General features: G+C 68.1%; 102 protein-coding genes and 1 tRNA gene (1 of these 103 only partly in view). 45 read left to right on the forward strand and 58 right to left on the reverse strand.

Annotation, left to right across the window (positions count from 1 at the left end; genetic code table 11):
• The 3 genes from E5P3_RS26945 to E5P3_RS26955 form a co-directional block, all read left to right on the forward strand.
• Positions 1–771, forward strand: partial view of a PhzF family phenazine biosynthesis protein gene (locus E5P3_RS26945; protein WP_174263104.1) — the 3' portion only. The gene continues 141 nt to the left of window position 1, outside the view; 771 of the gene's 912 nt are visible here — the last part of the coding sequence; its start codon lies beyond the left edge, outside the window; the stop codon is at positions 769–771.
• 7 nt (positions 772–778) lie between these two features.
• Positions 779–1,465 carry a VOC family protein gene (locus E5P3_RS26950; RefSeq protein ID WP_162588757.1) on the forward strand — a complete coding sequence of 229 codons (687 nt, stop codon included), beginning with the start codon at positions 779–781 and terminating at the stop codon, positions 1,463–1,465.
• Positions 1,466–1,538: 73 nt separating this feature from the next.
• On the forward strand, positions 1,539–2,531 hold the full coding sequence (locus E5P3_RS26955; protein ID WP_162588758.1) for a threonine dehydratase: 993 nt from the start codon (positions 1,539–1,541) through the stop codon (positions 2,529–2,531).
• Positions 2,532–2,549: 18 nt separating this feature from the next.
• On the opposite strand, the gene E5P3_RS26960 is transcribed toward E5P3_RS26955, so the two are convergent.
• From E5P3_RS26960 to E5P3_RS26970, 3 genes are all read right to left on the reverse strand, one after another.
• Entirely contained in the window at positions 2,550–3,692 is a 1,143-nt protein-coding gene (locus E5P3_RS26960) for a JmjC domain-containing protein (protein WP_232073329.1), read from the reverse strand.
• 97 nt (positions 3,693–3,789) lie between these two features.
• Positions 3,790–4,434 carry a dioxygenase family protein gene (locus E5P3_RS26965; RefSeq protein ID WP_174263105.1) on the reverse strand — a complete coding sequence of 215 codons (645 nt, stop codon included), beginning with the start codon at positions 4,432–4,434 and terminating at the stop codon, positions 3,790–3,792.
• A 52-nt stretch (positions 4,435–4,486) separates the two neighbouring features.
• A complete protein-coding gene (locus tag E5P3_RS26970; protein ID WP_162588759.1) occupies positions 4,487–8,503 on the reverse strand; it encodes an autotransporter outer membrane beta-barrel domain-containing protein in 4,017 nt (1,338 codons plus the stop codon).
• Between the two features lie 222 nt (positions 8,504–8,725).
• On the opposite strand from E5P3_RS26970, the gene E5P3_RS26975 reads away from it, so the two are divergent.
• Positions 8,726–9,400, forward strand: coding sequence for a histidine phosphatase family protein (locus tag E5P3_RS26975; protein ID WP_162588760.1), 675 nt, complete (start codon positions 8,726–8,728; stop codon positions 9,398–9,400).
• Here the strand turns inward: E5P3_RS26975 and cutA are convergent.
• Genes cutA through E5P3_RS26990 form a run of 3 tightly spaced genes read right to left on the reverse strand, consistent with a single transcriptional unit; the run spans position 9,391 to position 10,341 of the window.
• Positions 9,391–9,723, reverse strand: a complete 333-nt coding sequence (gene cutA / locus E5P3_RS26980) for a divalent-cation tolerance protein CutA (protein ID WP_162588761.1) — start codon at positions 9,721–9,723, stop codon at positions 9,391–9,393. The two genes, E5P3_RS26975 and cutA, sit on opposite strands and share 10 nt — an antisense overlap.
• Positions 9,724–9,739: 16 nt before the next feature.
• The gene (locus E5P3_RS26985; RefSeq protein WP_162588762.1) at positions 9,740–10,072 is read right to left on the reverse strand and encodes a hypothetical protein; all 333 of its coding nucleotides are present in this window, start codon (positions 10,070–10,072) and stop codon (positions 9,740–9,742) included.
• A gap of 23 nt (positions 10,073–10,095) precedes the next feature.
• A complete protein-coding gene (locus E5P3_RS26990; RefSeq protein WP_162588763.1) occupies positions 10,096–10,341 on the reverse strand; it encodes a GlsB/YeaQ/YmgE family stress response membrane protein in 246 nt (81 codons plus the stop codon).
• A 128-nt stretch (positions 10,342–10,469) separates the two neighbouring features.
• Here E5P3_RS26990 and E5P3_RS26995 point away from each other — a divergent pair, with 128 nt between their 5' ends.
• Positions 10,470–11,099 carry a YbhB/YbcL family Raf kinase inhibitor-like protein gene (locus tag E5P3_RS26995; protein ID WP_162588764.1) on the forward strand — a complete coding sequence of 210 codons (630 nt, stop codon included), beginning with the start codon at positions 10,470–10,472 and terminating at the stop codon, positions 11,097–11,099.
• Between the two features lie 11 nt (positions 11,100–11,110).
• Here E5P3_RS26995 and E5P3_RS27000 read toward each other — a convergent pair whose 3' ends face one another.
• The 3 genes from E5P3_RS27000 to E5P3_RS27010 form a co-directional block, all read right to left on the reverse strand.
• Entirely contained in the window at positions 11,111–11,929 is an 819-nt protein-coding gene (locus E5P3_RS27000) for a creatininase family protein (RefSeq protein ID WP_162588765.1), read from the reverse strand.
• The gene (locus E5P3_RS27005) at positions 11,926–12,063 is read right to left on the reverse strand and encodes a hypothetical protein (RefSeq protein WP_162588766.1); all 138 of its coding nucleotides are present in this window, start codon (positions 12,061–12,063) and stop codon (positions 11,926–11,928) included. Before E5P3_RS27005 ends, E5P3_RS27000 begins: the two co-directional genes overlap by 4 nt.
• Before the next feature lie 65 nt (positions 12,064–12,128).
• Positions 12,129–13,475 carry a PQQ-dependent sugar dehydrogenase gene (locus E5P3_RS27010; protein ID WP_162588767.1) on the reverse strand — a complete coding sequence of 449 codons (1,347 nt, stop codon included), beginning with the start codon at positions 13,473–13,475 and terminating at the stop codon, positions 12,129–12,131.
• 141 nt (positions 13,476–13,616) lie between these two features.
• Between E5P3_RS27010 and E5P3_RS27015 the strand changes: the two genes are divergently transcribed.
• From E5P3_RS27015 to priA, 5 genes are all read left to right on the forward strand, one after another.
• Positions 13,617–14,360 (forward strand): alanyl-tRNA editing protein, encoded by a 744-nt coding sequence (locus E5P3_RS27015; RefSeq protein WP_162588768.1) that lies wholly within the window; start codon positions 13,617–13,619, stop codon positions 14,358–14,360.
• A gap of 49 nt (positions 14,361–14,409) precedes the next feature.
• The gene (locus E5P3_RS27020; RefSeq protein WP_174263106.1) at positions 14,410–16,605 is read left to right on the forward strand and encodes a protein-disulfide reductase DsbD family protein; all 2,196 of its coding nucleotides are present in this window, start codon (positions 14,410–14,412) and stop codon (positions 16,603–16,605) included.
• A 95-nt stretch (positions 16,606–16,700) separates the two neighbouring features.
• On the forward strand, positions 16,701–17,393 hold the full coding sequence (locus E5P3_RS27025) for a thioredoxin family protein (protein WP_162588769.1): 693 nt from the start codon (positions 16,701–16,703) through the stop codon (positions 17,391–17,393).
• Positions 17,394–17,434: 41 nt separating this feature from the next.
• Positions 17,435–18,541, forward strand: coding sequence for a uroporphyrinogen decarboxylase (gene hemE / locus E5P3_RS27030; protein ID WP_162588770.1), 1,107 nt, complete (start codon positions 17,435–17,437; stop codon positions 18,539–18,541).
• A 368-nt stretch (positions 18,542–18,909) separates the two neighbouring features.
• On the forward strand, positions 18,910–21,006 hold the full coding sequence (gene priA / locus E5P3_RS27035) for a replication restart helicase PriA (RefSeq protein ID WP_162588771.1): 2,097 nt from the start codon (positions 18,910–18,912) through the stop codon (positions 21,004–21,006).
• A gap of 62 nt (positions 21,007–21,068) precedes the next feature.
• Here priA and E5P3_RS27040 read toward each other — a convergent pair whose 3' ends face one another.
• The gene (locus E5P3_RS27040) at positions 21,069–21,278 is read right to left on the reverse strand and encodes a hypothetical protein (RefSeq protein WP_162588772.1); all 210 of its coding nucleotides are present in this window, start codon (positions 21,276–21,278) and stop codon (positions 21,069–21,071) included.
• A 202-nt stretch (positions 21,279–21,480) separates the two neighbouring features.
• Here E5P3_RS27040 and E5P3_RS27045 point away from each other — a divergent pair, with 202 nt between their 5' ends.
• Positions 21,481–22,122: a hypothetical protein gene (locus tag E5P3_RS27045; protein WP_232073331.1), complete on the forward strand. Its 642-nt coding sequence runs from the start codon at positions 21,481–21,483 to the stop codon at positions 22,120–22,122.
• A 19-nt stretch (positions 22,123–22,141) separates the two neighbouring features.
• On the opposite strand, the gene E5P3_RS27050 is transcribed toward E5P3_RS27045, so the two are convergent.
• Positions 22,142–23,152 (reverse strand): AEC family transporter, encoded by a 1,011-nt coding sequence (locus E5P3_RS27050; RefSeq protein ID WP_162588773.1) that lies wholly within the window; start codon positions 23,150–23,152, stop codon positions 22,142–22,144.
• A gap of 102 nt (positions 23,153–23,254) precedes the next feature.
• Between E5P3_RS27050 and E5P3_RS27055 the strand changes: the two genes are divergently transcribed.
• Genes E5P3_RS27055 through E5P3_RS27065 form a run of 3 tightly spaced genes read left to right on the forward strand, consistent with a single transcriptional unit; the run spans position 23,255 to position 27,026 of the window.
• A complete protein-coding gene (locus E5P3_RS27055) occupies positions 23,255–25,438 on the forward strand; it encodes an ATP-dependent helicase (protein WP_162588774.1) in 2,184 nt (727 codons plus the stop codon).
• Positions 25,435–25,866, forward strand: coding sequence for a hypothetical protein (locus E5P3_RS27060; RefSeq protein WP_232073332.1), 432 nt, complete (start codon positions 25,435–25,437; stop codon positions 25,864–25,866). Before E5P3_RS27055 ends, E5P3_RS27060 begins: the two co-directional genes overlap by 4 nt.
• On the forward strand, positions 25,863–27,026 hold the full coding sequence (locus E5P3_RS27065; RefSeq protein WP_162588775.1) for a phospholipase A: 1,164 nt from the start codon (positions 25,863–25,865) through the stop codon (positions 27,024–27,026). Before E5P3_RS27060 ends, E5P3_RS27065 begins: the two co-directional genes overlap by 4 nt.
• A 35-nt stretch (positions 27,027–27,061) precedes the next feature.
• Here the strand turns inward: E5P3_RS27065 and E5P3_RS27070 are convergent, their stop codons facing one another.
• The 3 genes from E5P3_RS27070 to E5P3_RS27080 are packed head-to-tail and all read right to left on the reverse strand — an operon-like array spanning position 27,062 to position 30,094.
• Entirely contained in the window at positions 27,062–27,394 is a 333-nt protein-coding gene (locus E5P3_RS27070) for an NIPSNAP family protein (protein WP_162588776.1), read from the reverse strand.
• Positions 27,378–29,138, reverse strand: coding sequence for an FAD-dependent oxidoreductase (locus tag E5P3_RS27075; RefSeq protein WP_162588777.1), 1,761 nt, complete (start codon positions 29,136–29,138; stop codon positions 27,378–27,380). The genes E5P3_RS27070 and E5P3_RS27075 overlap by 17 nt, the downstream gene beginning before the upstream one ends.
• Positions 29,135–30,094, reverse strand: a complete 960-nt coding sequence (locus E5P3_RS27080; protein ID WP_197893989.1) for a flavin reductase — start codon at positions 30,092–30,094, stop codon at positions 29,135–29,137. The genes E5P3_RS27075 and E5P3_RS27080 overlap by 4 nt, the downstream gene beginning before the upstream one ends.
• A 77-nt stretch (positions 30,095–30,171) precedes the next feature.
• On the opposite strand from E5P3_RS27080, the gene E5P3_RS27085 reads away from it, so the two are divergent.
• The 4 genes from E5P3_RS27085 to E5P3_RS27100 are packed head-to-tail and all read left to right on the forward strand — an operon-like array spanning position 30,172 to position 32,904.
• Positions 30,172–31,365, forward strand: coding sequence for a thiolase family protein (locus E5P3_RS27085; protein ID WP_162588779.1), 1,194 nt, complete (start codon positions 30,172–30,174; stop codon positions 31,363–31,365).
• Positions 31,362–31,784 carry a Zn-ribbon domain-containing OB-fold protein gene (locus tag E5P3_RS27090; RefSeq protein ID WP_162588780.1) on the forward strand — a complete coding sequence of 141 codons (423 nt, stop codon included), beginning with the start codon at positions 31,362–31,364 and terminating at the stop codon, positions 31,782–31,784. The genes E5P3_RS27085 and E5P3_RS27090 overlap by 4 nt, the downstream gene beginning before the upstream one ends.
• A gap of 16 nt (positions 31,785–31,800) precedes the next feature.
• The gene (locus E5P3_RS27095; protein ID WP_162588781.1) at positions 31,801–32,127 is read left to right on the forward strand and encodes an NIPSNAP family protein; all 327 of its coding nucleotides are present in this window, start codon (positions 31,801–31,803) and stop codon (positions 32,125–32,127) included.
• An 18-nt stretch (positions 32,128–32,145) separates the two neighbouring features.
• Positions 32,146–32,904 carry a FadR/GntR family transcriptional regulator gene (locus E5P3_RS27100; RefSeq protein ID WP_232073333.1) on the forward strand — a complete coding sequence of 253 codons (759 nt, stop codon included), beginning with the start codon at positions 32,146–32,148 and terminating at the stop codon, positions 32,902–32,904.
• A gap of 60 nt (positions 32,905–32,964) precedes the next feature.
• Here the strand turns inward: E5P3_RS27100 and E5P3_RS27105 are convergent, their stop codons facing one another.
• Together E5P3_RS27105 and E5P3_RS27110 are read right to left on the reverse strand one after the other, a co-directional pair.
• Positions 32,965–34,197, reverse strand: coding sequence for an amidohydrolase family protein (locus E5P3_RS27105; protein ID WP_162588782.1), 1,233 nt, complete (start codon positions 34,195–34,197; stop codon positions 32,965–32,967).
• A gap of 109 nt (positions 34,198–34,306) precedes the next feature.
• Positions 34,307–35,065 (reverse strand): FadR/GntR family transcriptional regulator, encoded by a 759-nt coding sequence (locus E5P3_RS27110; protein WP_162588783.1) that lies wholly within the window; start codon positions 35,063–35,065, stop codon positions 34,307–34,309.
• 191 nt (positions 35,066–35,256) lie between these two features.
• On the opposite strand from E5P3_RS27110, the gene E5P3_RS27115 reads away from it, so the two are divergent.
• Positions 35,257–36,354 carry a CaiB/BaiF CoA transferase family protein gene (locus tag E5P3_RS27115; RefSeq protein WP_162588784.1) on the forward strand — a complete coding sequence of 366 codons (1,098 nt, stop codon included), beginning with the start codon at positions 35,257–35,259 and terminating at the stop codon, positions 36,352–36,354.
• Entirely contained in the window at positions 36,345–37,544 is a 1,200-nt protein-coding gene (locus E5P3_RS27120; RefSeq protein ID WP_162589897.1) for an MFS transporter, read from the forward strand. Before E5P3_RS27115 ends, E5P3_RS27120 begins: the two co-directional genes overlap by 10 nt.
• Positions 37,545–37,602: 58 nt before the next feature.
• On the opposite strand, the gene E5P3_RS27125 is transcribed toward E5P3_RS27120, so the two are convergent.
• Positions 37,603–38,415 (reverse strand): SDR family NAD(P)-dependent oxidoreductase, encoded by an 813-nt coding sequence (locus E5P3_RS27125; RefSeq protein ID WP_162588785.1) that lies wholly within the window; start codon positions 38,413–38,415, stop codon positions 37,603–37,605.
• Between the two features lie 79 nt (positions 38,416–38,494).
• On the opposite strand from E5P3_RS27125, the gene E5P3_RS27130 reads away from it, so the two are divergent.
• Positions 38,495–39,274 carry a FadR/GntR family transcriptional regulator gene (locus E5P3_RS27130; RefSeq protein ID WP_232073335.1) on the forward strand — a complete coding sequence of 260 codons (780 nt, stop codon included), beginning with the start codon at positions 38,495–38,497 and terminating at the stop codon, positions 39,272–39,274.
• Here E5P3_RS27130 and E5P3_RS27135 read toward each other — a convergent pair.
• Positions 39,271–40,953, reverse strand: a complete 1,683-nt coding sequence (locus tag E5P3_RS27135) for an AMP-binding protein (RefSeq protein ID WP_162588787.1) — start codon at positions 40,951–40,953, stop codon at positions 39,271–39,273. The genes E5P3_RS27130 and E5P3_RS27135 overlap by 4 nt on opposite strands.
• The gene (locus E5P3_RS27140; RefSeq protein WP_162588788.1) at positions 40,950–41,927 is read right to left on the reverse strand and encodes a Bug family tripartite tricarboxylate transporter substrate binding protein; all 978 of its coding nucleotides are present in this window, start codon (positions 41,925–41,927) and stop codon (positions 40,950–40,952) included. Before E5P3_RS27140 ends, E5P3_RS27135 begins: the two co-directional genes overlap by 4 nt.
• Before the next feature lie 53 nt (positions 41,928–41,980).
• Here E5P3_RS27140 and E5P3_RS27145 point away from each other — a divergent pair, with 53 nt between their 5' ends.
• The gene (locus E5P3_RS27145) at positions 41,981–44,545 is read left to right on the forward strand and encodes a CaiB/BaiF CoA-transferase family protein (protein ID WP_162588789.1); all 2,565 of its coding nucleotides are present in this window, start codon (positions 41,981–41,983) and stop codon (positions 44,543–44,545) included.
• Positions 44,546–44,582: 37 nt separating this feature from the next.
• Here E5P3_RS27145 and E5P3_RS27150 read toward each other — a convergent pair whose 3' ends face one another.
• From E5P3_RS27150 to E5P3_RS27165, 4 genes are read right to left on the reverse strand one after another with little or no spacing between them, the layout of a single operon-like run.
• Positions 44,583–45,173, reverse strand: a complete 591-nt coding sequence (locus E5P3_RS27150) for a nuclear transport factor 2 family protein (protein ID WP_162588790.1) — start codon at positions 45,171–45,173, stop codon at positions 44,583–44,585.
• A 32-nt stretch (positions 45,174–45,205) separates the two neighbouring features.
• Positions 45,206–45,604, reverse strand: a complete 399-nt coding sequence (locus E5P3_RS27155) for a Zn-ribbon domain-containing OB-fold protein (RefSeq protein WP_162588791.1) — start codon at positions 45,602–45,604, stop codon at positions 45,206–45,208.
• Positions 45,601–46,782: a thiolase family protein gene (locus E5P3_RS27160; protein WP_162588792.1), complete on the reverse strand. Its 1,182-nt coding sequence runs from the start codon at positions 46,780–46,782 to the stop codon at positions 45,601–45,603. The genes E5P3_RS27155 and E5P3_RS27160 overlap by 4 nt, the downstream gene beginning before the upstream one ends.
• A complete protein-coding gene (locus tag E5P3_RS27165) occupies positions 46,779–47,486 on the reverse strand; it encodes a nitroreductase (protein WP_197893990.1) in 708 nt (235 codons plus the stop codon). Before E5P3_RS27165 ends, E5P3_RS27160 begins: the two co-directional genes overlap by 4 nt.
• A 117-nt stretch (positions 47,487–47,603) precedes the next feature.
• Here E5P3_RS27165 and E5P3_RS27170 point away from each other — a divergent pair, with 117 nt between their 5' ends.
• A complete protein-coding gene (locus tag E5P3_RS27170; protein ID WP_162588793.1) occupies positions 47,604–48,584 on the forward strand; it encodes a Bug family tripartite tricarboxylate transporter substrate binding protein in 981 nt (326 codons plus the stop codon).
• Between the two features lie 189 nt (positions 48,585–48,773).
• On the opposite strand, the gene E5P3_RS27175 is transcribed toward E5P3_RS27170, so the two are convergent.
• The 3 genes from E5P3_RS27175 to E5P3_RS27185 form a co-directional block, all read right to left on the reverse strand.
• The gene (locus E5P3_RS27175) at positions 48,774–49,337 is read right to left on the reverse strand and encodes a DUF2889 domain-containing protein (RefSeq protein WP_162588794.1); all 564 of its coding nucleotides are present in this window, start codon (positions 49,335–49,337) and stop codon (positions 48,774–48,776) included.
• A complete protein-coding gene (locus E5P3_RS27180) occupies positions 49,334–50,629 on the reverse strand; it encodes a CaiB/BaiF CoA transferase family protein (protein WP_162588795.1) in 1,296 nt (431 codons plus the stop codon). The genes E5P3_RS27175 and E5P3_RS27180 overlap by 4 nt, the downstream gene beginning before the upstream one ends.
• Positions 50,630–50,736: 107 nt before the next feature.
• Positions 50,737–51,036: a hypothetical protein gene (locus E5P3_RS27185; RefSeq protein WP_162588796.1), complete on the reverse strand. Its 300-nt coding sequence runs from the start codon at positions 51,034–51,036 to the stop codon at positions 50,737–50,739.
• Between the two features lie 95 nt (positions 51,037–51,131).
• On the opposite strand from E5P3_RS27185, the gene E5P3_RS27190 reads away from it, so the two are divergent.
• Both E5P3_RS27190 and E5P3_RS27195 read left to right on the forward strand, forming a co-directional pair.
• Entirely contained in the window at positions 51,132–52,097 is a 966-nt protein-coding gene (locus E5P3_RS27190; protein WP_162588797.1) for a Bug family tripartite tricarboxylate transporter substrate binding protein, read from the forward strand.
• Between the two features lie 5 nt (positions 52,098–52,102).
• Positions 52,103–53,086: an NADPH:quinone oxidoreductase family protein gene (locus E5P3_RS27195; RefSeq protein ID WP_162588798.1), complete on the forward strand. Its 984-nt coding sequence runs from the start codon at positions 52,103–52,105 to the stop codon at positions 53,084–53,086.
• Positions 53,087–53,270: 184 nt separating this feature from the next.
• On the opposite strand, the gene E5P3_RS27200 is transcribed toward E5P3_RS27195, so the two are convergent.
• Positions 53,271–54,020 (reverse strand): FadR/GntR family transcriptional regulator, encoded by a 750-nt coding sequence (locus E5P3_RS27200; RefSeq protein ID WP_162588799.1) that lies wholly within the window; start codon positions 54,018–54,020, stop codon positions 53,271–53,273.
• Positions 54,021–54,089: 69 nt separating this feature from the next.
• Between E5P3_RS27200 and E5P3_RS27205 the strand changes: the two genes are divergently transcribed.
• From E5P3_RS27205 to E5P3_RS27250, 10 genes are all read left to right on the forward strand, one after another.
• Entirely contained in the window at positions 54,090–55,250 is a 1,161-nt protein-coding gene (locus E5P3_RS27205) for an acyl-CoA dehydrogenase family protein (RefSeq protein ID WP_162588800.1), read from the forward strand.
• 14 nt (positions 55,251–55,264) lie between these two features.
• Positions 55,265–56,401 (forward strand): acyl-CoA dehydrogenase family protein, encoded by a 1,137-nt coding sequence (locus E5P3_RS27210; RefSeq protein WP_162588801.1) that lies wholly within the window; start codon positions 55,265–55,267, stop codon positions 56,399–56,401.
• 13 nt (positions 56,402–56,414) lie between these two features.
• Positions 56,415–57,944 carry an acyl-CoA synthetase gene (locus E5P3_RS27215; protein ID WP_162588802.1) on the forward strand — a complete coding sequence of 510 codons (1,530 nt, stop codon included), beginning with the start codon at positions 56,415–56,417 and terminating at the stop codon, positions 57,942–57,944.
• A 10-nt stretch (positions 57,945–57,954) separates the two neighbouring features.
• Entirely contained in the window at positions 57,955–58,833 is an 879-nt protein-coding gene (locus E5P3_RS27220; RefSeq protein WP_162588803.1) for a crotonase/enoyl-CoA hydratase family protein, read from the forward strand.
• 29 nt (positions 58,834–58,862) lie between these two features.
• On the forward strand, positions 58,863–59,849 hold the full coding sequence (locus E5P3_RS27225) for a tripartite tricarboxylate transporter substrate binding protein (RefSeq protein WP_162588804.1): 987 nt from the start codon (positions 58,863–58,865) through the stop codon (positions 59,847–59,849).
• A gap of 6 nt (positions 59,850–59,855) precedes the next feature.
• On the forward strand, positions 59,856–60,830 hold the full coding sequence (locus tag E5P3_RS27230; RefSeq protein ID WP_162588805.1) for an NAD(P)H-dependent flavin oxidoreductase: 975 nt from the start codon (positions 59,856–59,858) through the stop codon (positions 60,828–60,830).
• Between the two features lie 223 nt (positions 60,831–61,053).
• On the forward strand, positions 61,054–62,064 hold the full coding sequence (locus E5P3_RS27235) for a phosphotransferase family protein (RefSeq protein WP_232073336.1): 1,011 nt from the start codon (positions 61,054–61,056) through the stop codon (positions 62,062–62,064).
• Positions 62,065–62,076: 12 nt separating this feature from the next.
• Positions 62,077–62,442, forward strand: coding sequence for a DUF6285 domain-containing protein (locus E5P3_RS27240; protein WP_162588806.1), 366 nt, complete (start codon positions 62,077–62,079; stop codon positions 62,440–62,442).
• A gap of 12 nt (positions 62,443–62,454) precedes the next feature.
• The gene (locus tag E5P3_RS27245) at positions 62,455–63,489 is read left to right on the forward strand and encodes an aldo/keto reductase (protein WP_162588807.1); all 1,035 of its coding nucleotides are present in this window, start codon (positions 62,455–62,457) and stop codon (positions 63,487–63,489) included.
• 41 nt (positions 63,490–63,530) lie between these two features.
• Complete coding sequence (locus E5P3_RS27250) at positions 63,531–64,514, forward strand: Bug family tripartite tricarboxylate transporter substrate binding protein (protein ID WP_162588808.1); 984 nt, start codon at positions 63,531–63,533, stop codon at positions 64,512–64,514.
• Here the strand turns inward: E5P3_RS27250 and E5P3_RS27255 are convergent.
• The 12 genes from E5P3_RS27255 to E5P3_RS27310 form a co-directional block, all read right to left on the reverse strand.
• Positions 64,501–65,430, reverse strand: a complete 930-nt coding sequence (locus tag E5P3_RS27255) for an SMP-30/gluconolactonase/LRE family protein (protein WP_174263107.1) — start codon at positions 65,428–65,430, stop codon at positions 64,501–64,503. The genes E5P3_RS27250 and E5P3_RS27255 overlap by 14 nt on opposite strands.
• Positions 65,431–65,443: 13 nt before the next feature.
• Positions 65,444–66,223 (reverse strand): enoyl-CoA hydratase-related protein, encoded by a 780-nt coding sequence (locus tag E5P3_RS27260; protein ID WP_174263108.1) that lies wholly within the window; start codon positions 66,221–66,223, stop codon positions 65,444–65,446.
• Complete coding sequence (locus E5P3_RS27265; RefSeq protein ID WP_162588809.1) at positions 66,220–67,422, reverse strand: CaiB/BaiF CoA transferase family protein; 1,203 nt, start codon at positions 67,420–67,422, stop codon at positions 66,220–66,222. Before E5P3_RS27265 ends, E5P3_RS27260 begins: the two co-directional genes overlap by 4 nt.
• A 37-nt stretch (positions 67,423–67,459) precedes the next feature.
• Entirely contained in the window at positions 67,460–68,506 is a 1,047-nt protein-coding gene (locus E5P3_RS27270; protein ID WP_162588810.1) for a DUF7064 domain-containing protein, read from the reverse strand.
• A gap of 11 nt (positions 68,507–68,517) precedes the next feature.
• Positions 68,518–69,720 (reverse strand): acyl-CoA dehydrogenase family protein, encoded by a 1,203-nt coding sequence (locus tag E5P3_RS27275; protein WP_162588811.1) that lies wholly within the window; start codon positions 69,718–69,720, stop codon positions 68,518–68,520.
• Positions 69,710–70,639 carry an SMP-30/gluconolactonase/LRE family protein gene (locus E5P3_RS27280; protein ID WP_232073338.1) on the reverse strand — a complete coding sequence of 310 codons (930 nt, stop codon included), beginning with the start codon at positions 70,637–70,639 and terminating at the stop codon, positions 69,710–69,712. The genes E5P3_RS27275 and E5P3_RS27280 overlap by 11 nt, the downstream gene beginning before the upstream one ends.
• A gap of 34 nt (positions 70,640–70,673) precedes the next feature.
• The gene (locus E5P3_RS27285) at positions 70,674–71,387 is read right to left on the reverse strand and encodes an ABC transporter ATP-binding protein (protein ID WP_174263109.1); all 714 of its coding nucleotides are present in this window, start codon (positions 71,385–71,387) and stop codon (positions 70,674–70,676) included.
• Entirely contained in the window at positions 71,384–73,183 is a 1,800-nt protein-coding gene (locus E5P3_RS27290) for a branched-chain amino acid ABC transporter ATP-binding protein/permease (RefSeq protein ID WP_162588813.1), read from the reverse strand. The genes E5P3_RS27285 and E5P3_RS27290 overlap by 4 nt, the downstream gene beginning before the upstream one ends.
• Positions 73,184–73,299: 116 nt before the next feature.
• Complete coding sequence (locus E5P3_RS27295) at positions 73,300–74,166, reverse strand: branched-chain amino acid ABC transporter permease (RefSeq protein ID WP_162588814.1); 867 nt, start codon at positions 74,164–74,166, stop codon at positions 73,300–73,302.
• A gap of 18 nt (positions 74,167–74,184) precedes the next feature.
• Complete coding sequence (locus E5P3_RS27300) at positions 74,185–75,300, reverse strand: ABC transporter substrate-binding protein (protein ID WP_162588815.1); 1,116 nt, start codon at positions 75,298–75,300, stop codon at positions 74,185–74,187.
• A gap of 42 nt (positions 75,301–75,342) precedes the next feature.
• Positions 75,343–76,362 (reverse strand): NADPH:quinone oxidoreductase family protein, encoded by a 1,020-nt coding sequence (locus E5P3_RS27305; RefSeq protein ID WP_162588816.1) that lies wholly within the window; start codon positions 76,360–76,362, stop codon positions 75,343–75,345.
• Entirely contained in the window at positions 76,359–77,414 is a 1,056-nt protein-coding gene (locus E5P3_RS27310; RefSeq protein ID WP_232073340.1) for a phosphotransferase, read from the reverse strand. The genes E5P3_RS27305 and E5P3_RS27310 overlap by 4 nt, the downstream gene beginning before the upstream one ends.
• A gap of 79 nt (positions 77,415–77,493) precedes the next feature.
• On the opposite strand from E5P3_RS27310, the gene E5P3_RS27315 reads away from it, so the two are divergent.
• Positions 77,494–78,462, forward strand: a complete 969-nt coding sequence (locus tag E5P3_RS27315) for a Bug family tripartite tricarboxylate transporter substrate binding protein (protein ID WP_162588818.1) — start codon at positions 77,494–77,496, stop codon at positions 78,460–78,462.
• On the opposite strand, the gene E5P3_RS27320 is transcribed toward E5P3_RS27315, so the two are convergent.
• The 3 genes from E5P3_RS27320 to E5P3_RS27330 are packed head-to-tail and all read right to left on the reverse strand — an operon-like array spanning position 78,459 to position 80,906.
• A complete protein-coding gene (locus E5P3_RS27320; protein WP_162588819.1) occupies positions 78,459–79,328 on the reverse strand; it encodes a MaoC/PaaZ C-terminal domain-containing protein in 870 nt (289 codons plus the stop codon). The genes E5P3_RS27315 and E5P3_RS27320 overlap by 4 nt on opposite strands.
• Positions 79,325–80,131: an enoyl-CoA hydratase/isomerase family protein gene (locus tag E5P3_RS27325; RefSeq protein WP_162588820.1), complete on the reverse strand. Its 807-nt coding sequence runs from the start codon at positions 80,129–80,131 to the stop codon at positions 79,325–79,327. Before E5P3_RS27325 ends, E5P3_RS27320 begins: the two co-directional genes overlap by 4 nt.
• 1 nt (position 80,132) lies before the next feature.
• Positions 80,133–80,906, reverse strand: a complete 774-nt coding sequence (locus E5P3_RS27330; RefSeq protein WP_162588821.1) for an SDR family NAD(P)-dependent oxidoreductase — start codon at positions 80,904–80,906, stop codon at positions 80,133–80,135.
• A gap of 87 nt (positions 80,907–80,993) precedes the next feature.
• Between E5P3_RS27330 and E5P3_RS27335 the strand changes: the two genes are divergently transcribed.
• From E5P3_RS27335 to E5P3_RS27355, 5 genes are all read left to right on the forward strand, one after another.
• Positions 80,994–82,163, forward strand: a complete 1,170-nt coding sequence (locus tag E5P3_RS27335; RefSeq protein ID WP_162588822.1) for a thiolase domain-containing protein — start codon at positions 80,994–80,996, stop codon at positions 82,161–82,163.
• A gap of 3 nt (positions 82,164–82,166) precedes the next feature.
• Positions 82,167–82,565, forward strand: a complete 399-nt coding sequence (locus E5P3_RS27340; protein WP_162588823.1) for a Zn-ribbon domain-containing OB-fold protein — start codon at positions 82,167–82,169, stop codon at positions 82,563–82,565.
• A 5-nt stretch (positions 82,566–82,570) separates the two neighbouring features.
• Positions 82,571–83,368 carry an enoyl-CoA hydratase/isomerase family protein gene (locus E5P3_RS27345; RefSeq protein ID WP_162588824.1) on the forward strand — a complete coding sequence of 266 codons (798 nt, stop codon included), beginning with the start codon at positions 82,571–82,573 and terminating at the stop codon, positions 83,366–83,368.
• A 123-nt stretch (positions 83,369–83,491) separates the two neighbouring features.
• Positions 83,492–84,808, forward strand: a complete 1,317-nt coding sequence (locus tag E5P3_RS27350; RefSeq protein WP_162588825.1) for a Rieske 2Fe-2S domain-containing protein — start codon at positions 83,492–83,494, stop codon at positions 84,806–84,808.
• 6 nt (positions 84,809–84,814) lie between these two features.
• Entirely contained in the window at positions 84,815–85,765 is a 951-nt protein-coding gene (locus E5P3_RS27355) for a PDR/VanB family oxidoreductase (protein ID WP_162588826.1), read from the forward strand.
• A 103-nt stretch (positions 85,766–85,868) separates the two neighbouring features.
• On the opposite strand, the gene E5P3_RS27360 is transcribed toward E5P3_RS27355, so the two are convergent.
• Positions 85,869–86,309 (reverse strand): hypothetical protein, encoded by a 441-nt coding sequence (locus E5P3_RS27360; protein ID WP_162588827.1) that lies wholly within the window; start codon positions 86,307–86,309, stop codon positions 85,869–85,871.
• Between the two features lie 302 nt (positions 86,310–86,611).
• Between E5P3_RS27360 and E5P3_RS27365 the strand changes: the two genes are divergently transcribed.
• Positions 86,612–86,869 carry a hypothetical protein gene (locus E5P3_RS27365; protein WP_162588828.1) on the forward strand — a complete coding sequence of 86 codons (258 nt, stop codon included), beginning with the start codon at positions 86,612–86,614 and terminating at the stop codon, positions 86,867–86,869.
• 31 nt (positions 86,870–86,900) lie between these two features.
• On the opposite strand, the gene E5P3_RS27370 is transcribed toward E5P3_RS27365, so the two are convergent.
• Positions 86,901–87,269: a hypothetical protein gene (locus tag E5P3_RS27370; RefSeq protein WP_162588829.1), complete on the reverse strand. Its 369-nt coding sequence runs from the start codon at positions 87,267–87,269 to the stop codon at positions 86,901–86,903.
• Positions 87,270–88,084: 815 nt separating this feature from the next.
• Here E5P3_RS27370 and E5P3_RS27375 point away from each other — a divergent pair.
• Positions 88,085–89,401: a hypothetical protein gene (locus E5P3_RS27375; protein ID WP_162588830.1), complete on the forward strand. Its 1,317-nt coding sequence runs from the start codon at positions 88,085–88,087 to the stop codon at positions 89,399–89,401.
• An 18-nt stretch (positions 89,402–89,419) separates the two neighbouring features.
• Here the strand turns inward: E5P3_RS27375 and E5P3_RS27380 are convergent, their stop codons facing one another.
• From E5P3_RS27380 to E5P3_RS27395, 4 genes are read right to left on the reverse strand one after another with little or no spacing between them, the layout of a single operon-like run.
• A complete protein-coding gene (locus tag E5P3_RS27380; protein WP_162588831.1) occupies positions 89,420–90,571 on the reverse strand; it encodes a DNA methyltransferase in 1,152 nt (383 codons plus the stop codon).
• Positions 90,543–91,823, reverse strand: coding sequence for an HD domain-containing protein (locus E5P3_RS27385; RefSeq protein ID WP_162588832.1), 1,281 nt, complete (start codon positions 91,821–91,823; stop codon positions 90,543–90,545). Before E5P3_RS27385 ends, E5P3_RS27380 begins: the two co-directional genes overlap by 29 nt.
• Positions 91,820–93,115 (reverse strand): hypothetical protein, encoded by a 1,296-nt coding sequence (locus E5P3_RS27390; RefSeq protein ID WP_162588833.1) that lies wholly within the window; start codon positions 93,113–93,115, stop codon positions 91,820–91,822. Before E5P3_RS27390 ends, E5P3_RS27385 begins: the two co-directional genes overlap by 4 nt.
• Entirely contained in the window at positions 93,112–93,621 is a 510-nt protein-coding gene (locus E5P3_RS27395; protein ID WP_162588834.1) for a hypothetical protein, read from the reverse strand. Before E5P3_RS27395 ends, E5P3_RS27390 begins: the two co-directional genes overlap by 4 nt.
• A 709-nt stretch (positions 93,622–94,330) precedes the next feature.
• Here E5P3_RS27395 and E5P3_RS27400 point away from each other — a divergent pair.
• On the forward strand, positions 94,331–94,921 hold the full coding sequence (locus tag E5P3_RS27400) for a recombinase family protein (RefSeq protein ID WP_162588835.1): 591 nt from the start codon (positions 94,331–94,333) through the stop codon (positions 94,919–94,921).
• Positions 94,922–95,948: 1,027 nt separating this feature from the next.
• Positions 95,949–96,473 (forward strand): hypothetical protein, encoded by a 525-nt coding sequence (locus tag E5P3_RS27405; protein WP_162588836.1) that lies wholly within the window; start codon positions 95,949–95,951, stop codon positions 96,471–96,473.
• Positions 96,474–96,619: 146 nt separating this feature from the next.
• On the opposite strand, the gene E5P3_RS27410 is transcribed toward E5P3_RS27405, so the two are convergent.
• The 10 genes from E5P3_RS27410 to rpoB all read right to left on the reverse strand — a co-directional run bounded on the left by E5P3_RS27410 (position 96,620) and on the right by rpoB (position 113,600).
• Entirely contained in the window at positions 96,620–97,339 is a 720-nt protein-coding gene (locus tag E5P3_RS27410; RefSeq protein ID WP_162588837.1) for a hypothetical protein, read from the reverse strand.
• 123 nt (positions 97,340–97,462) lie between these two features.
• On the reverse strand, positions 97,463–99,196 hold the full coding sequence (locus E5P3_RS27415; RefSeq protein WP_197893991.1) for a site-specific integrase: 1,734 nt from the start codon (positions 99,194–99,196) through the stop codon (positions 97,463–97,465).
• Between the two features lie 151 nt (positions 99,197–99,347).
• Positions 99,348–99,423: transfer RNA gene (locus E5P3_RS27420), tRNA-Phe, on the reverse strand.
• A 16-nt stretch (positions 99,424–99,439) separates the two neighbouring features.
• Complete coding sequence (locus E5P3_RS27425) at positions 99,440–100,138, reverse strand: response regulator (RefSeq protein ID WP_162588838.1); 699 nt, start codon at positions 100,136–100,138, stop codon at positions 99,440–99,442.
• Positions 100,139–100,203: 65 nt separating this feature from the next.
• Positions 100,204–102,531 carry a sensor histidine kinase gene (locus E5P3_RS27430; protein WP_162588839.1) on the reverse strand — a complete coding sequence of 776 codons (2,328 nt, stop codon included), beginning with the start codon at positions 102,529–102,531 and terminating at the stop codon, positions 100,204–100,206.
• Positions 102,528–103,130: a DUF4390 domain-containing protein gene (locus E5P3_RS27435; RefSeq protein WP_162588840.1), complete on the reverse strand. Its 603-nt coding sequence runs from the start codon at positions 103,128–103,130 to the stop codon at positions 102,528–102,530. Before E5P3_RS27435 ends, E5P3_RS27430 begins: the two co-directional genes overlap by 4 nt.
• Before the next feature lie 10 nt (positions 103,131–103,140).
• Entirely contained in the window at positions 103,141–104,514 is a 1,374-nt protein-coding gene (rsmB, locus tag E5P3_RS27440; protein WP_162588841.1) for a 16S rRNA (cytosine(967)-C(5))-methyltransferase RsmB, read from the reverse strand.
• A 29-nt stretch (positions 104,515–104,543) separates the two neighbouring features.
• Positions 104,544–105,128 (reverse strand): LemA family protein, encoded by a 585-nt coding sequence (locus E5P3_RS27445; protein WP_232073496.1) that lies wholly within the window; start codon positions 105,126–105,128, stop codon positions 104,544–104,546.
• Between the two features lie 92 nt (positions 105,129–105,220).
• Positions 105,221–109,456: a DNA-directed RNA polymerase subunit beta' gene (gene rpoC / locus E5P3_RS27450; RefSeq protein WP_162588843.1), complete on the reverse strand. Its 4,236-nt coding sequence runs from the start codon at positions 109,454–109,456 to the stop codon at positions 105,221–105,223.
• A 19-nt stretch (positions 109,457–109,475) separates the two neighbouring features.
• On the reverse strand, positions 109,476–113,600 hold the full coding sequence (rpoB, locus tag E5P3_RS27455; RefSeq protein ID WP_162588844.1) for a DNA-directed RNA polymerase subunit beta: 4,125 nt from the start codon (positions 113,598–113,600) through the stop codon (positions 109,476–109,478).
• Between the last annotated feature and the right edge of the window lie 18 nt (positions 113,601–113,618).

The raw sequence follows: 113,618 nt of genomic DNA on the forward strand, positions 1-113,618 counted from the left end.
ACCACCTTCCTGCTGCCCCCCACCGAGCCCTCGGCCGACTACCGCGTGCGCATCTTCACCCCTGGCGGCGAATTGCCCTTCGCCGGCCATCCGACGCTGGGCAGCTGCCACGCCTGGCTGGAGGCCGGCGGCCGGCCCAGGACCAGTGGGCGCATCGTGCAGCAATGCGCCAACGGCCTCGTGCCGATCCGGCACGAGGGCGAGCGCCTGGTCTTCGCGGCGCCACCCTCCCAGCGCAGCGCGCCCAGCCCCTCGCTGCTGGCCAAGGTCGCAGGCGCGCTCGGCCTGCGGGCGCAGCAGATCGTGGCCGCGCAGCTGCTGGACAACGGCCCGGTATGGCTGGGCCTGCTGCTCGCCGATGCCGACACCGTGCTCGCGCTCAAGCCCGACCATCGCGCGCTCAAGGAACTCGGGCAGAAGGTGGGCGTGGCCGGCATTCCCCCACGGGACGTGGAACCGGCCACCCTGCTGATCGCTCGCTCCAACCGCGAGGCACGCGCCTTCGCGCAATCCGGATCGGAGGACATCGGCCTCGAGGTGCGCGCCTTCGCCGCGCCGATCGGCATCGAGGAAGACCCGGTGACCGGCAGCCTCAACGCCAGCCTCGCGCAATGGCTCATCGCCGATGGCTACCTGCCCGAGCGCTACCTGGCGGCACAAGGCCAGTGCCTGGGCCGCTCGGGGCGCGTCCACGTGATGCGGGATGGAGAAGGCCAGGTCTGGGTCGGCGGCGACTCGGTCACGTGCATCGACGGCAAGCTCACGCTCTAGGAACCGCATGCCGGCGCGCATCGACCATCTCGTGATCGCGGCCCGCAGCCTCGACGAAGGCGTGGGCTGGTGCGAAGCCACCTTCGGCGTGGCGCCCGGCCCGGGCGGCACGCATCCGCTGATGGGTACGCACAACCGGCTGCTGAAGATCGCCACGCCCGACGTCCCGCGCGCCTACCTCGAGATCATCGCGATCGACCCCGCGCAGAAGCCGGCGCGGCCCGCAGCGTTGCATCGCTGGTTCGATCTGGACGATCCGGCGCTGCAGGCCGCGCTCGCGCGCCATGGGCCGCGGCTGGTGCACTTCGTCGCCGAGGTGCCTGACGCCGACGCCACCCTCCAGGCGCTCGCGCGCCACCGCATCAACCGCGGCCGCCTGCTCGAAGCCTCGCGCGACACGCCGGCCGGGCGCCTCGACTGGCGCATCACGGTGCGCGACGACGGCCAGCGGCTCTTCTACGGCGCCCTGCCCACGCTGATCGCCTGGGGTGCGGCGCATCCCAGCGACAGCATGGCCGACTGTGGCGTCCGGCTGCGCTCGCTGGCACTGTCGCATCCGCGTGCCGGCGACCTGGAACGGGCGCTGCAAGCCATCGGCCTCGCCGGCGTTCCGGTGAGCACCGGCGCCCCCCATCTGCGCGCGGTGTTCGACTCGCCGCGCGGCACCGTCACGCTTGATTCCAAGGGGACCTGATGCCGCCGCAGCCTTCCGAACTCGCCCTCCTCGCGCTCGCCGTTCGCATTGCCCTGCCGGAGCCCCGCTGACCATGCGCTTCACACGCGAGGAGATCGAGGCCGCTCGCCGCACCGTCTACGCCACGATGCCACCGACGCCGCAGTACGCCTGGCCGCTGCTGGCGCGCCGCCTGGGCTGCACGGTCTGGGCCAAGCACGAGAACCACACGCCGGCCGGCGCCTTCAAGCTGCGCGGCGGGCTCACCTATTTCGAGACGCTGGCCCGCGAACAGCCCGCCGTGCGCCATGTGATCAGCGCCACGCGCGGCAACCATGGCCAGTCGGTGGGCTTCGCAGCGCGGCGCCACGGCCTCGCCGCGACCATCGTGGTGCCACACGGCAACTCAGTCGAGAAGAACGCCGCGATGCGCGCGCTCGGCGTCACGCTCATCGAGCATGGCGACGAGTTCCAGGCCGCCAACGAGCATGCAGGGCAACTGGCCGAAGCCCAGGGCCTGCACCGCGTGCCCTCCTTCCACCCTGACTTGGTACGCGGGGTGGCCAGCGCCTACGTCGAGTTCTTCGAGGCGCTCGCCGCGACGCCGGACGGGCCGCCCGAGGTGCTGTTTGTGCCGATCGGGCTGGGCTCGGGCTTCGCGGCCGCGGCGGCGGCGCGCGCGCACTGCGCAGTGTCGACACGGCTGGTCGGCGTGGTGTCGGCGCACGCAACCGCCTACCTCGACTCCTTCCGCGCGGGCCGCGCGCTCGAATCGCCGGTCACCACGCGGCTGGCCGACGGCATGGCCTGCCGCACGCCGGTGCCCGAGGCGCTGGAGGTGCTGCGGCGCGAGGCCGACGACGTGGTTGCGGTGACCGATGCGGAAGTGGCCGAAGCGATGCGCGTGCTCTTCACCGACACGCACAACGTGGCAGAGGGCGCCGGCGCCGCCGCGCTGGCGGCGCTGCTGCAGCAATCCTCGCGCTGGCGCGGCAAGCGCGTCGGCATCGCGGTGACGGGCGGCAACGTCGATGCGCCCGTGTTCGCCGAGGTGCTGTCATCCGCGCAGGTCGGGCAGCAAGCCTGAGCGACCCCGTTCGACCCGCTAGAAAGAACCTGGTGGCGCCGTGGCGGCGAGCTTGACGCGGCGCAAGGGAGCGATCGCGCGCGAGAGCGAGGCACGGGCCATGCCGACCATTCCGCCGATGGGAGCCTTGAGCGCGTCCGCGGTCGGCGATTCGCCGGGGAATGCCGGCGATATCCCCGCCTTGCGCAAGAGCCTGTTGACCTGATGGACGCGCGCCATCCTGCGCGTCACCGACGTGTAGAAGGTCACGCCGATCGAGATCGACACACCGTCTCCCGGCTGTGTCCAGCTGCGGTCGGAACTCGTCATGTGCGGCGAGGTGCTGGGGAAATAGACGGCATCTCCCGGTTGGGTCTCGAACTGGTGGCTGCGCGCGCGGAACTCTTCCTTGAAGCGGACCTTCCTCAACGAATGTCGGACGATGAACTCCTCGACTGCGTCGGCCGCGACCACGACCCGATCCGTGTGGTCCCAGACGTTCATGGTCTTGCGACCGTGCAATTGCAGCCAGATGTTGTTCTCGCGATCGATGTGGAATGGCGTCACCGAAGGCGGCGCCGAGATGAACGCGAAGCCATTGATATTGAAGATGCCCGGCTGCTCGCGCTCGATATGGGGGCGCATCGTCTCGACGATGCTGGCGAGCAGGGCCGCGTAGCGCGGAATGACCTCGATGTTGTACAGGGCGACCCACGAGCCCGCTTCCTCGATGCGCCCGAACACCTCCTCGATGCTCCGCCCATCGGGATGCTGGCTGTCGTGTGTGAAGCTGGAAGCCTGCGAGATGCCAGGCCTGATGAACCGGCACTGCTTGAAAGGCACGAGTTCCTTCGCCAAGTTGGCGAGCTCGGCGAGTTGGAAAAGCGGATGCTTGTGAAGGTTGTGATGCAAGGCCGTGATCTTGTGCGTCGAAAAGCTCCCGGGGTCGTCCGCCCAAACCCGATACCCTTGCCCGGCACTAGCCATCTGGTCTTGCGTGTTCACGACCCCTGCACGCCCTTCATCAGGGGGGCGGAACTCCGGTCGCTGTGGCGATGGATGCAACATCGCGTGCGGCGCACTCCGAGTACGGAAGGCGCTGGTCGTGAACTTGTTCATCTGGTACCTCGTTCTCTGCGACGCGACCTCCGCCATGAACAAGCTGAGGCGCGTGGTGATCAAGGACTCATCAAACTTAAGTAAATGGTATTACTTACTCCTTCATATGTCACAGGTTTCTTCGCCCCGTCGATGACGCCCGCGCGGAGGCGCTTTCGCCTCAGGAGGCGATCACGATCGGAAAGCGCGCCTGCCAGCCGTCCGAGGTCCGCTCGAAGGGCACGGTCACGGCCTCGCGCGCAGGCGCCGGCAGGTTGCGCCACAGGAAGTCGCGTGCATTGCCCGGATCGCCGGCCACGTAGAGCTGTGTGGTCAGCAGTTCACGTCCGCCCAGTTTGACCTTCACGTGGATGTGGGGCGTACGGCCGCTGTACGCCACCGGCCGGATCGTGCGGAAGCGCCAGCGGCCCTCGGCATCGACGGCCACGCGGCCGAAGCCCTGGAACGCGGCGTCGGCACGATTGCCGTCGCCCGGATGGTGGTAGTGGCCGCCCTGGTCGCACTGCCAGATCTCGACCTGGGCGCCGCGCAGCGGGCGGCCGTCGAGGTCGGTCACGCTGCCCTCGAGCGAGGCCGACTGGCCGCTGCGGTAGCTGAGCGCGCCATTGCGCAGCAGGTCGTTGTCGGCATCGGCCGGCAGCTTGACCGGGTAGAACGGGCCCTCGGTCTGCGAAGGCGTGGCGATGCGCCCCGGCTGCGGCTGCGCGCGGGCGCCGAGCCACAGCACTGGCACCGCGACGAAGGCAGCGGCCACCGCGCGGCGGGGAAGAAGTCCAGGGGAGTGGGGCGAGGTCGGCGCAGCCATGGCCCGTGGGAGCCGCCGGCCGCGCGCGAGTTCCCGCCGCGATCTTTTCCTGCTACCAGCGCACGCGCACGCCCACCGCCCCCTGGATCGAGGACTTCACCCGGGTATCGCCACCGGTGCTGAAGACCTTGCCGAGCTCGCCGTAGAGGCTCACGGTGTTGCTCAGCGTCAGCGTCGCGCCCGTGGCGAGCTCGACGGAGGTGTAGCGGCTCGAGCTCGCGATGGGCGTGGAGAAGCCGCCGTTGATGAAGCGCGCCGTGTCGCCCGCGTCGTTGGCGTGGATGACACCGACGCGGCCATAGGGCTGCAGCCGGCCTGCCGAGGTGGCGAAGTCGCCCTTCACGCGCACGCCCAGGCCTGCCGTCCAGCCGCTGGCGTCGTCCTGTTGCACGAGTGCGCCGGAAATCGCCAGGTCGTCGAGCTTGGCCCGGCGATAGCTGAGCTGCGCCTGCGGCTCGAGGGTCCAGTTGCCGCCGAGCGCGAAGGCCTGGCCGACCTCGACCGAGGCGGTGAGGCTGTTCCCCTTGCCTGACGCAGCGAAGCCGCCGAGCGGACGGATCGTGTAGCGCTGCGAGCCGTACTGCAGCACCGTGTCGACATAGAAGCCGGTGGCGTTGGCATAGCTGGCGTAGGCGCCCAGATAGCGCGCGCGCAGATCCGTGCTGCCGACGGCGCGGTAGAGGCCGCTGGCGAAGCCGCTCAGGTCGGCATTGCCGTCGAGCGTGCCGGCATAGACGCCGGCGCGCCAGTCACCCAGCTGCGAGACGTAGAGATCGGTCCCTGCCTGCACGCCGCTGACATGGCCCTGCGTCGAGGGAGTGACCAGGCCCGACTGGCGGATGTCCAGGTCGCTGTAGACCGCGCGGGCCCAGGCGCGGCGCTCGGTCGAGAGCGCGCCGGCGACCGGCGTCAGGCTGGCCATCGCGCGGCCGCTGGCGTCGTCGTCCCCCATGCGGCTGCGCAGGCTGCCGATCATCGCCCGGTCGGCGCCGCGCAGTTGCGCAGGCAGGGCGGACAGCATCGAGGCCTCGGCGCGGTAGGCCGTCACGGCGACGGGTACCGGCGCGGGGGCGGGTGCGGGTGCAGGCGCGGGTGCCGGTCCTGGTGCGGGTGCCGGTGCCGGTGCCGGGGGTGCCGGGGGTGCGGGTGGCGCCGGCGGAGCCGGAGGAGCCGGAGGAGCGGGCGGCGCAGGTGGAGCCGGCGGCGCGGGAGGCGGTGGGGGCGGAGGCGGTGGGGGCGGAGGCGGCGGGATCACCTGGGAACGCAGGTACCAGTTCTCGCCGGCGCCGACCGTATCGGCAGCATACAGCCGGTACTCGAAAGCGCCCGCGTCCACGTGGCCCGCGCCTCCGAGCGCGAAGGCGCTCTTGGTGGTCTGCGCCGTGGTGGTGGCCCCGTTCAGTGCCGTGATCACTTCGATGCCGTTGCCCGCGGTCTGGCCGCCCAGGCCGCCGAGGTTGGTGATCTGCAGGGTGGTGCTGCCGCTGGCGACCGCCGTGGGGCCGTCGAGCACCAGGCGGTCGGAAGGTCCGGCGGCACCGAGCACGGTGCCCAGGCGCAGCGTGCCGTTGTTGCCGACATAGGGGCCGTTGACCGTGAGCGTGGTGCCCGCCGTGGCGCCGGCCAGCGAGACGGTGCCGCTGTTGTTGAGCGAGGCCATGCTCTGGCTGAAGCCCGCCAAATCGAGGGTGGCGCCCGCGGCCACGCTGTGCGCCGAGGCGGCGCTCAAGGTGTTGGCCGTGCCGGCGCGCAGCGTGCCGCCGGCCACGGTGGTGCTGCCGGTGTAGGTGTTGGCGCCCGACAGGGTCAGCGTGCCGGCGCCCGCCTTGACCAGCGAGCCGGGATTGACCGGCGCGACCACGCCATTCGAGATGGCGCCGGTGAACGCGCCCGCGCCGACCGTGAGCTCCGAGCCGTTCAGGCCCACGGTGCCATTGCCGTTCAGTTGCGCGACCGTCTGGACGGCGTTGACGAGCTCCAGGCCCGACACCTGCGCAGGCACGGTGCTGCCGGTGGAGTTGACGGTCAGGTTCGCGGTCGAGGCGAAGTGGCCGCTGCCCTCCGCCACCACCGCGCCGCCGGGATTGACCACCAGGTCACCAGGAACATTGCCCGTGGCGGTCAATGCCAGCTGGACGTTGCCCTGGACGGTGGTGGTGCCGGTGTAGTTGTTGGGCGTCGTGAAGCTGAACCCGCCCCATGGCGCCGTCGCATCCAGGGTGATGCCGTGGCTGCCGCCGATCCCTCCATCGAAGCTGACGATGCCGGCGGTGCTGGTTTGCGTCAGCGTGGCATCGGCCGCCAGCGTGACCGGCCCCGCCAGGGCGAGAGTTCCGCTGGTCGCGAGGTTGACGTTGCCCCCGATCGCGACCGCGTTGCTCATCGACAGCGGGCTGCTCGTGATGAAGGTGCCGGCGTTCAGGGTGATCGGCCCGGTGCCGAGCACCCCGGCGCTGCCGATGCTCAGCCCCCCCGCATTCAGGATCGTGCCGCCGCTGTAGTTGTTGGCCCCTGTGACGGTGGTGGTGCCGGCGCCGGCCTGCGTCAGCGTACCGGTGCCGGTGATCGCATTGGCCAGGGTGTAGTTGTCCGAACGGTTGACGATCAGCGACGCGTTGTTGGTGATCGCGCCCACCACGCTGCCGCTCGCTGTTCCGTTGCCCAACTGGAGCGCACCGCCGCTGATGGTGGTTCCGCCGGTGTAGGTGTTGTCGCCGGTCAGGGTCAGCGTGCCGGCGCCGACCTTCACCACCGTACCGGTGCCGAGCAGGACCGAATTGACGTAGTTCGCGCCGTTCTTGTCCTGAACTCCCGGGCCGGTGCCCGCAATCACGCCGCTGATGATGTCGTTCTGGCCGAGCGCGCCCACTTCCAGCGTGGCGTCGCCGAGCACGACATTGCCCGATCCCGACAGCGAGCCGATCGCCGCGTTGGTTCCGGGCGTCATCCCGTTGATGTAGACCTGACCCGTGCGGCCGTTGATGGTGTCGTTTTCGTTGACCACCGTGGCCCCAGCCAGCGTTGCCGTGTTCGAGACCTGGACCACGCCGCCGTTGTTGTTGATGGTCGCGCTGCCGCCGGTGCTGGTTTCCTGGAAGATCACCCGCCCACCGGTGTTGTTGATGGTGGCCGACTCCGCGCTGGCCCCCCCGGCTCCGAAGAGCACGTAGGTGCCCGGGGCGCCGAGGTTGACGGTGGAAGTCCCGGCGCCAGCGCCGAACTGGAACTGCAGGCCGCTGTTGCTGCCGTTGACGTCCGTGTTCGCCGCGGTGACGTTGACGGTCAGCGCTCCGGCGTTCGCGCCGGCGCCGTTGAAGCGAAGCTCGGCATTCTCGAGGATGGTGACCGGGCCGCTGCTGAAAGCACCCGCCGTGGTGGTCCAGACGTTCAGCCGCCCGGCGGTGCCGTTCCCCTGCAGCACGGTGCCGCCGGTGTAGTTGTTGGCGGGGTTGTCGATGGTCAGGCGCCGGTCCTCGTTGCCCAGCGCGTTCGTGCCGGTATTGCGCAGCGTAAGCACCCCGGAACCCGTGATCTGGCCTGTCAGCAGGCCGCCCTTGGTGCCGGCCACGTCGACCGTGCCACCCGCCACGCCAAGCGTGACGGCGCGACCGCTGGCGAAGTTGTCGGAACCCAGGCGCAGCGTGCCGCCATCGAGCACGATGCCGCTACCGGCCGCCCCCAGGTTGCCGTCCGCACTCACCTGCAATGCGCCGGCATTGATTCTGGTGGTGCCCTGGTAGATGTTGGCAGCGTCCAGCACGATGGTGCCGGGACCCGTCTTGATGATGCCGTTGGTGCCGCTGATGACACCGCTTTGCGTTGCCGTGCCCGTGCCCAGGCTGTTGAGGCTCACGTCGGACGGCGTAGTGTCGATGGGACCCGGTAGGTTGTCGCCATCGTTGTAGTCGACCGTCTGGGCGGCAGCGGTTGCTGCCATCACGCTCAGGCCCGCCGCCACGAGCGCGGTAGCCAGGCCGCCGGAGCGCTTGCCGCGCGCCGCCGTGAGCTCCGACACCGCGACCCATGCGCCGAGCGCGTGGTTCCAGACGCTCCGATATGTCTTGTTCATGTTCTGTGCTGTCCCTCTCTCCGGTGGATGAAGCGGCATTGCGGCGTAGGAGAACCGTCGCACTGTCTACGAAAGTTTGCATTCTTACACAATGAGAACTTAGTAATTCATTCGCTTACAAAGATCGTTGCTTATTTCACGCAGAAAGGGTCGGCGATGCCTGGAAGCGACAGGTCACGGCTGTGACCGTCAGGCCGGACCCTGCGCGGCAGAATCCCGCCCATGGGACAGCTCTATCTCGTTCGTCATGGCCAAGCCAGCTTTGGTGCGGAGAACTACGACCAGCTCAGCGACCTTGGCCGCCGGCAGTCGCGGCGGCTGGGCGAGTACTGGCGCGAGCGCGGCATGCAGTTCGACGCCGTCATCACCGGCACGCTGGACCGCCATCGCCAGACCTGGGAGGGGATTGCCGAGGGGCTCGGCCTTTCGCGCGATGACGTGCTGCCCTGGCCCGGGCTCAACGAGTACGACGCCGAGGCCGTCATCGCGACCATCCATCCCGGGAAGCTGCAGCGCCCGGACACGCCGGAGCTGTACCGCCACCACTTCCGGCTGCTGCGCGAGGGACTGGGTGCGTGGATGCAGGGGCGCACCACGCCCGCAGGCATGCCGAGCTACATCGACTTCCTGGCCGGCGTGACCACCGCGCTCGACCATGTGCGCGACAAGCACCATCGCGCGCGCGTGCTGGTGGTCTCCAGCGGCGGGCCGATCAGCACCGCGGTGGGCCACGTGCTGGGCACCAGCCCCGAGACTACGATCGAGCTGAACCTGCGCATCCGCAACACGGCCGTCACCGAGTTCGCCTTCACGCCCAAGCGCCACATGCTGGTGACCTACAACACGCTGCCGCACCTCGACGGCCCGGCCTACGAAGACTGGGTGACCTACGCCTGATCGAGGCCGGTGCTGCCGGCGGCCAGCCAGCGCAGGTAATCGGGCGAGCCGGCCGTCATCGGCACCTGAACGATCTCCGGCGTCTCGTAGCTATGGCGCTCTCGGATGAAGGCTTCGAGCGCCGGATAGCGAGCGGCCAGCGTCTTGATCAGCAGCACCCATTCGGGCTCGCGGTGCAGTGTCTCCTCCCAGATGTAGAAGCTGCGCACGCGCTGCACCTGCACGCAGGCGGCGAGCCGGGCCTCGACGATGGCGGCGGCCAGCGCCTCGGCCTCGTCCTCGGTGCTGGCGGCGGTCATCACGATGCAGGCTGGGTTGTCCATGAGCGTCTCCGAAGGTTCAGGCCTGCCACACGCCGTAGCCGGCTTCGCGCAGCGCAATGCCCAGCTCGACTTCCATCTCGCGCGCTGCCTCGTAGGGCATCGGGTTGTAGACCGCGTAGAGCGCCGGCAGCAGCCTGAGGCCATAGTCACGCACGAAGGCGTTGGCCTGGATGCCGGCCTTGTGCTTGTCGAAGCGTACGTCGGGATCCAGCCCCGTCATGCCCACGTAGACGAAGGGCTGGCCGAGACGGTAGTCGGGATTGGCGCGCCGGAAGCGGGCGATGTTCCAGACCCGGTCGTCGAGCTCGACGACGTAGACATGGTGATGCCCCCTGGATCGACGGCCCATTGCCGCCCCGCTGCCCGGTTTACTTACTTGCGCTTGAGAAGGGCCCAGATGAAGAGCAGCACGATCGCGCCGACCACCGAGGCGATGAAGCCGGCCCCCTCCCCCGCCCGGTACCAGCCCATGGCCTGGCCCAGATAGGTCGCGATCAGCGAGCCGGCGATGCCGATCAAGGTGGTGACGATGAAGCCGGCCGAGTCGTTGCCCGGTTTGATGGCGCGCGCTACCAGGCCCGCGACGAAGCCGATCAGAATGGTCCAGACGATGCTCATACGCTTCCTTGTTGTGGAGGAGAGGAGGCTCCTGCCGCCGGCGGTGGGGCCCGATTCATGATAGCGGAGCACCGTGCCGCTCTCGTGTCCTACACGCCCCCACCGGGTCGCGCGCTATACCAGCGGGCATGCTCGAGAAGCTTCCTGACGCCATCGGCCTGGCCCTGCACGGCGTGCGTGCCGGCCTCGACGAGATCGCCTTCAACACCATCGGCCTGCGCCAGGGCATGGCTTCGATCCAACTGGCCAGCCTGGCCTTCGCCGACCATGCGCCGCTGCCGCCGCGTTACACGGCCGATGGCGAAGGCCTGTCGCCGCCGCTGCAATGGACCGGGGTGCCGGCCGGCTCGGCATCGCTGGTGCTGATGGCGGAGGATGCCGACTCGCCCACGCCCCATCCGCTGGTCCATGCCATTGCGGTCGGCCTGCCCGCGGAAGACGGCAGCCTGCAGGAGGCCGCGTTCCCCAGCGCCGACAACGCCGGCACCGGCCTCCATGTCGGGCGCAATTCGTATCTGCAGGCCGCCTGGCTGCCGCCCGACCCGCCACCCGGACACGGGGTGCACCGCTACGCCTTCCAGCTCTTCGCGCTGGACAGCACGCCCGACTTCTCGGCCACGCCCGGCCGGGAGGAGGTGCTGGAGCAGCTGCGCGCCCACGCCATCGCCAGCGGCTTGCTCATAGGCACCTGCGAACGGCCAGACGGCACGATCAGGATCGAGGACACCGCGCCCGGCGGACCGGCGGTTGCCGGCTGAGGCCATTCACGTCAGGGCAGCGGCCCGGTGTGCACGGTCGCGAGCGGCAGGCGCGAGACCTCGGCCAGCAGCGCGGCGAGCTGGCGCGCCGCCGCCTCGACCACAGCCCGGCCCTTTTCCGCGCCGGCGGCAGCCGCATTGCCCGCCGCGCCCTCGGGGTTGTAGTCCTCCATGGCCCAGCCGAGCCTGGCGCTCTTGCCGTCGCCGAGCAACGGGTAGTCCGCTGCCCGCTGGCGCGAGCTCGAGTCGAAATCGCGCGCGGCCTGCATGTCCACCTGCGCCGGCGCCAGCGCCAGCATCATCGAGGTCTCGATCTCGCCCGCGTGCACGCCGAAGCGATGCTCCTGCGCGCTGAACTTCGCGCCCGCCTCGCCCAGCGGCAGGTTGAACCAGCTCACGCTGTAGACGATCAGCCCGTGCGCCGCACGCAGCTCGCGCGCCGCGATTTCCATCGCGCCGGTGTGCCCGCCATGGGCATTGAAGAAGACCAGCTTGCGCACGCCCGAGCGCGCCACGCCGGCGCCGATCTCGCGCCAGAGCCGGATCAGGGTCTCGGCCGACAAGGTCAGCGTACCCGGGAAGCTGGCGTGCTCGGGGCTCAGCCCGATCGCCTGGGTGGGCAGGAAGAGCACCGGCAGCGCGGCCGGCAGCAGCGGCAGTGCTTCGGCGACGATGCCGTCGACCAGCGTCGAATCCACACCCAGCGGCAGGTGCGGGCCATGCTGCTCTGTCGCGCCCAGCGGCAGCACGGCGACCGTCGCGGCCGGATCGAGCGCGGCGAAGTCGCGGGTGGTGAGCTGGGACCAGAAGCGGCTGCGAGGAAGGGTCATCCGGCGATCTTAGGGCCGGTGGCCGGCGGCAGGGCCGCGAACTTGGCGGCCAGGAACTCGACCAGCGCCCGCACCCGCGCCGGCACGACGCGAGCTTCGGCACGATCAACGCCGCCAACCTGCGCAAGGCCCATGCGCTGATCGAAAGCGGCAGGGCGCAGGGCAAGGTCGTGCTGGCAGGCTTCTGACGTCGGTCCCGCTACCGGGCGCGCGCCACGCGCCAGACCGTGTTGCCCACGTCGTCGGCCACCAGCAGCGCGCCGCTCTTGTCCAGTGCGACGCCGACGGGGCGTCCCTGGGCCTTCTCGTCCGCGTTGAGGAAGCCGGTCAGGAAGTCCACCGGCGGCCCGCTCGGCCGGCCCCCGGCGAAGGGCACGAACACCACCTTGTACCCCGAGAGCGGCTTGCGGTTCCACGAGCCGTGCTCGCCGATGAACACGCCGCTGGCGAATTCGGGCGGCATGCCGCGACCATCCGAGAACGCCAGCCCCAGCGGCGCCACGTGCGAGCCGAGCGCATAGTCTGGCACCACCGCCTTGGCCACCATGTCCGGGCGAGGAGGCTCGACGCGGGCGTCCACATGGCTGCCGTAGTAGCTCCAGGGCCAGCCGTAGAACGCGCCGTCCTTCACCGAAGTCAGGTAGTCCGGCACCAGGTCGCTGCCGATCTCGTCGCGCTCGTTGACCACGGTCCAGAGGGCTTGCGAGCTGGGCTCCCACCCCAGGCCGTTGGGATTGCGCAGGCCGCTGGCGAACAGGCGCTTGGCGCCGGTCTTGACGTCGACCTCCCAGATGGCCGCTCGGCCTTCCTCGGCCTCCAGGCCGTTCTCGCCGACGTTGCTGTTGGAGCCCACCGTGACGTAGAGCTTGCTCCCGTCTCGATTGGCGATCACGTTCTTGGTCCAGTGGTGGTTGATGCCGGCCGGCAGATCAGTCACCTTCGTCGGCGTCGCGGTGATCGCCGTCTGGCCCTCGGCATAGGGCACCTTGACCAGCGCATCGGCATTGGCGATGAAGAGCTCGTTGCCGACCAATGCGACGCCGAAGGGAGAGTGGAGGTTCTGCATGAACACCTGGCGCACCTCGGCGGTGCCGTCGCCGTTCGCGTCGCGCAGCAGGGTGATGCGATCGGGGCTCGGCACGGCGGCGCCAGCGCGCTTCTGCACCAGGCCCATGACGCGCGACTTGATCCAGCCGACCGCACCGCCGCCGCCCGTCTTCGCGCCCTCGGGCTTGGGCGGCTTGTTGCTCTCGACCGCCAGCACGTCGCCGTTGGGCAGCGTGTAGACCCAGCGCGGATGGTCAAGGCCCCGGGCCAGTGCCGTCACGACGAAGCCGTCGGGCGCCTTCGGCCCGGTCGTGTCGGTCCAGCCGACGGCGGGGGCGATGTGGACGGTCGGTATCAGCGTCTTGTTGGGCGCGGGCAGTTGCGGCGTGGGGCCGATGCCGGCCTGGGGCGGCAGCTTGGCGGTCTCGCCGCAGGCCGCCAGCAGAAGGGCCGCTGCGAGCATGGCAACGGCTGCGGGAAAGTGACTCGAACGCTTCATGGGCAGAAATCCTTCATCCGCGGCCGCAAGGCCTGCGGCGCTTTGCTGCATGATCCCGCCCGCAACCGCCGGGAACTGTCGGCTGTGGGCGCTTTCGGGCGTGGGCGCACCCCGGCGCGGTGCCGCCGCTACCATCGGGCAATGACCGACGACCTGTTCCGATCCGATGCCTACCTGCGCGAGTGCGATTCCCGCACCTTGCGCGTCGACGAGGCCGGCATCGTGCTCGACCGCACGGTGTTCTACCCGCTGGGCGGCGGACAGGCCGGCGACAGCGGCCACCTGGTGCTGAGCGACGGGCGCGCCCTGGCGATCGCCGACACCCGAAAGGCCAAGGATGCCGAGGGCCGGCCGACGAACGAGATCGTCCACGTTCCGGCGCCGGACCAGGCCGAGGTGCTGGCCGCGTTCAGCGCCGGCGCGGCGGTGACCGCCCGCATCGACTGGGAGCGCCGCCACAAGCTGATGCGCTTCCATACCGCGACCCACCTGCTGTGCCACCTCGTGCCCCATCCGGTCGACGGCTGCTCCATCACGCCCGAGTACGCGCGCCTGGATTTCCACCTGACCGATCCACTGGACAAGGAGGCGCTCAGCATCGGCCTGGCGCGGCTGGTGGCCGCCGGGCACCCCCTGGCCATCGGTGCGATCACCGATGCGGAGCTCGACGCCAATCCCGCCCTGGTCAAGAGCATGAGCGTGCAGCCGCCTCGCGGCACCGGCACCGTGCGCACGATCCGGATCGGCGAAGCCGAGCCGATCGATTTCCAGCCCTGCGGGGGAACCCATGTGGCCAACACCCGCGAGATCGGCGCCGTGGTCGTCACCAAGATCGAGAAGAAGAGCGCCAATACGCGCCGGGTGGTGCTGGGGTGGGCCGTCTGACGCGGCGAAGACGGAACTTCACTCCGCACGCACGCTCCGACTGACCGGCATGGCCCTCTCCTCTCTCTTCTCCTTTCTCCGCCGCGCGGCCTTCCTGGCCGCCGCCACCGCCGCCGCCAGCCTGCCGGCAGCGGCCCAGCTGAATTCCCGCATCGGGCCCGTCGTCACCACCCCCCATGTGCGTGCGGAGCTGGTCGCCCACGCGCCGCAGGGCGTCTCCGCCGGCGCGCCGGTCTGGGTCGGGCTGCAGATCGCGCACCAGCCCGAGTGGCACACCTACTGGAAGAACGCCGGCGATTCCGGCCTCCCGACCGAGCTGGCCTGGTCGCTCCCGGCCGGCGTGTCGGCGGGCGAAATCGCCTGGCCGGTGCCGAAGAAGATCCCCATCGGCACCCTGGCCAACTATGGCTACGAGGGCACCGTGCTGCTGCCGGTGCCGCTCACCGTGGCGCCCGACTTCAAGCCGCCGGCCGGCCTCGCCGGCGCCGACGTGGTGGACATCAAGCTCAAGGCCACCTGGCTGGTGTGCCGCAAGGAATGCATTCCCGAGGACGGCGAGTTCCTGCTCAGGCTGCCCGTCCAGGGCTCAACGGCGGTGAATCAGAACGCCTTCGACGCGGCGCTGGCCGCCCGCCCGGCGCCCCTTGCCAAGCCCGGATCGATCGCCGTCGAGGGCCAGAAGCTGCAGGTCCGGCTCCAAGGCCTGCCTGCCGCCGCGCGCGGCAAGACCCTGGAGTTGTTCCCCGAGACCGGCGAGGTGATCCACACCGCGGCCGTCCTCGGCAAGGACTGGACGCAGGCCTGGGACGGCGACACCTGGACCGCCAGCGTCCCCCTCGCCGAGCAGCGCAGTGCCAGCCCCGACACGATGCCGGTGGTGGTCGCACTGGCCGAGGCCGACCGCCAGGCCGGCCAGCCGGTCGCCTGGCGCGCCGAGGCGCCGGTCAGCGGCACCTGGCCGGCCGCCGCCCCGCGCGCCGAGGTGTCGCCGGGCCTGAAGGCTGCGCTGGCAGCCAATGCGGCGCCTCCGTTGCCGCGACCCACCGGCAGCTTCATCGCAGCGCTGCTGGGCGCCTTCCTCGGCGGCCTGCTGCTCAACCTGATGCCCTGCGTCTTCCCGGTGCTGGCCATCAAGGTGCTGGGCTTCACGCGCCGCGCCGACGACCATGCGGGTCACCGGACTGCCGCCGTGGCCTATACCGCCGGGGTGATGCTGTCCTTCCTCGCGCTCGGCGCCGCGATGCTCGCGCTGCGGGCGGCGGGCGCGGAACTGGGTTGGGGCTTCCAGCTGCAGTCGCCGGCAGTGGTGGCGGCGCTGGCGGGCCTCTTCACGCTGATCGGACTCAACCTGGCCGGGCTCTTCGAGTTCCGGATGCTCGCGCCGTCCTCGGTGTGCAGCGCACAGGTCCGGCATCCGGTGGCCAACGATTTCCTGTCCGGGGTGCTGGCGGTGGTGATCGCCTCGCCCTGCACCGCACCCTTCATGGGCGCCTCGATGGGCTTCACCATCGGGCTGCCGGCCACGCAGGCCCTGCTGATCTTCGCGGCACTCGGCTTCGGGTTGGCCCTGCCCTACCTGGCCGCCGGCTTCGTGCCGGGCGTGGCGCGCCTGCTGCCGAAGCCGGGCCCGTGGATGAACATCCTGCGCCGGCTGCTGGCTTTTCCGATCTTCGCCACGGTCGCCTGGCTGGTCTGGGTGCTGGGCCAGCAAAGCGGCATCGACGGCGCGGGTGCGCTCCTGGGCCTGCTGGTGTGCCTGGCGGCGGTCGTCTGGGCGCTTACCCTGCGAGGGCGCACCCGTCTCGTGGTGGCCAGCCTGCTGATCGCCGTCACCGCGGTGCTGGCCGGCACGATCGGCGGAAACGTCGTGCGCAATGCGGCGCCTGCGGTGGCCGCCTCTGCCGGCGAGCGCTGGCAGCCCTGGTCACCCGCCCGCGTGAGCGAGCTCGCGGCCGAAGGCCGCCCGGTGTTCGTCGACTTCACCGCCGCCTGGTGCGTCACCTGCCAGTACAACAAGCGCAGCACGCTGGCCGATGCCGCGCTGCTGGCCGAGTTCGATGCCAGGAAGGTGGCCATGCTGCGGGCCGACTGGACCCGCCGCGACCCCGAGATCACCGCCGCGCTGGCGGCGCTGGGCCGAAGCGGCGTCCCGGCCTATGTGCTCATGGCGCCGGGCCGCACGCCGGTCGTGCTCACCGAGATCCTTAGCAAAGAAGAGGTCCGCGGCGCGCTCGCACGACTTTGACCCTGCCCCTCTACGGGTTGTCACAGGTAGGTGAGGAAAGCGTCCTAAGCTGTCGTGATCGTTGATATTTTGCAAAACTGGAGTTCAAGCTGACCATGTCCTCATCGTCAACCGCCGACTCGCGTTCCGCCCGCGCGGCGCGCCAGGCGCGCGCCGCCTTGAGCCGTGCTTCCCGCCGCGCCGTGATGGCCGCCGCCGTGGCCCTCGGCGCCACCTTCCTGATGGGCTCGAATGCGGTGGCCGCGCCGGCCGTGGGCCAGAAGGCGCCCGATTTCGTCGCCGTCGACACCGCCGGCAAGCAGCACCGCCTGTCCGATTTCGCCGGCAAGTTCGTGGTGCTCGAATGGACCAACCCGGGCTGCCCCTTCGTGCGCAAGCACTACGGCAGCGGCAACATGCCCGCCACCCAGAAGGCAGCAACCGAGAAAGGCGTGGTCTGGCTGGCCGTCAACTCGACCGAGCGCGCCGCCAGCGACTACCTCAAACCCGCCGCCCTCGAGGCCTGGATGAAGGAGCAGTCCGGCGCCCCCACCGCCGTGCTGATGGACGAGGATGGGGTGATCGGGCGCGCCTACGCCGCGCGCACCACGCCGCACCTCTACATCATCGATCCCAAAGGCGTGCTGGTGTATGCCGGCGGCATCGACAGCATCGCCTCGTCCCGCGTCGAGGACATCAAGACCGCCACCAATTACGTGAACCAGGCCCTCGGCGAGGCCTTCGGCGGCAAGCCGATCAGCGCGGCGGCGACCAAGCCCTACGGCTGCTCGATCAAGTACAAGGCCTGAGAAGGTGTGAACGCGGCGAAGGCCCCTGCGACAATCGCGGGATGCCTTTCGCCCCCCTGAAGAACGACACTTTCCTGCGCGCCTGCTGGCGGCAGGCCACCGATCACACGCCCGTCTGGCTCATGCGCCAGGCCGGGCGCTACCTGCCGGAATACGTGGCGACGAGGGCGCGCGCCGGCAGCTTCATGGGGCTGGCCACGAATGTGGACTACGCCACCGAAGTCACCCTGCAGCCGCTCGCGCGCTATCCGCTCGATGCCGCCATCCTGTTCTCGGACATCCTCACGGTGCCGGACGCAATGGGCCTGGGCCTGTCCTTCGAGGCCGGCGAGGGCCCGCGCTTTGCGCGGCCGGTGCGCGACGAAGCCGCCATTGGCGCGCTCGAGGTGCCGGACATGGAGAAGCTGCGCTATGTCTTCGACGCCGTCGCCTCGATCCGCCGCGCCCTCGATGGCAGCGTCCCGCTGATCGGCTTCTCCGGCAGCCCCTGGACCCTGGCCTGCTACATGGTCGAGGGCGCCGGCTCGAGCGACTACCGCCTCGTCAAGACCCTGCTCTACAGCCGCCCGGACCTCCTGCACCGCCTGCTCTGCGTCAATGCCGATGCGGTGGCGGCGTACCTCAACGCGCAGATCGACGCCGGCGCCCAGGCCGTCATGGTCTTCGACAGCTGGGGCGGCGTGCTGGCGGACGGCGCGTTCCAGGACTTCAGCCTGGCCTACACGGCCCGCGTGCTGTCGCAACTGCGGCGCCAGGGCGCGGACGGCCAGCCCGTGCCGCGCATCGTCTTCACCAAGGGTGGCGGGCTCTGGCTGGAGGAGATGCGCGCGCTGGACTGCGAGGTGCTGGGGCTGGACTGGACCGTCAGCCTGGCACGCGCGCGCGCGCTGGTCGGCGAGGGCTCCGGCGCCAAGGCGCTGCAGGGCAACATCGATCCGAACGTGCTGTTCGCCCCCCCTGCGCGCATCGAGGCCGAGGTCGCGAAGGTGCTGCAGGCCTTCGGACAGCCGCACACCGACCACGCCTGCCACGGCCCGACCCACATCTTCAACCTGGGCCACGGGATCAGCCAGTTCACCCCGCCCGACCATGTGGCGGCGCTGGTGGCTGCGGTCCACGCGCAGTCCCGCGCCCTGCGTGGCGCCTGAGGCCGTTATGCCTTGTAAGTACCTGAGATCGCGCATCGAGCGTTTGTCAAGTCCGGAAATGGTGAGGACGGACTGACTTATGCACAAATCACTTGTTGCGGTGCGCAAAAACATCCGAGCCCTCGCACGCCCCGCTCCTAAAGCGATAGCGTCGCTAAGTCGTTGATTCATATGGAATTTGGATTTTGCTTTTTTTGCGGGCATTCCAGCGGAAGCCTTGATTTCCAAGGGCCGGCGGCGCGTCGGGCTCCGATATCAACAAAGTTATCCACAAGAACTCTGGATCAGTTCCAAAGCGCTGGCGAATCAACGACTTAGGCTGCTTTGCTCCAAGTTCCTTTAACCTCCGCTCCGATGGGAAGAGCGCCTTGACCTGGCGTCTCGAGATCGCGGTCCAGACTCCCGCGCACGCCGCATTAGGGGATCTACTTAGCTACGTGAGCCCCGCACCCGTGGCGCCCGGCTCGCTCGTCCGGGTGCCGCTGGGCCGCCGCGAGGTACTCGGGGTGGTGTGGTCGGCGCAACCCGCCGCGATGCACGACGATGCGGCGGCCGCGGTGGAACTCAAGCCGATCGGTGCCGTGCTGGACGCGCTGCCGCCGCTGGGCGCGGCGTGGCGCGACCTGGTGGCCTTTGCCGCCCGCTACTACCAGCGCTCGCTGGGCGAGATCGCGCTGGCGGCGCTGCCACCCCAGCTGCGCGACCTGAGCGCAGTGCAGCTGGCTCGCCGCCTCAAGCGACAGGCGGCGCCCGCGGCACCCGCGGCATCCCCCTGCGGCCCAACGCTGACGCCCGAGCAGGCGCTGGCACTGGCGCGCTTCGACGCCGAAAGCGGCCCTTTCCTGCTCTTCGGCAGCACCGGCAGCGGCAAGACCGAGGTCTACCTGCAGGCCGTCGCGGCGCTGTTAGAACGCAAGCCGCAGGCCCAGGCGCTGGTGATGGTGCCGGAGATCAACCTCACCCCGCAGCTGGAGGCGCGCTTCAAGGACCGCTTCGGCAGCGGCGCCGTGGTGTCGCTGCACAGCGGCATGACCCATCCCCAGCGCCTGGCCAGCTGGCTGGCGGCGCACGCCGGGGTGGCGCGCATCGTGCTCGGCACCCGGATGGCGGTGTTCGCCTCGATCCCGGCGCTGGAGCTGATCGTGGTCGACGAGGAGCACGACCCCAGCTACAAGCAGCAGGAAGGCGCCCGCTACTCGGCACGGGACCTGGCCGTCTGGCGCGGCCGGCGCGAAGGCGCGAAGGTGATGCTGGGCTCGGCCACGCCGTCGCTGGAGAGCTGGCACCAGAGCCGCCCCGCGGAGGGCGAGGATGCCGGCGGGCGCTATGTGCGCCTGGCGATGCCCTCGCGCATCGGCACCGCGGCGCTGCCAGCGGTGCGGCTGGTCGACATGGGCCTGCAACCGCCCCGTACCGTGCTCTCCGCCGCGCTGCTGGACGCCATCGGCCAGCGGGTGGCGCGCGGCGAGCAGAGCATGGTGTTCCTGAACCGGCGCGGCTATGCGCCCGTCCTGGCCTGCGGCGACTGCGACTGGAAGAGCGAATGCCCGCACTGCAGCGCCTACCGCGTGTTCCACAAGATCGACCGCACGCTGCGCTGCCACCACTGCGGCTTTACCGAACGGGTGCCGCGCGCCTGCCCCGCCTGCGGCAACCCGGACATCGCGCCGGTGGGCCGCGGCACCGAGCGGCTCGAGGAGCACCTGGGCGAGCTGTTCGCCGACGTGAAGCGGCCCGACGGCAGCCCGGTGCGCATCGCCCGCATCGATGCCGACAGCACGCGCCGGCAGGGCGCGCTCGAGTCGCAACTGGCGGCGGTGCACGCGGGCGAGGTCGACGTGCTTGTCGGCACGCAGATGATCGCCAAGGGTCACGACTTCCGGCGCATCACGCTGGTGGCGGCGGCGAATCCCGACGGCGCGCTCTTTTCCAGCGACTTCCGCGCGCCCGAGCGCCTGTTCGGCCTGCTCATGCAGTCGGCCGGGCGCGCCGGGCGCGATGCGGCCTACCTGTCGGCGCAGGGCTCCACCGCCGAGATGTGGATCCAGACCCATCACCCGCGGCACGCCCTGTTCGCCGCCTTGCGCCGGCACGACTACCCCGCCTTTGCCCAGCGCGAGTTGGAAGAGCGCGCGGCGGCCGGCATGCCGCCCCTGGCCTTCCAGGCCCTCCTGCGTGCCGATGCCCGCACGCAGGAGGCGGCCCAGGGTTTTCTCCATGCCGCTAACGCGGCCGCCGAGGGGCTGGAGGGTGCGCAGCAGGTGACCCGCTATTCCCCCGTACCGCATGCGATCCAGCGCGTGGCCAACGTGGAAAGGGCACAGCTGCTGGTCGAGAGTGCTTCGCGTGCGGCCTTGCAGCGCCTGCTGGCGGCCTGGCAGCCGGTACTGCATGAGCTGCGCAAGCAACCCGTGGGGAAGGGCGTGATCCGCTGGCTGGTCGACGTCGACCCGCAAAGCATCTGAGCTCGCTGCCTGCTTCGCCTGCGCGAGCCCGAAGCGCAGGGGCGGGCTCGGTCACGCCTTCTTCAGTGCATGCCGATCGGCTGCTTGCCCATCTCGATGTATTGCAGCGCCGTGCGGCGCTTGCGGTGCCCGTGGCCGGGCCAGGCGAAAAGCAGGATGCTGGCGGCGCCCGTCGCCAGCGCCGGGACGGCACTCAAGGCACCGGCGTGCCACAGCCACCCCACCGTGGCAAGGCACGCCACACACAGCATCCAGCGCATCCAAGTCGTCATGGCAGTTTCCCCCAGGGTTTTGACGCCACTTTAGCAGGGCATTTGAAAACAGAAGAATTAGTCAAACGGAATAGTTAACACTATCGGCCAATAGTCAACCGGGGGCTGTAGGCAATATTCTGAAACAAGGGTTGACGCGGGTCGAAACCGGTGTCGAAGCTCTTGGCATGGCCCTGGCGGGCCGCAACGGAAAGGTCCTCGCGTGAAAAGCTGGTCGACGGTCCTGCGAGGCGTGGCCTTGGCGGGGATGACTTGGGGCGCACAGGCGGCGGAAATAGAGCTGGAGGGCAGCCGCCTGCTGGTCAGCGGCATGCTCGACGGCAGCGCGCTCCAGCGCTTCACCGAGGAGCTCGGTAGCGGCAAAGTGCGCACCGTGGTGTTCGAGAACTCGTTGGGCGGCACGGCCGAGGCGGCCGGCGAATACGCCCGCGCGATCCGCGCCAGCGGCGTCGACACAGAGGTGAAGGGCCAGTGCCACGCGGCCTGCGCCTATGCCTTCCTGGCCGGCAAGGGGCACCGCTTCGGACGCGGCTTCCAGGTCCACGGCCTGCTGATCCCGGTGACCGCGCGGCCACGCCCGGAGGAACTCGCCAGCCGCTGGCGCGGCGAGCAAGCGCAGAAGACATTGGCCGAATTCACCGCGACAGCGGCCGGGCCCGAAGCCGGCGGCGCGTCCAGGGAACGCTGGCAACCGGGCCAGGGCGTGCTGTTCACCTCCACGCCCACCCTCTTCGGCCGCGTGTACAACAGCTATTACTGCGACGGCACGCAGGGGCAGGACACGTCGCGCTGCGAGCTGCTGTCCGACGCCCACCCCCGCAAGCTCGGCGTGCTCACGCCCTGAGAAGCCGGGAAGCCGGGCCTCAGCGCAGCCAGCCCACCGCCAGCGGAAAGCTGAAGAAGGCCGCCACGGTGGTCCACAGGATGATGCGCGCGATCCGCCCGCTGTCGGCGCCGAAGCGCTCGGCCAGCATCGCCACGTTGCTCGCGCTCGGCAGCGCGGCCACCAGCACCATCACCACCAGCGCGCTGCGCTCCAGCGGCAGGCCCAGCGCCATCGCGGCGCGTCCCGCACCGTAGACCAGCAAGGGATGCGCCAGCAGCTTGATCGCCGCCACCGACAGCAGGTCGGCAGTCCGCGCCGGCGAAAGCGCCCGCACTCCGCTGCCCATGGCCTCGCCCACGCGTGCGCTGGCACGATGCTCGCGAACCAGCACTGCCGAGCGAGCCAGCACGGCGCCGATGGTGAACAGCGCCACCGGCGAGGCGGCATCGCCCAGCATCGCGATCGTGCGCTCCAGCGGCCCGGGCAAGGCGAGACTGGTGGCCGAGGCCAGCCCGCCGAGCAGGATCGCCCACGGCATCGGGTTCTGCACGATGCCGCGCAAGGCCTGCCGGGCCGCCCGGGCCGGGCCGTGCGCATCGGCCCCGTCCAGGCGCGACAGCGCGATGCACAGCGAGGAGGTCAGCACCAGGTCCAGGGCGATGGTGATGATCATCGGCGAGGCCGCCTGCGCCCCGAGAATCGCGATCAGCAGGGGCAGGCCCATGAAACCGGTGTTGGGGAAGGCGGCCACCAGCGCGCCGAAGGCCGCGTCGTTCCAGACCAGGCCCTGCCGGCGCGCCAGCCCCACCGTGACGCCGACCACGAGCAGCGCGCAGCCGCCCCAGACCAGCCCCACGCCGGCATCGAGCAGCTGCGCGATCGGCGCGCCCGCGCCGAAGCGGAACAGCATGCACGGCAGCGCGAAATAGAGCACGAAGGCATTGAGGCCGGGAATGGCCCCCAGCGGCAGCGCCCCGCCGCGTGCCGCTGCATAGCCGGCCGCGATCAGCGCGAAGAAAGGGAGCGTGACGGAAAGAATGTGCAGCACGCGGGCAATTGTCGTCGTGCGACATCGCGACACAGCTTTCACACAGCCTTGCATCGGGCCTGCCCCGTATCATTGCCCGCTTTGCGCCCTTCCGCCGCCTTCATGTCCTCCGGTCTCAATCTCGCGCAGCAAGAAGCCGTCAACTACCTCCATGGTCCCTGCCTGGTGCTCGCAGGCGCAGGCTCGGGCAAGACGCGCGTCATCACGCACAAGATCGCGCGGCTCATCCAATCCGGGCTGGCCCCCCAGCGCATTGCCGCCATCACCTTCACCAACAAGGCCGCGACCGAGATGCGCGAGCGCGCCAAGGGCCTGATCGGGCGCGATGCCAACAAGGTGGTGGTCTGCACCTTCCACGCGCTGGGCGTGCGCATGATGCGCGAGGACGGCGGCGTGCTCGGCCTGAAGCCGGCCTTCAGCATCCTCGACAGCGACGACGTCACCAAGATCCTGAAGGATGCCGGCGGCACCACCGACGCTGCCACGGCGCGCATCTGGCAGTGGACCATCAGCAAGTGGAAGAACATGGGCCTCAACGCCGCGCAGGCGGAAGCCCAGGCGGCCGACGACAACGAACGCATCACGGCGCGCATCATGGCGCGCTACGAGGAGCGCCTGGTTGCCTACCAGAGCGTGGACTTCGACGACCTGATCGGCATGCCGCTCAAGCTTCTGCAGCAGCACGAGGACGTACGTGCCAAGTGGCAGGCCGCGCTCGGCCACGTGCTGGTCGACGAGTACCAGGACACCAATGCCACGCAGTACGAGGTGTTGAAGGCGCTGGTCGGCCAGCGCGGCCGCTTCACCGCGGTGGGCGACGACGACCAGTCGATCTACGGCTGGCGCGGCGCCACGCTGGACAACCTGCGCAAGCTGCCGGTCGACTTCCCCACGCTCAAGGTCATCAAGCTCGAGCAGAACTACCGCAGCACCAGCGCCATCCTGCGCGCGGCCAACAACGTGATCGGCCCGAACCCCAAGCTCTTCCCCAAGACCCTGTTCAGCGAGCTGGGAGAGGGCGAGCCGGTGCGCGTGGTCGACGCCGACAACGAGGCGCACGAGGCCGAGCGCGCCGTGGCGCGCATCCAGAGCCTGCGCGGCGGTGCTGCGACCACGCAGGGCCAGCAGTTCAAGGAGTTCCGCGATTTCGCGATTCTCTACCGCGCCAACCACCAGGCGCGCGTGTTCGAACAGGCCCTGCGCCGCGCGCAGATTCCTTACAAGGTTTCCGGCGGGCAGAGCTTCTTCGACCGCGCCGAAATCAAGGACCTGTGCGGCTGGTTCCGCCTCTGGGTCAACAACGACGACGACCCGGCCTTCCTGCGCGCCGTGACCACCCCCAAGCGCGGCATCGGCCACACCACGCTCGCCAGCCTCGGCACCTTCGCGAGCCAGTACAAGCTGAGCCTGTTCGAAGCATTGTTCTCGCCCTCGCTCCCCAGCGTGATGGCCAAGCGCGCCCAGGAGGGACTGCACGAGTTCGGCCGCTACATCAACGACCTCGAATACCGTGCACGCCGCACCATGGGCGCCGAGGATGCGCGCACCTTCCTGGCCGACTGGCTCAAGGAAATCGAATACGAAAAGCACCTCTATGACGGCGAGGACAGCGAGCAGGCTGCCGCCAGCCGCTGGACCAACGTGCTCGAGTTCTGCGACTGGATGTCGCAGCGCTGCGGCGGGCAGATCGCGGACGCGAGCGGCGCCGGACCGCTCCAAGCCGCGAGAGCCCGCTCGGGGGGCAGCGAGGACACGTCAGTGCCGAGCGTGGGGGCAAGTCCTTCCGGTGCCACGGTCGAGAACGAGCGCAAGAGCCTGCTGGAGGTGGCGCAGACCATCTCGCTGCTCTCCACGATCAGCGAGCGCGAGAAGGATCAGAACGTGGTCACGCTCTCTACCCTGCATGCGTCCAAGGGCCTGGAGTGGCCGCACGTCATGCTGATCGGCGTGAACGAGGGCTTGCTGCCCTTCAAGCTCGAGGACGATGGTGGCCGGCAGCAGAAAGTCAGCGACGAAACGCTGACGCGCCTGCAGGAGGAGCGTCGCCTGATGTACGTGGGCATCACGCGCGCCCAGCGCAGCCTGGCCGTGAGCTGGACCAAGCGCCGCAAGCAGGGCCGAGAGATGGTGCCGGCGCAGCCCAGCCGCTTCATCGCCGAGATGGCGCTCGACAAGAAGACCATCAAGGAAGATCCGCGCGAGAAGCTCAAGGCGCTGCGCGCCGAGTTCGCGCGCAAGGCCCAGGACAACGCGGCGGCAGCAGCAGCGGCCGCGGCAGGCTCATGAAGCGCCGGCTGCTGCTGCTGGCCCTGGGCCTGGCTGCCGGCGGCGCCCTGGCCCAGCAGGCCTGCCCTGCGGACGGCCGCGAGCTGCCCGCGCGCGCGCTCTACGGCCACTGGGAGGCGCGCATCGAAGGCGTCCCGGGCATCGCGCGCGTGCAGCTGGCGAGGCATCCCGACTACGAAGGCGTACGCGGCACCATCACGCGCGAGAGCGGCGGGAAGCCGCCGACGGTGGCGCAGCTCGCGGGCGACATCGACGACGAGGGCCTGCTCAGCATCGACGAGTCGATGGACGGCCGCGCCATCAGCGGCAACTGGCTGGGCGAGCTCCAGCCGGGCTCCTGCGGCAAGGAATTCAGGGGAACGTGGCGCAACGCGTCCGACGACAGCACGCATCCCTTCGTGCTGAACAAGACTGGCAGTTGGCAATGAAACACACACGCATCACCACCACCTTCGCGGCGCTCCTCGCCGGCCTCGGCATGGCGCTCGCGCAGGCCCAGCCCGCGCAGCAACCGGCCAGCCCGCTGGCCGACGCGCAGCTGACCTGGCAGCAGTGCCAGCGGCTCGCGAGCGACAAGGAGGCACGCCTGGCCTGCTTCGACCGCTGGGCCCAGCAGCAGACGCTGCCGGCGGCCGTGGTACCCGCGGCGCCGCCGGTGCTCGCCGGCACGCAGCCGCCCGCGCCGGTGGACGCCGCCGTGCCCGCCACGCGCGTCGTCTCCGTCGCGACCGCGGAGGGCTGCCGCGACGGCCAGTACTCCGCGCTCTCGCGCTTCTGGGAACTCGAGGACGGCAGCGACTGCGGCACCTTCAGCTTCCGCGGCTACAGGCCGCTCAACGTGTCGTTCGCGACCTCGAACCACAAGCCCGACACGCCGGCCTCGCCGGCGGCCGGCCACACCGGCACCTACATCCCGTACCAGGCCAACGAGATGCGTATCGGCCTGTCCGTGCGCACCAAGCTCGCCCAGGGCATGCTGACGCAGAACGACCCGGTCAAGAAGGACTCGCTGTGGTTCGGCTACAGCCAGCAGTCGACCTGGCAGGTCTTCAACGGCGACATCTCGCGGCCCTTCCGCACCACCGACCACGAGCCCGAGCTGATCTACGTCTACCCGACGGACTACCGGTTGCCGGGTGGCTGGCGCTGGCGCTATGCGGGCGTCGGCCTGGTGCACCAGTCGAACGGCCAGAGCCTGCCCTACTCGCGCAGCTGGAACCGCCTCTACCTGATGGGGGGCATGGAGCTGGACGACCGCTTCACCATCACCGGCCGCATCTGGCAGCGCCTGCACGAGAGCGGCGCCGACGACGACAACCCCGACATCTCCAACTACATCGGCCGCGCCGAAATCACGGGCCGCTGGAATCTCAACCAGGACAACACGCTCGCCATGACGGTGCGCAACAACCTGCGCGAGAGCGGCCGCGGATCGGTGCGGCTCGAATGGCTCAAGTCTCTCGGCGATTCGGCGAGGAGCAACCTGCGCTTCCACACGCAGCTGTTCCACGGCTACGGCGACACCCTGGTCGACTACAACCGAAAGCGCACGGTACTGAGCATCGGGCTGAGCCTGGTCGACTTCTGAATCCGGCGGCGGTTCGCAGGCACCGCAGGATTCGGCTATCGCGCCGGCATCATCTCCACCGCCTTGATCAGCCGCGTTTCCTGCGCCACGATCAGGTGCTCCGAGGCCTGCAGGTAGGCCGGGAAGGCCGAATGCGCATCGCGCGCCTTGCACCGCCGTTCATAGTCCGCCAGGTCGTCGTAGCCCCACAGGTGCACGAACTGGTTGAGCGGGCCGACATGGCTCACGTAGAAGCCGAGCGGCGTGCCCAGCGTCTCCCTCAGGATCGGCATCGCGAGGCGGTTGAACACGTCCAGGAACTCCGGCATCTTGCGCAGCCTGATCGTGTAGATGCGGTGGTCGACCAGCGCTTTAGGCGGGTATTGCATCTGCTTCCTTCGAAGTGTTCGCACTGCGGGACGACAGCGACGGCTCCAGCCCGGCCAGGTGGCGCCCTGTGATGTAGCCGAAGGTCATGATCGGCCCCAGCGTGATGCCGGCGCCGGGGTAATTGCCGCCCATCACGCTGGCGCGGTCGTTGCCCACCGCGTACAGGCCCGCGATCGGCTGGTCCTGCGCATCGAGCACGCGGCCCACCACGTCGGTGGTGATGCCGTCGAAGGTGCCCAGGTCGCCCATCACGATGCGCAGCGCGTAGTAAGGGCCGTCGCCGACCGGTGCGACGCAGGGGTTGGGCTTGTTGTCCGGGTCGGCCAGGTAGCGGTTGAAGGATGTGGTGCCGCGGCCGAACTGGCGGTCGACGCCTTGCACGGCGCCCTCGTTGTACTCGCGCACGCTCTGCTCCAGCCCGTCCGGGTCGATGCCCGCGTTCTGCGCCAGCTCGCGCAGCGTCGCGCCCTTGGCCAGGTAGCCGTTGCGCACCAAGGGTCCGAGCGGCATGGGCGCCGGCTTGGCATAGCCCAGGCCGTACTTGCCGATCGTGGCCTGGTCGCAGACCAGCCACATGCCGGTGTCCGGCCCCTGCCCCGCCGCGACCATTGCCGCGCCCACGTCGTGGTAGGAGTTCGACTCGTTGGTAAAGCGCCTGCCGTTCTTCAGCACGCCGATGATGCCGGGCTTGTAGCGGTCCAGCAGGTGCGGGAAGGCTCCGTACTCGCCCTTGCCGAGCGGCACCTTGGAGGTCGGCATCCAGGCCGCCGGCGAGCTGAAGCGGATCTCGACGCGGCCTCCGGCCTTTTCCGCCAGGCGCGCCCCGTCACCGGTGTTGCCCCGAGGCACGGGAGAGAAATGCTCGCCGCCGGCTTGCACGTGCGGGTAGGCGCGGGCGATGCGCTGCGTGTCGTGCGAGAACCCGCCGCCGGCCAGCACCACGCCCTTGCGCGCGACGATGCGCTGCAGCCCCTCGGGCCCCTTCACCATCGCACCGGTCACGCGGCCGTCGTGGACGATCAACTCCTGCGCCGGCGTGCTCGTCCGGATCGGGATCTTCAGGTCGAGCGCCGACTTCGCCAGGCGCGCCGCCAGCGCGTTGCCGCTCGTCACGTTGATGCCGCGGCGGTACAGCGCCAGCTCCTTCAGGTGGTTGAGCACGCGCTTCACCACGTACCTGAACGAGGTGAACGATTTGGTGAAGCGGAAGAAGTGCTTCAGGTCCGCGTTGGCGGAGTTGAACATCATCCCGATGAAGGTGATGGTGGCCAGCGGCGGGCGCAGGCGCGCCATCTCCGGACCCAGCTCGCGAATGTCGTAGGGCGCGGCGAGGATCGAGCGGCCGATGTCTGCGCCGCCCTCGGCGTCGGGGTGGTAGTCGGGGTACAGCGTCGGGATGAAGCGGACTTCGGTCTCGCGCTCGAAGAACGCCACCATTTCCGGGCCCTTGTCGATGAAGGCCTCCACCGCCGGGCCGTCGTACCAGCGGCCGGTCTCGGCCTTCATGTAGCGGATCACCTCCTCGCGCGTGTCCGCGTAGCCGGCCTTCTTCGCATGGGGCGACAGCGGGATCCACAGCACCCCGCCGGAGAACGCGGTGGTGCCGCCGAACACCGGCTCCTTCTCGACGACGATGACGTCCAGGCCGTTCTTCCTGGCCGTGATGGCTGTCGACAGTCCACCGGCGCCGGAGCCGATCACCAGCACATCGCATTCGGTCGTGGGCAGGTCGCTCATCTTCATGTGTGTGCCTCCTGGGCCGCGACATCGCGGCGAAGCTGGTCGAAGTAGTGGCTCATCTCGCATTCCGCCGCGTCGGGGTCGCGCTCGCGCATATGCGCGAGGATCTTCCTGCGCACCGGCACCAGTTCGGGACGGGCGCGCAGCGTCGTGTCGGTCTGCAGCACATGGCGCACCAGGGTGGTCAGCGTCTCGGCCACGACGACCAGCACGTCGTTGTGCGCTGCCTTCGTGACCAGGCGGAAGAATTCGATGCTGGCCTCGGCGCGCTGGGCCGCACCGGCATAGTTCTCGATCTCGACGATGTTGCGCTCGATGGCGTCGAAGTCGTCCGGCGAGCCGTTCTGGCAGGCCAGGCGCAGCAGCATGCAGTTGATCAGGCGCCGTGCCTGGTCGAGGTGGGCCGAATCCATCCGCCCGCTGGCGGCGAGCTCGCGCAGCGACTGCGTCAGCATCATGTAGGCGCCCTTGTAGAACACCAGCGAGGCTTCCTCGCGCCCGTGGTCGAAGCGTGCCACGTGCCCCAGGAAGAGCACGTGGTCGCCCGCCAGGTGCTCGGCGAACTTGTCGCATTCGAAGGTGGCGACGCTGCCCGCGATCACCGGCAGCCCGCGGTGGCCCGGCGCCCAGGCCACGCCGTCGAACTTGTCGGCGACGGCGCCGCTGGCGAAGCGCGCCGACAGCTCCTTCTGGTCCTCCGCCAGCACGTTGATGGCGAAGGCACCGGCCTGGCGGAAGGCCTCCAGGCTCTTGCTCGCCAGGCGCAGCCCCCAGGACACCAGCGGCGGCTCCAGCGACACCGAGCTGAATGAATTGCACGTCAGCCCGATCGGCTTGCCGTCGGGCCCCGTCGTGGTGATGATGGCCACGCCGGTGGGAAAGCTGCCGAGCGCGTTGCGGAAGGCCCGCGAGTCGAAGGCGGCCTGCGGATCGGCGGGCGCGGGGGTCAGGGTCGTCACTGGCAGCTCCGAACGTTGAATGGTTTGACCATTATAGATATACTGGACTGCCATTTCAACCCAAGGGGACCCACCCAATGACTCGTCGAGTTGCCATCATCGGCACCAGCGCGATCCCGGTCGGCCGTTACCAGACCAAGGCGGAAGAGCCACTGCAGGTCCTGGAGCAGGAGATCATGACCCGGCTGGTGGTCGAGGCGGTCGCGGATGCCGGCGTCGAGAAGAAGGACATCGGCAGCCTTGTGCTGACGCTGCCCAGGCCCTACACGCTGCAGAAGTACTTCTCCACTTTCCTGGTCAGCCACTTGCGCCTCCAATGCACCGGAAGCGTGCTGGAGGTCATGGGCAACGGCATGACGGGCGCGGTCTGCTTCGATCGAGCCTGCGACGAGATCCTGCTCGGACGCACCGATGTCGCGCTCGCGCTGGGCATCAACATGGAGGCGGCCACCCCGGCCTCCGAGCATGCGATGAGCAGCATGCGCACCACCGGCGACGTGGATTTCCACGCCTCGAGCGGCTTCATCCCGATCAGCTGGTACGCCATGGACGCCATGCGCTACATGCACGAATACGGCGCCACGCGCGAACACTTCGGCGCGGTCGCGGTCAAGAACCGCTGGCACGCCTCGATGAACCCGCTGGCGCAGTACCGCAAGCCGATCACGCTGCCGGAGGTGCTGGAGCAGCGCCCGATCGTGGAGCCGCTCGGCCTTTACGACGTGCCGGGCCGCAGCGACGGGGCCGCCTGCCTGGTGCTGGCATCGGAGGAGGTGGCAAAGTCGCTGGGCCGGCCCTATGCCCTGGTGCGCGGCCGCGGCTTCTGCCACGACGGCTCGCACCAGATCAACGAGGTGCCCAACGACATGACCGAGCTGATCGCAGCCAAGGAGGCCGCGGCCACCGCCTACCGGCAGGCCGGGATCGCGCCCGCGGACATCGACCTCGCGGAGTTCTACGCGCCCTGCACCGTCGTCGAGGTGCTGGTGAGCGAGGCCGTGGGCTTCTTCGGCCGCGGCGAAGGCGCACCGGCCGCGGCCGAGGGGCGCACGAAGCTCGGCGGGCAGATCCCCATCTCGACCTCCGGCGGCCTGACCTCGCGCGGCCATCCGGCCTACGTCACCTCGCTCTACAACTACTGCGAAATGGCCGACCAGCTGCGCGGCCGCGCCGGCGAACGCCAGGTCGCGGACGCCCGGCTGGGGCTGGCCACCGGCGAGCTCGGCAACTACAACGCTGCGCTCGTGCACGTCCTGGAGGCGCAACGATGACACTCGATCTGATCCCCGTGCCGCGCCAGCGCGCCTACCCGCCGCGCGTGTCGGCCTTCACGCAGACCTTCTGGGAAGGCCTGGGCGCCGGCCGGTGGCAGACCACCTGCTGCGACGCCTGCGGCAAGTTCACCTTCCCGCCCAAGCCCGTATGCCCCCACTGCTGGTCGGACCGCATGCAGTGGAAGGACCTGGGCCGGCGCGGCACGCTCTATACGTGGACCCGCATCCATGCCGCGCCCAAGGTGTTCGTCGACGAGGCGCCCTACGCCGTGTGCGTGGTCGACCTGGAGATCGGCCTGCGCATCGCCACCCGGCTCGTCGAGCGACCAGGCAAGCCCTTCCAGTGCGGCATGCCGGTCGAGCTCGTCGTGCTGAAGTACGAAGACGGGCCGCTGCTCGCTTCGCGTCCTGTCTAGAGAAAAGGAGCAACCCATGTTCTACGAATTCCGCACCTACACCTGCGCCCCCGGCAAGCTGGCCGCCGCGCTCAAGCGCTTCGAGACGGTCACCGTCGGGCTTTTCGACAAGCACCGCATCCAGCGCATCACGCCGGTGTTCACCGTCGCCGTCGGCGAAGACAACACGCAGCTCAAGTACGTGCTGCAGTGGCAGTCGCACGAGGAACGGGACCGCGCATGGACGGCGTTCCGGGCCGATCCCGAATGGCAGAAGGCCCTGGCCGAGACCGACAAGGACGGGCCGCTGGTCCAGAAGATCTCGAACGAACTGCTTGCCGCGGCGCCTTTCTCGCTGAAGTGAGACGGTAGAATCCGCGCCGTGATCCACGCCGACTTCCGCCCGAAAGAAGCCTCAGAGTCCTCCCTGGGATTCGAGCCCATCGCGCCCTCGCGCGCGTTCGAGGAAATCGCGGCGCAGATCCGCGAGCTGGTGGCCACCGGCCGCCTCAAGCCCGGTGACCGGCTCCCTGCCGAGCGCGACCTCTCCGCCAAGTTCAAGGTCAGCCGCAATACGCTGCGCGAGGCGCTGCGAGCGCTCGAGCTGAGCGGCATGATCGAGCTGCGCAAGGGTGCATCCGGTGGTGCCTTCGTGCTGCCCGGCAGCTCCGGCGTGATCGTCAACGGCCTGCGCGACCTGTACCACCTCGGCGCCATCAAGCCCGAGCACCTGACCGAGGCGCGCGTCTGGCTCAGCGACATCGTGGTGCGCGTGGCCTGCGAGCGCCTGACCGAGGAAGACCTGCAAGCGCTCGAAGAGAACGTGGCGCTGGCCGCCAAGGCCACCAAGGCCGGCAACTTCCAGGAGCGCGCGGACCTGCACCGCGAATTCCACAATCTGCTCGCCGTGGCCACCCGCAACCCGATCATCCAGATCACCATGGAAGGCGTGATGGAGGTGATGCGCGAGTTCGTCAAGGCGATCGGGCCGAGCGACAACGCCTACACCCTGCCCTCGCGCCGCCGGCTGCTCAAGCACCTGCGTGCGCGCGATGCGGACGCCGCGGTCGCGGAGATGAACAAGTTCCTGGAGCGCCTGCAGGCGAACTACATGGAACTGTGGAACTCCCGCAAGCAGTGAGCCGCGCGGCCGCGGGAGCCGCAGCCGCTGCGTGAACGCCGCTTTCGCCGCGCTCGCCGCTCAGAACTTGTAGCCGTACTTGGCGGCGACTTCCTTGAAGCCGAACACGCGCGCGGCGTTCTCGCCCAGCACCTTGCGGCGCGAGACCTCGCTCAAATGGCCCATCTGGCGCTCGATCGCCTGCGCCGAGTGCGGCCAGGTGCCCTCGTGGTGGGGATAGTCGTTGGCCCACATGAAGTTGTCCTGCAGGCCGTGCTCCTCCATCAACCCGAGGCCGGCGCGGTCCTCGCCGAAGGTCGCGAAGCCGCGCGCCTTGAAGTAGTCCGAGGGCAGCATCTTCAGCTTGGGCTTCACCCAGAAGTGGTGCTTGAGGTAGGCCTCGTCCATTGCGTCCAGCATCCACGGCACCCAGCCGATGCCGGCCTCGACACTGCCGAATCGCAGCTCCGGGAAGCGCTCGGCCACGCCGGAGGCGCAGATGTTCACCAGCGGCTCCAGCGTCGGCGACAGCGAGTGCACGACGTAGTTCACCACGGCGCCGCCCAGGCCGCGCGTGGTGCGAGGGTCCTTGCCGGTGGAGACGTGGAACGTGGCGGGCACGCCGGCCTCGACGAAGCGCGCCCACATCGGGTCGAACTCCACCTTGTTGTAGTTCAGCTCGTTGGTCTTGGGGGGGCCGAAGAGCGGTTTGCACGGCAGCGTGAAGTGGCGAAAACCCAGCTTCAGGCAGCGGTCGACCTCCTTGAGCGTGGCCTCGACGTTCCCGGTGGCCAGCGCGGCGGCGGGCGACAGGCGTTCGACGTGGGGCCCGAAGTTCTCCCAGGCCCAGGTGTTGTAGACCTCGCACTGCGCGTGGGCGAAATCGGGGTCGAAGGTGTACCACATGCCCAGGCCCTTGCCCGGGAAGATGATCTCGCCATCGATGCCGTCCAGCTCCAGATCGCTCAGGCGCTGCTCGACGCTCGGGCCGCGCTCGGAGGCGGTGGCGCCGGCCCTGGAACGGGCCAGGTCCTCGCCCTCCAGCTTGGCCAGGATCAGCCGGTCCGGCTGTTCGGACGCTTCCATCTTGCGCCACTGCACGCCCTTTTCGTCGATCCACACCTTGGGCAGGCGGTCGCGGTACTTGGCGTCGATGCGCTCGGCCCACAGGTTGCCGGGCTCGTTGGCGTGCGTGTCCGACGAGATCATCAGGTACTTGTCGGGCGCACCCGGTTGCGGCGACTTCTCCCAGCCGGCGGAGCCGGGAGTGTTCAGGCGCCATTGATTGGCTTCGTTGACGACGATCTCGGTCATGACAGGTCCTCGATGGGGAATGGAAGGTTGAACCGGTTCGGTTTGAATGGTTTGACCATTCTAAACAGCGAACGGTCCCTGTCAAGCCCCGCGCCGGGGCAGGGGCGTATCAGCGGGCCGTCTTGGCGGCGATCCTGCGGGCCGGCGCCGGCACGGCAGCAGCCGGCTCGGCGTCCATGCCTTCCTGGACGATGGTCAGGTACTCGTCCATGCCCTTGGCGGCCGCCTTGGGATCGCGTGCGCGCAGCGCCTTCAGGATGCGGCGGCGCACCGGGACCAGCTCCGGGCGGGCCTTGCGGCCCGTGCGTTCGATCACGTAGCGGATGATGTCCGACAGCGAATCGACCAGCATCGTCAGCACCTCGTTGCGGGTGGCGCGGGCGATCAGGCCGAAGAAGCGCACGCCCTCGTCGGCGCGCCGCTGCAGGTCCTCGGTGTTCTCGATCTCGGCGATGTTGCGCTCGATGGCGGTGAAGTCCTCCTCCGTGGCGCGTTCGCAGGCCAGCTCGACCACCATCTTGTTGATCAGCCGGCGGGCCTCGGCCAGACCGGCCAGTGACACACGGCCCAGGAACATCAGATCCTGCAGCGACTGCGTGAGGAGCGCCGGATTGCCGTCGCGGATGAAGGCGCCCCCCTTGACGCCCTTCTGCAGCGAGACGACGCCAGAGATCTCCAGCGTGCGCAAGGCCTCGCGCACCGCCGGCCGGCTGACCTTGAATTCCACCGCCAGGTCGCGCTCGGCCGGCAGCTTGTCGCCGGGCTTGAGCACGCCGGAGGCCAGGCGCTTGCGGATCTGCTCGCAGATCTCCTCGAAGACGCGGCGCGTCTTGACCTCCTGGAAGGACAGCTGCGGAGTGGTTGCCATTGCTTCTCGATGTGGTTGGGTTGATCGAGGATAGCCCAACACGGGAAAGGGTCGGACAAGCTTAATCTCCTGGATTTGCAATGGACAGACCAATACAATGAGAATATGGCCACCGCACGCCGGATGGCCCTGCTGCTGCCGGTTCGAGGGCCCGCGGCATTCTCGCCACCCATTTCCCCCTGGAGACCCTGATGAATCCCGCTTCCCGGTCCGGCCCGCTGAAGGGCCTGCGCGTCGTCGAGTTCGCCGGCATCGGCCCCGGTCCCTTCGCCTGCATGCTGCTGTCCGACATGGGCGCTGACGTCGTCACCGTCGACCGCCCGGGCAAGAAGCTCGGCGAGCGGCACAACATCACGGGCCGCGGCCGCAGCGTGGTGCTGGCGGACCTGAAGGACGCCGCCGCGCGCGAGCAGGTCTACCAGCTGCTGGAGAAAGCCGACGTGCTGATCGAGGGCTTCCGCCCCGGCGTGATGGAGCGCCTCGGCTTCGGCCCAGAGGCCGTGCTCGCGCGCAACCCGCGCATCGTCTACGGCCGCATGACAGGCTGGGGCCAGGAAGGCCCGCTCGCGCAGGCGGCTGGCCACGACCTCAACTACATCGCCATCACCGGTGCGCTCCACGCGATCGGCCCGAAGGACGGCGCGCCGGTCCCCCCGCTGAACCTGATCGGCGACTACGGCGGCGGCAGCCTCTACCTGATCGTGGGCGTGCTGGCGGCACTGCGGGAAGCCGGCCTGTCCGGCCGCGGCCAGGTGGTGGATGCGGCCATGACCGACGGTGCTGCCTCGCTCATGACCAACTTCGTGAGCCAGCAGCTGCGCGGGGTGTTCAGCGAGCGGCGCGGCAGCAACCTGCTGGACGGCGGCGCGCCCTACTACCGCGTGTACGAGACGGCCGACGGCGAGCATGTGACGCTGGGCGCGATCGAGCCGCAGTTCTTCGCGGAGTTCTGCGAACGCGTGGGCGTGCCGCCCGAGCTGCATGGCGCGCAGAACGACCGGGCACAGTGGCCCCGGCTTCACGACGAGTTCGCCCGCATCTTCAGGCGCAAGACCCAGGCGGAATGGACGCAGGCGCTGGAAGGCACCGACGTGTGCTTCGCGCCCGTGCTGCCCCTGTCGAAGGCGCAGGCCCATCCGCACAACCTCGCACGCCGCACCTTCGTCGACGTTGACGGCATCAGCCAGCCGGCCCCCGCCCCGCGCTTCTCCCGCACGCCCTCGCGCATCCAGGGGCCCGCGCCGAAGGAGCCCACGCCCGTCTCCGACGTGCTCGGCCGCTGGCAATGACCGGGGCGCCTCGCGCGCCGGTGCCGCTGCTCGCAGCCGCGGCCTTCTTCAGCGCCGCGGCGCTGCGCGTGTGCGATTCGCTGCTGCCGCGCTTCGCCGCCGAGTTCCAGCGCAGCGCGGGTGAATCGGGCAGCCTCATCGTCGCCTTCGCGGTGGCGTACGGGCTGATGCAGCTCGTGTCCGGCCCGCTCGCGGACCGCTTCGGCAAGCAGCGCATGATGACGCTCGCCCTCGCCGGCTCCGGCGCGGCCTCGGCCGCCGCGGCGCTCGCGGGCTCCTTCGACGCATTGCTGGCCTGGCGTGCGCTGTGGGGCATGGCCGCCGCGGGCATCGTGCCGCTCGCGATGGCCTGGATCGGCGACGCGGTGGCGTACGAGGCGCGGCAGGCCACGCTGGCGCGGCTGCTGCTCGGCACCCTCTCGGGAATGGTGATCGGCCAGCTGCTGGGCGGCCTGTGCGCCGAGACGGCGCTGGGCTGGCGCGGGGCCTTCGTGGTGTTGAGCGTGGGCTACTGGACGGTCGCCGCGCTCCTGTGGCGCGAACCCTCGCGCACCGGTGCGGCGATGGCGGCGCTCGCGACGGCGGCGCCCGCGGCCGGCCGCGGCGGCCTCGGCGCCGTGCTCGCGCAGCCGTGGGCGCGCGTGGTGCTGGTGGCGGTGTTCCTCGAAGGCGTTTTCCTGCTCGGCGCGCTCAGCTACCTGCCCACTTACCTGCACGCGCGCGAAGGACTCGGTCTGGCCGCAGCCTCCGCCGTCTCGGCGCTGTACGCGGTGGGCGGCCTTGCCTATGCGGTCTGCGCGCGCCGTGTGGTCGGCTCGCTCGGCGAAATCCGGATGGCGGCAGCCGGCGGCCTGTTGATGGCCACCGCGCTGGCCGGGCTGTGGCTGCTGCCGCACTGGTCGGCCGCCGCGCCGCTGGCGGTGCTGCTCGGCTTCGGCACCTACCTGTACCACAACACCCTGCAGACGCACGCCACCCAGATGGCGCCGCAGGCGCGCGGCAGCGCCGTCTCGCTCTTTTCCTTCAGCCTGTTCACCGGCCAGTCGCTCGGCGTGGTGGCCTTCGGCGGCCTGGTCGACCTGCAGGCCTACGCGGCCCTGCTGCTGCTGCCCGCTGCGGCGCTGGCGACCATCGGCATCGGATTCGCCGTGTCCCTGCGACGGCGCGCTGCCGCCATCGCCGCCGGATAGCGAAGGCGCGGCCCGCCGCGAGCAGCGACCAGACCTCGAGGAGCACGGCGACTGCGGCTCACGATGGCGTCAGCACCTGTCCACCGCACACCGAGATGCACTGCCCCGTCACATAGGCAGAGAGCGGTGTGACCAGGAACTCCAGCACGTTGGCGCAGTCCTCCACCTCGCCGAAGCGGCGCAGCGGGATGCGCCTCAGCTCCTTCTCGTTCTGCATGCCGCGCGCGGCGGCGTGCTTGCGGATACGCTCGGTGAGCATCGAGCCCGGAGCGATGCAGTTGACGCGGATACCGTCCGGCCCCACCTCGGCTGCCAGGTAGCGCGTCAGGGTCAGCACCGCGCTCTTGGCCACTGCATAAGGGGCGAGCCGTCCCGCCGTGCGCGACGCGTCGAGCGCGGCCATGGTGGCGACGTTCACGATCACGCCCGAGCCTTGGGCACGCATCGCGGGAAGCACCTCCTGGCTGCAGCAGAGCGCGCTGCGGTAGTTCACGTCGAGCATCGCGTCGGTGTCCTCGTCGGTCATCTGCGAGGCCAGGCTGCGCTCCACCGGCGTGAAGGCGCCGCCCGCGTTGTTGACCAGGATGTCGATGCGGCCGAACTCGGCCATCGTCCTCTGCACCAGGGCTTGCGCGCCCTCGCGCCTCCGCAGATCCCCCTGCACCCCGAGACTGCGGCGCCCGAGGGCGCGGACCTCCTCGGGCACGCCGGGAGCCGTGAGTTCCTCGCCGAACTCGCGCGCGGAGGCGAGGTCGACATCGGCGATCACCACATCCGCGCCCAGCTTCGCCAGGCGCAGCGCGTAGCCGCGGCCCAGGCCGCGCGCGGCGCCGGTGACGATGGCCACCTGGCCTTGCAGGGGCAGTGTCACGCGGGCCTCTTCAGAAAGATGGCATTCAGCATCGGACCATAATATCATTGGTCCAACCATTTAGTCAACGCGACACCCCATGCCCGCAGCCGCTACGATCCCGGCCATGCCCCGCGCTCCAGTCCATGACAGCTTCGACGTCGTCCCCATCAATCCGCAGCGCATCTTCCAGGAGGTGGCGAACCAGCTGCGGCGGCTGATCTCCGAAGGCAAGCTTCGCCCAGGCGACAAGCTGCCGCCGGAGCGCGAGCTCGCGAAGCGTTTCGGCGTGAGCCGCAACACCATGCGCGAGGCGCTGCGTGCGCTGGAGCTGAGCGGGCTGATCGAGCTGCGGCTGGGCGCAACCGGCGGCGCCTTCGTGCTCCCGGGGAGTTCCAATGCCGTGGTGGCGGGGATGCGCGATCTCTACTTCCTGGGGGCGATCACGCCCGAGCACCTGACCGAGGCGCGCATCTCGATCAGCGCCGCCGTGATCCGCATGGCCTGCGAGCGCATCACCGACGAGGAGATCGCGGCGCTGGAAGCCAACGTCGCGGCTGCCGAGCGAGCGCGAAAGGCCGGCGATTTCGAGGAGCGCACGCGGCACCACCAGGCCTTCCATGTGATGCTGGCCCGGACCACGCACAACCCGGTGCTGATCGCGACGACCGAGGGGATCATGGAGATCACCCGGCAGTTCGTGAAGGCGATCGGCCCGACCGACGAGCAGACCTACACGCATCCCTCCCGCAAGCGGCTGCTGAAGCATCTGCGCGCTCGCGATGCGGAGAAGGCGGTGGCGGAGATGAGCTCGGCGCTGACCAAGCTCCACCGCAGCTACATGGTGAAGGCGGCGGCGCCCTCCGGCGCCAGGGCCTAGCGCGCCAGCACCACCCCCGCCGCCTCGCGGTCCCAGGCCTGCGAGAGGCCGGCCTCGAGCTCCTGGCGCAGCCGGAACTTCTCGACCTTCTGGCTCATGGTGGTGGGCATCGACGCGCGGAACTGGATGTAGCGCGGCACCATGAAGTAGGCCATGTTGCGCTGGCAGTGCTCGACCAGCTGCCGTTCGTCGAGCCGCGTGCCGGGCTTCGCCACGACCACGGCGGCCACCTCCTCGTCGTTCGTTTGCGTCGCCACCGGGAACACGGCGGCATCGGCCACGTCGGGATGCGTGGCGATGATCTGCTCGACCTCGAAGGCCGAGATGTTCTCGCCGCGCCGGCGGATGCAGTCCTTCTTGCGGTCCACGAAGTAGAGGTAGCCGTCCTCGTCGCACATGCCGCGGTCGCCGGTGTGAAACCACAGGTTGCGGCGCGAGGCCAGCGTCGCATCGGGCATCTTGTAGTAGCCCATCGTGCCGCGCCACGGCTCGTCGAAGCGCAGCACCATCTCCCCGACCTCGCCCGGCGGCAGCTCGAAGTCGTCGTCGTCCACGATCCGGACCTGCACGCCGCGCCGCGGCCGGCCGATGGAGCCCAGCTTGTCGCGCGGGTCCCATTGCGTGAACGAGGTGACCATGCCGTAGTCCGACAGGCCGTAGTTGTTCATCGCCCGCAGGCCGAAGCGCTTCTCGAACTCGGCCGCGTACTTCGGCGTGGGCGCCATGCTCACCAGGCGCAGGCAGTGGTCCGCGTCGGCCGGCGACGGCGGCTGGCTCCAGAGAAAGCTGGACATCGCGCCGAGAAAGTTGGTGATGGTGGCCTTCGACTCGCGGATCTCGCCCCAGAACCTGGATACCGAGAAGCGCCGCGACAGCACGACGGAGGCCCCGCACACCAGCGCCGCGCCGGTGGCGGCGAGCAGCGCGTTGTTGTGGAACAGCGGCAGGCAGACATAGAAGATGTCCGAGGCGCGGTAGCCCTGTGCCTCGGCCGCGCTGGTGCCGTAGGTGAGCGCCGCCGCCTGGGACAGCATGCTGCCCTTGGACGGTCCGGTGGTCCCGGAGGTGTAGGCGATCAGCACGAGATCGCAGAAGCGCGGCTCGACGGCCGGCTCGAAGGGCGCGGCACTCGCGCCGTCGACCAGCGCGTGGAAGTCCGCCGCCTCGATCGCGCCGGGCGGCGAAACCGTCCCCTCCCCTTCCTCGCCGGTGCGCACCACGATCACGCGCTTGAGCAGGGGCAGCAGCGGGAGCACCTCCTGCAGGCGCGAGGCCAGCGAGGCATCGACGATCACCGTCTCGCAGTCGGACTGCCCCAGGTAGTAGCGCAGCAGCTCGCCGCGCGCGGCGGTGTTCACCGGCACCGATACCGCGCCGATCTTGCTGATGGCGAGGAACACCGCCAGATGCTCGGCCGAGTTGCCCATGAGCAGGCCGGCATGTCCGCCGCGCACCACGCCGAAGCCCTGCAGGGCATGGGCCACCCGGCCGGTCCAGGCGTCGATCTCGCCATACGTGAAGGTGCGCCCGGTGGCGGTCTCGGTGAGGAACACCTTGTCGCGCGCGCTTCGCGCGAACTTCGCGAGGAGCTTCGGAAAGTTCAGGTCGCGCAGCGCGTAGGTGTCGGCATTGACGGCGGTGTCGGCGTTCGGCGCCATGTCCGGGGCGGCGGAGGTCATTCGGAGGTGATGTTGTTGCGCTTGATGACCGCGAGCCACCGCTGGTTGTGGCGCTTCAGCAGCGCCGCGAATTCGTCCGGCGTGCTGCTGGTGGCGGCGACCCCGGCCTTCGCCATCGTCTCGCTGTAGTTGGCGTCGGCCACGGCGGTCTTCATTGCGGCGGCCAGCTTGTCCACCACCGGCTGCGGCGTGCCGGCCGGTGCGACCAGGCCGAAGAAGATCTCGATGGTCAGGTCCGGCTGGCCCGCCTCGGCCATCGTGGGGTACTGCGGCAGCGCCGGCTCGCGCTTGGGCGTGGTCACGGCGAAGCCCTTGAGCTTGCCGGCCTTCAGCAGCGGCGTGGCCGCCGAGGTGGAGGTGAACATCAGGTCCACTTGCCCGCCGAGCATGGCGTTGACGCCGTCGATCTCGCCCTTGAAGGGCACGTGCAGCAGATCGATGCCCGCGGACTGCTTGAACAGCTCCGACAGCAGGTGAGGCGCGCTTCCGTTGCCCGAGGACGCGATGGTGATCTTGCCCGGCTGCGACTTGGCGAGCTTCACCAGCTCGGCGAAGTCGTTCGCCGGCAGCTCGGCCTTGGAGGCGAGCGTCCATGACGAGATCGCCGCCAGGCTCACTGGCGCGAATGCCTTCTGCGGGTCGTAGGGCGGATTGCGGGTGATGTGGGGCGTGACGCTCATCGGGCTGTTGCCGCCCCAGCCCAGCATGTAGCCGTCCGGCTGCGCGCGGGCCACGGCGCCCATGCCGATCATGCCGCCGGCGCCGGCGCGGTTCTCGACCACGAAGGGCTGGCCCAGCTGCCGGGTCAGGAGCGCCGCGATCATGCGCGCCGACAGGTCGGTCGCGCCGCCCGCGGAGAACGGCACCACGATGGTCACGGGCTTGGAGGGATAGGTGGCGGCGGCGTTCTGCGCGAACGAGCTCGTCGCCGCCATGAGCATCGCGGCAGCGGCGAGCAGGCGGGCCATGTTCATGAGGGTGTCTCCTGGGTTTCTGGAAAGAGGCAAGGGTGCCTATAATAGTCCAAATGGTCCAACCATTCAATTATTCTGACGATCCTGGGCTGCTGCAAGGCCTGCGCGTGGTGGAGCTGTGCGAGCCGGAGGCGGAGTACTGCGGCCTGCTGCTGGCAGGCCTCGGCGCGCGCGTCACCAAGGTCGAGCCGCCCGGCGGCACGGCCTCGCGGCGCCTGCCGCCCTTCGCGCAGGACGGTCGATCGCTCTACTTCCAGGCCTACAACCGCGACAAGGATTCGATGGTGCTGGACCTGCCGGGCGCCGCGGATCGTGCCTCGCTGCTGGCGTTGCTGGCGCAGGCCGACGTGTTCCTGTGCGGCAGCCTGGCGCAACTGGAAGCCGCGACCGGGCTCACGCTTGCGCAGCTGCAGCAGCATTGCCCTGCGCTCGTCACCGCGCGCATCACGCCCTTCGGCGACGACGGGCCGTGGAAGGATTTCCGCGGCAGCGACCTTGTCCACCTCGCGCTGGGCGGGGTGATGATGAACACCGGCTACGACCCGGACCCGCATGGCCGCTACGACCTTCCGCCGATCGCGCCCCAGGCCTTCCATGCTGGCCACATCGCGAGCGAGCAGGCGCTGATCGGTGTCCTGGGCGCGCTGATGCACCGCGCGCGTACCGGCCAAGGCCAGGACGTGAGCTGCGCGATCCACACCGCAGTTTCGGTCTCCACCGAGATGGACCTCATGTCCTGGGTGATGCGCGCCGCGCATCAGCACCGCCAGACCTGCCGCCATTCGGCCGAGCTGCCGAACCCGACGACGCCGCTCGCGCAGACGAAGGACGGGCGCTGGAACCTGGGCTGGATGGTGACCGCGGCCGAAGAAGAGAAGCTGGTGGAGTTCTTGTCGTCCTGGGGCATGGCGCACGACCTGACCGGCCCGGACCCGCATCGCGACCCGAAGAAGCGCGACGTGCCCGGCGCCACCCCCTTCGACGCGCACAAGGCGCATGTCTTCGAGGTGGTGCAGCGCTTCGTGCGCAGCTTCCGCTTTCGGGACCTGCCCTGGCAGCAGGCACAGGAGCACGGACTGATGTGGTCGCCGCTGCGCAAGCCGCACGAGAACATCGACGATCCACACTGGCGAGCGCGCGGAACCTTCGCGTGGATCGACGGCCTGCCCTACCCCCGCAGCAAGTGGGTCGGCTCGACCACCGCCTGGGTCGCCGCGCGGCCGGCACCGTCGCCCGGCGATCGCAGGCAGCCGCAAGGCGAAGCACCGCAGGGCCTGCAGGCCGGGCGCCGCGACACGGCCTCGCGCACATCGCGGCCCGCCCGCATCGCCGCCTCGGCCAGCGGCAAGCCCTTTGCCCTCCAAGGCATCCGCATCCTCGACTTCTCGTGGTTCCTCGCTTCCGCGGGCGGCACGCGCATGGTCACGGCACTGGGCGCGGAATGCATCAAGGTGGAGTGGAAGGACAACCTCGACAGCCGCCTGGGCGCGATGGCGCCGGTCGGCGGCCGCGAGGCGCGCCGCCACGCGACGGGCCCGCTGCCAGGCGTCGACGACCCGGCCATGGGCGGCCACTACAACCACAAGAACGCGGGCAAGCGCGGCCTGTCGCTCAACATCCGCGACCCGCGCGGCCTGGCGATCGCGCGCCGCCTGGTGGCGATCAGCGACGTGGTGGCCGAGGGCTTCTCCCCCGGCGTGATGGACCGCTGGGGCCTGGGCTATGAGGAACTGAAGCAGATCCGGCCGGACATCGTCTACGTGCAGCAGTCCGGCATGGGCGCGCACGGCCGCTACGGGCGCATGCGCACCGTCGGGCCGATCGCCGCCGCCTTCACCGGCATCAGCGAGATGTCGGGCCTGCCCGAGCCCGCCCCGCCGGCCGGATGGGGCTATTCGTACCTGGACTGGATGGGCGCCTACGGCTTCGCACAGGCCATCCTCGCCGGCCTGCTGCACCGCGAGCGCACGGGCGAAGGGCAGTGGATCGACGCCTCGCAATGCGAGTCCGGACTGATGCTGACCGGTGTGCAGTGCCTGGAGTGGGCGCTGCACCGCAGGCCCTTCGCCCGCACGGGCAACCGCTCGCCCTATGTGCCCGCGGCGCCGCATGGCGCCTACCGTTGCGCGGGCGAGGACCGCTGGATCGCGATCGCCTGCTTCGATGACGCGGACTGGCAGGCCCTGGTGCATGCTGCAGGCGACCCCGTCGCGCTACGCGACCCGCGCTTCGCCACGCTCGCCTCGCGCATCGCCCACCAGGACGAACTCGACGACGCGCTGCAAGGCTGGACCCGCACCCAGGAACGCTACGCCTGCATGGCGCTGCTGCAGTCGCACGGCGTCGCCGCCGGCGTGTGCCAGACCGCGGAAGACCGCTGCGAGCACGATCCGCAGCTTGCGCACCAGCAGTGGCTGACCGAGGTCACGGCGCCGCGCATCGGCACCTGGCCGATCGCCGCGTTGCCGGCGCGGCTGTCCAGGTCACCCGCCCATGTCGGCGGCCTGCCCGATCGCGGCGCGCCGCTCTATGGCGAGGACAACGAGTACGTGCTCGGCGAACTGCTGGGCTACGGCCTGGCGGAGATCCGCACGCTGGCGGACGACGGCGTCATCTGAACGCGAAGCGCGGCGTGCGGTGCGGCGCGGGCCCGGCTCAGGCGAGCCCCAACGCCCGGCGCTCGCGGAACACCAGGTCGTCCTGGCTGCGCCGGCCCGTCTCCTGCGAAGCGGGCGGCTGCGGTATGTCGGCGGGCACCGGCACGAATTGCTTCCAGTCGGCCACCAGGGTCCTCTTCGCGATCTTCCATCGGTGGTCGGCCCGGCGCTCGAAGCGGTCGACATAGCGCGAGCAGGTCATGAGGTCCATGCCGCCGCCCGCCGCGCCGGCCTTGCCGCCGGCCAGCTGGTCGAGCGCGGCGCGTGCCTCTGCCGGGTAGCGCTGCGTGGTGCGAACATAGGTTTCCACCAGCGCCAGGTCGGGCCCCGCGAACTCGATCAGGATGTTGCTGACCGCGTGCATGGAGAACGGGATGCCGGCATGGCGCTCCCGGATCCACGCGACCAGCCCGTCCACCGGCCCGTTGAAGGCGCCATGCAGGTCCACCGCATCCGGGTGGAAGACGTCGCGAATCCCGCTGAAGTCCAGCCGGTCCACCGCGCGGCACCACCTGTACATGCAGTCCTGGATCTGCAGGCGATCGGCAATGCGCCCGGGTGAATAGTCGTCCTGGATGCTCGCGTCCATGCGTGGTCTCCTTCTTCTTTCTGTCGATGCGTTCAGCCGGCAGGAACGCTCGGCTTGAAGACGGGAAAGGCGCCGGCGGTATCGGGATGGTCCCAGTCCACCTCCACGGCCTGGCCGATGCGAAGCTGCGCGAAGGGCGCGTCGACGCGCGCCAGCATGCGCGGGCCTTCCGCCAGCACGACCAGCGCCAGCGCATAGGGCACGGCGTGCTGCAGCCGCGGCGGCGCGACGTGGCTCTCGGTCAGCGCGAAGATGGCGCCGCGCCCGCTGGCCTCGCGCCATTCGATGCCGGCCGCGCCGTACACGCCCAGCGGCCGCGGATAGAACTGCGCGCGGCCGCTTGCCTTGTCGTACTGCAGCATGAGGCGGCGCGCGCGCAGGCCTTCGCGGAAGGGGGCGCCGACATCGGGCGGCACAGGACCCGGGCTCATTCGCTTCGCTCCAGCAGCATGACGCTGCTCGTGCCCCAGGTGCGGGCGTACTGGATCACGCCGATGCCCGTGAGCATCGCGTTGCTCGCATCGCGCACCTGGCGCGCACCCGCTTCGCCGAACATCTGGCGCAGGCACTCGACGAGGTTGACGCCACCGCCGGCCAGGCCCGGCTGGCCTGCCGAGATCTGCCCGCCGCCGGTGTTGAGCGGCAGATCGCCCGCATGGCCCATGTCGTGCGCCATCACGAAGGCGCCGCCCTCGCCCGGCCCGCAGAAGCCGGTCTGCTCCAGCTGCAGGATCAGTGCGATGAGGAAATCGTCGTACCAGTGCAGCATCTTCACCTCCGACGGCTTCCAGCCGACGTCGCCGAAGGCCTTGGGGCCCACGTCGGTGAAGCCGGTCTTCAGCATGTCGCCGCTTGCCTCGGCCGGGTCGAAGTTGATGCGCTCGCGGTAGGCGACGGGATGCACCAGCTTGCGCAAGCCCAGTTCCTTCGCGCGCGCGGTCGACATCACCAGCACCGCGCTCGCGCCGTCGCAGCGCATCACGCAGTCGAGCATGCGCAGCGGCGTGGAGACGACCTTCGAATCGAGGTACTCCTGCTCGGTGAGCGGCTTGCGCAGCACCTCGCAGGCGTTGTCGTTGAGCAGCGCTCCCCGGCGCTGCGTCACCGCCAGGCGGGCCAGGGCATCGTGCGGCAGTCCGTAGCGCTGGTCGTACAGGTCCGACAGCAGCGCAAAGGACGTGAGCGGCCCGGCGTAGCCCGCAGGGTCGCAGTACTCCGTGCGGTGCCCGGATTGCACCGATCGATCGATGGTGGAGACCGCGTCGGCCGCCAGGCAGACCACGATGTCGCACAGGCCGGCATGGATCGCCGCCGCCGCGCGGGCGATGTTGCCGCCGGAGGAGGCGCCACCGATGTCGGTGGCCTGGCACCAGCTCACCGACAGGCCCAGGCCTTCGGCCAGCAGGTTGCTCCAGAAAGGGTTGCCGCCTTCGCTCATCGCAAGCGTGGTGGCGAAGCCGTCGATGCGGCTGCGCTCGAGGCCGGTGCTCTCCAGCAGCTTCTCCACGGCCTCCCCGGCCAGCGAGAGCGCGCTGCGGCCGCTTCTGCGGACCAGCTTGGTTTCGGCATAGCCCACGATGGCGATGCCGCGGTCGGCGAGGATTTTCATGCGTCGAGGAAGCGCACCGCCTGCGTGAGCGGCGCGCGCGAGGTCCGGTAGCTGTTGGCGGGGTGTTCGGTGTCTTCGTAGCCGAAGGAAACGCCGCAGACCATCATGCGCTCCTCAGGGATCTCGAGCTCGCGCTTCACCAGGGCGCTGTGGTTGGCCAGCGCCGCCTGCGCGATCGAAGCCAGGCCGTGCGCCTGCATCGCGAGCAGCAGCACCTGCACATAGCCACCGACATCGACCGCGCCGTAGGGGCCCAGGCCCGGGTCGCTGGTGAGGATGGCTACGTGCGGCGCGCCGAACAGGCGGAAGTTCTCCAGCGTCTGCCGCGCATAGCCCTCCTTGTCGCCGCGCGGCACGCCTACGGCGCTGTAGAGCTGGAAGCCGCACTCGCGCCGGCGCTCCAGGTACACGCCGCGGTATTCCTCGGGAAACGGGAAGTCGCTGCCGCCGCGCACGCCGGACTGCTGCGCCTCGACCAGCCTGGCGCGCAGGCGCTCGGTGGCCTCGCCGGAAGTGACGCTGACCTGCCAGGCCTGCGAGTTGCACCACGAGGCCGCACGCTGCGCGGTGCGCAGCACGGACTCGATGGTGGCGCGTTCGACCGCCTTCGGCAGGAAGGCGCGGCAGCTGTGCCGCTGCGCAAGCAGCATGTCGAGGACCTGGGCCGGCGTCGGGTTCATCGGCGGTGTGTTGATAGATTGCATATTTAAATGGTTGGACCAATATAATGCCAAGTCCAAACGGAGTCAAACGGCCTTCACGCCGGGCGGCTGCCTGGGTGCCTGCAAATTTTTCCACCGTTCGATGAAGGAGAACAAAGTATGTCCGAGTGCCGAATCCAGCGCCGCGCACTGCTCGTTGCCGGCGCCGCGATCGCTGCCGCCCGCACCGGGCTTGCGCAGGAGCCGTTCCCGTCGCGGCCGATCAAGATCCTGGTGGGCGCCGGGGCCGGCGGGACCACGGACCTCACCGCCCGCCTGGTCGGCGACAAGCTGGGCAAGCTGCTCGGCCAGCCGGTGGTGATCGAGAACAAGCCCGGCGCCTCCGGCACGCTCTCGGTCGCGCAGACGGTGCGCGCGCCTGCCGACGGCCACACGCTGGTATGGGTGGGCAACAGCGTGATGGCGATCTCGCCCCACCTCTACAAGAACCCCGGCTATGACGTGAAGACGCTGATCCCGGTGAGCCAGGCCACCACGTCCGGCTTCATCCTTGTGGCCTCGCCCACGCTCGGCGTGAACAATGTGAAGGAGTTGGTGGCCTATGGCAGGGCCCATCCCGGGAAGCTCAGCTTCGGCTCCAACGGGGTCAACGGCAGCCTGCACCTGCTGGGCGAGCTGCTCAAGAGCGAAGGCGGCTTCGATGCGCTGCACGTGCCCTACAAGGGCGGCGCGGAATCGGCGAGCGCCATCATGGGCGGCAGCATTCACTTCCTGTTCGATGCGCTGTCGTCCAACATCCCGCTGGTGCGCTCGGGGAAGCTCAAGGCGCTGGCGGTGACCGGGCCTCAACGCGAGAAGGAGCTGCCGGACGTGCCGACCATGGCGGAGCAGGGCTTTCCAGGAATGACCACGGAGGTGTTTTTCGGCCTCGTGGCTGCGCCCGGCACGCCCGATGCCATCGTGTCCAGGCTCAACGCATCGATGAAGACGGCGCTGTCGGACCCCGCGGTGATCGAGGCGCTTCAACGCTCGGGCAACGAGCCGAAGTACAGCACGCCCCGGCAGTTCCGCGCGCTGGTCGACAAGGAAGGGGCGCGCTTCGAGGCACTGCTGAAGGCCAAGGGCATCCAGCCCGAGTGAGCCGGCGCGGACACCAGTCGTCAAGAGCGCGTGACGTCGGGGGCGGGATCAGGCCGGCAGGGCACGTTGCTCCGCTCATGTCCCCCGGCGGCCTGCGGCCGCCTCCTCCTTTACTTCGCTGCGCAACGCGCCCTGCCGGCCTGATCCTGCGGGCGGTGTGGGTGCTCGAAGGCCCTGAAGTCGATGCGCTCAGGCGCCGCGGTCGCCCCAGCGGATGATCGCGGGCTGGCCGCCGCGGCGCAGGCCATGGCAGCTGCCCACCAGGCGGTCGGCAGATCTCGGGTCGTCCATGGCCTCGCCGCGCCGCACGCGACGACGTTCCATCGCGGGGTTGATCGCCTGGAAGGCGGTGGTGGCCATCGGGCCCAGCAGCTCGGTCAGGTGGGTGCAGCCCTGCTCGCCGGCGAACATGGTCTTCACCGCCTTGACGAAGCCGCCTTTGACCTGCATGCCGACCAGCTGCGCATAGGCTGCGTTGATGTGGCTGCAATCCGCATAGGGCACCTGGTGCGAGCAGGCCTGCGCGGCGACGATGACGAAGCGCTCGTCCAGCGTGATGCGCAGCGACATCAAGTGAACCGGCTCGCCCGCCTTGCGCGGCGCATTGCCGCGCGAGCCGTCCTGGTCGTGCGTGCGCACATCCGACAGGCGCCCCTCGATGTCGAACAGCCCGTCCTCGCGCTCCCAGCCGGTGCACTGCACCTGCCGCGTGTGCAGCAGCGCGCGCGGCGCCGCGGGCGCGAGCGCCTTCATTCCGCCGCTGCCTCCGCCGGTTGATGCACCGCCGCCTGCTCCAGTGCGCCGCTCGCCTGCAGCGCGGCAATGCGCGCGTCGTCGTAGCCCAGCACTTCGGCCAGCACCTCGTGGGTGTGCTGCCCTACGCCGGGCGCCGGCTCGGGGTCGGCGAGCGGCGTCGCCGAATAGAGGATCGGCAGCCGCACGTTCGGAATCCAGCCCAGCGTCGGATGCGCGATGCGCGTCACCAGCTTGCGCTCCTTCGCCTCGGGCGAGCGCAGCGCGTCGCCGACGCTGCGCACCTCGCCGCAGGGGATCTGCGCGGCGCGCATGCGCGGCTGCCAGTACGACCAGGGGTGCTGCACGAACAGCTCCTCCAGCAGCTTGAAGATTTCCTCGCGCTTGCCCATGCGGCCATTGCGATCGGCATAGACCGGGTCGTTCGCCAGGTCCGGCCGCTCCAGCACCTGCGCGGCCAGGCGATGGAAGATCTTGTCGTTGCCGCAGTTGATGTAGAAGGGCTTGTCCTGGCTCATGAACACGCCCGAAGGGCAGGTGTCGGGGCTGGTGTTGCCATGGCGCTGCGGGTGCGCGCCGGTGTAGAGATGCTGCATGGCTGCGTAGCCCGTCATCAGCACCGCGTTGTCGAACAGCGCCACCTCGATCTGCTGGCCCTGGCCGGTGCGGGCACGCGCGAGCAGCGCACCGAGGATGGCGTTGCAGGCCATCATCGCGGTGCTGATGTCGACCACCGGCGACAGCGTGCGCACGCCCTGTCGGTCGGGATAGCCGTTCAGCGAGATGAAGCCGCTTTCCGCCTGCGCGATCGGATCGAAGCCCAGTCGATCCTTGAAGGCGCCCTCGCGCCCGTAGGCCGACACCGAGCAATAGACGATCCGGGGGTTGAGCTTCTTCACGCTCGCGTAGTCGAGGCCGAAGCGCTCCATCACGCCGGTGGAGAAGTTCTCGCACACCACGTCGGCCTGCGCGATCAGCTCCTTCACCACGGCCACGCCTTCGGGGCTCTTCAGGTTCAGCGCGACGCTGCGCTTGTTGCGGTTGCCCCAGGCGTAGGGCGCGCCCTGCGCCGGCGCCTCGGGCGGCACCGGCGGGTAGTGGCGGAATTCGTCGCCGCGGCCGGGCGTCTCGACCTTGATCACGTCGGCACCCATGTCCCCGAGGATCATGGTGGCGATGGGGCCGGCGAGAAAGTGGCTGAAGTCGATGACGCGGATGCCCTCCAGCGCCACGGGCGCGTCGGCGGGGCGCGGCTTGTGCACCGGGAAGTCGTTTTCGAGGCGATCGAACATGGCAGTAGGCCCGTTTAGTATCATTGGTAAGACCATTATATTGATGGCCTTCGAGGCCCGTCAATGCATTTGCCCGGGGATCTCGGGCCCTTGGCGTGCGGCTGCCGTCAATGCGCGCCGGTCGCGCCGGCCGGCACGATGGTGCCCATCTGCCGCGATTCGCGCGTGCGCACGCTGCCAGGCACCTTCCGCACGTGGGTGCCGGTGCCGTCCACGCAATAGCTGCCGTCGGGCAGTTCGTCCAGGATGCCGCCGGTCACGGTCAACAGCATGTCGAACAGTTCGATCCAGCCGCCCTCGCGCTCTTCTTCCCAGACATACCGGGTCACGCGATAGGTGCGGCCACGCGCGTCCTCGACGTCGAATTGCCGCTCGGCCACGGTGCGGGTCGCAGGTGTGGTGCTCATGAAGCCCATCATACGCCGACGCTGGTCTTTTGGTAAGACCTATAGACATTTAGTCCAAATCCAAAGATCATCGAGGGCCAAGGAGATTCACAGACATGCATCGCCGTACCCTCATCGCGGGCGCCCTTCTCGCCCTGGCCGCCGCCGGCCCCGTGCTGGCCCAGAACGACTGGCCCCAGCGCCCCATCAAGTTCATCGTGCCCGCCGCCGCGGGAGGCACCAACGACGTGCTCGGCCGCTACATCCAGGAGCCGCTGCAGAAGATCCTGGGCCAGCCGGTGGTGATGGAATACAAGGCCGGCGCCGGCGGCGCCATCGCGTCGCAGTATGTCGCGCAGCAACCGGCCGACGGCTACACCTTCCTCCTGCATGGCAGCGGCTTCGTCACGGTGCCGCTGGTGCAGAAGAAGCCGAGCTACGACGCGCTCAAGGACTTCGTGCCGGTGTCGCTGCTGGGCACCTCGCCCATGGTGTTGATGACCCATCCTTCCACGCCGGCCACGCTCGGTGAATTCGTGCACCAGGCCCGGGCCAACCCCGGTTCTCTCGAATGGGGTGCCTCCGCGCTGGGCGGCGTCGGCCAGCTGGCGATGGAGGCCTTCCACGAGGCCGCCGGCATCCACAAGATGGTGATGGTGCCCTACCCCGGCGCGGGGCCGTCGGCACAGGCGCTGCTCGCGGGCCAGACCAAGTACATGCTCTCGACGCCGTCGTCGGCCACCTCGGGCTTCGTGAAGGACGGGAAGATGCGGATCCTGGGCGTGTCCACCGCCAAGCGCAGCCCGCTGTTGCCCGAGGTGCCGAGCATCGCCGAAGTGGTGCCCGGCTACGACACGCAGACCTGGTTCGGCCTGCTGGCGCGCACCGGCACGCCGCCGCAGGTGGTCGCGAAGCTCGCCGACGCAATCGCCAAGGTGATGGCGCAACCCGACATCCAGGAGAAGTTCCGCGCCGTCTACGTGGTGCCGAAGACCGGCACGAAGGAGCTGGGCGACATCGTCCGGACCGACCACCAGCTGTGGGGCCAGGTGGTCAAGGCCAACAACATCACGATGGATTGAGGGCCATGAAGGCCATCGTCTGCCGCAGCTTCGGGCCCGTGGACCAGCTTGACTACGCCGAAGTGCCTGACCGCCCGCTTCTGCCGCACGAGGTGCGCGTGCGCGTGCGCGCCGCCGGCGTGAACTTCCCCGACTCGCTGAAGATCGAGGGGCTCCACCAGATCAAGCCGCCCCTGCCCTGGGTGCCGGGCAGCGAGACCGGCGGGGTGGTCGAGGCGGCCGGCGCGCAAGTGAGCTCCGTGCGGCCCGGCGATCGCGTGATGGGCGTGTCGGACGCGCGCGGCGGCGGCTTCGCCGAGCAGATCGTGCTGGACGCCGAGCGTGTGTTCGCCCTGCCCTCCCGCATGAGCTTCGAGGAGGCCGCGGCCACGCCGGTGGTCTACGGCACGACCCTCTATGCCTTGAAGCAGCGCGGCCGCCTCGCGCCCGGCGAATGGCTGCTGGTGCTGGGCGCAGCGGGCGGCGTGGGCCTCGCCACGGTCCAGCTGGGCCAGGCCATGGGCGCGCGCGTGATCGCCGCGGCCAGCACGCCGGAGAAGCGCGCGCTGTGCCTGGAGCACGGCGCCGAGCACGCCATCGACTACACGCAGCCCGGCTGGCGCGAGGAGGTCAAGGCGCTCACCGGCGGACGTGGCGTGGACGTGGCCTACGACCCAGTGGGCGGCGATGCCTTCGACGAGGCCGTGCGCTGCATGGCCTTCGACGGCCGCTACCTGGTGATCGGCTTCACCTCGGGGCGCATCCCGCAGATCCAGGTCAACTATCCGCTGGTGAAGGGCTTCGACATCCTGGGTGTGCGCTACGACGTGTGGCGCGACGGCTGCTGGCCCGAGGCGCGCGCCAACCTGCAGCAGGTGCTGGCCTTCTACGAGCAGCGGCGCGTCCGACCGCTCGTCTCGGCGCGCTGGCCGCTGCCGCGCGCCGTGGAGGCCCTGCGCAGCATCACCTCGCGGGGCACCACGGGGAAGGTGGTGCTGGTCGCGGGGTGATGCAGTAGCTCATCTTCAACTGGGGGTCTTGCGCGTTGCAGGTCTTGCGCGCTGCAAAGGCGCCTGCGGGTGTGCGGGTATCCGAAGACACCAACCGCTGTGTGCGTGGGTCGGTATTCAGGCCAACCCCGACTTGTCCTCCGCGCTCGCGTACAAATCCCGTGCTTCTTGACTGCCAGGCCCATCAAGCAGAGCGCGGCGAGCCCGGGCGCCTCAGCTTCTTGTCGCGCTCACTCACCAGGTACTCCATCACGTACCGCAGGTGCTGGGCCATCGCGTCGGAGGCCGCCTGCGCATCGCGCTGGCGCATCAGGTCCAGCACCCGCTGGCGCACGACCATGATGTTCTTGTTCGGCCTCGGGTCCACGCTCGCGAGCATGGCGCGGTACACCTCCGACAGCGCGTCCACCATCATCAGCACCAGCGGGTTGTGCGTGGCCAGCGCGATCAGGCGGTAGAACTCGATCACCGACTGCGTGTTGCGCGACGCCCGGCCCAGGCGGAACAGGTCGGTGTGCAGGTCGATGTCGCGCTGGATCGCATCGAACTCCTCGTCCGTAGCCCGCGGGCAGGCGAGGCGGATCGCCACGCAGATGATCTCGGTGCGCGCCTCCATGACGTTCTCCAGCGAGGCCTGCGCGAGCGACACCATGTCCTGCATCGTCTGCGCGAGTCCGCCGCTGCCGCCGCTGCGGATGTAGAAGCCGCCGTTGATGCCCTTGCGCGCCTCCACCACGCCCGAGACCTCGAGACTGCGCAGCGCATCGCGCGCAGCCGCGCGGCCGATGCCGAAGCGCTCGGCCAACTCGCGCTCGCCGGGGAGCCGGTCGCCCGGCTTCAGCTCCCCGCTCATGAGCTGGTCGCGGATGCGGTCGCACACGGCCTCGAAGCCGCGGCGCGTGCGCACGGGCTGATAGAGCGATTCGTTCGACATGGAGCAGGTGTCCTTTTTGGGGTTCCAGAGTATTGCATATTCATTGGTTGAACCATAAGATAGTTCACCATGGACCTGGACCTGAGCCCCGAACAGCGCGCCTTCAGAGACGAGGTGCGCACCTTCATCCGGTCGCGCCTGCCCGCGGAGATCCGCGAACGGCTGCGCGCCGGCCATCCACCGCGCAAGCAGGACACCGTGACCTGGCAGCGCATCCTCAACGAGCGCGGCTGGGCCGCGCCGCACTGGCCCCGGCGCTATGGCGGCGCCGACCTCGGGCAGATGGAGCGGCTGATCCTGCTCGACGAGATCTACCGCGCGCCAGCGCCGCTGCCGCAGGTGTTCAACGTCGGCATGCTCGGGCCGGTGCTGATGAAGTTCGGCACGCCCGCGCAGTGCGACCATTTCCTGCCGCGCCTCGCCAATCTCGATGTGTGGTTCTGCCAGGGCTTCTCGGAGCCCGGCTCCGGCTCCGACCTTGCTTCCCTGCGCACCAGCGCACGCCGGGACGGGGACCACTATGTCGTCAACGGCCAGAAGATCTGGACCACCACGGCGCACCTGGCCGACTGGGTGTTCGCGCTCGTGCGCACCGACAGCGAGGCGCGCAAGCAGGAGGGCATCTCGTTCCTGCTGATCGACCTGCGCACGCCCGGCATCACCATCCGTCCGATCCGCTCCATCGATGGCGAGCACCATCTGAACGAGGTGTTCTTCGACGAGGTGCGCGTGCCCGCGGCCAACCTGGTGGGCCAGGAGAACAAGGGCTGGGACTGCGCCAAGTACCTGCTGGTCAACGAGCGCACCGGCATCGCCAATGTCGGCCTGTGCCGCGAGCGGCTCGACTACGCGCGCGAGCTCGCCGCACGCCACGCGCAGGCCGGCAGGCCCTTGCTGGACGACGCGGGGCTGCGCGGCGAGATCGCCCGGCTCGACGCCGAGATCCGGGCGCTGGAGATCACCAACTGGCGCTTCCTGCTCACGCAGAGCGAGCAGCAGCGCCTGCCCGCCTTCGCCTCGGTGCTCAAGCTCAAGGGCACCGAGCTGCAGCAGGAGATCAACGCGCTCCTGGCGCGCATCGCCGGCCCCGGCGGGCTGGAGCGCCGTCCCGCGGAGGAGGTGGCGCACGGCCCGCTCGCGGCGCGCTATTTCTACTCGCGCGCCGCCTCCATCTACGGCGGCACGACCGAGATACAGAAGGACATCCTGGCCAAGGCCATCGTCGGCTGAACAGGAGCACGCACATGAATTTCGAACTGAACGAGGATCAGGCCGCACTGGCGGAAAGCCTGCAGCGCATGCTGGCTGACCGCTGCGCCTTCGAGCAGCGCCGCGCGCTGGTGGCCTCCGGCGCGGCGCACGACGACAAGACCTGGGGCGCACTCGCCGAGCTGGGCGTGACCGCACTGCCGCTGCCCGAGGCGCACGGCGGCTTCGGCGGCGGCGCGCGCGACCTGCTGCCGGTGATGCAGGCCCTGGGCCGGTCGCTGTCGATGGAACCCTTTCTCGCAAGCACGGTGCTCGCGGGCACCGCCCTGCGCCTGGGCGCGGACGAGGCCACGCAGTCGCGCCTGCTCCCTCGCATGGCCAGCGGCGAACTCGTGCTGGCCTGGGCCCACGACGAGCCCGCCGGCCGGCACGCGCCGTTGTGGGTGGAGACGCGCGCCGAGCGCAGGAACGGCCGCTGGGTGCTCGACGGCATCAAGTCGAACGTGCTGGCAGGCGGCCTCGCGCAGCACATCGTCGTGAGCGCGCGCGTCAGCGGCGCGCCGGCCGATCCGGACGGCTGCGCCCTCTTCCTGGTGGACCCGAAGGGTGCCGGCGTGGCGCTGCGGGAGTTCCGGCTGGTCGACGACACCAGCGCGGGCGAGCTCGCACTGCGCGAAGCCGAGGCCGAGCCGCTGTCCGATCCGCTCGACGCGGCGCATGCGCGTCGCGCCATCGAAGGCACCGTGGCCGCCGGCATCGCCGCCGTCTGCGCCGACATGACGGGCGCCGCCCAGGCGGCGTACGAACTCGCGATGGACTACCTGCGCACGCGCATGCAATTCGGCCGCCTCATCGGCGAGAACCAGGCCCTGCGCCACCGCGCGGCCGAGATGCTGGTCTGCCTGGAGATGGCGCGCAGCATGGCCATGGCCGCGGCCGTGGCGGCCGACGAACCCGAAGGCGACGGCGCGACCTTGGACCTGCACCGCGCCAAGCTGTCGGTGGCCCGCAATGCACGCCAGGTGGCGCATGGCGCGATCCAGCTGCACGGCGGCATCGGGATGACCGAGGAATACGCCGTGGGTCACTGCCTGCGCCGCATCCACGTGCTGGACCAGCTGTTCGGCGATGCCGATGCCCACGCCGCGCGCCTTGCGGCCGCCCTGAACTGAGGAACGCGAGCCCATGAGCACCCCGATGATCTACCTGGACGGCCGCGGCATGCCGCGCGACGAGGTGCTGCGCGTCGCGCAGCAGGCCGCTGCCGGATTCGAACAGCTCGGCGTGCAGGAGGGCGACACCGTCGCGCTCCTGCTTCGCAACGACTTCGCCTTCTTCGAGGTGCAGCAGGCCGCCGCGGCGGTCGGCGCCTACGGAGTGCCACTCAACTGGCACGGACGCAGCGACGAGCTGATCTACGTGCTGGAGGACGCGAAGCCGAAGGTGCTGGTGGCGCACGCCGACCTCCTCGACCCGATCCGCGCCCTGGTCCCCGCCGGCATTCGCGTCTTCGTGGTGCCGACGCCACCGGAGATCCAGGCGCACTACGACGTTCCTGCCGGCCTCGCGCAGCCGCGGCCGGGCGACGCCGTGTGGCGCGACTGGGCGCAGCGCTTCGAGCCGCTGCAGGCGCCGCCGCGCCGCAGCCGCGCGACGATGATCTACACCTCCGGCACCACCGGCCACCCGAAAGGCGTCAGGCGCGAGCCCGCGACGCCCGAGGAAAGCCGGGCCTACGTGGAGCTCTTCGCCAGCGTGTACGGCATGAAGCCCGGCGTCCGCGCGCTGGTGAGCGGCCCGCTCTACCACGCCTCGCCCAATGCCTACGGCCGCCACGCGCTGATGACGGCCGAGGTGCTGGTGCTCCAGTCCAAGTTCGACCCGGAAGAGACGCTCGCGCTGATCGAGAAGCACCGCATCGACAACGCGGTGATGGTCCCGACGATGTTCGTGCGCATGCTCAAGCTGCCGGCCGAGGTGCGCAAGCGCTACGACGTGAGCTCGCTCAGTTGGGTCACGCATACCGGTGCGCCCTGCCCGCGCGAGGTGAAGAAGGATCTGATGGACTGGTGGGGCCCGGTGGTCTACGAGACCTACGGCGGCACCGAGGTCGGCACCGCCACCCTCGCCACGCCGCAGGACTGGCTCGAGCACCCCGGCTGCGTGGGCATGCCCACGCCCGGCACCCGCCTGGCCTTCTACGACGAGCAGGGCCACCGCCTCGCCGAGGGCGAGACCGGCGAGATCTACGCGCGCGTGCCGGCCTATGCCGACTTCACCTACCTCAACCACGAGGAGAAGCGCAGGAGCGTGGAACGCGACGGACTCATCAGCCTCGGCGACGTCGGCTATATGAAGGAGGGCCGCCTGTACCTGTGCGACCGCCGCTCCGACATGGTGATCTTCGGCGGCACCAACATCTACCCTGCCGAGATCGAGATGGTGCTGACGCAATGCCCCGGCGTGAAGGACTGCGCCGTGTTCGGCATTCCGGACGAGGACTTCGGCGAATCGCTCGCCGCGGCGGTCGAGCTGATGCCCGGCGCGCAGCTGGGCGCCGAGGAAATCCGGGACTACCTGCGGGCCCGCATCGCCAGGTACAAGGTGCCGCGCCGCATCGACTTCCACGCCTCGCTGCCGCGCGAGGACAGCGGCAAGATCTTCAAGCGCCGGCTGCGCGATCCGTTCTGGCAGAACGCCGGACGCAAGATCTGAGGCGGGCGCGATGGCCAAGTGGCTGCAATCCACCGAACACCTCGTGCTCGACGTGCGCGAACGGGTGGCGCGCATCACCCTCAACCGCCCCGAACGGCGCAACGCGCTGTCGTGGGAGCTTCTGACCGAGCTGCGCGGCGCGCTGCTGGAGGCGGACGACCTGCGCTCGGTGAGCGTGATCGTGCTGGAGGGCGCGGGCCCGGACTTCTGCGCCGGCTACGACATGAAGTCGGCCTATGCACGCTACGCCGCCGAGGACGCCGCAGCCCTCGAGTACCGCAGCGGCAGCGGCTCCTTCGACGACGACGCGTGGAAGCTCGAGCGCTTCCAGGAGCTGCTGCGCACCGCCTTCGTGGTTCACAAGCCGGTGATCGCCAAGGTGCACGGCCATTGCGTCGCCGGTGGCACCGACCTCGCGCTGTACTGCGACCTGGTGATCGCGGCCGACGACGCGCGCATCGGCTTTCCTGCCACGCGCGCCATGGGTTCGCCGCCCAACCACATGTGGTTCTACAACGTCGGCCCGCAATGGGCCAAGCGCCTGCTGCTCACCGGCGACGTGGTGAGCGGCGCCGACGCCGCACGCATCGGCCTGGCAGTGGCGAGCGCGCCCGCCGCGCGGCTCGAAGACGAGGTGATGACGCTGGCGCGCCGGCTCGCCACGGTCGATCCCGAGCTGCTCGCCACGAACAAGCGCATCGTCAACCTGGCGTTGGAGCTGGCCGGCGCGGGCACGCTGCCGCGCCTGGCGGCCGAGATGGACGCGCGCGCCCACCTCTCGCGCGCCAAGAAGGATTTCGATACCGACGTGGCCGCACATGGCTTCAAGGCCGCGGTGCGCAAGCGCGACGAGCCCTTCGGGGATGGCGTCGCGCGGCCGAGCTGGTGACCCTGCTTCCCCACTACAAGGAGACGAGCATGCCGAAGCACTTCTCGCGCGCACGCCGCGCGCTTCTCGCCACCGCCGCCGCGCTTGCAACGGCAGCCCTGCCCGCGGCCGCCCAGGAGGCGCCTTTCCCCAGCAAGCCGGTGCGCATCGTGATCCCCACCGCGCCCGGCGGCAACCTCGACGTGCTGGCACGCCTGGTCGCCGCCAAGCTCACCGAGGCGTGGGGCCAGCAGGTCATCGTGGAATCGAAGCCGGGCGCCAACACCATCCTCGCGACCACCGCGGTCGCCAAGTCGCCGGCCGACGGCTATACGTCGCTCTTCACCATCAGCGGCTTCATCCAGAACCTCGTGCTGCAGACCAACCCGCAGTACAAGATGACGGACCTGGCGCCGGTGTCGCTGGTGGCCAGCTTTCCGATCGCGCTGGCGGCCAACGCGGCGCTGCCGGCCAACGACCTGCCAGGCGTGGTCCGGCTCGCGAAGCAGGCGCCCGAGAAGTACACCTTCGGCAGCTACGGCGTCGGCTCGGGCGCACACCTGATCGGCGAAGGACTCAACAAGGCCGCAGGCATCCGCATCAAGCACGCCGCCTACAAGGGCGAGGCCGCCTCCTTCGTCGACGTCGCCAGCGGCGACATCGCACTCGCCTACGGCTCGGTGGGCTTCTACGCCAACCAGTTGGCGACGGGCAAGGTCAAGCTGATCGCCGTGGCATCGCCGCATCGCCTGAAGACCTTTCCGGACCTGCCCACCTTCGCCGAGCTCGGCTATCCCGACATCAACCTGCCCGGCTGGGGCGCGATGTTCCTGCCGGCCGGCACTCCTGCCCCGATCGTCGAGAAGTACGTGCAGGAGATCCGCCGGATCGTGGCCATGCCCGACGTGCAGGCACGGATCTACGCGCTCGGCTACGAGCCGGTGGCCAACACCAACACGGAGTTCGCGCAGTTCCTGCAGGAAGACCTGAAGCGCTGGACCAGGATCGCGCGCGAGAACGACATCAGACTGGATTGAGGACTCATGAAGAACCGCGTCACCGAACTGCTGGGCATCCGCTACCCGATCGTGCAGGGCGGCATGCAATGGGTGGGCCGCGCCGAGCTGGCCTCGGCCGTCTCCAACGCGGGTGGGCTGGGCACGCTCGGCGCGCTGACGCAGCCCACCCCCGAGGACCTGAGCCGGGAGATCGAGCGCTGCCGCACGATGACGGACAAGCCCTTCGGCGTGAACGTCACCATGCTGCCGACGGTGAACCCGCCGCCTTACGAGCGCATCTTCGACGTGATCCTGGCGCGAGGCATCCGCGTGGTGGAGACGGCCGGCAACGTGCCGGAGGCCGTCTTCCAGCGCCTGCGCGCGGCCGGCGTCGTCATCGTGCACAAGTGCACCTCGGTGCGCCACGCGCTCGCCGCGGAGAAGCGCGGGGTGGACATCGTCAGCATCGACGGCTTCGAATGCGCCGGCCATCCCGGCGAGGAGGACGTGCCCGGGCTGGTGCTGATCCCGGCCGCGGTGTCGGCGCTGCGCGTCCCGGTGATCGCCTCCGGCGGTATCGCCGACGGCCGCGGCATGGCGGCCGCGCTCTCGCTCGGCGCCGAGGGGGTGAACATGGGCACGCGCTTCGTCGCGACGCGCGAGGCGCCGGTGCACGAGAACGTCAAGCAGGCGCTGGTCGCCGCGCGCGAGAACGACACGCGGCTGATCATGCGCACATTGCGCAACAGCTCGCGCGTGTTGCTCAACCCGGTGTCCGAGGAAGTGCTCGAGCTGGAGCGGCGGCCGGGTGGCGCGGCCTTCGAGGTGCTCCGGCCGCTGGTCAACGGGCAGCGGGGGCGCGCGGCGTTGGAGAGCGGCGATACGCGCAACGGGCTGATCTGGGCCGGGATGGTGGCGGGGCTGATCGACGACATTCCGAGCTGCGGTGAGCTGATCGAGCGCATGGTCGGGCAGTGCCGCGCGCGGCTCTCTGCGGCGGCGGTGCTTGCGGCGGCGTGAGGCATCGGGTGTCGACCTGCGGCCTTGCTTTGCTCCCTTGCCGTCCTGGGAAGGGCTGGAGTGGGGGCACTCTGTTGCCTGATTCGAACGTTGCTGTTGGTCTGAGTCCGGGGCCGGGGCGAAATCCCGGCTTCGGACTCAACACAAGCACAACGTCCAAACAAGCAAACGAGACCTGCACCCCAACCCTCCCCCAAAGGAAAAGTGAGCAAGAGGCAAGCAAATGAGCGCGGACGCAATGCAGAGCGCACTCACCTCGCTGCTCGCACGCAACTGCCGTCGTGGCGAGGTTCAATCGCTGACGCGGCTCACAGGCGGCGCAACCAAGACCACGTGGTCCTTCGACTGGGTCGATGCCGAAGGCCGGCACCCGTTGATCCTGCAGCAGACACCGCCGCGCGCCCCGGCTGACGCGCCCGCAGCGCGCCGTCCGCCCAAGCTCTCCGCCGAAGAGGACGCCGCGATGATGATCGCCGCGCGCGCGGCCGGCGTGCCGGCGCCGCGGGTCTTGCACGTGCTCGCGCCCGAAGACGGCCTGGGCGGCGGCTACGTCACGGAGCGCGTGGCAGGCGAGACGCTCGGCAAGCGCATCGTGGCCGATGCCGTCTTCGACGCGGTGCGCCCGCGGCTGGCCGCGCAGTGCGGCGAGATCCTCGCCGCCATCCATTGCATGCCGGCCGAGCGGCTGCCCTTCCTGGCCCGGCTCGGCGCGGCCGACGAGCTCGCAATCTACGGTGGCCTCCTCCAGGAACACGCCTTCATCCATCCCGCGATGTCGTATGCCCTGCGCTGGATCGGCGAGCGCCTGCCGCCGGACGACCGCGCCTGCGTCGTGCATGCGGACTTCCGCACCGGCAACCTGATCGTCGATCCGGCCGAAGGCGTGCGCTGCGTGCTCGACTGGGAGATCGCGCGCATCGGCGACCCGATGCACGACCTGGGCGTGCTGTGCATGCGCAGCTGGCGCTTCGGCGGCGCAGGCGAAGCCGGCGGCTTCGGATCGCGCGAGGAGCTCTACGCCGCCTACGAGCACGCTTCCGGCACGACGGTCGATCCGCGCCGCGTGCTGTTCTGGGAAGCGATGTCGAACCTGAAGTGGGCCATCTCCTGCGTGCGGCGCGGGCTGGCGCGCGGCGCCGACGGGCGGCCCGCGAGCAGCGAGCTCGCCGCCATCGGCCGCCGGCTCGAGGAGCCGCTGTGGGACTTCATGGCGCTCGCGACCGCCAAGGCCTGAGAGGAGACGCGCATGCCTGCCTTCGTCCCTTCGGCCGGCGCCCTGCTGCAAGCCGCCGCCGACGACCTGGAGCGCGATGTGCTGCCCGCGCTCGGCGGCTTCCCGCGCTTTCGCACGCGGGTCATCGTCAACGTGCTGCGCCTGCTGGCCCGCGAGCTCGAATTCGGCCCCGCCGCCGATGCCGCCGAGCGCACGCGGCTGCAGGCGCTGCTCGACAACGGCGAGGATGAGCTGCCGGCACTTCGCGCGGCGCTCGCGCGGCGCATCGACGAGGGCGCCATCGACCTCGCCGACGAAGCGCTGGTACGCCACCTGCGCGAGAGCCTGCGCGAGGCGCTCGCCATCGACAACCCTGCCTGGGCCGGCGACCGGCGCTGAGCCCGCATCGCCATGGAATACACGACCCTCGGCACCACCGGTGTGCAGGTGAGCCGCCTCTGCCTCGGCACCATGATGTTCGGCGCGCAGGGCAACACCGATGTGGCTGACTGCACGCGAATCATCCACGCCGCGCTGGACGCGGGCATCAACTTCGTCGACACGGCCGACGTGTACGGCGGCCAGGGCGGCACGGAGGAAATCGTCGGCGCGGCGCTGGCCGGCGAGCGCCGGCAACGCGTCGTGCTCGCAACCAAGGGTCACTTCCCGATGGGTGCCGACCGCAACATGCGCGGCAACTCGCGCCGCTGGATTCGCCAGGCGGTGGAAGGAAGCCTGCGGCGGTTGCGCACCGACTGGATCGACCTCTACCAGCTCCATCGCCCGGACCCGCGATGCGACATCGACGAGACGCTCGGCGTGCTGTCGGATCTGGTGCGCGAGGGCAAGATCCACATGATCGGCACCTCCGGCTTTTCCCCGGCCGAGCTGGTGGAGGCGCAATGGGTCGCGCTCGAACGCGGCCGCGAGCGCTTCGTGAGCGAACAGCCACAGTACTCCATCCTCGTGCGCGCGGCCGAAGCCGAGCTGCTGCCGGCGGCCGAGCGCCACCGGCTGGGCGTGATGGTCTGGAGCCCGCTCGCGGGCGGCTGGCTGGCCGGCAAATACCGCGCGGGCGAACCCGCCGCGGATAGCTGGCGCCGGCGCTTCAACCCGGGCCGCTTCGACACCGCGTCGCCCGAGGGCCGCCGGAAGGCGGAGACCGTGGAGCGGCTGCAAGGGCTCGCGTCCGACGCCGGACTGTCGCTGGTGCACCTGGCGCTGCGCTTCGTGCTGGAGCACCGCGCGGTCAGCGCCGCGATCATCGGCCCGCGCACGCTGGAACAACTCGAACAGCAGGCGACCGCGAGCGACGGCCGCCTCGACCCGGCGCTGCTGGACGCGATCGACGCACTGGTGGCGCCCGGCACGGTGGTCAACCCCGCGGACCTCGGAACCGCGCCCCAGGCGCTCGGGGACGCGCGGCTGCGGCGGCGCCCACCCTGAGGGCCGCCGCCTCTTCTTCAGCCACGACACGGAGACAACCCATGCCACACACCACCCGACGCACGGCCCTGCGCACGCTCGCCGCCGCCTCGCTCGCACTCGCGAGCACGGCCGGCGCGCAGGACACGGGCCGCTGGCCCGACAAGCCGCTGCGCATCGTCATCCCGACGCCGCCGGGCGGCGCGCTGGACGGCACCGCGCGGCTGATCGCCGAGCGTCTCTCGGCCTCGCTTGGGCAGCCCGTGGTGGTCGACACCCGCGCCGGCGCCAACGGGGCGATCGCCTACGCGCTCACCGCCAAGGCCCCGCCCGACGGGTACACGATGGTGCTGACGCTCAGCAGCCTGGTGCTCACCAGCCTGATGGCGAAGTCGCCCGGCTACACGCTGCAGGAGCTGACGCCGGTGTCGCTGGTGGCCATGCTGCCCAACAGCTTCGCAGTGGCGCGGCACGTGCCGGCCACCGACCTGCGCCAGTTCATCGCCTGGTCGCGCACGCGCAAGGAAGGGGTGGACTACGGCACCAGCGGCCCGGGCAGCTCGGCCAACATCCTGGGCAGCATGTTCGCGCAGCAGGCCGGCATCAACCTGGTCCACGTGCCCTTCAAGGGCGAGGCGCCCGCGGTGCAGGCAGCGCTGGGCGGGCAGATCGCGGTAGTGATCGGCGCGGCCGGCACGCTGGCCGCACAGGCCCAGGCTGGCCAGATGAAGCTGCTGGCCGTCGCGCTGCCCAACCGCCTCAAGGATTTTCCCGACGTGCCCACCTTCGGCGAGCTGGGCTTCCCCGCCGTCAGCCTGTCGGGCTGGTCAGTGATGGCCATGCCTGCGGGCACGCCCAAGCCGATCGTCGACCGGCTGTCGGCCGAGATCACCCGGATCGTGCAGACACCCGACGTGTCGGCGCGCATCTTCGCCTACGGCTTCCAGCCCGAAGGTAGTACGCCGGAGGCGGCCCGGCGCTTCGTGCAGGACGAGACGACGCGTTGGACGGCGGCCATCAAGGCCACCGGCATCACGATGGAGTGACGAGACCCGGGCGGAGCCACCGCTTGCGCGCCAGCCGACCGGAACGCGACAGCGTGAGGGTCGCATCGCGCCGGTCGGCGCCGCCGAAGCAGAGGTTGGTGGTGGAGCGGTCCGGCATGGGCACGCGCTCCACGAGCACACCGGACGGATCGATCACGGTGATGCCGGCGATGCCGGGCGCGCCGATGGTGGCGACGCAGATGTTGCCGCTGGCCTCGACCGCGAGCGAATCGAACATGCAGTACAGCGGCGAGGCGAACAGCATGTCACCCGGCGTCAGCGAGGGCCAGCCCTGGAGCGCCAGCTCGCCGGGCCCGGTGACCTCGAAGCGCCAGAGCCGCGCGGTGACCGTCTCGGCCACGTACAGCAAGCGGCCATCCGGCGACATGCCGATGCCGTTGGGGGTGAGCATCGGGAACACCACTTCGCGGATCGACGAGCCATCCGCGCGGGCGTAGCAGATGCGGCCGCGCTGGAGTTCGGCGTGGCCCATGGATCCGAGATCGGTAAACCAGAAGCCGCCATGCCCGTCGAACACGATGTCGTTGGGACTCTGCAGCGCTGTGCGTTCGGTGCGCTCGTACAGGCGCTCGACGCGGCCGGTGGCGAGATCGATGCGCTCGATGCGGCCGCCGCCGTAGTCGGCCGCGCGGCCGTGCGGGTACAACCCACCGTTCGGATCGTTGTTCCACTGCATGCCGCCGTTGTTGCAGACGTAGCAGGCGCCATCGGGACCGATCGCGGCGCCATTGGGCCCGCCGCCGGGCGTGGCCACGGTCTCGACCCCGCCGCCGGGGCGCCACCGGCTCAATCGCCCGGCGGCAATCTCCACGAACAGCACCGAGCCGTCCTCCAGCGCCACCGGTCCCTCGGGAAATGCGAGGCCCGCGGCCAGGATCTTCAGGTCGTCGTCCATCACTGTGGCTCCTTCATGCGCCGCTCCAGCGCGGCGGGCGGCGCTCGGCGAAGGCACGCGGGCCTTCGCGCGCATCCTCGGTCGCCATGACGCGCCCCGAGGCGGCGTCGGCCTCGTCGCGCAGCGTCGCGTCGTCGCGGTCGAACGCGCGGCGCGCCAGCGCCAAGCTGGCGCGCACGGCGACCGGGGCGTTGGCCGCCGCGCGCGCCGCGATGCGCAGCGCCTCGGGCAGCAGGCGATCGGGCGCAACCACCCGGTTGACGAGGCCGAGCCGAAGTGCCTCGGCGGCGTCGATCGGTTCGCCGGTGGCGATCATCTCGAGCGCCGCGCCGCGCGGGATGGCGCGTGGCAGGCGCCACACGCCGCCTGCGGTGGCGGCGAGGCCGCGCTTCACTTCGGGCAACGCGAAGGTGGCCGCGTCGCAGGCGATGGCGAAGTCGCAGGCCAGCACCAGCTCGAAGCCGCCCGCCACCGCCGCGCCGTTCACCGCCGCGATCCACAGCTTTTCGCGCGGCGCGTGCACGAAGCCGGCAAAGCCACCGTCGGACGTTGAGCGCTCGCCGGGGGCCGATCCGCCGGCCAGCTCCTTGAGGTCGGCGCCGGCGCAGAAGGCGCGGTCACCCGCTCCGGTGAGGATCGCGGCCTGCACGGCCGGGTCGCGCTCGATCTCGGCGACGAGCGCAGCCAGCGCACGCGCGGCCTCTGCGTCGATCGCGTTGCGCGCCCGGGGCCGGTTGATGGTGAGCACGGCGACCTGGCCGTGGTCCCCGCGCAGCACGGCCTGCGCGTTCACGCCACGGCCCCGCCATCGCGCAGGCGCTCGATGTCGTCGGCGGAGTACCCGGCCTCGCGCAGCACCTCGTCGGTGTGCTCGCCGATGGCGGGTGCGTGACGTGGGTGCGACTTCTCGGCGCCCTCCACCTGGAACGGGCTGCTCACCGTCAGGCCGGTGCCCGGAATGCCCTCGGCCGGCACGAGCGCGCCGCACAGGCGCATCTGTTCGTCGCCCAACACGTCCTCGCTGCGCGCGACCACGCCGACCGTGAGCCCCTCCGCGCCGAAACGCGCGGTCCAGTCGGCGCTGTCGCGCTGCAGGAAGACTTCGTCCAGCAGTGCGGCGAGTGCCGGCGCGTTCTCGTGGCGCGCGGGCAGGGCCGCGAAGCGCGGGTCCTGCGCCAGCGCGGGGGCCTCGATCACGCGCAGGAAAGCTTGCCAGTCGCGTGCCTCGGTGACCAGGCTCAGGATGAACCAGCGCCCCTCGCGGCAGCGGTAGAAATTGGTGAGCGCGTTGCGCGGCCGGGTGCGCGGCTGTCGGTACACGAGCCTCCCGCCGACCAGCATGCCCTGGATCGCCATCGCGTTGGCCCAGGCGCCGTTCGCGAGCAGCGAGGTGCTGACCATGCCACCCTGCCCCGTGCGCTCGCGCCGGTAGAGCGCAGTGACGATGGCCGCGAACAGCGTGACCGCGGTGGGCTGGTCACCCAGGCCGTTCGCCGGGTTGGCGGGCGGGCCGTCGGGGTCCGGGCGCGTCAGGTCGGCCAGGCCGCTGCGCGCCCAGTAGGTGGTCGCGTCGAAACCCGGCTTGGCGCACTCGGGGCCGGTTTCGCCGTAGCCCGTGAGGGAGGCGTAGACCAGGCGGGGATTGAGTTCGCGAATGCGTTCCCACGCCAGGCCGAGGCGCGCACGCACCGGCAGGGGGTAGTTGGTGACCAGCACGTCGGCCGAGCGCACGAGGCCGTGCAGCACGGCCTGGCCTTCGGGCTTCTTGAGGTCCAGCGCGATGCCGCGGCGGCTGCGCGCACCCTGCATCCACAGGTAGTTGTGCTGCGAGTAGGCGAGGTTCGGGTTCAGCACCGTCTTGCGGAAGCCGTCGCCTTCGGGCACCTCGACCTTGATCACGTCGGCGCCGAAGTCGGCCAGGATCGTGGACGCGGCGGGGGCGGCGATGTAGCTGGCGACGTCGAGTACCTTCAGGCCTTGGAACACGCTCATTTGCTTGCCTCTTGCTCCCAACGACACGCTACATGCGTCATGCCGCCAACGCCCGCCGCTCCGAGATCGGCACCCCGTCTTCCATCACATCGCAGTACTCCGTCATGCCCAGCACGGTGCGCCCTTCGCAGCTGTACGCCGTCAGGCTCTCGGTAATACGCGTATAGCTACCCGAACCGGCTGCGCGCACGCGCCGGTGCCGCAACGGCACCGTGGTCAGCACGCGCCCTTTCACCACATAGGTCTGGCGTTCGGTCGTAACCCATGCGGTGAGCCCGCGCGGAATCCACGCAGCGTCGTACTCGGTCTCGATGCGCCCGTCGATGACGGGCTCGTAGACGCCGTCGCGCAGCACGTTGCCGCTGATGCGGTCGGGCCCGCCCTCCGGCCGGCCCTTGATCGACAGCAGGATGCCGAAGTCGCGCGAGAAGGTGAGGGGCAGCCACTTGTACCAGAAGAAGCTGTGCCAATGGCGCGGGCCCCAGGACTTGTCGCGGTAGCCCGTGCCGCCCACGACGTCGTGCCTCACGCCATCGACCGTGATGTGCCCTTCGACGGCCATGTTCTGCTCGGTATGGCCGCGGTAGACCGCATGCTCCGGGTCCAGCACGATGGGCCGCCCCGCCATGTCGACGATCTCGCCGCCGTGCATGGGCGACACGCCCTCGAAGTCCAGCGCGATCGAGGCCGCGCGCTTGGGGTAGCGCTTGAAGGCTGCGCTCGGGTCGGCCATGGCGAGCGGATCGTCCATCAGCAGCAGTTCGCCGACGTAGCTCACGCGGTGGCGCTTGAATGGCTCGATCACCTCGAAGCGCATGCCGCCGGCGGCCAGCTGCGCGTTGTCGGCGATGGGAGGTCTGCCGTACATGAAGCCCACGCGGCCGTCGGGCAGGTAGACGCAGCACGTCATCTCCGCGTGGCCCTCATTCGGGCGGTTGCCGATGCGCACCCAGGCGCCGATGCGGCGCGCAGAGTCGAAGGCATTGAAATACATGCTCTCGTTGTAGTTGCCCACCGCCTCCGGCGGATGGGTGTATTCGTCGCGCGGATCCAGCTTGAGACGGGTGTTGGGCGGCATGTACATGAGGAATCCTTTCAATGGTCGGCCAGCTCGAGGCGGGCGATCTGGTTGCGGTGTACTTCGTCGGGTCCGTCGGCGATGCGCAGGCCGCGCGCCTGCGCATAGGAGCGCGCGAGGATGAAGTCCTGCGACAGCCCCGCCGCGCCGTGGGCCTGGATGGCCCAGTCGATCACCTGGCAGGCCATGGACGGCGCGGCGACCTTGATCATGGCGATCTCCTTGCGCGCGCCCTTGATGCCCACCGTGTCCATCTTCCACGCGGCATGCAGGGTGAGGAGGCGGGCCTGGTCGATCAGCACGCGCGCCTGCGCGATGCGCTCCATGGTGACGGTCTGGCTGGCGATCGGCTTGCCGAAGGCGACGCGCTCCTTCGAGCGCGCGCACATCAGCTCGAGGCAGCGCTCGGCGCGCCCCACCAGGCGCATGCAATGGTGGATGCGCCCCGGCCCCAGGCGACCCTGCGCGATCTCGAAGCCGCGGCCCTCGCCCAGCAGGATGTTCTCCACCGGCACGCGCACGTCCTCGTACACGACTTCTGCGTGGCCGTGGGGCGCGTCGTCCCAGCCGAACACCTGCAGGTTGCGCACCACGCGCACGCCCGGAGCGTCGCGCGGGATCAGCAGCATCGACTGCTGGCGGTACTTGTCCTGGCTGGCCGCGTTGGTCTTGCCCATGAAGATGATGAGCTCGCAGCGCGGGTCGGCGATGCCGGAGGTCCACCACTTGCGGCCGTTGACCACGTAGTGATCGCCGTCGCGGCGGATCTCCGCCTCGATGTTGGTGGCATCGGAGGACGCGACAGCGGGCTCGGTCATCGAGAAGCAGGAGCGGATGCGCCCCTCCAGCAGCGGCGCGAGCCAGCGCGCCTTCTGCGCGTCGGTGCCGTAGCGGGCGAGGATCTCCATGTTGCCGCTGTCCGGCGCGGCGCAGTTGAACACCTCGGGCGCGATGGCGCAGCGCCCCATCAGCTCCGCGAGCGGCGCGTAGTCGCGGTTGTTCAGGCCGGCGCCGTGCTCGCCGTCGGGCAGGAACAGGTTCCACAGGCCCTGCGACTTGGCGCGCGCCTTCAGCGCCTCGATGAGCGGCGGCACCTGCGCGCGCCCGCCAGCCTGTGATTGCTCGTGGACCTCGCGCTCGGCGGGATAGACGTGCGCATCCATGAAGGCGGCGAGCTGCCCCAGCAGCGCCTGGGTTCGGGGAGAGTGTTCAAAGTCCATCGTGTGCGTAGAAGTGAGGCCGCAGTCCGGGGCGCGGCCAGTCGAGGGCGGCGAGCCGGCCGGTGGAAGACAGCGTGACGTACGCGGTCCTCATGCCGGGGCCGCCGAAGCAGAGGTTGGTGGTGAAGCGATCCGGCAGCGGCACGTGCTCGATCGAGCCGCCGTCCGGCGAGATGACGGTGATGCCGCCGTTGAAGAGCGTTGCCACGCAGATGCGGCCGTCCTCCTCGACGGCGAGCGAGTCGAAGAGCTGGTAGCCGGGCAGGCCCGCGACCAGCCTGCCGCCGTGCGGTGCCTGGGAATCTGGGGCGCGCGCGATGCGTCCCGGCTCGACTACGTCGAAGGCCCAGAGCCGGCCTGGCGCGGTCTCGGCAACGTACAGCCGCCGGCCGTCGGGCGACAGGCCGACGCCGTTGGGCGTGTTCATCGGAAAGATGACTTCGCGGCATTCGCTGCCGTCGGGCCGCGCCCAGCAGATCGCGCCGTGGTCCATGTCGCGCTGGCGGCGCTTGCCGAGGTCGGAGAACCAGAAGCCGCCGTCGGCGCCGAACACGATGTCGTTGGGCCCCTTGAGCGGGGCCTTGTCGCTGTGCGTGTAGAGCACGCCGGCGCGGCCGGTGCGCAGGTCGACGCGCTCGATGCACCCGCCCGCATAGTCCGCCGGCTGGAGGCCGGGCGTCTGCGTGCCATCGGGGTGCCGATGCCACTCGAAGCCGCCGCCGCCGCACACGTAGCAGGCGCCATCGGGCCCGATGGCCGCGCCGTTCGGCCCCGCGCTCGTCTTCGCGACCGACTCGCACCGGCCATCGCCGAACACGCGCGTCAGGCGCCCTGCCGCGATCTCCACCACCAGCAACGAACCGTCCGCCAGCACCACGGGGCCCTCGGGGAAGTCCAGGCCTTCGGCGATCGTTCTCACGGGGCTCTCCTGGTCGGCGTCATCATCATGTCCTCTACAGGCCCAGGTAGGCGGCGCGCACATCGGGGTGCGCCGCAAGTTCGCGGGCGCTGCCGCTCATCACCACCTCGCCGTTCTGCAGCACGTAGGCGCGGTCCGCGACGGCCAGCGCCATTTCGGCGTTCTGTTCGGCCAGCAGGACCGAGACGCCGGTGGAACGAATGTGGCGGATGAAGGCCGCGATCTCCTGCACCACCAGCGGCGCCAGCCCCAGTGTGGGCTCGTCGAGCATCAGCACGCGCGGCTGCGCCATGAGCGCGCGGCCGATCGCCAGCATCTGCTGCTCGCCGCCGGAGAGCGTGCCGGCGAGCTGCTGCCGGCGTTCGCGCAGGCGCGGGAACCAGCGGTTCACGTTCTCGCGGCGTTCGCGCCGCTGGGCGAGGTCGCGCCCCAGGTCGCCCAGGTCGAGGTTCTCCTCCACCGACAGCTCGGGGAAGACGCGCCGGCCCTCGGGCGATAGGGCCAGGCCGGTGGCGATGCGTTCGCGGGTGGGCAGCGTCTCGATGCGCTTGACCCCGAGCGTGGTCATGCCGGCCGCCTGGGGCACGAGGCCCAGCAGCGTGTTCAGCAGCGACGACTTGCCCGCGCCGTTGGCGCCGATCAGGGCGACGATCTCGCGTGCGCCGAGTGCCAGGCTCACGCCTTCGAGCGCGCGCGTCTCGCCGTAGCGCACGGCGAGCGCATCGACGTGCAGCAGCGGCGCCGTCATGCGGCGAGCTCCTCGACGGGCGCGTGCGCGGTGCCCAGGTAGGCCGACACCACCTCCGGCATGCGCGTCACCTCGCCCGGCGCGCCGTCGGCGATCTTCACGCCGTGGTGCAGCACGACCACCCGGTCCACCACCGACATCAGCATCTTCAGGTTGTGGTCCACCACGATCAATGTCATGCCCTTGTCGCGCAGGCCCCGCAGCACCTTGGCTAGGCGTGCCGCCTCGACCTGGTTCAGGCCGGCGGCCGGCTCGTCGAGCAGCAGCACGCCGGGCTGCGCCGCGAGCGCCATGGCGACGCCCAGCAGCTTCTGCTCGCCGTAGGGCAGGCCGCCCGCCACCTCGTCGCGCCGCGCCAGCAGGCCCACCTCGGCCAGGCAGCCTAGGGCGTGCGCCATGCGCTCGCGTTCGCGCGCGCGCCAGCCTGGCGTGCGCAGCAAGGCGCCCGCGAAACCGGGCGGCCGATGCAGGTGGCTGGCGATGGCCATGTTGGTGGCGACGGTCTGGCCGGCGCACAACGCGGTCTGCTGGAAGCTGCGCACCACGCCCAACCGCGCGACGCGATGCGCAGGCCGCCGCGCGATGTCCAGGCCGCGCACGCGGATCGTGCCGGCACTGGCGGGCAGGAAGCCGCCCAGCATGCTCAGCAACGTCGTCTTGCCGGCACCGTTGGGGCCGATGAGCCCGAGGATCTCGCCCGCGTGCACGTCGAACGACACGTTCTGCACCGCCTTGAGTCCCTTGAAATGGCGGCTCACGCCCGCGACCTCCAGCACCTTGCCTGCCTGCCGCGCCCGCGCGGCCAGCGGCGCGGGGGCCGGCAGCGCGGCCGAGGCCCGCCGCAGCCGCGCGGCGTGCCGGCGCCTGAACACGGGCCGCGCCGCCAGCCAGCCGACCAGGCCGCCCGGCAGCAGGCGCACCACCAGCAGCAGCAGAAGCGCGAAGGCCGCGAAGTTGAGATCGCCGAGAAAGCGCAGCCCCTCGGGAATGATCGCGAACAGCGCCCCGCCAAGCACGGGCCCCACCAGCGTCGCCTTGCCGCCGAGGATCACACCCAGGATGCCGGTGGCCGAATGGCCGACGCCAAGCAGCGAGGGCGACAGCACGAAGACCTTGGGGACCAGCAGCGAGCCCGCCAGCGACGCGAGTCCGCCCGACAGCGCGATGTTCAACACGCGCGAGCGCGCGGTGGCGATGCCCAGCGACTCGGCAAGCGCGGGTGCCTCGCGGATCGCCGTCCAGCCGCGGCCGGTCGCGCTGTCGCGCAGGTTGCGCAGCAGCACGAAGGAGACCGCCAGCGCCGCGCCCACAGCGAACAGGTAGCCCTGCTGCGCAGTCCAGCCCAACCGCTGCGCCAGCGGCAGGGGCGAGACCGTCACCATCAGCCCCATGGGGCCACGCGTGAGGTCGACCCAGTTGACCACCACCAGCACCAGGATCTCGGCCACCACCAGCGTGGCGATGGCGAAGTAGGCGCCGCTCAGCCGCGCGGAGACGATGCCGATCAGCGCGCCGAGCAGCAGCCCCGGCACGACGCCCAGGGGCACCGCGGCCCAGTAGTTCCATCCGAGCTGCGCGACCAGGATGCCGGCGGTGTAGGCGCCCAGGCCCAGGAAGGCCGCGTGCCCGAAGCTCACGTAGCCGAGCTGGCCGAAGGTCACCGACACGCCGAGGACGAAGATCGCGAGCACCCCGGCATAGGCCGCCACGTCAAGCAGGTACGGCGAGCGGAGCACGCTCGCCAGCAGCGCCGCCGCGGCGATGCCGAGCACGGCGTCGCGCAGGGTTCGGCTCATTGAAATACCTTCGCCTTCGGCTGCGGCGCTATTCGCCTTCGCAGCGGCCGGGAGGCTCACTGGAGTACCTTCGCCTTCGGCTGCGGTGCTATTCGCCTTCGGAGCGGCCGGGCGGCTCATCGGGCCACCCCCGCGAGTCCCTGGGGCCGCACGAGCAGCACCAGCAGCATCAGCGAGTACACGGCGGCAGCGGCCAGCCCTTCTTCCAGGACCAGGCCGAGCATCGCCTCGAGCACGCCCACGCCCAGCGCGCACAGCACCGCGCCGCGCGCGCTGCCCAGGCCGCCGAGCACCACGATCACGAAGGCCTTGATCAGCACCGCCTGCCCCAGCATCGGCGAGTAGGAGGTGATCGGCGCGAGCAGCGCTCCCCCGAGTCCGCCGACCGCGGCGGCGAGCAGGAAGGCCCGGGTGCCCACCGACTTGACGTCGATGCCCACCACGCGCGCCGCATGCTCGCTCTGCGCGAGCGCGCGCATCTCCACGCCGAATCGCGTGCGGCGCGCCAGCAGGTCCAGCACCACCAGCGCGGCGATGCTCGCACCGATGACGAACAACCGCTGCGCGCTGAGGCCCGCGCCCGCGAGTTCGAGCCGGCCCTGCAGCCCGTCGACGCGCGCCGGCGCCGGGCCCCAGACCGACAGCACGGCCTGGTTGAACAACACGCCGACCGCGAAGGTGGTGAGAAGGATGTCGGTGCGGCCCTCCGCGCGGCGCAGCAGCGGCGACACGGCGAGCGCGTCGAAGATCCAGCCGACCACGGCGCCCACCAGCATCGCCAGCGGCACCGCGGCGAGATAGGGCAGGCCGAGCAGCTTGTTCGCCAGCACCACGGTGAGGGCGCCCAGCATCACCACTTCGCCATGGCCGAAGTTGATGATGTGCAGCACGCCGAAGGCGAGCGTGAGGCCGAGTGCGATCAGCGCATAGCCGAAGCCGATGGACAACCCGTTGAGCAGTTGCTGGAGCAGTGCGTCGGTCATGGCGCGGTCTCTGCGGGCTCAGTCGCCGACGACGATCTTCCCGTCCTTGACCTCCAGCACGACCCACTTCTCGGAGGTCGCCTGGTTCGCAGGAAAGCGCAGCGTGCCGCGCGGCGAATCCCAGGTGCCCTGGCGCAGTGTGGCTGCGAGCTTCGCGGTGTCGGTCGTGGTGCCTGCGGCGCGGATCGCCTGCCCGAGCACCCACATGCTCTCGAACCCGAGGAAATCCACCTTGCTGGGAACCACCTTGTACTTCGCCTGGTAGGCGGCGACGAACTTGCGGTTGGTCTCGTTGGCCATGGTGGGCGCCCAGATGTCCATCGTGAAGGCGCCCTCCGCGGCCGGGCCCGCGACCTGCAGCAGCGAAGGCGTCACCGAGCCGGGCAGGATGCAGCGCCTGGCGTTGACGCCGGCCTCGGCCAGCGTGCGCAGCAGGCTGCCGCCCTGCTCCGGCGCGGAGAAGGCCATGCACACCACGTCCGGATTGGCCGACTTCACCCGCGAAGCGAGGGCGCTGAAGTCGGTCTGCTTCAGAATCTCGTACAGCTCGGTGGCGACCACCGCGTTGCCGAAGGCGCCCTTCATGCTGGCGATGATCGAGCGGCCGTAGTCGCCGTTCTCCACCACCACGGCCATGCGCTGCGGCTTCACCTTGTCCTTGAGGTATTGGTTGAAGACCTCGCCGTCGGTGGCCACCAGCGGGTTGAAACGGAACGCCCGGTCGTACTCGGTGACCTGCGGCGCCTTGGTCACCGCGGCCAGGAACAGGGCGCCGCCCTGCTGCGCGACCTGCGTTACGCCCAGCGACACCGCGGTGTTGATGGCACCCACGATCACCGGGACCTTGTCTTCGCTCAGCAGCTTGCGCGCCGCGGCCACGGCGTCAGCCGGCTGGTAGTTGTCGTCGTACACGACCAGCTTGAGCGGACGGCCATTGAGCACGCCGCCGCTGGCGTTGATCATCTCGGCGGCGACCTCGGCGCCGTTGCGGCCCTGCTGGCCGAGCATGGTCTTGATCGGGTAGAGCACGCCGATCTTCACGTCCTGGGCGGCCGCCGGCGCGGCCGCGAGCAGGCCCGCGAGCGCGCATGAGGCGAGCCAAAGCCGCGCGGCGCAAGAAAGAAAGCTACGCATCGAATGTCTCCTTCATAGTTCTGCTGTTGATTTCCTGAATCTCTACCGCCGCAACACCGAGGCCTGCTGATGCGGCACGCGCAGCCAGGCCTTGCCCACGGTGGAGCGGCCTTCGAGCGCGGCCAGCGCCTCGCGCGCCTGCTCGAAGGCGAAGGGCTGCCCGGGCAGGAGCCGGATGCGGCCCTCGGCATGCCAGTCGTACACCTCGCGCGTGAGGCGCGCGGCCAGTGCGATGTCGCGCTTGCGCACTTCGCCCCACAGCACGCCCACGGCGCTGGCGTTGTGCAGCAGCAGGCGGTTGGCCGGCAGCTGCGTGAGCGCGCCCCCCGCGAAGCCGATGACGAGGTAGCGCGCGCCGTAGGCCAGGCAGCGCAGGCTCTGCGCGCCCACCTCGCCGCCGACGGGGTCGTAGATGACGTCGGCGCCGCCGGGGGCCAGCTTGCGGAAGGCGTCGATCCAGCCGGGATCGCCGTAGTCGAGCGCCGCATCCGCGCCCGCATCCAGACAGGCCTGCAGCTTCTGCACGCTGCCGGCGGTGGCGATCACGCGCGCACCCAGCAACTTGCCCAGTTGCAGCGCGGCACTGCCGACGCCCCCTGCGGCCGCATGCACGAGCAGCGTCTCGCCGGGCCGCAGACGACCGGCCGTGCGCAGCGCGAAGAGCGAGGTCGGGTAGTTGCTGCGCAGTGCCAGCGCATCGCCGGGGTCGATGTCGCCGGGAATCGCGATGGCCTCGGTCCGCGGCACCAGCGCGTACTGCGCGAAGCCGCCCTGCCGCGACGAGCTGGCGATGCGCGTGCCCACCGCGAGCTCGCCTCCCTCGCCCTGCACGATCGTGCCCAGGACCTCGGAGCCGGGCGTGAACGGCAGCGGCGGCTTGACCTGGTACTTGCCGCGCACGATCAGCGTGTCGCCGAAGGCGAGGCCGGCGGCCTCGACGCGCACCAGGTACTGGTCGGGGCCGGGGCGCGGCACCTCGATGTCGCGCAGCTGCATCTCGCCGCGCTCGGTGATCTCTTCGACACGCCATGCGCGCATGGTGGGAGGCAGTTCCTGGATCATCGGGTCTCCCGGGCGGCCTGCCATCCGGCTTCGGCGGTGGCCTGCACGCGCGCCGCCACCGCGGCGGCGCGGCTGTTGGCGGCGTTGCCGTCCAACGCGCGGCGGGCCACGCCCTGCTGGATGGCGGCGAGGCGGAACATGTTGAAGGCGAGGTGGTAGTTCCAGTGCGCGATCGCCGCGTCGGCGCGGCCGCTCGCGCGGCAGTAGTCCGCCACGTGCAGGGCTTCGGTCGGGATGCCCTCGGGCAAGGGGTCCAGCCCCGCCAGCGTGCGGTGCGTGCCGAGCTGCAGCCGCCACGCGAGGCAGTGGTAGGCCAGGTCCACCAGCGGGTCGCCCAGCGTTGAGAGCTCCCAGTCGAGCACGGCGACGATGCGCGGCTCGCTGGCGTGGAACACCAGGTTGTCGAGGCGGAAGTCGCCGTGCACGACCGAGGTCGCCTCCTGCGGCGGCACGTGCGCGGGCAGCCAGTCGATCAACCGCTCCATCGCGTCGATGCGCGCGGTCTCGCTCGCGCGGTACTGGCGCGTCCAGCGGTCGAGCTGGCGCGGCACGTAGCCGCCCTCGCGGCCGAAATCCGCGAGGCCGCGCGCGCGCCAGTCGACGGCGTGCAGTGCCGCCATCACGCGGGCCATCTCGGCGTAGTGCGCGCGCCGCTGTGCGGGGGCCATGCCGGGCAGCGTCTGGTCGGTGAGGATGCGGCCTTCCGCGAAGTCCATCAGGTAGAAGCTGCTGCCCAGCACCGCCGGGTCTTCGCACAGCGCACGTGCGCGCGGCACCGGCATGTCGGAGCCCTCCAACGCACGCAGCACCCGGAACTCGCGCTCCACCGCATGCGCCGAAGGCAGCAGCACGCCCGGCGGCTTGCGGCGCAGCACCAGGCGCCGCACGCCGGCTTCGACGATGAAGGTCGGATTGGATTGGCCGCCTTCGACGCGCCGCACGCGCAGGGCGCCGTCGAAGCCGCCGAGCTCGCGGCGGATGAACGCATCGAGCGCGACAAGCTGCGCCGTGTCGAGCCCCCCAGCCGCAGCGGGGATGGATGAATTGTTCACTTTGTTGTTTAATCTATGGTTGAACCAATGATGCACAATGATGCTATCGCAATCAAGTCCAGCACACAAGGAGACACTCATGACATTCACACGCCGCCAGGCCCTCGCTGCCGCTCTCGGAACTCTGGGCGCAGGCGCCTTCGCGCCCGCATGGGCGCAGCAGTCCTTTCCCTCGTCGGTCATCAAGTTCGTCATCCCCACACCGGCGGGCGGCGGGCACGACACGATGATGCGGCTCATCGGCCAGAAGCTGACGGAGGCCTGGAGCCAGCCCTGCGTCGTCGAATCCAAGCCCGGCGCGAGCGGCGCCATTTCCGCCGCGTCGGTGGCGCAGGCGCCGGCAGACGGCCACACCGTCCTCGTGGGCTACAGCGCGCTGCTGAGCAACACCGTGCTCAACCCCAAGCCCGGCTACCGGCTGGAAGACCTGCAGCCGGTGGGCATGCTGGCGCTCACGCCGATTGCGATCGGCATTCGCGAGAGCCTGCCTGTGTCGACCCTCAAGCAATACGTCGCGCTCGCCAAGACGCGGCCGGGCAAGATCTCCTATGGCTCCTACGGCCCTGGCTCGGGCGGGCACTTCGTCGGCGAGCTGTTCAACATGGCGGCCGGGATCGACACTGTGCATGTGCCCTACAAGGGCGAGGCGCCCGCGCTGCAGGACCTGCTCGGCGGGCAGATCGATGCGGCCGTGGTCTCGGTCGGAGGGGTCAACCGCTACCCGGGCAAGATCAAGCCGCTGGCCGTGGCGAGCGCGACGCGCTTTCCCGCCTATCCCGATGTGCCGACCTTCGCCGAACTCGGCTACCCGCAGGTCGACATGCCGGGCTGGGCCGCCGCCTTCGTGCCGGCCAAGACGCCCAAGGCGGTCGTGGACAAGCTGACCGCCGAGATGAGCCGCATCGTGATGCTGCCGGACGTGCGCGCCAAGCTGCTGGAACTGGGCTTCGAGCCGGTGGCCTGGAACGCCGACAAGACGCGGCGCTTCATGAAGGACCAGCTTGCGTTGACGCAGAAGCTGGTGGATTCGGGACGGGTGAAGCTCTAAAGAATCGCAGCGCGGCCGTTCGCAAGCACCTGCACGCCGCGCTCCTTCACACTCGCGCGGAAGGCAATCTCCTCGCCGCCAACGCGCCAGCAGTCCAGCACCAAGGTCTCGCCGGGATACACCGGCGAGGTCAGGCGTGCGCGGATCGACTTCAGGCGCGATGCGTCATGCCCGCAGAACGCCGCCAGGATGCCGCGGCAGGCGTTGCCGTAGGTGGCGAGGCCATGCAGGATGGGCCGGGGAAAGCCCGCCTTGGCCGCCACGGCCGGATCGACGTGCAGCGGGTTGGTGTCGCCGGAGAGCCGGTAGAGCAGCGCCGCATCCGCGCGGGTCGGCAGCTCGATCGTCGTGTCCGGTGCCGAGTCCGGCGTCGCGAGTGCGGCGGGTGCGGGCTCGTCGCCGCCGCCGTTCTTCGAGAAGCCGCCATCGCCGCGCAGGAACAGCACCATCTCGACCGTAGCGACGAGGCGGCCATTGGCCTCGTCGGTGAGGGTCTTCTCCACATGCATCACCGCGCCCTTGCCCTCCCCCTTGTCGACGATGCGTGTGACGCGGCTCTCGCCGATCAGCGTGCCGGCCGCGGGCAGCGGCGAATGGATCGTCACGCACTGCTCGCCGTGCACCAGCTTCAGGAAGTCGATGCCTAGCTCCTTGCGGTCGCGCATCCAGAAGCCGGGCGATGCAAGCACCGCGGCCATGGTCGGCACGGCGCAGAGTTCCTTCTCGTAGACGAAGCGCAGTTCCTTCGCGGCCAGCGGGTCGGCGCCGAAGCCGACGCCCAGCGCGTAGAGGATGGTGTCCCGCTCGACATAGCCGTGGCGCACCGGGCCGGAGCGCCAGGCCTTGGTCTTCTCGTAGTCGATCATTCGCTTCGGTCCTTCTTCGGCCAGCGGAACTGCGCCGGCTCCTTGGCCGCGAAGCGGCGGATGGCCTCGCGGAAATACGCGCTGGACGAGGCGATGGCCTGCGACGTGGCCTCCATTTCCAGCATGGTGTTGAAGTCGCTCTGCAGCGTGGCGGCGAGCGCCTGCTTGGACAGGCTGAAGGCCGTGGGCGAGGCGCCCTCGAAGCCTTGGGCCAGTTCCATCGCGCGCGCAGGCAAGTCCTCGGGCGGCAGGGCCTCCAGGGCGAGGCCCATGCGCACGGCCTCCTCGGCGTCGAACTCGCGCGCCGAGTAGATCAGTTCCTTGGCACGCTGCAGCCCCACCACGCGGGGCAGCTGGTACCACGCACCGACGTCCGGCACCAGGCCGATGCGGTGGAACACCATGGCCAGGCGGGCGCGGGTGCTCACCAGCACGATGTCGGCGTAGAGCGCCATGCTGAGCCCCGCGCCGAAGGCCACGCCGTCGATCGCGGCGATCAGCGGCTTGTCCAGCCCCATCAGCGCGCGCGCCAGCTCGGCATAGCGCGCCATGCCCGCGCGGCGCTGCTCCACCGTGCGCGCGCCGCCTTCGCCCATGCCCTTCACGTCGCCGCCGGCGCAGAAGTCGCCGCCGGCGCCGGTGAGCACGACCGCGCGCACCTCGTCGTCGGCACGCAGCGCGCGCAAGGCGGCGCTCAGCGCGTCGGTGGTCGGGATGTCGATGGCGTTCTTCGCCGCGGGCCGGTTCAGCGTGAGGACGGCGACACCGCCCGTACGCTCCAGGAGAACGCTGTCGTCCGCCATGTCAGAGGCTGATGTGGAAGCCGCCATTGACGCCCAGGTGCTGGCCCGTGATGTAGCTGGAACCGTCCGACAGCAGGTAGCACACGCTCTTGACCACCTCGCCCGGCGTGGACCAGCGGCCCAGCGGGATCTGCGCGAGCATCTGGTCGCGGAACTTCTCGCCGCGCACCACTTCCGTCATCGGCGTCTCCACCACGCCGAAGCAGATCGAATTGGTGCGGATGTTGTAGCGCCCCCATTCGCGCGCCGCTGTCATCGTCATGCCGAGCATGCCGGCCTTGGCGGCCGCGTAGTTGATCTGCCCGATCGACCCCTTGCGCCCGGCGTCCGACGAGATGTTGACGATCGAGCCGCCCGTCTTGTCCCCGCCCTTGGCGCGCTCCACCATATGGCGGCCGACCGCGCGCATCCAGTAGAACGAGCCGGTGAGGTGCACGTCGATCACCTCCTGCCACTGCGTGTCGGTCATCTTGTCGATCATGGCCGGGCGGATGATGCCGGCGTTGTTGACCAGGCCGTGAACGGCGCCGAACTTCGCCACGGCATCGGCCACCGCGCGGTCGGCCACGGCCGGGTCGGCCACGCTGCCCTGCACGGCGAGGACGCGCGCTTGCGGCAAGGGCGAGACCGCGGCGTCGAGCGTCTGCCCGTTCAGGTCGACCGCGACCACGTTGGCGCCCAGCTCGATGGCCAGTTCCACGATGCCCTTGCCGATGCCCTGGCCGGCGCCGGTGACGACGATGGTGCGCCCTTGCAGGCTGACGATGGGGTCCACTGTTGCTGCTCCTTGCTTGCTTCGAGGATGTTGTCCGATGGTTGAACCAATGATATCCTACCCGCGAACTGTCGCTGGAGCAATCACATGACGATCAAACGCAAGGCCTGCATCGCGGGCGCCTACGAACATCCCACGCGCAAGGCCCCCGACAAGACGGTGGCGCAGCTGCACGCCGAATGCGCCCGCGGCGCGCTGCAGGACGCCGGCCTCACCCTGCAGGACGTGGACGGCTATTTCTGCGCCGGCGATGCCCCGGGCCTGGGTGCCAACAACATGGCCGACTACCTGGGCCTGACGCGGCTGCGCCATGTCGACAGCACCGACACCGGCGGCTCGGCCTACCTGATCCACGTCTCGCACGCCGCGCAGGCGATCGCCGCCGGCAAGTGCGACGTGGCGCTGGTCACGCTGGCGGGCCGGCCGCGCAGCGAGGGCTCCAGCGGCGTGGCGCCGCGGCTGGTCACTGCCAACACGCCTGACGTGCCCTGGGAAATGCCGTACAGCCCCGTCACGGTCAACATGTATGCGCTGGCGGCGGCGCGCCACATGCACGAGTACGGCACCACGAGCGAGCAGCTGGCGTGGATCAAGGTCGCGGCCGCGGCGCACGCGCAGCACAACCCGCACGCGATGCTGCGCGAGCCGGTGAGCGTGGAGGAAGTGCTGGCCTCGCCCATGATCTCGGACCCGCTGCACAAGCTGGACTGCTGCGTCGTCAGCGACGGCGGCGGCGCGCTGGTGGTGGTGCGGCCCGAGATCGCGGCCCGGCTCAAGCGCCCGGTGATCAACGTGCTGGGCGCGGGCGAAACCATCAAGGGGCAGCTCGGCGGCCAGGTGGACCTCACCTGGTCCGGCGCGGCGATGTCGGGCCCGATCGCGTTCGAGGAGGCGGGCGTGCGGCCGGCCGACATCCAGTACGCCTCGATCTACGACAGCTTCACCATCACCGTGCTGATGCAGTTGGAGGACCTGGGCTTCTGCAAGAAGGGCGAAGGCGGCCGCTTCGTGGCCGACGGCAACCTGATCTCCGGCGTGGGCAAGCTGCCCTTCAACACCGACGGCGGCGGCCTGTGCAACAACCACCCGGCCAACCGCGGCGGCATCACCAAGGTGATCGAGGCCGTGCGCCAGCTGCGCGGCGAGGCTCACCCCAAGGTGCAGGTGCCCGACTGCACGCTGGCCCTGGCGCAAGGCACGGGCGGCCTGCTCGGCTCGCGCCACGGCAGCGCCACCCTGATCATGGAAAGGCAATAAGCGATGACCACTCCTTCCACCGACCGGCCACTCGCGGCACCGCACGTCGACGCCGCCACCGAGTATTTCTGGGCCCGTGCCAGGGAAGGCCTGCTGTGCGCCAAGCGCTGCACGGACTGCGGCAAGCTCCACTGGTACCCACGCGCGCTGTGCCCCTTCTGCATGGGCGAGACCGAGTGGTGCGGCGTCTCGGGCCACGGCACGATCTACAGCGTGAGCGTCACGCGCCGGGCCGGGCCCATCCCGTACGCGATCGCCTACGTCGCACTCGACGAGGGCATCACGATGCTGACCAACATCGTCGACTGCGACCTCGACGCGCTGAAGATCGGCCAGCGCGTCGCGGTCACCTTCAAGCCGGCCGAGGGCGGCGCGATGATCCCGATGTTCAAGCCGGCCTGAACCCCATGGAGACGCTGGACTTCTCGATCGAGAACGCGGTCGGCTGGGTGCGCTTCACCCGGCCGGAGATCCACAACCCGCTGGACGTGGCGCTGCGCACCGACCTCATGACCGTGCTGGAGCAAGTGCGCAACGAACCGCCAGTGCGCGCGCTCGTGCTCACCGGCGGCGCGGGCACCTTCTGCGCGGGGGGCAATCTTCACGCGCTCCAGGAGCACGCGAACGCCGGCCCGGCCTACTGGCAGCGGCGCATCAACGCAGGCCTGCGGCTCACCGACGACCTGCTGAACCTGGGCTGCCCCGTGATCGCGGCGATCGACGGGCCGGCCATCGGCGCCGGCTTCGCGCTGGCGCTGTGCGCGGACATGATCCTGGCCAGCCCTCGCACGAAGTTCGCGATGGCGCATCTTCGCCTCGGGCTCGTGCCCGACCTCGGCGCGCTCTACCTGCTGCCGCGCGTGGTCGGCCTGCAGCGCGCGAAGGAGCTGGTGTTCTCCACGCGCGACATCGGCGCGGAGGAGGCCCGCGGGCTCGGCATCGTGATGGAAGTGCACGAGAGCGAAGCCCTCGAGGGCCGTGCACGGCAGGTGGCCGAGCGCATGGCCCACGCCGCGCCGACGGCGGTGGCGCTCACCAAGGCCATGCTCAACGCCTCGCTCGACGGCGACCGGCAGAGCGCCTTCGCACTCGAAGCCGCCAGCCAGGCGGCCGCCTTCGCGGCCCCGGAACCGGCAGCGCAGATCGAGGCGATCTTCGGCAAGCGCAAGCCGGCCTTCGGCGGCCTCGGGTCGCCCCGCGGTTGAAGCGGGGGCGCGTGCGCGGGGGAAACAAGCGCACCTTTCGCTTCGTCGGATTCGATATTAGAATGGTCTGACCAATTGCACAATTGAACCTGCCTGTTCACCCCACTTTCCACGGAGCCACCCATGCTCACCCCTGAAGACAACGAAACCCTCGTCCGCGTCGGCCCCGGCACCTCCATGGGCGGCCTGATGCGCCTGTACTGGATTCCCTTCCTCCCGGTCGCCGACCTGCCGGCCGGCGGCATGCCGCAGCGCGTGCGGCTGCTGGGCGAGGACCTGATCGCCTTTCGCGACAGCGAGGGACGCCTCGGCCTGGTGGACCACGCCTGCCCGCACCGCGGCGCGCCACTGGTCTTCGGCCGCAACGAGGACTGCGGCCTGCGCTGCGTCTATCACGGCTGGAAGTTCGGCACCGACGGCCACGTGCAGGAGCTGCCGGCCGAGCCGGCCGAGAGCCGGCTGAAGGACAAGGTCAGGCTCAAGGCCTACGCTTGCCGCGAGCGCAACGGCATCGCCTGGGCCTACATGGGCCCGCAGCAGGACGACCCGCCGCCGCTGCCGGAGATGGAGTGGAACCTGGTGCCGGCCGAGCGCGTGCATGTCAGCTTCCGCGTGCAGGAGTGCAACTGGCTCCAGGCGGTGGAGGGCGAGATCGACTCCGCCCACGCGGCCATCCTGCATGGCCGCATCGATGCGCAGGGCGCCATCAGCGACTGGATCGCCAAGCGCGACCTGCGTCCCACCTTCGAATGCCAGCGCCAGCCCTTCGGCATGAGCGTTGCCTCGCGCCGCAAGCTGGACGAGGAAACGAGCTACTGGCGGGTGAACCAGTTCCTGCTGCCCTTCTGGACCCTGGTGCCGCCGCAGTCGCAATACCCCGAGCTGTCGGGCCACGCCTGGGTGCCGATCGACGACCAGAACACGCTGTGCATCATGTTCTCCTACCACCCCTCGGAAAAGCTGTACGACAAGACGCGAGCGCTCTTCGAGAAGGGCCATGCGGGCCGCGAGACTGGCCATGCCAGCAACGACGCCTTCGCCCCGCGCCCGCCCACCGAGCCCTTTGCCAAGTACTGGACCCGGTACACGCGGCAGAACGCCTACCTCTTCAACTACGACGCCCAGACCAAGACCTGGTTCTCCGGCCTGCCTGGCCTCTGGGTCCAGGATGCGGCCTGCCAATCGGGCGTGGCTGCGATCTACGACCGCAGCAAGGAACACCTGGGCATCAGCGACACGGGCGTCGCGATGACGCGGCGCCTGCTGCTGGAAACGGTGCGCAACCTGAAGGGCAGCGGCACAGAACCGCAGGGCGTACGCGACCCGTCGACCTTCATGGTGCGTGCGGTGTCGCTCACGCTGCCGGCCGGCGTGCCATGGCAGGCGCACGGCGAGCACATGACTGGGCGGCTGGATGCCGGCTTCGGCTACACCCCGTGAGCGACCGTGAGCGACCTGCAACTGCTCCTGCACCAGCTGCGCCGCGAGGCCGAGGGCATCGTGTCCTACGAGTTCGTCGCGGCCGACGGCGGGCCGCTGCCGCCCTTTTCGGCCGGCGCCCACATCGACCTGCACCTGCCCGGCGGCCTGATTCGCAGCTATTCGCTGGCCAACGACCCGGCCGAGCGGCACCGCTACGTGATTGCGGTCGACCGCTCGGGCGACAGCCGCGGCGGCTCGGCCTGGATGCATTCCGTGCCGCGGCCCGGCGACCGCGTGGCCAGCAGTGCGCCGATCAATGACTTCCCGCTCTACGAGGATGCGCCGTTGTCGATCTTCATCGCAGGCGGCATCGGCATCACGCCCTTCGTGTCCATGGCCGCGCGGCTGAACGCGCTGGGGCATCCCTGGCGGCTGCACTATGCGGCGCGCTCGCCGATGCGCGCTGCTTACGCGAACGAGATGCAGGCGATGGACCGTACAGGCAACTCGGTCGCGCTGCGCTGCACGAGCGATGGCGCCGCACGCCCGGACATTGCCGCCATCGTGCGCGAGGCACCCGCCGGGGCGCATGTCTATTGCTGCGGCCCGAGCGGCATGCTCGACGCGTTCACCGCCGCGTGCCACGGCCTGGCGCCGCAGCGCGTCCACCTGGAACGCTTCAGCGCGAGCCAGGAGGCCGCCACCGCCGGAGGCTACGAGGTGATGCTGGCGCGCAGCGGCAAGTGCTTGAGCGTGGAGCCGGGCAAGACGTTGCTGGACACGCTGCTCGATGCAGGCGTCCCGGTCCAGTACTCATGCTCGCAAGGGATCTGCGGCACCTGCTGCACGCCGGTGCTGGAGGGCACGCCCGACCACCGGGACGACTACCTCACGCCCGAGGAGAGGGCGGCCAATCGCGCAATGATGGTGTGCTGCTCGGGCAGCCTCACGCCCCGCCTGGTGCTCGACCTGTGAGCCGCAGACCCGCTCCGAAGGCTCATGGCACCGCCGCCGCAGGCGAAGGCACTCCCGCAAGCACGTTCTTCCGGGACGCGCCCCAGATCCCGCTGACAGGCGCTCATGCGCTCCGGCGACGCGGCGCATGAAGGCGACGCAGCGCGAAGCCCGCCAGGACCGTGCCGGCAGCGATCGCCATCAGCGCGAAGCTCGTCGGAGAGTCGGGTTCGCCCGGTGCCGGAGGCGTCGCGACGGCGGCTGGCGCAGGCGCGGGCGCGGGCGTAGGGGCAGGCAGCTCGGCCGGCTGCGAGAAGGGGTTCAGGATCGCGCCGCCCGGACTTCTGTCGGGCGCGGCCTCGACAGTCGTGCTCGTGCTCGTGCTCGGGCTCTTGTCTTGCCAGGCCGGCCACGTCCCATCGTTCGGAAACACAACGGCGCCGTCGCCGGGAGGCTCGAGCGCGTTGGAGTCGGTTTCCGCATGGGCGGATGGAAGAACCGCGGCGAGCGAAAGCAGCACTGCAGCTGCGAGATTTTTGCGAATGGAGAGTTGCAGGAGTTGCATGTGAACGGTGCCTGCGGTTCATTCTGGGCCGCCCCTGTGACACACCCGTGAACCCGAACGGCCGGGGCCAAACCAGCCAGGCGACTGGCAGCAACGTGCCGTTCAACATTCACGGTTGCCGGGCACGCATCGCGGCAGAAGGCCGTATGTCATTCATCGTGGGGAGCAGGGGCGCGAGGCGGTAGGCCTGCGAAAGGGCGCACAGTGGTGCCCGGTCACATTTTCAGCCAAGGCGATGCGACACGGCGGCCGGTTGACCCGCGTCAGCCAGCACCCATTCCACAACGGGTATCGTTCAATCGATGGCCACATTTTTCAAGACGAGCCGCCTCTGGGTCGTGCACTACACGTGGAGAGGACGGCCGCGCCGCTGGTTCAAGGCGCTGCCTGAAGGTGCTGACGGGCCGGCCCTGCTTGCCGCTGAGCTGATGGACGTCCAGGGACCGCTGGCCCGCGTGGTCGAGATCCGCCCCGCGCTACCGCAGGAGGAGACGGATTACCTGCGCGGCAATCTACCCAAGAACATCCTTTGCCCAACCGGACGTCGCGGCAACCCTTGATCGAAGCCTGCGGCTGGCGTCCGCGGCGGCTTCAGTTCCTGAAGCCGCCGCAGGCGTCGTGGCGCGGACCCCGCAGGTGGGTCATGCCGCGCTCCTTGGCGCGCTGCTCCATCAGCTTGCGATGCTCGTCGCGAACCGCGCGGCATTCATCGGGCGTGCGGGCGCCGGCCATCTGCTTGCGATGCTCGGCGCGTTCCGCTTCGCTCATCATCGACCAGCCGGGTGTGTAGTTGCGCCCGAAGCGCGGCCCCATGCCACCGCGCGCGCCTGCGCCCGGCCCTCCCGGCCCGGGTGCGGAAGCCGCGGCCTGCGGGCCCTTGGGCGTCGCCGGCTGTGCCGGCGCAAGTCCGGAGGAAAAGAAAAGTGGCGCGGCGAGCGCCAGCAAGATGATCGATCGCATGGAAGCTCTCCTGAATGAGCATCGACGATAGATGAGCCACGTGGACCTGTTATTGAGCTTCGTCAAAGGGAGGCGTACGAGGGCGTTGCCCCCCGAAAGCACGTGAGACACGATTGATCACGACGCGCGTGAAACGCCGGCGAGCAGGCGGATCTGTTCCTGCGAGATCACGAGGTGCGGTCCGGAATCCGGGTACAAGACCCCAGTTGCGCACGCATGCGACGCCGAGATCGGCGCGCACTTCGCGCAACAGCAAGGTGTCCGGCGGCTCCAGGATGCCGACGCCGACTGGCACGAGAACGCCACCCAGGCCCACGGCCCCGGCGCGTACCTTGTCGGCCCAGGTCCCCATCAGGAAGAACTCACGGACAGTCCCAGCCCGCCGCAGCGGCGGCGACGGCATGTACCCAGCCGGCTCGAGCAGTCGGATGTGGCCAGCCAGTAAACCCCATTCCGGCTATCGCCGACCTCATCGGATGCGCCGGCGATACTATGAAGGGGAAGTGCCCGGGGTACCTGCATGGTGCAAGCGGCCAGCGAAGCGCCACAAACGACGAAGCCCTTGATCCTCTTACGAATCAAGGGCTCCTGTGAATGGTGGCCTGGGGCGGAATCGAACCACCGACACGCCTTCGACCTCGTTAGCCCGTTGATTTGATTGGATTTTTTCGACGGATACGAAGAGGGAGTGTACTACTACGCTGTACCACCCCATGCAGGCTATCGGCCGCGCACGGGCTCTCCGGTGCTCGTTGGTCTGTGTCGGAGCGTTACGATCGCCTCTTTTTGCGCGTCTTTGGCGCCGGGGAAGTCGAATGGTCAGGAGCACCAGGACCGCGGGCAAGCTAGCAGCGGCTTTACAGGCGAAAAACGGAACGGACTCGGAGTACTGGTCGTATAAGCGCATGGCGCAGCGTTCCGGCCTCCACGGGATCATTCGTTATCCAGCAATGATGGTGCCACGGATGCAAGCGGATGTTCTCGACGCTGTCGCAAGCACACATCCCGGGCTTACTCGCGTACTGGACCCTTTCGTGGGGTCCGGAACAACACTGGTTGAAGCCGTGCGCCGCGGAATGTCATTTGAAGGATATGACATCAATCCCTTGGCAATTCTGATCTGTCGCGCCAAATTATTGAGTCTATCCCCCTCTGCCGTGCAACGAAAAACAGAGGCACTTGTGGCACGTCTCGAAAGCGATAGATCCCAAACAATCTCCGTAGACTTTCCCGGAAGAGACAAGTGGTTTACCCACAAGACATGCGTTGGACTATCGCGCCTTCGTCGCGCCATAGCTGATGAATCCAATATGAGATTGCGTCAGTTTTTTTGGGTAGTGTTTAGCGAAACCATTAGGCAAACCAGCCTCAGCCGCGAAAGCACCTACAAGCTTCATATCCGACCCAAGAACGAAGCCGTTCTGCTCGGGGAGCCAGTAGATTGCTTTAAGGAATTGGCATCTAACGCGTGCACTCGCTATTATCATCACAGCGCAGAACGCGGTACTCAGCAACGTCGTAGCGGCAAGACCCAATTGCGATGCCTAGATATCAGGAAGATTAAAGCATCTGTACATTCGCCCGCGCAACTCTTACTTACCTCTCCGCCTTATGGAGACAATCAGTCGACAATACCCTACGGACAATTTTCATACCTAGCGTTAAGTTGGATTCCCAACGCCGATTTGGAGGGGAATTTCTCCTTCCGGGACTCCGCTTATGCAATTGACACCGCCAGCTTAGGCGGCAGCACACGAAATTACATGGAGCGTGCGGCGCTCATGGCGGCTGTATTGCCCAGCTTCAAACAATTCTTTGATAAGTTATGCGTTCAACGGCGATCTGATCTCGAAGCAAAAGCAGCCTCATTTACCGCCGACTTTTTTGATGCCGTAGGTGCTTCTCTAGGTCGCTTGGAACAAGGAGGAATCGCTGCCTGGACGTTAGGCGACCGATGCATTGGGGGGATTCGTGTACCACTAGTAGACATCTGTCGAGAGATCAATCAGTTCTTTGACATGTCACCTATCGTTGAGATTCCGCGTCAAATTCACTCAAAGCGAATGCCTCATCGAACTGCTATGGGAGCAACTATGGCAAAGGAAACACTACTTGTAATGACCAAAATCTGAAAGTGCGCAGCACCTAACTTACGCGACTTTTGTGGCAACAATTAATCGCTCACTTTGAAGCGAGGCCGGCTGTCGGCGACGAAGTCCTATTTTTCGGCTTATGGAAAGATCAATACTGAATCCCGCTGCGATCAACATCCTTGTCACTTCATCCAAGGCCGCAACTCTTTTCGCCGATTCACCTATGACAAACGCCGCCGAATGCGACGGTTTCAATATGCGATAGATTTGCCGCATCACATCACCCAATTCTTGGGTATATTCCGCAAACGCAGCTTGTCTATGTCTTTTGCTTCGCGCCCCTATTTCGTCAGTACGAAACTGTTCGATCCCCAGCCCAAACCATTCGAAACTCAATCTCTGTGATTTGATGTAATCTACAACTCCAAAATAGGGGGGCGACGTAACCACAAGATCAACTGTACCCTCCCCAAGCTCCTTGAGCCTTTCCGCCGCATCGCCTTCTTCCACCGTTATTTCGCCAGCCTGGAGGATCGTGGGAGCTAGCTGACGTCTGTCTCGGCGTCGGTATGCATCTATTACAGCTTCAATTCGCTCACGAAAGACCATAAACGCATCTACGTATCTCCTTTCCAGAGGCCGTACATTGTCGCAAACGTACCCCCAGGATCGAGTTTCCGCACAACAACTCATCAACGAGGAACTAAAGCAAAAAAGGGCAAGATCATGCAAATCTTCGCCGACTTTGGACCGTATAAACGACCAAATCCTTGCCAACTGTGCTCCAGTCTCTGCATGATACCATTTGCCCAATTGAACCTCGGCCGGAACTTGAATCTCACCCGGCGCATCAATCATCAAAAAGGCCGTTAATTGATCGATCAATGCGAGCAGCTCGGCTTCAATTTCAGAACTGCTTTTTGGGATTGTTTTAGCCCTGGACACCAGGCATGAGATAGGGTTGATGTCGATTCCGAGTGCTGACCGGCCTAGACGTGAGGCTTCCACAAGAGTCGTGCCCGAGCCACAAAATGGGTCGACAACAAACGCCCTCTCACTTGTGAGGCTCCCGATGAGCGCCGCCGGTATCTGAGGCACGAATCTGCCGGGATGAAAATGCAGGTCTGCAAATGGGGAATCAGATTTATCCCCAGCGAAGTCCCAATCTAATTCGTTGAGCCTAGAAATCAAAACGTTCGCTTTTTGCAATTGTACCTTCACCTTGTGCGACTACACGCATAAAATCCTCGGCCAGCACATCGTTATCTGCAAGCAGTTTCACGACAGCATGTTCAGCTAAGCGACGACGATGCGCAGAGACCAGTCTTTTGGAAAAGACTGAGATCACCAAGCTTTTGGAAGTTGCACCCAACGTCCGCTCGACTCCAGCTTCATTGGCGAACTTCACCTCTTTCTCGAAGCTACCCCGCTCCTTAAATACATATACCCAGGGCTCCTCACCAAGCATCTCCTTCAGATTATCCGTGACCATCTCCTCTATGGATGCTCTGGGCAGATCAAATAATTTCGCCGCCTTCCAACGAATCTGTATGGTTGTAATAGGGAACGGCAGTTGTCCAAGGTACTGCTGCTCTATAAGCAAGCCTATTTCGCGATCACTCGAAAGGCGGCTTAGTAATGACTCGTCGTGCAAAAACCAGTCCTCAGAAGAAATCAATCCTCGCAAAAGCCCTTGTTTGATAGCATAAGTAAGAACGGTTTGACTGGCCACTGTCGCTTCGTCAAACACTAGTACGTTATAAACAGCACGTCGAAGATTTGCCCAGCTCTCAAGGGCTGGGACATGCTCGTCAGCGAGTCGCAAGCGGCCATCATCGTCAATGTCGATATGCGCAGCCAAAACCTCTGGACTTGCATTTCCTGAGCTGAGTTCGGGCAAGCCCAAGGACCACGCCATTCTCCATACGTTGTCTAGGTTGTCAAAATCAACAACACCAAAAATGAGTTTCGATAGATGATGGCGCTTGGTTAAAATCGCCTTCACCAGCTCCAGATCTATTCCTCTCCGCTCAATGTAATCAAGTACCTTTGGCCTTCGCCCTGCAAATATTTGTTGGGCGGTCGATGCAGAGCTATAGGCTTTCAGCAATGTAGTGACTGCCGCACTCTCATGATCCCATCCGATGGTTTCTTTGAGGACGTACTCAAACAGATGACCAAATGGAGGGGTTGCCACATCATGGAGAATGATCGCCACCTCAAGCGCATCTACATCTTTTGTCGCATACCTTTTTCCGACAGTTCGCTTCCACAAGCCAAACAAATGCAAAACCCCCAGAGTATGCGCATAGCGTCGAAGCTCGCTTAGTGTCGCTAAGGTTGGGGTTATCGAATTCAGTAGACGGATTTGCGAGAGTCTACGGACCTCTGGAAGGACACACAGATCTCGAGAAATCTCCGAAAGACTGTATCGGCCGTAAAGAGGGTCATAAATGTTCACTCGCCGCCTCTTCCGATTAGGTGAGAAAATGCCGCACGTGAAACGGGCAGCGCCGCTGCAAGAAATGGTAGGAACTGTGAAATGGGTTCTGGGGTTTTAGTCGACGCGAGGTAGACGTAATTTAAGATCTCTATTGAGAGTAGACTGGATGGGACGTAGCGACCGAGGATCACTACTCCAGTCGCGATCCAGAGCAAAATTACGAATGCATAGACAAGTTTGGTGGGTTTGCCACTGGGGCTGGGCTGGAGTACGTAAAGCCAAGCCTTTGCAACATGCAACGCCGCGCTTTTCTTTAGAACACCCTTAGCGACGGCCTCCAAGGAGATTCCCGCAAGCCCCTGCTCAACCATGCTAGGCAAGTCCTGCCCGCCTCGAAATAAACCGTCGTCGTCGAGCTGATCTAGTAGGGCAGGTGCAATATCAAGAGCCAAAGCTCGCTGTCCGGCCGTAGCAGCATCTGACAATGCGACCATTGGCAGGACTAGACTCGGTGGCAATATAAAGTAGTCTCGACCAAAAGAGCCATTGCTCCTGACACAGTCGTAGAAGAAGACCCTTCGATCGGGGAAATCTCGTTGCTGCACGGCTTCTTTAAAGGCCGCTCGGATGGGCTTGCTTGCTTTTCCTCCCTTGACGAGGATTACAGCGGCTGCGACTAGTGTTGCGTGCCGAGCCAACACTGATCTATTTCCTGCATACGCGTTTTCCAGGACTTCAGCCGTGTCCTTTAGCATGGCCGTGATTTGGCCGCGCAGGCCACTGTGACTCGCGTGTCCCAGTCGTCGAATTATCTCAACGAGAAAAAGAACAATCACGGCTGTCGCGACTTCAGAGGGTCGCTCGACAAACTGTGTATGTTGGAACTGCTGAGGGACACTGTATGCCGGCCATAGGTGCGTTGCGTTGGAACAGCGACCTAGCAGCTTTTGAAGCTGATCAAGCATTAGATTGTCAGCTTGCTGATCGAGGCGAGGCGCCAAAGCGCAAGCCATCATTGCAAGCTTGAGACTATGAGCAAGCTCGACTTCTGCAGCCGCTGTGCCGACAAAGGCCACCAAATTGGCCCTCGCGTTAACAGCCGCCGCGTCGTCGCGGCCCCCGAGGCTCAGAATGATGGCAGCGCACGTTGAGCCGTAGACACCGACCTGAGCATCCGGCTTCGGGTCTACGACGAATTGCCCCCAGTGCAAATGAGCAAGAGAGCCCGCATTTGCAATGCTGATAACTTTTGCTTGAAGCCTTTGCGTAAGGTGCCGCGCCTGTTGGCCCAACGTGTCCGGAGTGCTCATAAGCCCTTCAGCACTCTACGCAGCGCCGCGGCGTTGTTGGCTGTCCATTGCAGGTCTGGCATGTCACGCCAGCTCGCCCGGCCCGAGGCACCCAGTTGCTCAGCTACAAGTGCGCGGGCAAATTGTCGCGGTAGTTCACCATTAGGCAAGAACACGTGGAATGGCCCTGTTATCTTTCCGGCGAGTAAATACTGACCCCTATCAGCACCGTAGTTTACCGCATCAATAAGGCTTTGAAATTTGCATCCATCGTGCCCAAAATAATCAACGAATGGAGAAGTGGATAGCTCGGCGCTAGGAATCAGAAGAAAATGAGGATGGAAGCAGTGTGCTCTACCCTCTTCGGCAATTCCGCACACGGCCATGTTGCCGTGCTCAACAAGAAAGCACTCACCAAATTCCGTAGAAAGTCTCTCGGCGACGGACGTCGCGTATTCAGAGTATTGGCGCCGGAGCTGCGCATTCGCCTCGGCTAGTCCTTCTATATGGTCGTGCGTTGCGACCACAGCATATCCATCTGCAAGCGGCCCTAGCCCAGCGACCGTATATCCCGCTTCGCTCACATTTGACAGGAGCGCCGCATTAGGGCGGCATAGGAAGCAGTCGGTTCGTGTCGCCTCATCCTGCAGTTCGTCACTTATCCGAGTCAAGTCGGTTCTCCGTCGATTCGCAATACATACCCTGCAGAAAAACGTCCGCGAGCACACGCTTTTGCGATCGCAGCTGCACGAAGACTCGACTCGTCATAGCCTAGTTCCGCAGTGATCGCTACGAGCACCTCCAAGACGTCAGCGCACTCGTCGATGCTAGGCCGCTCCCTCAACTCTTCAGCCTCCTCGAAAAGCTTTGCAAGGAGCCACTGCAATCGCTCCGCCTTCGGGAGAACTCGAAAACTTGGAATATTGCCCGCCTGCCGCATGATTTCGGGGATAAGGTCACGTACAAGCTTTTCTGTCATCGCCGGCCCTAAAGTCGCCGCGGCTACGGAGTGAGCCAAGCGTTACACCAGTTTACAGGGCGACCAGGCGTCCTCGCCCCGACGGAGTCCAAAGGCCTTCCCGGGACCCACCCCTCTCTCATTGTTCAACCGTTCCGCCGGCCGTTCGAAATGGACCATTGGCGGACCCCCTTAAGCCTAACGTCCAAAACCTAGGGTTGACGACCTTATGAACAAGGCCAGATAATGGACCCCCTTTTCGTACACAGGATGGTCTTATGGCTCGTGTCTTCGCCTACTGCCGGGTTAGTACCGCTGATCAAACAACTGAGAACCAGCTTAGGGAGATAGCTGCAGCCGGTTTCGACATTGCACCCAAGCGCGTTGAAGCTGAAACGATCTCAGGTAGCGTGCCGACTTCCGAGCGCAAGGGCTTCTCAAAGCTTGTTAACCGGATGGAGGAAGGCGATGTGCTCGTGGTCACGAAACTGGATCGCCTTGGCCGCAATGCCATGGATGTGAGGGCTACCGTAGAAGCGCTAACTGGGCTGGGCGTGCGGGTTCACTGCCTTGCACTCGGCGGCGTGGACCTGACCAGCGCCGCAGGCAAGATGACGATGGGCGTGCTGGCCGCCGTGGCAGAGTTCGAAAGGGACTTACTCATCGAGCGGACGCAATCTGGATTGGCACGCGCAAAGGCAGCTGGAAAGCCGCTGGGTCGCCCGCAGGCCCTCGCCGAGGCCCAGGCCGCTGCAGCGCGAGAGAGGCTGTCTGCGGGGCTCTCCGTGGCCTCCGTGGCACGCGAGTTCAAGACGAGTCGGCAGACGATCATGCGACTGCGCGACAGGGCAGAACAGGCGCACGTCTAGGACGCAGAACGGGGCCCGCCCCCCGTTCGCAGGCTCAGGCCCCGCAGTGCGCCAGTTGCCCCCCGCCGGGGGACTGTGCCTCAGGCTCGATCGTAGGCACCCTCTCGCGTTCACAGAACAATTTTGAAATTGGCCTTCACTGCTCCCAGCGCCGGGCGTGTTATCCGACTCCACTGGAGGACCACAGAGATTCTCTCCTGCGCCGGAGAGGCCGCAACCCCTTGCCCTCTTGGTCAGATGCACGCACATAGCCGGAGGGTTGGCAAGCCCCTGCGTTGCCGCTTTGCAACTTCAAGCATTGATCGACCTAGCCCGATCTGCGACGCTAAGCGCTCCTGATCGCACTCTGTTCTGCAGCACGAAAGCGCCTGCAGCACGCGGTGCGATTTTCTTTGGGCGTTTGAATTGGAGGTCAGGATGATTGAGGGGCTTGAAGCGGAAGCCGTAGCGCAACTTGTTGCGGAAGAAAGTGGCGGAGCGCGAGAGAGGGCGACGCACAGCCATCAAGGCATCGTCATTGAGGTTCGCGCACGGCGGGGGAAGGATGGCGCGGCAGTTCTAGGCTACAGCTATGACGGCGTACGGCTCGAACGGGCGATGCTGCTCTTGCTCATCTGCCCTGAGAGCGAATGCGAACGGAGCCAAGCGGTCAAGCAGCATTGGCAAGCCCTGAAGCCCGCTGCGCCAGCGCTTCAGAGGCGCCCTCGCACTGCGATGAAAGGGGCAATGAACATTGGAGAGGCGCGACTATTTGCCGAGGTGTCGATGGACTGCGCGGCAGGTTCATTTGTCGCACGCCCCGCGTCGCTTAAATGCTTCGTCGCATGTCCCGTCCAAGCTCACAGGCCGGCGATGATTCACAAGTCTGGATGGGACCTGTTCCGTGACGGCAAGTATGTTGCTGGCGGCGTGGTGCGCAGGGCGGACTCTGGCGAGTCAACGCCGCGTTTTCCTTCGGTAAAGGATGCAGCGCGATGGCTTGCTCACAGCTACTCGGCGAAGCGCCCTGGGCAGGGAGGCTGCGCCGATGAATAAGTTCGGCAAGCTTCTGAAGTCGATATGCCTGTTCTGGTGCATAGCTGCGGTAGGCAATGCCGTGATCAACGCTATGGTTGGTCGCCGCGCGAACGTCGTGATGCACGCACTGTTGCTTGCAATTGGGGTCGTGGGATTCTTACTTGGACATTGGCTAAGCAAGCGGTCGACGGCAAGGAAGGTGAGCGCTGCAAAGGCGCGGTGGTGGCAAGCGGACTATGGCTTTCGGCTCGCGGTGTTTCTTAGCGCTTCGTGGATCAGCGGGTCATTCCTATGGCAGGACAGCTACGAACGCGACTACTCAGTTGTTCTCGGCCCAGCCGTCTTCTTGCTTGCGATGTACTTGGCCTACAGGCTCTTCGTCGCGCCGCGCCCGGAGGGCGAGAAGCGGTATGAGGAAGTGGCAGACGTTGAGCCGGAAGAGGCAGAGGAAGTTTTGCCAATCGAAGAACCGCAGACGAGTTCAGCAGACCGTGAGCGGGCAATGGACGACCTCATCAAGCGAATGAAGGATTGATCGCAGCGAGCGATTCCAAGGAGAGCCGGAACGGACGAAGACAGATCGCGGCCTTGCGGCTATGTGCCGCAGGCCCTAACACCGATCCCCTCTCGCGCTCGCGCCTATTGTCTGCCTGCCTTCAGTATGAGCTTTGGAGCGTGCTTTTAACGAAGACTCGCACGCATGGCTTCGTTCAGCTTGTCCATGCTCAAGCGCACAAAGTCGTAGGTCTTGCCGTTGGACTTGTTTTGCGTAACTTTGAACTCCTGCCCGTTGATGGTTATGTGGTGTGCGCTAACAGTGATCGTGGCACGATATGACTGAGCACCCTGTTCTCTTGCCAGCGAAGTTCGCGCCTCTATGTAGAGCTGACTGAGTGTCATGCTGGGGCCAACCTTCATCCGAGCGACGGCTGACGTCCCACAGGCGGCTCGCTGACGAACGAAGCGCATTGCCCACTCCGGCAACGGTTTGCTCCAGTCCTTGTACACGGCTTGCTGCGGAAACTTCTTTTGCACACCCTCCCTGATCGATGTACGAGTCGCAGTCGCCACCGAAGGCGAAAGAATGCGATCAATGATCTCCTTGAGTACGGCGGACGAGCCACTGGAAGCTTTCGGGGTTGCGCTAACGCGCCCTCTGATTGCCAATCCTCCAAGTTCAGGGTGTCGTGCAACTTCTTGCTGAATGTACGCGTCAACGTGCCGCTGGATATCCTGCCGAGCGCGTGAGGCGACGCCTCGCAAGGCAGGATCAAATTTCCGCCGTGGCGGTTGCATTCGCCGAAACGGAGCGTCTTCGATTGATGATGGCGCAAGTGCATTGGGGGTCAGGAAATCCATCGAGACTTCGCAAACGTCGTTCGGGTGGTCCAGTTCGTTCATCAGGCGGCCTTCGTAGAGTCCCTTATCTACGAAGTAGATATTAGGGAATTTGTCCAAACTCGGTGCCGCAACCGCGGCCCTACACGGGGATTCGTGTAGTACAGGTACCGATTGGCGACGCCCTCACCGAGCCTCGGATGAGCTGAGCACGCGAAGCAGAGGGGCTGACGGCAAGCGTCGAATTTGTTCTGCCATTTTTGCTAAGGGCATCACACCATACCCTCGGGCAACCGAAGCTCCTCCAGCATGCCCGGTGATGGCGTCGTGAACGTCCTCCGGAATGCCAGCAGCACGGCACAACGTTTTGAACGTATGGCGGAAGCCATGGGCGGGACTTGCAGAGCTGCTAAGCCCCACGGTTTCTCGCAGATAACTCGCCCAACGCTTTCCGAAGTTCGTCCCGTAATAGCCCCTGGGGCAGATCTTTAAGAAGGGGAAGAGCTGTCCCGCCTTGGGCAAGGTGTCCACGTAGGCAGCAAATCCGAGCTTCACTAGATCAGGATGCAGCGGTATAAGCCTCCGGCTTCCGACGGTCTTGACGCCCCGACCGTTATCGTCATCCCCTGCAGCCAAAATACTAAGGTGCCATGCATCGTCTTCGCCCTTGATGACGTCGCGCACGGCGAGCTGTGCCAGTTCCTCGCGGCGGGCTCCGGTGTAGTACATGAGCAGGGGCAGCCAGTACCAAGCCTTCCCGAAGTCAGCGCGGGGCGATGACCACCCTGTGTCGCTATAGATCGGACTGCTGAATATCTGCCGCAGCTCATCGCCCGTGTAGTCCTTCTGGCGCTTGGCTACGGCACTGCGGTTCGTCGCCGCCTTGGCTGCTGCCTTCGCTATGCCGCCTGCTATGACGGGGTTCTCCAACACCACGCCGAGCCTTAGGCCATAGCTAAGAACGGCCGAGATTGCCCGTAGCTTGTTGCGTATGGTGGCTTCCGAGATTCGGGGCAAGTTCTCGGCGTTCGCCTTCGCGATCATCTGGCTGGTCGTAAGCTTGCGAATACCGCTGCCGCTCGCCGGAAGCTGGGCAAGCTGTACACGGTAGTCTCGAATCGTTTCTCTAGCGATAGCAGGCACCGGCAGGTCGCCGCATATCTCTATGAACTGCTCGACGGTGGCGCGATAGCTGTCAATAGTCTTGCGGACGCCACGCGAGTTCCCATCGGTCAAGAGCTTGTCACGCGCGTACTCCTCAAACAAGGCAATCAGCTTCTTCGATGAGGTCTTGCTAGCGTTTCGCTTAGCCTCGACCTTCAACGGCTCGTGGGCAAGCACGTGAGGCTTCTGCAGCCAGTCTCCCTCTAAACGCCGAGATGCAAGGTCCGAGAGCTGCAGCAGATGCTCTCTGAACGCTGCGACCAAGAGAGCGCGAGTCGGCGCTCCTTCGGCAGGGGCCGGGATGCCGTGTTGGTCTAACGTCCTCTTGATGGCAGCCGCGATCTCGCCAGACAGGTCAACGTCTGGATCATGCTCCAGCCATTCGCGAATGCTCATGAGCGGAGTGTGTTCGTCGTAGCGATCGCCCAGGTCGACAGTGACCGTTGGCCCCTCGAACAGCCAGTAAGCGAAGTTTCCAGTTGCCTCAACTTTCTCGATCTCCGCACGAAACCACCGAGCGGCGAGCTGCTGCACATCGCGCGGGGTCAGCACTTCAGCTCCGCCCGCCTGAGCGCGGGCGAGTGCGAAGGCTGTTTCGGATCGAGCCCACTCCTCCGCAAAACGCGCCTTGGCCTCGCTTGGATCGCGTGTCTTCAATGAGCGCTTGTATTCGTGCCCGAGAGCGGCTCGCAAAGCCGGCGGCACCTTGCGGCGCAGTTGGTAGATCCCAGTCGGGGCTTTGAACGGCTGGGCCATGAACGAGCGGCGGCGAGTAGTTGATGCGCCGCCGATTCTACGAAGTGAAGATGCCACAGGGTACCTGCTTGGTGTACCAAACCAAGAGGCCAGCGAAGACCCAGAAGAGAAAAAGCCCTCGATTCCGTTAAGAATCAAGGGCTTAGAAGACTGGTGGCCTGGGGCGGAATCGAACCACCGACACGCGGATTTTCAATCCGCTGCTCTACCAACTGAGCTACCGGGCCTGTGTGCAGCCGGCGATTATACAGCGCCGCGGCGCCCTCTCGAGAGATCGACGCCGAGCTGCTTCAACTTGCGATAAAGATGGGTGCGCTCCAGGCCGGTCTTCTCCGCCACGCGGGTCATCGATCCGTTCTCCATGGCGAGATGGAACTCGAAGTACGCCTTCTCGAATCCGTCGCGCGCATCGCGCAGCGGCCGGTCGAGATCGAAGCTCTGCATGGCCTGTGGGCCGGTGTCGACCGCAGGCGCCTGCGGGGCCGCGGGCACCAGCGAGTTCTCGCCCATCGTGGTGACCACGGTGGCAAGGTTGTTCGCGGTGGTCGGCACCACGCTGGCCGCCGCGCGGCGCGCTTGCTCGCGTGCCAATCCTTGCTCAACCGCCTTCAGCAGCTTCTGCAGGGTGATGGGTTTCTCGAGGAAAGCAAAGGCGCCGATGCGGGTGGCATCGACCGCGGTGTCGATGGTGGCGTGGCCGCTCATCATGATGACCGGCATGCTCAGGAGACCGGCCGTCGACCATTCCTTGAGCAACGTGACACCGTCGGTGTCGGGCATCCAGATGTCGAGCAGAACGAGATCGGGGCGCGCGCGCTGCCGGGCGGCGCGGGCTTCTGCCGCGTTCTCCGCGAGCTCGACGTTGTGGCCTTCGTCGTTCAGAATTTCGAAGAGCAGGTCCCGAATGCCTAGCTCGTCGTCGACCACGAGGATGTTTGCCATGAATGCTTGTGTTGTGCGCCGGTTTGGGTTTTCTTGAGGACCCGCCCCGCCGCGCGAGCAAGCGCTCAAGCGACGGGCGACGTCGAATCCTTGGCGTGAGCGAGCGCTCCCTGCGCCTCACCAGCCAAAACGAATGATAACGAGACTTGCGCACCAGCCACAGCCCCGTCAACGATGCGGTTGGAAAGTTCGATGCGCGCGCCGTGCTCGTCGGCAATCTTCTTGACCACGGCAAGCCCGAGGCCGGTGCCCTTCGTCTTGGTCGTGACGTAGGGCTCGAAGGCGCGCTTGAGGATGTTCTCGGCGAAGCCAGGCCCGCTGTCTTGCACCGTGAGGCGCACGCGCTGGCCCGAGTCGGCCAGCCGCGTACGGATGACGACCTCGCCGGGGCGCCCGGTCCCGTGGGCCGCGGCCTCCGCGGCGTCCTGCGCGTTTTGCAACAGGTTGTGAATGACCTGCCGGATCTGCTGCGCATCGGCGCGGATCGGCGGACAGCGCTCGTCGAGCTCGCAGCGCAGCGCGATGGGTGCGTTCTCGGCAGCATAGAGCTGGAGTACGTCGGAGACCAGCGCGTTGAGGTCGACCGCCTTCAGGTCCGCCGCCGGCAGCCGCGCATAGTCGCGGAACTCGTTGACCAGCCGCTTCATCGCGTCGACCTGGTCGACGATGGTCCGGACCGACTTGACCAGTATCGCCTCCTCGGCCGGCGCGACCTTGCCGCTGAGCTTCATCTCGAGGCGCTCGGCCGACAGTTGGATCGGCGTGAGCGGGTTCTTGATCTCGTGCGCCAGGCGACGCGCCACCTCGCCCCAGGCCTGGGCCCGCTGGGCCGACACGATCTCGGAGATGTCGTCGAACACCAGCAGCCGCGCCTCGCCCGGCAGTTGCGCGCCGCGCGCAACGATGTTGACCGCGTCTTGCGACAGGCCCTCCCCGCTGGTGTGCAGCTCGAAGGCATGCTGCCAGTGATCGAGGCCGTGCTGCAGGCGCTCGACCTCGAAATCGTCGAACTGCTGTTGCACGGCCTGCCCGAATTCGGCCAGGCCGGGCACATCGACCAGCCGCTGACCTTCGTAGGCCGCGAGCGGCGCGCGCAGCACGCGCGTGGCGCCCGGATTGGTGGACAGCACGACGCCATTCTTGTCCAGCACCATCACGCCGGAGGTCAGGTTGTCGAGGATGGTCTGCAGGTTGGCACGCGCCGCATCGAGCTCGCCCAGGGTCTTCTCGACCGCCGCGCGCGCGTCGGCCAGCTGCTGGGTCATGACCGCGAAGGAGCGCGTGAGCCCGCCGAGCTCGTCCCGGCCCTGGACCACGGCGGTGGGCCGAAGGTCGCCGCCGGCCACCTGCCGCACGCCGTCGGCCAGCACGAGCAGCGGCCGCGCGAGCTGGGTACCGAACAGCACCGCGAGCAGCACCGCACCGAACACGGCGAGGAAAAGCGTCAGGGTCAGGGTGCCGATGTACATGCGGCGCAAACCTTCGCGCGCCAGCGCCCGCTCCTGGTACTCGCGATTCGCCTCCTGCACAGCGAGCGCATTGGCCACCACCGCGGGCGGCAGCGGCTGGACGACCTGCAGGAAGCGTGGCTCGGTGCTGAAGTCGAAGCCGGGGCGCTGCACCAGCGCGAGCGCCCGCACGCTGGCCGGCGGCGGCTGCGTCACGCCGGGGCCGGGGCTCTCGTCCAGCCCTTCGATGTGAGCGATGGCGCGATCGGCACGCACCTGGCGCAACTGCTGCGGCGAGGGCCGCTCGGGGTTGAGCTGGAAGCGCGAGGTGCCCGCCCCGGCGATCAGTTGCCCGGAGGCGGTCCACAGCACCACGTCGGTAGCACCCAGCTGATCGCGAATGCGCTCGAGCACCAGCCCGGCGCTGGTGTCAGGCACGTCGGCAAGCTGGCTGCTGGCGCCGCGCACCTTGCTCACGAGGTCGTCGGACAGCGAGTCCAGGGTGGCGCGTCCCAGGTTCAGGCCGGCGTCCAGCGCACCCTCGACCTTGACGTCGAACCAGCTCTCGATCGAGCGCGCCACGAACTGGTAGGAGACCACGTATACGAGCACCCCGGGCACCACGCCCACCAGCGCGAAGATGGCGGCCAGCTTGATCAGCAGGCGGCTGCCGAACTTGCCTTGGCGCAACCGCCGCAGCAGGCGGAAGGCAACCCAGCCGATGACCAGCACGAGCACCGTCGCCACGACCACGTTGATGCCGAACAGACGCGCGTAGTTGCGCTCGTAGAGTTCCCGATTGTTGGTGGACTGCGCCAACAGGAACATCAATACCAGCCCGACCGCCGTGACCAGGAAAGCGCTGACGCCGATGGCCCAGCGTATGGCGCGGGCGCGGCTTGCTGCCGACGATCTGCCGACGCCTGCCCGAGAGTCCTTGCTCACTTCGCCTTCTCCAGCGACAAGCGTGCGCTGCGCTCGACAGAGATGTTCCAGTCGGCTTGGCCGACCACGCCGATCTGGAAGGGCCGCGGCAGTTGCGAGGTGTCCAGGCGGAAGCGGAAAGTCACCGGGTGGGCGCCCTCGTCGCCGATTTCGGAGATGTCGCCCAGCCGCAACCGGGCCACGCGCCGCACGCCGTCGAGCGCTTCCGACAGGGTATCGAAGTTCTGGTTCAGCGACACGCCGAAGCCCGAATTGGTGATCGGAACCGGCGAGACGTTGAGCCGCCAGCGCCGGGTGAGCGGCTGGTAGGCGAGCCGCATGTGGCGCGCCGCCTGGGCCACTTTCTGATCGGTCCAGTACCAGCGCTCGCGATAGAGCTCGGCCTCGGCGACGAAATAGATCGCGATGCCCTTCTCGAGCACCTCCTCGACCAGGTTGGGCAGTTCGAACTGCACCTGGGCGTTGAGGTAGACGCCATCGTCTGCCTGTTCGAGCTTCAGCTGACTCACGGTGGCACTCTTTCCGGACTGGGCTGGCGCGGGCACCGACCAGCAGGCCAGGAAGCAGGCCAGCGCGAGCAGGGTCGCCAGCCATCCCATGCCCCAGCGTTCAGCGGGGCGCCTGTTTCTCAAGCAAAGCGTAGAAGAAGCCGTCGTGATCACCCAAGGCATTGTCCGGGACGCCACGGGCAATCTCCCCGCTTTGCGGCAGCAAATGCCCTGGCGAGGGCAGCAAACGGGCGTCGGTGTTGTGCGCAAGGAACGCATCGATCTGGTGCACGCCCTCCTCCTTGAAGACCGAACAGGTGCAGTAGAGCAGGCGTCCGCCCTCCCGCACCAGGGGCCAGAGGGCCGCCAGCAGCATGGCCTGCAGCAGCGCCAGCCGCTCGGTGTCGCTCTCGCGGCGCAGCCAGCGCACATCGGGGTGCCGGCGCACGATGCCGGAGGCGGTGCAGGGTGCGTCGAGCAGGATGGCATCGAAGGCCTGGCCGTCCCACCAGTCCTTCGGCCGGCCGGCATCGGCCACGACGACCTTGGCGCTCAAGCCGAGCCGGGCGAGGGTCTCGTCGATGCGTCGGCTGCGCACGGCATCGACCTCCAGCGCGGTGAGTTCGATGGCGTCGGGCCCGGCCAGTTCGAGCAGGTGGGCGGTCTTGCCGCCGGGCGCCGCACAGGCGTCGAGCACTCGCAGGGGTCCGGCCCCCTGGGCGGCGCCGAGCAGGCCCTCGAGCAGCAGCGGCGCGGCGAGTTGGGCGGCGGCGTCCTGCACCGAGCAATACCCCTCGGCGAAGCCCGGCAGCTCCTGCACCGGCCGGGCGCGCAGCAGCTGCAGTCCGGCGGCGCCCACCGGGACTGCCTGCAGGCCGGCGACCGCCAGTGCCGCCTGATACGAGGGTCGGTCTCCCTGGCGGGTATTGACCCGCAGCGTCAACGGCGCCTGCGTGTTGTCCGCGGCCAGAATGCGCTGCCAGTCGCGCGGGTGGTCGCGCCGGAGCCGCTCGATCCACCAGCGCGGATGGTTCCACTGCGCGACGGGCTCGCGGTCGGTGGCGGCCACCAGCTCCTCCCGTTCCCGCAGGAAGCGGCGCAGGCAAGCGTTGACGAAGCTGGCCTGTGCACGCGTCCCGGGATTGCGCTTGGCGGCCTCGACCGTCTGGTCGACCAGGGTGAAAGGCTCGTAGGGCGCCTGCGCGGCATCCCAGGCCAGGGCAAGGGCGGTGCAAAGCAAGGCATCGGCAGCCGGCGGCGGCGTGCGCTTGGCCAGTTGCCGGCGCAGGGCTTCGGCCCGCCCGAGCCAGCGCAGCACCTGGAAGCCCAGGGCCTGCACCCCCGGCCGCAGGGCCGGCGGGACGGCTTCGAAGGCCACGGTGCCGGAAACGCCGCCGCGGATCGCGGCGAGCGCGACAGCGGTGAGCTGCAGCTGGCGCCAGAGGGGGGGCGCGAAGGGCTGCGCCGTGTGAAGAGGATCTGAAGAGTCTGACAACTTGAAATCAATGATGGACGAAGGCGATGTCAGCGCAAAGGCGCTGCCGGTCGCAGCTGCATGATCCACGCCACCAGCAGCGCCGGGAACTGGCCGATGGCCGCGTTGTACTGTTCCACCGCCTGGTTGAACTGGTTGCGCGCGATCTCGGCGGCGGCCGAGGGCTCGGGCCAGGCCATGGGCGCGGGAGCGCCCTCGTCCCGGCCATTGAGCGGGGCGGGCCGCGACAGGGTCCCGTCGGCCTCGAAGCTGACCACCGCGTCGGGATGCAGCCGCTGCCAGGTGCTCAGCATCACGTGCAACGCGGTCGCCAGGGCCCCGATGCGAGCAGGGTCCAGCGGTTTGAGGCGCGTGGCGGCCAGCAGCGTGACGAGCTGGCCGGCGGACGCCTTCAGCCCGGTGTCCTCACGTTGCATACCGGACGAGCCCTGCGGCGGCGCGAGCTCCTCGGCAAGGCGCGCCTGGACGAAATCGAGCTGGCGCACCAGCGCCACGTCGAGCGTCGCATAGGCCTGCAGCGCCCCTGAACGGAGTCGCACGATGCGGTTGTAGGCGCCGATGAACCAAAACAGCGCCACCGCGCCGAGGATCCACCACGGGAGCGAATCGGGCATGCCGCTCACGCAACCCTCCGCCAGAAAAAAGCCCCCGATCCGCGGGCGGAAGGGGGGCGTGGGAGACCGGTCATGCCGGCGATGCTAACCAGTTATTCGGTCGCAGCGCCTTCGCTGGCGTCGGCCGTGCTGGCGTCATCGGTCGAGGCGGCGCTACCGGACAGTTCGGCGGCTTCCGCCTCGGCGATCGCGCGACGCTCGGCCTCGTCCATCGCGTCCTTGACCTTGCGTGCCTGGTGGTAGGCCATGCCGGTGCCCGCGGGGATCAGGCGGCCGACGATGACGTTCTCCTTCAGCCCGCGCAGCTCGTCGCGCTTGCCCATGATCGCGGCTTCGGTCAGCACGCGCGTCGTTTCCTGGAACGAAGCAGCGCTGATGAAGCTGTCGGTCGAGAGCGACGCCTTCGTGATACCCAGCAGCAGGTTGGTGTAGGTCGCGGGCAGCTTGTCCTCGGCGCGCAGCGCGTCGTTGGTGTTGAGGATCTCGCTGCGCTCGACCTGCTCGCCGGCGATGTAGTTGGTGTCGCCGGGGTTCTCGACCACGACACGGCGCAGCATCTGGCGAACGATCACCTCGATGTGCTTGTCGTTGATCTTCACACCCTGCAAGCGGTACACGTCCTGCACCTCGTCCACGATGTAGCGCGCCAGTTCCTCGGAGCCCAGCAGGCGCAGGATGTCCTGCGGATCGGCCGGACCGTCGACGATCGACTCGCCCTTGTTCACCACCTGGCCTTCGTGCACCAGGATGTTCTTCTCCTTGGGCACCAGCTCTTCCCAGACCTTGCCGTCCGGATCGGTGATCTGCAGCCGCACCTTGCCCTTGGTCTCCTTGCCGAAGGACACGGTGCCGGTCATCTCGGCCAGCATGCCCTTGTCCTTGGGCGAGCGGGCTTCGAAGAGCTCGGCCACGCGCGGCAGACCGCCGGTGATGTCGCGGGTCTTCTGGCCTTCGACCGGAATGCGCGCCAGCACTTCGCCGGGGCCCACGTCCTGGCCGTCCCGCACCTGCACCAGCGCGCCGACGGGGAAGCCGATGGTCACCGAGTGGTCGGTGCCCGGGATCTTCACCTCGTTGCCGGCGACGTCGATCAGCTTCACCTGCGGACGCACGACCTTGGCCGCTCCGCGGCGCTTCGGATCGATGACCACCAGGGTGGACAGGCCCGTGACCTCGTCCACCTGCTTCGCAACCGTGAGGCCTTCCTCGACGTTCTCGAACTTGGTCTTGCCGGCGAACTCCGTGATGATCGGGCGCGTCAGCGGGTCCCAGTTGGCCAGCACGTGGCCGGCCTTGACCTGCTGGTCGGCCTTGACAGCCAGGGTCGCGCCGTAGGGCACCTTGTGGCGCTCGCGCTCGCGGCCGTGCTCGTCATGGATGACGATCTCTCCCGAACGTGCGATCACCACCAGCTCGTTCTTGCTGTTGGTCACGTAGCGCATCGTGGCGTTGAAGCCGATCACGCCGTTGGACTTGGCCTCGACGCTCGACGCCACTGCCGCACGCGAAGCCGCGCCGCCGATGTGGAAGGTCCGCATCGTCAGCTGCGTGCCAGGCTCGCCGATCGACTGCGCCGCAATCACGCCCACCGCTTCGCCGTTGTTGACCAGGCCGCCGCGGCCGAGGTCGCGGCCGTAGCACTTGGCACACAGGCCGAAGCGGGTGGCGCAGGTCAGCGCGGTGCGCACCTTGACCTCGTCCACGCCTTCGTTCTCCAGCGCTTCGATCATGTCCTCATCGAGCATGTCGCCGGCCTTGGCCAGCACGGCACGCGTCTCGGGGTGCAGCACGTCTTCGGCCGCGGTGCGGCCGAGGATTCGCTCACGCAGCGATTCGATGACTTCACCGCCTTCGACGATGGCACGCATCACGGTGCCGTCCATCGTGCCGCAGTCCTGCTCGATCACGACCAGGTCCTGCGTCACGTCGACCAGGCGACGCGTCAGGTAGCCGGAGTTCGCAGTCTTCAGCGCAGTGTCGGCCAGGCCCTTCCGGGCGCCGTGGGTGGAGATGAAGTACTCCAACACGTTCAGGCCTTCGCGGAAGTTCGCCGTGATCGGCGTCTCGATGATCGAGCCGTCCGGCTTGGCCATCAGGCCCCGCATGCCCGCGACCTGGCGGATCTGCGCGGCGGAACCGCGGGCGCCCGAGTCGGCCATCATGTAGATGGAGTTGAAGGACTCCTGCTCCACTTCCTTGCCGTGGCGGTCGGTGACCTTCTCCTTCGAGAGCTTGGACATCATGACCTTCGACACTTCGTCGCCGGCCTTGCCCCAGATGTCCACCACCTTGTTGTAGCGCTCGCCGGCGGTGACCAGGCCCGAGACGTACTGCTGCTCGATCTCCTTCACTTCCTTGGCGGAGCGGTCGATGATGCCGTGCTTCTCGGAAGGCACCAGCATGTCGTCGATGGCAATCGAGATACCGGCCTTGGTCGCCAGCCGGAAGCCGTTCTGCAGCAGCTTGTCGGCGAAGACCACCGTCTCCTTCAGGCCGCACTTGCGGAAGGAGGCATTGATGAGCTTGGAAATTTCCTTCTTCTTCAGCGCCTTGTTGATGTTCGAGAACGGCAGGCCTTTCGGCAGGATCTCGGACAGCAGCGCCCGGCCGACGGTGGTGTCGACCAGCTCGGTCTTGGCCGTGAACTCGCCCGAGTCCTTGTCCTTGGTGTACTCCGTGATGCGCACGCTGACCTTGGCGGTCAGCTCCACCACGTCGGCGTCGAGCGCGCGCTGGACTTCACCGATGTCGGAGAAGACCAGGCCTTCGCCCTTGCCGTTGATGCGCTCGCGCGTCGTGTAGTAGAGGCCCAGCACCACGTCCTGCGAGGGCACGATGGAGGGCTCGCCGCTTGCCGGGAACAGCACGTTGTTGGAGGCCAGCATCAGCGTGCGGGCTTCCATCTGCGCTTCCACCGACAGGGGCACGTGCACGGCCATCTGGTCGCCGTCGAAGTCGGCGTTGAAGGCCGCGCAAACGAGCGGGTGCAGCTGGATCGCCTTGCCTTCGATCAGGATCGGCTCGAAGGCCTGGATGCCGAGGCGGTGCAACGTCGGTGCACGGTTCAGCATCACCGGGTGCTCCTTGATCACCTCTTCCAGGATGTCCCAGACCACCGGCGTGCCGGATTCGACTTCCTTCTTCGCCGCCTTGATGGTGGTCGCAATGCCCATGGCTTCCAGGCGCGAGAAGATGAAGGGCTTGAACAGCTCGAGTGCCATCAGCTTCGGCAGGCCGCACTGGTGCAGCTTGAGCGTCGGGCCCACCACGATGACCGATCGGCCCGAGTAGTCGACGCGCTTGCCCAGCAGGTTCTGGCGGAAGCGGCCGCTCTTGCCCTTGATCATGTCGGCCAGCGACTTGAGCGCGCGCTTGTTGGCGCCCGTCATGGCCTTGCCGCGGCGGCCGTTGTCCAGCAGGCTGTCGACAGCCTCCTGCAGCATCCGCTTCTCGTTGCGTGCAATGATCTCCGGCGCCTTCAGCTCGAGCAGACGGCGCAGGCGCGAATTGCGGTTGATGACGCGACGGTAGAGGTCGTTCAGGTCGGAAGTCGCGAAGCGGCCGCCGTCCAGCGGCACCAGCGGACGCAGGTCCGGCGGCAGCACGGGCAGCACATCCAGCACCATCCACTCGGGCTTGATGCCCGACTTGCGGAAGGCTTCCAGCACCTTGAGGCGCTTGGAGTTCTTCTTGACCTTGACTTCGGAGCCGGTCAGGTCGCCGCGCAGCTTCTCGATCTCGCTGTCGAGCTCGATGCCCATCAGCAGGTCCTTGATGCCTTCGGCGCCCATCTTGGCGATGAACTCGTCGCCGTATTCCTTGCGCTTCGCGTCGTAGTCGTCCTCGGACATGATGCCGAACTTCTTCAGCGGGGTCATGCCGGGGTCGGTGATCACGTAGGCTTCGAAGTACAGCACGCGCTCGATGTCGCGCAGCGTCATGTCGAGCACGAGGCCCAGGCGCGACGGCAGCGACTTCAGGAACCAGATGTGCGCGCAAGGCGCGGCCAAGTCGATGTGGCCCATGCGCTCGCGGCGCACCTTGGTCTGCGTGACTTCAACGCCGCACTTCTCGCAGATCACGCCGCGGTGCTTGAGACGCTTGTACTTGCCGCACAGGCACTCGTAGTCCTTGATCGGGCCGAAGATCTTCGCGCAGAAGAGACCGTCGCGCTCGGGCTTGAAGGTCCGATAGTTGATGGTCTCGGGCTTCTTCACCTCGCCGAAGGACCACGAACGGATCTTCTCGGGCGAAGCCATGCCGATCCGGATGGCATCGAAATGCTCGTCCGGCGTGAATTGCTTGAATAGGTCGAGTAGCGATTTCATGTGACTCTGTCCTCTTCTGTTACGAACGCTCGAGCTCGATGTCGAGACCCAGCGAACGGATTTCCTTGACCAGCACATTGAACGACTCCGGCATGCCGGCTTCGATCGAGTGTTCGCCCTTGACGATGCTTTCGTAGACCTTGGTGCGGCCCTGCACGTCGTCGGACTTCACGGTCAGCATTTCCTGCAGGACGTAGGCAGCGCCGTACGCTTCGAGCGCCCACACTTCCATTTCCCCGAAACGTTGGCCGCCGAATTGCGCCTTGCCGCCCAGCGGCTGCTGCGTGACCAGGCTGTACGGGCCGGTCGAGCGGGCGTGCATCTTGTCGTCCACCAAGTGGTGCAGCTTGAGCACGTGCATGTAGCCGACCGTGACGGGACGCTCGAACTGGTCGCCCGTGCGGCCGTCGTACAGGTAGGCCTGGGTGCGCGACGCGGTCAGGCCCTTGGCCTTGGCGATCTCGTCCGGATAGGCCAGGTGCAGCATGCCGCGGATTTCCTCTTCCGAGGCACCGTCGAACACGGGCGTCGCAAAAGGCACGCCGGTCGACAGGTTCCCGGCCATCTCGAGGATGTCGGCATCGCTCAGCTTGGCGAGGTCTTCCTTGCGGCCCGAGCCGTTGTAGAGCTTGTCCATGAACTGGCGCAGCTCCGCCACCTTGGCCTCGGCCTGCAGAAGGTCGCCGATGCGCTGGCCCACGCCCTTGCCGGCCCAACCCAGATGCACTTCGAGCACCTGCCCGACGTTCATCCGCGAGGGCACGCCCAGCGGGTTCAGGCAGATGTCGCACGGCGTGCCGTCGGCCATGTGCGGCATGTCTTCGACCGGAACGATCTTCGACACCACGCCCTTGTTGCCGTGGCGGCCGGCCATCTTGTCGCCGGGCTGCAGCCGGCGCTTGACAGCCAGGTAGACCTTGACCATCTTGAGGACGCCCGCGGGCAGCTCATCGCCCTGCGTGAGCTTCTTGCGCTTTTCTTCGAACGCGAGGTCGAAGCTGTGGCGCGTCTGCTCGAGCGAGTTCTTGATCGACTCGAGCTGCGAGGCCACCTCGTCTTCCGCCGGGCGGATGTCGAACCAGTGGAACTTCTCGATTGACGAGAGGTACGCCTTGTCGAGCTTGCTGCCCTTGGCCAGCTTGTTCGGGCCGCCGTTGGCAACCTTGCCGATCAGGAGCTTCTCGATCCGGTCGAAGGCGTCAGCCTCGACGATACGCAGCTGGTCGTTCAGGTCCAGGCGGAAGCGCTTGAGCTCGTCGTCGATGATCTGCTGGGCACGCTTGTCGCGCTGGATGCCTTCTCGGGTGAACACCTGCACGTCGATCACGGTGCCCTGCGAGCCTTGGTCCACGCGCAGCGAGGTGTCCTTCACGTCGGAAGCCTTCTCGCCAAAGATCGCGCGCAGCAGCTTCTCTTCAGGCGTCAGCGTGGTCTCGCCCTTGGGCGTGACCTTGCCGACCAGCGTGTCCCCGGGCTGCACTTCGGCGCCGACGTAGATGATCCCGGATTCGTCCAGGCGGTTGAGCTGCTGCTCGGCCAGGTTCGGGATGTCGCGGGTGATTTCTTCTGCGCCCAGCTTGGTGTCGCGCGCCATCACCACCAACTCCTCGATGTGGATCGAGGTGTAGCGGTCTTCGGCAACCACGCGCTCGCTGATCAGGATCGAGTCCTCGAAGTTGTAGCCGTTCCAGGGCATGAACGCGACCAGCATGTTCTGGCCCAGCGCCAGCTCGCCCAGGTCGGTCGAGGCGCCGTCGGCGATCACGTCGCCCTTGGCGATCTTGTCGCCGCGCTTGACGATCGGACGCTGGTGGATGTTCGTGTTCTGGTTCGAACGCTGATACTTGATCAGGTTGTAGATGTCCACGCCGACCTCACCGGCCGCCGCTTCGGCGTCGTTCACGCGCACCACGATGCGGGTGGCGTCGACGTAGTCGACCACGCCGCCGCGGCTGGCCGTGACGACCGTGCCGGAGTCGACCGCGGAGACGCGTTCGATGCCGGTGCCGACGAAGGCCTTCTCGGGACGCAGCACCGGCACCGCCTGGCGCTGCATGTTGGCGCCCATCAGCGCGCGGTTCGCGTCGTCGTGCTCCAGGAACGGCACCAGCGAGGCGGCCACCGATACGATCTGCGCCGGCGACACGTCCATGTACTGGACGCGCTCGGCGGAGACCAGGATCGACTCGCCGGTCTCGCGCGCCGACACCAGGTCGCCCGTCAGGCGGCCGTCCTTGTCGAGCGCGGCGTTGGCCTGCGCGATCACGTACTTGCCTTCCTCGATGGCCGAGAGGTAGTCGATCTCGTTCGTGACCTTGCCCTCGACCACGCGGCGGTACGGCGTCTCGATGAAGCCGTACTCGTTCAGGCGGGCGTACAGAGCCAGCGAATTGATCAGGCCGATGTTCGGGCCTTCAGGCGTTTCGATCGGGCACACGCGGCCGTAGTGCGTAACGTGCACGTCGCGCACTTCGAAGCCGGCGCGCTCCCGCGTCAGACCGCCCGGGCCGAGGGCCGAGACGCGGCGCTTGTGCGTGATTTCGGAGAGCGGGTTGGTCTGGTCCATGAACTGCGACAGCTGCGAGGCGCCGAAGAACTCCTTCAGCGCGGCCGAGATCGGCTTGCTGTTGATCAGGTCGTGCGGCATCAGCGGCTCTTGCTCGGCCTGGCCCAGGCGCTCCTTGACGGCCTTCTCGATGCGGGCAAGGCCGGTGCGGTACTGGTTCTCGGCCAGTTCACCGACGCAGCGCACGCGGCGATTGCCGAGGTGGTCGATATCGTCGACCTCGCCGCGGCCGTTGCGCAGGTCCACCAGGATCTTGACGACGGCGAGGATGTCCTCGTTGGTCAGCACCATCGGGCCGGTCGACTCGTCGCGGCCGACCTTGGCGTTGAACTTCATGCGCCCGACACGCGACAGGTCGTAGGTGTCCGGGTTGTAGAACAGGCGCTGGAACAGGGCCTGAACCGCGTCTTCCGTCGGCGGTTCGCCAGGGCGCATCATTCGGTAGATGGCCACGCGGGCGGCAAACTCGTCCACCGTCTCGTCGATGCGCAGGGTCTGCGAGATGTACGCGCCCTGGTCGAGTTCGTTGGTGTAGATGGCCTGCAGCTCCTGCACGCCGGCGGCGCGCAGCTTCTTCAGCAGCGCTTCGGTCAGCTCGTCATTGGCCTTGGCCAGGATCTCGCCGGAGTCAGTGTCGACGATGTTGCGGGCCAGCACGCGGCCCACCAGGAAGTCTTCCGGCACGCTGATGTGCGTGGTGCCCGTCTGCTCGAGCTCGCGCGTGTGGCGCGCGGTGACGCGCTTGTCCTTGGCGACCACCACCTTGCCCGACTTGTCGGTGATGTCGAAGCGTGCGACTTCGCCGCGCAGGCGCTCGGAGACGAACTCCATCTGCGCGCCGCTGTCCATCAGACGGAAGTTGTCGTTGACGAAGAAGTTCGCGAGGATCGATTCCGGGTTCAGGCCGATCGCCTTCAGCAGGATCGTCACCGGCATCTTGCGGCGACGGTCGACGCGGAAGTACAGCATGTCCTTCGGGTCGAACTCGAAGTCCAGCCAGGAGCCGCGGTAGGGGATCACGCGGGCCGAGAACAGCAGCTTGCCCGAGCTGTGCGTCTTGCCCTTGTCATGCTCGAAGAACACGCCCGGCGAGCGGTGCAGCTGCGAGACGATCACGCGCTCGGTGCCGTTGATGATGAAGGAGCCCTTTTCGGTCATGAGCGGCACTTCGCCCATGTAGACCTCCTGCTCTTTCACTTCCTTGACCACCTTCGACTGCGAGGTCGAGGACTCGCGGTCGTAGATGATCAGCTGCACCTTGGCGCGCACGGCCGAGGCGAAGGTCAGGCCGCGGGTCTGGCACTCGCGCACGTCGAACGCCGGCTTCGCGAGGTTGTACTCGAGGAATTTCATTTCCACGAAACCGTTGTGCGAGACGATGGGGAAAGCGGCGTCGAAAGCGGCCTGCAGGCCTTCCACCGTGCGTTTCTGAGGGGGGATACCTGCTTGCAGGAACGCGGTGTAGGCGTCCTTCTGCATCTGCAGCAGGTAGGGAATTTCGACGACGCTGTCGCGGTTACCGAAATTCTTTCGGATGCGCTTGCGTTCGGTGTAACTGTACGTGGACGTTTGGGCCATGAGAGCTCCGGAGCTTGA

Origin of the sequence: Variovorax sp. RA8, assembly GCF_901827175.1 — a bacterium.
Taxonomy (GTDB): domain Bacteria; phylum Pseudomonadota; class Gammaproteobacteria; order Burkholderiales; family Burkholderiaceae_C; genus Variovorax.

Coding starts and splice junctions, on each gene's coding strand:
- E5P3_RS26950 (WP_162588757.1), top strand. CDS start 779: ATGCCGGCGCGCATCGACCATCTCGTGATCGCGGCCCGCAGCCTCGAC.
- E5P3_RS26955 (WP_162588758.1), top strand. CDS start 1,539: ATGCGCTTCACACGCGAGGAGATCGAGGCCGCTCGCCGCACCGTCTAC.
- E5P3_RS26965 (WP_174263105.1), bottom strand. CDS start 4,434: ATGGCTGCGCCGACCTCGCCCCACTCCCCTGGACTTCTTCCCCGCCGC.
- E5P3_RS26970 (WP_162588759.1), bottom strand. CDS start 8,503: ATGAACAAGACATATCGGAGCGTCTGGAACCACGCGCTCGGCGCATGG.
- E5P3_RS26975 (WP_162588760.1), top strand. CDS start 8,726: ATGGGACAGCTCTATCTCGTTCGTCATGGCCAAGCCAGCTTTGGTGCG.
- cutA (WP_162588761.1), bottom strand. CDS start 9,723: ATGGACAACCCAGCCTGCATCGTGATGACCGCCGCCAGCACCGAGGAC.
- E5P3_RS26985 (WP_162588762.1), bottom strand. CDS start 10,072: ATGGGCCGTCGATCCAGGGGGCATCACCATGTCTACGTCGTCGAGCTC.
- E5P3_RS26990 (WP_162588763.1), bottom strand. CDS start 10,341: ATGAGCATCGTCTGGACCATTCTGATCGGCTTCGTCGCGGGCCTGGTA.
- E5P3_RS26995 (WP_162588764.1), top strand. CDS start 10,470: ATGCTCGAGAAGCTTCCTGACGCCATCGGCCTGGCCCTGCACGGCGTG.
- E5P3_RS27000 (WP_162588765.1), bottom strand. CDS start 11,929: ATGACCCTTCCTCGCAGCCGCTTCTGGTCCCAGCTCACCACCCGCGAC.
- E5P3_RS27005 (WP_162588766.1), bottom strand. CDS start 12,063: ATGGGCCTTGCGCAGGTTGGCGGCGTTGATCGTGCCGAAGCTCGCGTC.
- E5P3_RS27010 (WP_162588767.1), bottom strand. CDS start 13,475: ATGAAGCGTTCGAGTCACTTTCCCGCAGCCGTTGCCATGCTCGCAGCG.
- E5P3_RS27015 (WP_162588768.1), top strand. CDS start 13,617: ATGACCGACGACCTGTTCCGATCCGATGCCTACCTGCGCGAGTGCGAT.
- E5P3_RS27020 (WP_174263106.1), top strand. CDS start 14,410: ATGGCCCTCTCCTCTCTCTTCTCCTTTCTCCGCCGCGCGGCCTTCCTG.
- E5P3_RS27025 (WP_162588769.1), top strand. CDS start 16,701: ATGTCCTCATCGTCAACCGCCGACTCGCGTTCCGCCCGCGCGGCGCGC.
- hemE (WP_162588770.1), top strand. CDS start 17,435: ATGCCTTTCGCCCCCCTGAAGAACGACACTTTCCTGCGCGCCTGCTGG.
- E5P3_RS27040 (WP_162588772.1), bottom strand. CDS start 21,278: ATGACGACTTGGATGCGCTGGATGCTGTGTGTGGCGTGCCTTGCCACG.
- E5P3_RS27055 (WP_162588774.1), top strand. CDS start 23,255: ATGTCCTCCGGTCTCAATCTCGCGCAGCAAGAAGCCGTCAACTACCTC.
- E5P3_RS27060 (WP_232073332.1), top strand. CDS start 25,435: ATGAAGCGCCGGCTGCTGCTGCTGGCCCTGGGCCTGGCTGCCGGCGGC.
- E5P3_RS27065 (WP_162588775.1), top strand. CDS start 25,863: ATGAAACACACACGCATCACCACCACCTTCGCGGCGCTCCTCGCCGGC.
- E5P3_RS27070 (WP_162588776.1), bottom strand. CDS start 27,394: ATGCAATACCCGCCTAAAGCGCTGGTCGACCACCGCATCTACACGATC.
- E5P3_RS27075 (WP_162588777.1), bottom strand. CDS start 29,138: ATGAAGATGAGCGACCTGCCCACGACCGAATGCGATGTGCTGGTGATC.
- E5P3_RS27085 (WP_162588779.1), top strand. CDS start 30,172: ATGACTCGTCGAGTTGCCATCATCGGCACCAGCGCGATCCCGGTCGGC.
- E5P3_RS27090 (WP_162588780.1), top strand. CDS start 31,362: ATGACACTCGATCTGATCCCCGTGCCGCGCCAGCGCGCCTACCCGCCG.
- E5P3_RS27095 (WP_162588781.1), top strand. CDS start 31,801: ATGTTCTACGAATTCCGCACCTACACCTGCGCCCCCGGCAAGCTGGCC.
- E5P3_RS27105 (WP_162588782.1), bottom strand. CDS start 34,197: ATGACCGAGATCGTCGTCAACGAAGCCAATCAATGGCGCCTGAACACT.
- E5P3_RS27110 (WP_162588783.1), bottom strand. CDS start 35,065: ATGGCAACCACTCCGCAGCTGTCCTTCCAGGAGGTCAAGACGCGCCGC.
- E5P3_RS27115 (WP_162588784.1), top strand. CDS start 35,257: ATGAATCCCGCTTCCCGGTCCGGCCCGCTGAAGGGCCTGCGCGTCGTC.
- E5P3_RS27130 (WP_232073335.1), top strand. CDS start 38,495: ATGCCCGCAGCCGCTACGATCCCGGCCATGCCCCGCGCTCCAGTCCAT.
- E5P3_RS27135 (WP_162588787.1), bottom strand. CDS start 40,953: ATGACCTCCGCCGCCCCGGACATGGCGCCGAACGCCGACACCGCCGTC.
- E5P3_RS27140 (WP_162588788.1), bottom strand. CDS start 41,927: ATGAACATGGCCCGCCTGCTCGCCGCTGCCGCGATGCTCATGGCGGCG.
- E5P3_RS27145 (WP_162588789.1), top strand. CDS start 41,981: ATGGTCCAACCATTCAATTATTCTGACGATCCTGGGCTGCTGCAAGGC.
- E5P3_RS27150 (WP_162588790.1), bottom strand. CDS start 45,173: ATGGACGCGAGCATCCAGGACGACTATTCACCCGGGCGCATTGCCGAT.
- E5P3_RS27155 (WP_162588791.1), bottom strand. CDS start 45,604: ATGAGCCCGGGTCCTGTGCCGCCCGATGTCGGCGCCCCCTTCCGCGAA.
- E5P3_RS27160 (WP_162588792.1), bottom strand. CDS start 46,782: ATGAAAATCCTCGCCGACCGCGGCATCGCCATCGTGGGCTATGCCGAA.
- E5P3_RS27165 (WP_197893990.1), bottom strand. CDS start 47,486: ATGCAATCTATCAACACACCGCCGATGAACCCGACGCCGGCCCAGGTC.
- E5P3_RS27170 (WP_162588793.1), top strand. CDS start 47,604: ATGTCCGAGTGCCGAATCCAGCGCCGCGCACTGCTCGTTGCCGGCGCC.
- E5P3_RS27175 (WP_162588794.1), bottom strand. CDS start 49,337: ATGAAGGCGCTCGCGCCCGCGGCGCCGCGCGCGCTGCTGCACACGCGG.
- E5P3_RS27180 (WP_162588795.1), bottom strand. CDS start 50,629: ATGTTCGATCGCCTCGAAAACGACTTCCCGGTGCACAAGCCGCGCCCC.
- E5P3_RS27185 (WP_162588796.1), bottom strand. CDS start 51,036: ATGAGCACCACACCTGCGACCCGCACCGTGGCCGAGCGGCAATTCGAC.
- E5P3_RS27190 (WP_162588797.1), top strand. CDS start 51,132: ATGCATCGCCGTACCCTCATCGCGGGCGCCCTTCTCGCCCTGGCCGCC.
- E5P3_RS27195 (WP_162588798.1), top strand. CDS start 52,103: ATGAAGGCCATCGTCTGCCGCAGCTTCGGGCCCGTGGACCAGCTTGAC.
- E5P3_RS27200 (WP_162588799.1), bottom strand. CDS start 54,020: ATGTCGAACGAATCGCTCTATCAGCCCGTGCGCACGCGCCGCGGCTTC.
- E5P3_RS27205 (WP_162588800.1), top strand. CDS start 54,090: ATGGACCTGGACCTGAGCCCCGAACAGCGCGCCTTCAGAGACGAGGTG.
- E5P3_RS27210 (WP_162588801.1), top strand. CDS start 55,265: ATGAATTTCGAACTGAACGAGGATCAGGCCGCACTGGCGGAAAGCCTG.
- E5P3_RS27215 (WP_162588802.1), top strand. CDS start 56,415: ATGAGCACCCCGATGATCTACCTGGACGGCCGCGGCATGCCGCGCGAC.
- E5P3_RS27220 (WP_162588803.1), top strand. CDS start 57,955: ATGGCCAAGTGGCTGCAATCCACCGAACACCTCGTGCTCGACGTGCGC.
- E5P3_RS27225 (WP_162588804.1), top strand. CDS start 58,863: ATGCCGAAGCACTTCTCGCGCGCACGCCGCGCGCTTCTCGCCACCGCC.
- E5P3_RS27230 (WP_162588805.1), top strand. CDS start 59,856: ATGAAGAACCGCGTCACCGAACTGCTGGGCATCCGCTACCCGATCGTG.
- E5P3_RS27235 (WP_232073336.1), top strand. CDS start 61,054: ATGAGCGCGGACGCAATGCAGAGCGCACTCACCTCGCTGCTCGCACGC.
- E5P3_RS27240 (WP_162588806.1), top strand. CDS start 62,077: ATGCCTGCCTTCGTCCCTTCGGCCGGCGCCCTGCTGCAAGCCGCCGCC.
- E5P3_RS27245 (WP_162588807.1), top strand. CDS start 62,455: ATGGAATACACGACCCTCGGCACCACCGGTGTGCAGGTGAGCCGCCTC.
- E5P3_RS27250 (WP_162588808.1), top strand. CDS start 63,531: ATGCCACACACCACCCGACGCACGGCCCTGCGCACGCTCGCCGCCGCC.
- E5P3_RS27255 (WP_174263107.1), bottom strand. CDS start 65,430: ATGGACGACGACCTGAAGATCCTGGCCGCGGGCCTCGCATTTCCCGAG.
- E5P3_RS27265 (WP_162588809.1), bottom strand. CDS start 67,422: ATGAGCGTGTTCCAAGGCCTGAAGGTACTCGACGTCGCCAGCTACATC.
- E5P3_RS27270 (WP_162588810.1), bottom strand. CDS start 68,506: ATGTACATGCCGCCCAACACCCGTCTCAAGCTGGATCCGCGCGACGAA.
- E5P3_RS27275 (WP_162588811.1), bottom strand. CDS start 69,720: ATGGACTTTGAACACTCTCCCCGAACCCAGGCGCTGCTGGGGCAGCTC.
- E5P3_RS27285 (WP_174263109.1), bottom strand. CDS start 71,387: ATGACGGCGCCGCTGCTGCACGTCGATGCGCTCGCCGTGCGCTACGGC.
- E5P3_RS27290 (WP_162588813.1), bottom strand. CDS start 73,183: ATGAGCCGAACCCTGCGCGACGCCGTGCTCGGCATCGCCGCGGCGGCG.
- E5P3_RS27295 (WP_162588814.1), bottom strand. CDS start 74,166: ATGACCGACGCACTGCTCCAGCAACTGCTCAACGGGTTGTCCATCGGC.
- E5P3_RS27300 (WP_162588815.1), bottom strand. CDS start 75,300: ATGCGTAGCTTTCTTTCTTGCGCCGCGCGGCTTTGGCTCGCCTCATGC.
- E5P3_RS27305 (WP_162588816.1), bottom strand. CDS start 76,362: ATGATCCAGGAACTGCCTCCCACCATGCGCGCATGGCGTGTCGAAGAG.
- E5P3_RS27315 (WP_162588818.1), top strand. CDS start 77,494: ATGACATTCACACGCCGCCAGGCCCTCGCTGCCGCTCTCGGAACTCTG.
- E5P3_RS27320 (WP_162588819.1), bottom strand. CDS start 79,328: ATGATCGACTACGAGAAGACCAAGGCCTGGCGCTCCGGCCCGGTGCGC.
- E5P3_RS27325 (WP_162588820.1), bottom strand. CDS start 80,131: ATGGCGGACGACAGCGTTCTCCTGGAGCGTACGGGCGGTGTCGCCGTC.
- E5P3_RS27335 (WP_162588822.1), top strand. CDS start 80,994: ATGACGATCAAACGCAAGGCCTGCATCGCGGGCGCCTACGAACATCCC.
- E5P3_RS27340 (WP_162588823.1), top strand. CDS start 82,167: ATGACCACTCCTTCCACCGACCGGCCACTCGCGGCACCGCACGTCGAC.
- E5P3_RS27345 (WP_162588824.1), top strand. CDS start 82,571: ATGGAGACGCTGGACTTCTCGATCGAGAACGCGGTCGGCTGGGTGCGC.
- E5P3_RS27350 (WP_162588825.1), top strand. CDS start 83,492: ATGCTCACCCCTGAAGACAACGAAACCCTCGTCCGCGTCGGCCCCGGC.
- E5P3_RS27360 (WP_162588827.1), bottom strand. CDS start 86,309: ATGCAACTCCTGCAACTCTCCATTCGCAAAAATCTCGCAGCTGCAGTG.
- E5P3_RS27365 (WP_162588828.1), top strand. CDS start 86,612: ATGGCCACATTTTTCAAGACGAGCCGCCTCTGGGTCGTGCACTACACG.
- E5P3_RS27370 (WP_162588829.1), bottom strand. CDS start 87,269: ATGCGATCGATCATCTTGCTGGCGCTCGCCGCGCCACTTTTCTTTTCC.
- E5P3_RS27375 (WP_162588830.1), top strand. CDS start 88,085: ATGGTCAGGAGCACCAGGACCGCGGGCAAGCTAGCAGCGGCTTTACAG.
- E5P3_RS27390 (WP_162588833.1), bottom strand. CDS start 93,115: ATGAGCACTCCGGACACGTTGGGCCAACAGGCGCGGCACCTTACGCAA.
- E5P3_RS27400 (WP_162588835.1), top strand. CDS start 94,331: ATGGCTCGTGTCTTCGCCTACTGCCGGGTTAGTACCGCTGATCAAACA.
- E5P3_RS27405 (WP_162588836.1), top strand. CDS start 95,949: ATGAATAAGTTCGGCAAGCTTCTGAAGTCGATATGCCTGTTCTGGTGC.
- E5P3_RS27410 (WP_162588837.1), bottom strand. CDS start 97,339: ATGAACGAACTGGACCACCCGAACGACGTTTGCGAAGTCTCGATGGAT.
- E5P3_RS27415 (WP_197893991.1), bottom strand. CDS start 99,196: ATGGCCCAGCCGTTCAAAGCCCCGACTGGGATCTACCAACTGCGCCGC.
- E5P3_RS27425 (WP_162588838.1), bottom strand. CDS start 100,138: ATGGCAAACATCCTCGTGGTCGACGACGAGCTAGGCATTCGGGACCTG.
- E5P3_RS27435 (WP_162588840.1), bottom strand. CDS start 103,130: ATGGGATGGCTGGCGACCCTGCTCGCGCTGGCCTGCTTCCTGGCCTGC.
- E5P3_RS27445 (WP_232073496.1), bottom strand. CDS start 105,128: ATGCCCGATTCGCTCCCGTGGTGGATCCTCGGCGCGGTGGCGCTGTTT.
- rpoC (WP_162588843.1), bottom strand. CDS start 109,456: ATGAAATCGCTACTCGACCTATTCAAGCAATTCACGCCGGACGAGCAT.
- rpoB (WP_162588844.1), bottom strand. CDS start 113,600: ATGGCCCAAACGTCCACGTACAGTTACACCGAACGCAAGCGCATCCGA.